This window comes from Stappia sp. 28M-7 (assembly GCF_014252955.1).
Classification (GTDB): Bacteria; Pseudomonadota; Alphaproteobacteria; order Rhizobiales; family Stappiaceae; genus Stappia.
In genome coordinates, this window is the sequence record NZ_JACMIA010000001.1 from 1,187,202 (window position 1) to 1,301,232 (window position 114,031).

100 protein-coding genes, 2 pseudogenes and 1 riboswitch (2 of these 103 only partly in view) are annotated in these 114,031 nt (G+C 66.1%); of the genes and pseudogenes, 55 read left to right on the forward strand and 47 right to left on the reverse strand.

Annotated elements, in window-relative coordinates:
- Positions 1-1,603, forward strand: partial view of a DEAD/DEAH box helicase gene (locus H7H34_RS05370; RefSeq protein WP_185924486.1) — the 3' portion only. 1,397 nt of this gene lie to the left of the window's left edge; only the last 1,603 of its 3,000 coding nucleotides appear in the window; the start codon falls outside the window, past its left edge; it ends in the stop codon at positions 1,601-1,603.
- Here the strand turns inward: H7H34_RS05370 and H7H34_RS05375 are convergent.
- The 11 genes and pseudogenes from H7H34_RS05375 to H7H34_RS05420 form a co-directional block, all read right to left on the reverse strand.
- Positions 1,576-3,660 carry a UvrD-helicase domain-containing protein gene (locus tag H7H34_RS05375; protein WP_185924487.1) on the reverse strand — a complete coding sequence of 695 codons (2,085 nt, stop codon included), beginning with the start codon at positions 3,658-3,660 and terminating at the stop codon, positions 1,576-1,578. The genes H7H34_RS05370 and H7H34_RS05375 overlap by 28 nt on opposite strands.
- A 285-nt stretch (positions 3,661-3,945) precedes the next feature.
- The gene (locus tag H7H34_RS05380) at positions 3,946-6,279 is read right to left on the reverse strand and encodes a heavy metal translocating P-type ATPase (RefSeq protein ID WP_185926450.1); all 2,334 of its coding nucleotides are present in this window, start codon (positions 6,277-6,279) and stop codon (positions 3,946-3,948) included.
- Positions 6,280-6,346: 67 nt separating this feature from the next.
- A complete protein-coding gene (locus H7H34_RS05385; protein ID WP_185924488.1) occupies positions 6,347-7,657 on the reverse strand; it encodes an APC family permease in 1,311 nt (436 codons plus the stop codon).
- Positions 7,654-8,298 carry a TVP38/TMEM64 family protein gene (locus H7H34_RS05390; RefSeq protein ID WP_245165264.1) on the reverse strand — a complete coding sequence of 215 codons (645 nt, stop codon included), beginning with the start codon at positions 8,296-8,298 and terminating at the stop codon, positions 7,654-7,656. Before H7H34_RS05390 ends, H7H34_RS05385 begins: the two co-directional genes overlap by 4 nt.
- A gap of 31 nt (positions 8,299-8,329) precedes the next feature.
- A complete protein-coding gene (locus H7H34_RS05395) occupies positions 8,330-8,716 on the reverse strand; it encodes a DUF302 domain-containing protein (RefSeq protein ID WP_185924490.1) in 387 nt (128 codons plus the stop codon).
- 16 nt (positions 8,717-8,732) lie between these two features.
- Positions 8,733-8,858 carry a hypothetical protein gene (locus H7H34_RS23605; protein ID WP_256431521.1) on the reverse strand — a complete coding sequence of 42 codons (126 nt, stop codon included), beginning with the start codon at positions 8,856-8,858 and terminating at the stop codon, positions 8,733-8,735.
- 127 nt (positions 8,859-8,985) lie between these two features.
- Positions 8,986-10,482 carry a multicopper oxidase family protein gene (locus H7H34_RS05400; RefSeq protein ID WP_185924491.1) on the reverse strand — a complete coding sequence of 499 codons (1,497 nt, stop codon included), beginning with the start codon at positions 10,480-10,482 and terminating at the stop codon, positions 8,986-8,988.
- A 72-nt stretch (positions 10,483-10,554) separates the two neighbouring features.
- The gene (locus tag H7H34_RS05405) at positions 10,555-10,911 is read right to left on the reverse strand and encodes a hypothetical protein (protein ID WP_185924492.1); all 357 of its coding nucleotides are present in this window, start codon (positions 10,909-10,911) and stop codon (positions 10,555-10,557) included.
- Between the two features lie 219 nt (positions 10,912-11,130).
- Positions 11,131-12,206 (reverse strand): annotated as a pseudogene (locus H7H34_RS05410) (IS3 family transposase).
- A 129-nt stretch (positions 12,207-12,335) separates the two neighbouring features.
- Positions 12,336-13,688, reverse strand: coding sequence for an aminotransferase (locus H7H34_RS05415; protein ID WP_185924493.1), 1,353 nt, complete (start codon positions 13,686-13,688; stop codon positions 12,336-12,338).
- Between the two features lie 38 nt (positions 13,689-13,726).
- Complete coding sequence (locus H7H34_RS05420) at positions 13,727-14,824, reverse strand: diaminopropionate ammonia-lyase (protein WP_185924494.1); 1,098 nt, start codon at positions 14,822-14,824, stop codon at positions 13,727-13,729.
- A gap of 254 nt (positions 14,825-15,078) precedes the next feature.
- Here H7H34_RS05420 and H7H34_RS05425 point away from each other — a divergent pair, with 254 nt between their 5' ends.
- Genes H7H34_RS05425 through H7H34_RS05460 form a run of 8 tightly spaced genes read left to right on the forward strand, consistent with a single transcriptional unit; the run spans position 15,079 to position 23,770 of the window.
- A complete protein-coding gene (locus H7H34_RS05425; RefSeq protein ID WP_120268883.1) occupies positions 15,079-15,756 on the forward strand; it encodes an alpha/beta fold hydrolase in 678 nt (225 codons plus the stop codon).
- Positions 15,753-16,862 (forward strand): C45 family autoproteolytic acyltransferase/hydrolase, encoded by a 1,110-nt coding sequence (locus tag H7H34_RS05430; protein ID WP_120268884.1) that lies wholly within the window; start codon positions 15,753-15,755, stop codon positions 16,860-16,862. Before H7H34_RS05425 ends, H7H34_RS05430 begins: the two co-directional genes overlap by 4 nt.
- A gap of 28 nt (positions 16,863-16,890) precedes the next feature.
- Positions 16,891-18,444: an ABC transporter substrate-binding protein gene (locus H7H34_RS05435; protein ID WP_185924495.1), complete on the forward strand. Its 1,554-nt coding sequence runs from the start codon at positions 16,891-16,893 to the stop codon at positions 18,442-18,444.
- A 32-nt stretch (positions 18,445-18,476) separates the two neighbouring features.
- Positions 18,477-19,418 (forward strand): ABC transporter permease, encoded by a 942-nt coding sequence (locus tag H7H34_RS05440; protein ID WP_120268886.1) that lies wholly within the window; start codon positions 18,477-18,479, stop codon positions 19,416-19,418.
- Positions 19,415-20,248, forward strand: coding sequence for an ABC transporter permease (locus tag H7H34_RS05445; RefSeq protein WP_120268887.1), 834 nt, complete (start codon positions 19,415-19,417; stop codon positions 20,246-20,248). The genes H7H34_RS05440 and H7H34_RS05445 overlap by 4 nt, the downstream gene beginning before the upstream one ends.
- Before the next feature lies 1 nt (position 20,249).
- Positions 20,250-22,010, forward strand: a complete 1,761-nt coding sequence (locus tag H7H34_RS05450; RefSeq protein WP_185924496.1) for a dipeptide ABC transporter ATP-binding protein — start codon at positions 20,250-20,252, stop codon at positions 22,008-22,010.
- 4 nt (positions 22,011-22,014) lie between these two features.
- Positions 22,015-22,824, forward strand: coding sequence for a carbon-nitrogen hydrolase family protein (locus tag H7H34_RS05455; protein ID WP_185924497.1), 810 nt, complete (start codon positions 22,015-22,017; stop codon positions 22,822-22,824).
- A gap of 34 nt (positions 22,825-22,858) precedes the next feature.
- A complete protein-coding gene (locus H7H34_RS05460) occupies positions 22,859-23,770 on the forward strand; it encodes a GntR family transcriptional regulator (protein WP_185924498.1) in 912 nt (303 codons plus the stop codon).
- Here H7H34_RS05460 and H7H34_RS05465 read toward each other — a convergent pair.
- Both H7H34_RS05465 and H7H34_RS05470 read right to left on the reverse strand, forming a co-directional pair.
- Positions 23,754-24,488: an HpcH/HpaI aldolase family protein gene (locus tag H7H34_RS05465; protein WP_185924499.1), complete on the reverse strand. Its 735-nt coding sequence runs from the start codon at positions 24,486-24,488 to the stop codon at positions 23,754-23,756. The genes H7H34_RS05460 and H7H34_RS05465 overlap by 17 nt on opposite strands.
- Positions 24,489-24,887: 399 nt before the next feature.
- A pseudogene (locus tag H7H34_RS05470) lies at positions 24,888-25,095 on the reverse strand (DDE-type integrase/transposase/recombinase); the annotation flags it as partial.
- Between the two features lie 581 nt (positions 25,096-25,676).
- Here H7H34_RS05470 and kdpF point away from each other — a divergent pair.
- From kdpF to H7H34_RS05520, 10 genes are all read left to right on the forward strand, one after another.
- Positions 25,677-25,766, forward strand: coding sequence for a K(+)-transporting ATPase subunit F (kdpF, locus tag H7H34_RS05475; protein WP_158192626.1), 90 nt, complete (start codon positions 25,677-25,679; stop codon positions 25,764-25,766).
- 265 nt (positions 25,767-26,031) lie between these two features.
- The gene (gene kdpB / locus H7H34_RS05480) at positions 26,032-28,104 is read left to right on the forward strand and encodes a potassium-transporting ATPase subunit KdpB (RefSeq protein ID WP_185924500.1); all 2,073 of its coding nucleotides are present in this window, start codon (positions 26,032-26,034) and stop codon (positions 28,102-28,104) included.
- Between the two features lie 124 nt (positions 28,105-28,228).
- Positions 28,229-29,911, forward strand: a complete 1,683-nt coding sequence (kdpA, locus tag H7H34_RS05485) for a potassium-transporting ATPase subunit KdpA (RefSeq protein WP_185924501.1) — start codon at positions 28,229-28,231, stop codon at positions 29,909-29,911.
- A 16-nt stretch (positions 29,912-29,927) separates the two neighbouring features.
- A complete protein-coding gene (locus H7H34_RS05490) occupies positions 29,928-30,479 on the forward strand; it encodes a potassium-transporting ATPase subunit C (protein WP_185924502.1) in 552 nt (183 codons plus the stop codon).
- Positions 30,480-30,530: 51 nt separating this feature from the next.
- A complete protein-coding gene (locus H7H34_RS05495) occupies positions 30,531-33,233 on the forward strand; it encodes a sensor histidine kinase (RefSeq protein ID WP_185924503.1) in 2,703 nt (900 codons plus the stop codon).
- The gene (locus H7H34_RS05500; protein ID WP_185924504.1) at positions 33,233-33,925 is read left to right on the forward strand and encodes a response regulator transcription factor; all 693 of its coding nucleotides are present in this window, start codon (positions 33,233-33,235) and stop codon (positions 33,923-33,925) included. The genes H7H34_RS05495 and H7H34_RS05500 overlap by 1 nt, the downstream gene beginning before the upstream one ends.
- 62 nt (positions 33,926-33,987) lie before the next feature.
- Positions 33,988-34,440 carry a PTS sugar transporter subunit IIA gene (locus H7H34_RS05505; RefSeq protein WP_185924505.1) on the forward strand — a complete coding sequence of 151 codons (453 nt, stop codon included), beginning with the start codon at positions 33,988-33,990 and terminating at the stop codon, positions 34,438-34,440.
- Between the two features lie 1,311 nt (positions 34,441-35,751).
- Positions 35,752-36,732, forward strand: a complete 981-nt coding sequence (locus H7H34_RS05510; RefSeq protein WP_185924506.1) for an HlyD family secretion protein — start codon at positions 35,752-35,754, stop codon at positions 36,730-36,732.
- A complete protein-coding gene (rbbA, locus tag H7H34_RS05515; RefSeq protein ID WP_185924507.1) occupies positions 36,729-39,485 on the forward strand; it encodes a ribosome-associated ATPase/putative transporter RbbA in 2,757 nt (918 codons plus the stop codon). The genes H7H34_RS05510 and rbbA overlap by 4 nt, the downstream gene beginning before the upstream one ends.
- Before the next feature lies 1 nt (position 39,486).
- On the forward strand, positions 39,487-40,614 hold the full coding sequence (locus H7H34_RS05520) for an ABC transporter permease (RefSeq protein WP_185924508.1): 1,128 nt from the start codon (positions 39,487-39,489) through the stop codon (positions 40,612-40,614).
- Positions 40,615-40,731: 117 nt separating this feature from the next.
- Here the strand turns inward: H7H34_RS05520 and H7H34_RS05525 are convergent, their stop codons facing one another.
- On the reverse strand, positions 40,732-41,037 hold the full coding sequence (locus H7H34_RS05525) for a hypothetical protein (protein ID WP_185924509.1): 306 nt from the start codon (positions 41,035-41,037) through the stop codon (positions 40,732-40,734).
- Here H7H34_RS05525 and H7H34_RS05530 point away from each other — a divergent pair.
- The gene (locus H7H34_RS05530; protein WP_185924510.1) at positions 41,036-42,229 is read left to right on the forward strand and encodes an HlyD family secretion protein; all 1,194 of its coding nucleotides are present in this window, start codon (positions 41,036-41,038) and stop codon (positions 42,227-42,229) included. The genes H7H34_RS05525 and H7H34_RS05530 overlap by 2 nt on opposite strands.
- A gap of 1 nt (position 42,230) precedes the next feature.
- Positions 42,231-44,210, forward strand: a complete 1,980-nt coding sequence (locus H7H34_RS05535; protein WP_185924511.1) for a glycosyltransferase — start codon at positions 42,231-42,233, stop codon at positions 44,208-44,210.
- On the opposite strand, the gene H7H34_RS05540 is transcribed toward H7H34_RS05535, so the two are convergent.
- The 4 genes from H7H34_RS05540 to H7H34_RS05555 all read right to left on the reverse strand — a co-directional run bounded on the left by H7H34_RS05540 (position 44,211) and on the right by H7H34_RS05555 (position 47,795).
- Positions 44,211-45,314 carry a cache domain-containing protein gene (locus tag H7H34_RS05540; protein ID WP_185924512.1) on the reverse strand — a complete coding sequence of 368 codons (1,104 nt, stop codon included), beginning with the start codon at positions 45,312-45,314 and terminating at the stop codon, positions 44,211-44,213.
- A 288-nt stretch (positions 45,315-45,602) separates the two neighbouring features.
- Positions 45,603-46,088 (reverse strand): nuclear transport factor 2 family protein, encoded by a 486-nt coding sequence (locus H7H34_RS05545; protein ID WP_185924513.1) that lies wholly within the window; start codon positions 46,086-46,088, stop codon positions 45,603-45,605.
- Between the two features lie 67 nt (positions 46,089-46,155).
- The gene (locus tag H7H34_RS05550; protein ID WP_185924514.1) at positions 46,156-47,136 is read right to left on the reverse strand and encodes a pyridoxamine 5'-phosphate oxidase family protein; all 981 of its coding nucleotides are present in this window, start codon (positions 47,134-47,136) and stop codon (positions 46,156-46,158) included.
- Positions 47,137-47,177: 41 nt separating this feature from the next.
- Complete coding sequence (locus H7H34_RS05555) at positions 47,178-47,795, reverse strand: glutathione S-transferase family protein (RefSeq protein ID WP_185924515.1); 618 nt, start codon at positions 47,793-47,795, stop codon at positions 47,178-47,180.
- A gap of 112 nt (positions 47,796-47,907) precedes the next feature.
- On the opposite strand from H7H34_RS05555, the gene H7H34_RS05560 reads away from it, so the two are divergent.
- Positions 47,908-48,810: a LysR family transcriptional regulator gene (locus H7H34_RS05560; protein ID WP_185924516.1), complete on the forward strand. Its 903-nt coding sequence runs from the start codon at positions 47,908-47,910 to the stop codon at positions 48,808-48,810.
- Between the two features lie 85 nt (positions 48,811-48,895).
- Here the strand turns inward: H7H34_RS05560 and H7H34_RS05565 are convergent, their stop codons facing one another.
- Positions 48,896-49,381: an Lrp/AsnC family transcriptional regulator gene (locus H7H34_RS05565; protein ID WP_245164984.1), complete on the reverse strand. Its 486-nt coding sequence runs from the start codon at positions 49,379-49,381 to the stop codon at positions 48,896-48,898.
- 160 nt (positions 49,382-49,541) lie between these two features.
- On the opposite strand from H7H34_RS05565, the gene H7H34_RS05570 reads away from it, so the two are divergent.
- Positions 49,542-50,162 (forward strand): glutathione S-transferase family protein, encoded by a 621-nt coding sequence (locus tag H7H34_RS05570; protein WP_371811361.1) that lies wholly within the window; start codon positions 49,542-49,544, stop codon positions 50,160-50,162.
- Positions 50,163-50,199: 37 nt separating this feature from the next.
- On the opposite strand, the gene H7H34_RS05575 is transcribed toward H7H34_RS05570, so the two are convergent.
- Complete coding sequence (locus H7H34_RS05575; protein ID WP_185924517.1) at positions 50,200-51,081, reverse strand: LysR substrate-binding domain-containing protein; 882 nt, start codon at positions 51,079-51,081, stop codon at positions 50,200-50,202.
- 30 nt (positions 51,082-51,111) lie between these two features.
- On the opposite strand from H7H34_RS05575, the gene H7H34_RS23695 reads away from it, so the two are divergent.
- Positions 51,112-52,080, forward strand: coding sequence for an NAD(P)-dependent oxidoreductase (locus H7H34_RS23695; RefSeq protein WP_371811450.1), 969 nt, complete (start codon positions 51,112-51,114; stop codon positions 52,078-52,080).
- Here H7H34_RS23695 and H7H34_RS05585 read toward each other — a convergent pair whose 3' ends face one another.
- From H7H34_RS05585 to H7H34_RS05595, 3 genes are all read right to left on the reverse strand, one after another.
- Positions 52,081-52,872 carry a crotonase/enoyl-CoA hydratase family protein gene (locus H7H34_RS05585; RefSeq protein ID WP_185924519.1) on the reverse strand — a complete coding sequence of 264 codons (792 nt, stop codon included), beginning with the start codon at positions 52,870-52,872 and terminating at the stop codon, positions 52,081-52,083.
- An 89-nt stretch (positions 52,873-52,961) separates the two neighbouring features.
- Positions 52,962-53,873, reverse strand: coding sequence for a LysR substrate-binding domain-containing protein (locus H7H34_RS05590; RefSeq protein WP_185924520.1), 912 nt, complete (start codon positions 53,871-53,873; stop codon positions 52,962-52,964).
- Between the two features lie 256 nt (positions 53,874-54,129).
- On the reverse strand, positions 54,130-54,975 hold the full coding sequence (locus H7H34_RS05595; protein ID WP_371811362.1) for an N-acyl homoserine lactonase family protein: 846 nt from the start codon (positions 54,973-54,975) through the stop codon (positions 54,130-54,132).
- A 274-nt stretch (positions 54,976-55,249) separates the two neighbouring features.
- Between H7H34_RS05595 and H7H34_RS05600 the strand changes: the two genes are divergently transcribed.
- The 10 genes from H7H34_RS05600 to H7H34_RS05645 all read left to right on the forward strand — a co-directional run bounded on the left by H7H34_RS05600 (position 55,250) and on the right by H7H34_RS05645 (position 66,134).
- Entirely contained in the window at positions 55,250-55,867 is a 618-nt protein-coding gene (locus tag H7H34_RS05600) for a GntR family transcriptional regulator (protein WP_199681164.1), read from the forward strand.
- A 1,437-nt stretch (positions 55,868-57,304) separates the two neighbouring features.
- Positions 57,305-58,204 (forward strand): NAD(P)-dependent oxidoreductase, encoded by a 900-nt coding sequence (locus H7H34_RS05605; RefSeq protein ID WP_185924521.1) that lies wholly within the window; start codon positions 57,305-57,307, stop codon positions 58,202-58,204.
- Positions 58,197-59,453, forward strand: coding sequence for an alpha/beta fold hydrolase (locus H7H34_RS05610; RefSeq protein WP_371811363.1), 1,257 nt, complete (start codon positions 58,197-58,199; stop codon positions 59,451-59,453). Before H7H34_RS05605 ends, H7H34_RS05610 begins: the two co-directional genes overlap by 8 nt.
- 19 nt (positions 59,454-59,472) lie before the next feature.
- Positions 59,473-59,883 (forward strand): carboxymuconolactone decarboxylase family protein, encoded by a 411-nt coding sequence (locus tag H7H34_RS05615; protein ID WP_067221210.1) that lies wholly within the window; start codon positions 59,473-59,475, stop codon positions 59,881-59,883.
- Between the two features lie 54 nt (positions 59,884-59,937).
- A complete protein-coding gene (locus H7H34_RS05620) occupies positions 59,938-61,167 on the forward strand; it encodes an ABC transporter substrate-binding protein (RefSeq protein WP_067221212.1) in 1,230 nt (409 codons plus the stop codon).
- Positions 61,168-61,250: 83 nt separating this feature from the next.
- Positions 61,251-62,141, forward strand: coding sequence for a branched-chain amino acid ABC transporter permease (locus H7H34_RS05625; protein WP_245164986.1), 891 nt, complete (start codon positions 61,251-61,253; stop codon positions 62,139-62,141).
- Positions 62,138-63,127, forward strand: coding sequence for a branched-chain amino acid ABC transporter permease (locus H7H34_RS05630; RefSeq protein ID WP_067221216.1), 990 nt, complete (start codon positions 62,138-62,140; stop codon positions 63,125-63,127). Before H7H34_RS05625 ends, H7H34_RS05630 begins: the two co-directional genes overlap by 4 nt.
- Positions 63,124-63,864 carry an ABC transporter ATP-binding protein gene (locus tag H7H34_RS05635; protein WP_097176654.1) on the forward strand — a complete coding sequence of 247 codons (741 nt, stop codon included), beginning with the start codon at positions 63,124-63,126 and terminating at the stop codon, positions 63,862-63,864. Before H7H34_RS05630 ends, H7H34_RS05635 begins: the two co-directional genes overlap by 4 nt.
- A 29-nt stretch (positions 63,865-63,893) precedes the next feature.
- Positions 63,894-64,598, forward strand: coding sequence for an ABC transporter ATP-binding protein (locus tag H7H34_RS05640; protein ID WP_209006316.1), 705 nt, complete (start codon positions 63,894-63,896; stop codon positions 64,596-64,598).
- Positions 64,599-64,667: 69 nt separating this feature from the next.
- Entirely contained in the window at positions 64,668-66,134 is a 1,467-nt protein-coding gene (locus H7H34_RS05645; RefSeq protein ID WP_185924524.1) for an NAD-dependent succinate-semialdehyde dehydrogenase, read from the forward strand.
- Between the two features lie 85 nt (positions 66,135-66,219).
- Here H7H34_RS05645 and H7H34_RS05650 read toward each other — a convergent pair whose 3' ends face one another.
- The 4 genes from H7H34_RS05650 to rnk form a co-directional block, all read right to left on the reverse strand.
- A complete protein-coding gene (locus tag H7H34_RS05650) occupies positions 66,220-67,467 on the reverse strand; it encodes a D-amino acid dehydrogenase (protein ID WP_120268912.1) in 1,248 nt (415 codons plus the stop codon).
- A gap of 28 nt (positions 67,468-67,495) precedes the next feature.
- Positions 67,496-68,239, reverse strand: coding sequence for a sulfite exporter TauE/SafE family protein (locus H7H34_RS05655; protein ID WP_120268913.1), 744 nt, complete (start codon positions 68,237-68,239; stop codon positions 67,496-67,498).
- A gap of 36 nt (positions 68,240-68,275) precedes the next feature.
- Positions 68,276-68,842 (reverse strand): GreA/GreB family elongation factor, encoded by a 567-nt coding sequence (locus tag H7H34_RS05660; protein WP_120268914.1) that lies wholly within the window; start codon positions 68,840-68,842, stop codon positions 68,276-68,278.
- Between the two features lie 172 nt (positions 68,843-69,014).
- Entirely contained in the window at positions 69,015-69,446 is a 432-nt protein-coding gene (rnk, locus tag H7H34_RS05665) for a nucleoside diphosphate kinase regulator (protein WP_120268915.1), read from the reverse strand.
- 459 nt (positions 69,447-69,905) lie between these two features.
- Positions 69,906-70,121, forward strand: a riboswitch (cobalamin riboswitch).
- A 180-nt stretch (positions 70,122-70,301) separates the two neighbouring features.
- On the opposite strand from rnk, the gene H7H34_RS05670 reads away from it, so the two are divergent.
- From H7H34_RS05670 to H7H34_RS05690, 5 genes are read left to right on the forward strand one after another with little or no spacing between them, the layout of a single operon-like run.
- A complete protein-coding gene (locus tag H7H34_RS05670) occupies positions 70,302-72,314 on the forward strand; it encodes a TonB-dependent receptor plug domain-containing protein (RefSeq protein WP_185924525.1) in 2,013 nt (670 codons plus the stop codon).
- Positions 72,289-73,221: an ABC transporter substrate-binding protein gene (locus H7H34_RS05675; RefSeq protein WP_185924526.1), complete on the forward strand. Its 933-nt coding sequence runs from the start codon at positions 72,289-72,291 to the stop codon at positions 73,219-73,221. The genes H7H34_RS05670 and H7H34_RS05675 overlap by 26 nt, the downstream gene beginning before the upstream one ends.
- Positions 73,218-74,216, forward strand: a complete 999-nt coding sequence (locus tag H7H34_RS05680; protein ID WP_185924527.1) for a FecCD family ABC transporter permease — start codon at positions 73,218-73,220, stop codon at positions 74,214-74,216. The genes H7H34_RS05675 and H7H34_RS05680 overlap by 4 nt, the downstream gene beginning before the upstream one ends.
- The gene (locus H7H34_RS05685; RefSeq protein ID WP_209006163.1) at positions 74,213-75,001 is read left to right on the forward strand and encodes an ABC transporter ATP-binding protein; all 789 of its coding nucleotides are present in this window, start codon (positions 74,213-74,215) and stop codon (positions 74,999-75,001) included. The genes H7H34_RS05680 and H7H34_RS05685 overlap by 4 nt, the downstream gene beginning before the upstream one ends.
- Complete coding sequence (locus H7H34_RS05690) at positions 74,998-76,026, forward strand: DUF6925 family protein (RefSeq protein WP_185924528.1); 1,029 nt, start codon at positions 74,998-75,000, stop codon at positions 76,024-76,026. The genes H7H34_RS05685 and H7H34_RS05690 overlap by 4 nt, the downstream gene beginning before the upstream one ends.
- A 22-nt stretch (positions 76,027-76,048) precedes the next feature.
- Here the strand turns inward: H7H34_RS05690 and H7H34_RS05695 are convergent, their stop codons facing one another.
- The 10 genes from H7H34_RS05695 to H7H34_RS05740 all read right to left on the reverse strand — a co-directional run bounded on the left by H7H34_RS05695 (position 76,049) and on the right by H7H34_RS05740 (position 86,706).
- Positions 76,049-76,363: a DUF6958 family protein gene (locus H7H34_RS05695; protein ID WP_185924529.1), complete on the reverse strand. Its 315-nt coding sequence runs from the start codon at positions 76,361-76,363 to the stop codon at positions 76,049-76,051.
- Positions 76,350-76,895 (reverse strand): GFA family protein, encoded by a 546-nt coding sequence (locus H7H34_RS05700; protein WP_185924530.1) that lies wholly within the window; start codon positions 76,893-76,895, stop codon positions 76,350-76,352. Before H7H34_RS05700 ends, H7H34_RS05695 begins: the two co-directional genes overlap by 14 nt.
- Positions 76,892-77,530 (reverse strand): TetR/AcrR family transcriptional regulator, encoded by a 639-nt coding sequence (locus tag H7H34_RS05705; protein ID WP_185924531.1) that lies wholly within the window; start codon positions 77,528-77,530, stop codon positions 76,892-76,894. Before H7H34_RS05705 ends, H7H34_RS05700 begins: the two co-directional genes overlap by 4 nt.
- A 543-nt stretch (positions 77,531-78,073) precedes the next feature.
- Positions 78,074-79,870, reverse strand: coding sequence for an ABC transporter ATP-binding protein (locus tag H7H34_RS05710; RefSeq protein ID WP_120268922.1), 1,797 nt, complete (start codon positions 79,868-79,870; stop codon positions 78,074-78,076).
- Positions 79,867-80,736 carry an ABC transporter permease gene (locus tag H7H34_RS05715; protein WP_185926455.1) on the reverse strand — a complete coding sequence of 290 codons (870 nt, stop codon included), beginning with the start codon at positions 80,734-80,736 and terminating at the stop codon, positions 79,867-79,869. The genes H7H34_RS05710 and H7H34_RS05715 overlap by 4 nt, the downstream gene beginning before the upstream one ends.
- 41 nt (positions 80,737-80,777) lie before the next feature.
- Positions 80,778-81,719: an ABC transporter permease gene (locus H7H34_RS05720; protein WP_120268923.1), complete on the reverse strand. Its 942-nt coding sequence runs from the start codon at positions 81,717-81,719 to the stop codon at positions 80,778-80,780.
- A 167-nt stretch (positions 81,720-81,886) separates the two neighbouring features.
- Entirely contained in the window at positions 81,887-83,428 is a 1,542-nt protein-coding gene (locus H7H34_RS05725; RefSeq protein ID WP_185924532.1) for an ABC transporter substrate-binding protein, read from the reverse strand.
- Between the two features lie 74 nt (positions 83,429-83,502).
- Entirely contained in the window at positions 83,503-84,216 is a 714-nt protein-coding gene (locus H7H34_RS05730; RefSeq protein WP_185924533.1) for an SDR family NAD(P)-dependent oxidoreductase, read from the reverse strand.
- Positions 84,217-84,229: 13 nt separating this feature from the next.
- Positions 84,230-85,408 (reverse strand): NAD(P)/FAD-dependent oxidoreductase, encoded by a 1,179-nt coding sequence (locus H7H34_RS05735; RefSeq protein ID WP_185924534.1) that lies wholly within the window; start codon positions 85,406-85,408, stop codon positions 84,230-84,232.
- A complete protein-coding gene (locus H7H34_RS05740; RefSeq protein WP_185924535.1) occupies positions 85,405-86,706 on the reverse strand; it encodes an NAD(P)/FAD-dependent oxidoreductase in 1,302 nt (433 codons plus the stop codon). The genes H7H34_RS05735 and H7H34_RS05740 overlap by 4 nt, the downstream gene beginning before the upstream one ends.
- Before the next feature lie 92 nt (positions 86,707-86,798).
- On the opposite strand from H7H34_RS05740, the gene H7H34_RS05745 reads away from it, so the two are divergent.
- On the forward strand, positions 86,799-87,704 hold the full coding sequence (locus H7H34_RS05745; RefSeq protein ID WP_185924536.1) for a LysR family transcriptional regulator: 906 nt from the start codon (positions 86,799-86,801) through the stop codon (positions 87,702-87,704).
- 100 nt (positions 87,705-87,804) lie between these two features.
- Here the strand turns inward: H7H34_RS05745 and H7H34_RS05750 are convergent, their stop codons facing one another.
- From H7H34_RS05750 to H7H34_RS05770, 5 genes are all read right to left on the reverse strand, one after another.
- Positions 87,805-89,055, reverse strand: a complete 1,251-nt coding sequence (locus H7H34_RS05750; protein ID WP_185924537.1) for an ABC transporter substrate-binding protein — start codon at positions 89,053-89,055, stop codon at positions 87,805-87,807.
- Positions 89,056-89,125: 70 nt separating this feature from the next.
- Positions 89,126-89,950, reverse strand: coding sequence for a carbohydrate ABC transporter permease (locus H7H34_RS05755; protein WP_185924538.1), 825 nt, complete (start codon positions 89,948-89,950; stop codon positions 89,126-89,128).
- The gene (locus H7H34_RS05760; RefSeq protein ID WP_067339258.1) at positions 89,947-90,849 is read right to left on the reverse strand and encodes a carbohydrate ABC transporter permease; all 903 of its coding nucleotides are present in this window, start codon (positions 90,847-90,849) and stop codon (positions 89,947-89,949) included. The genes H7H34_RS05755 and H7H34_RS05760 overlap by 4 nt, the downstream gene beginning before the upstream one ends.
- Positions 90,846-91,937 (reverse strand): ABC transporter ATP-binding protein, encoded by a 1,092-nt coding sequence (locus tag H7H34_RS05765; RefSeq protein ID WP_185924539.1) that lies wholly within the window; start codon positions 91,935-91,937, stop codon positions 90,846-90,848. Before H7H34_RS05765 ends, H7H34_RS05760 begins: the two co-directional genes overlap by 4 nt.
- Positions 91,938-91,991: 54 nt before the next feature.
- The gene (locus tag H7H34_RS05770) at positions 91,992-92,624 is read right to left on the reverse strand and encodes a TIGR00725 family protein (protein WP_185924540.1); all 633 of its coding nucleotides are present in this window, start codon (positions 92,622-92,624) and stop codon (positions 91,992-91,994) included.
- 62 nt (positions 92,625-92,686) lie between these two features.
- Between H7H34_RS05770 and H7H34_RS05775 the strand changes: the two genes are divergently transcribed.
- Positions 92,687-93,433, forward strand: coding sequence for a DeoR/GlpR family DNA-binding transcription regulator (locus tag H7H34_RS05775; RefSeq protein WP_083206296.1), 747 nt, complete (start codon positions 92,687-92,689; stop codon positions 93,431-93,433).
- 52 nt (positions 93,434-93,485) lie between these two features.
- On the opposite strand, the gene H7H34_RS05780 is transcribed toward H7H34_RS05775, so the two are convergent.
- Together H7H34_RS05780 and H7H34_RS05785 are read right to left on the reverse strand one after the other, a co-directional pair.
- Positions 93,486-95,888 (reverse strand): YbcC family protein, encoded by a 2,403-nt coding sequence (locus tag H7H34_RS05780; RefSeq protein WP_185924541.1) that lies wholly within the window; start codon positions 95,886-95,888, stop codon positions 93,486-93,488.
- 18 nt (positions 95,889-95,906) lie between these two features.
- Entirely contained in the window at positions 95,907-97,460 is a 1,554-nt protein-coding gene (locus H7H34_RS05785; RefSeq protein WP_185924542.1) for a proton-conducting transporter transmembrane domain-containing protein, read from the reverse strand.
- A 115-nt stretch (positions 97,461-97,575) separates the two neighbouring features.
- Here H7H34_RS05785 and H7H34_RS05790 point away from each other — a divergent pair, with 115 nt between their 5' ends.
- From H7H34_RS05790 to H7H34_RS05840, 11 genes are all read left to right on the forward strand, one after another.
- Complete coding sequence (locus H7H34_RS05790) at positions 97,576-98,490, forward strand: LysR family transcriptional regulator (protein ID WP_185924543.1); 915 nt, start codon at positions 97,576-97,578, stop codon at positions 98,488-98,490.
- Positions 98,491-98,697: 207 nt separating this feature from the next.
- On the forward strand, positions 98,698-99,168 hold the full coding sequence (locus H7H34_RS05795; RefSeq protein WP_185926456.1) for an Lrp/AsnC family transcriptional regulator: 471 nt from the start codon (positions 98,698-98,700) through the stop codon (positions 99,166-99,168).
- Positions 99,155-100,894 (forward strand): aminotransferase class V-fold PLP-dependent enzyme, encoded by a 1,740-nt coding sequence (locus H7H34_RS05800; protein WP_185924544.1) that lies wholly within the window; start codon positions 99,155-99,157, stop codon positions 100,892-100,894. Before H7H34_RS05795 ends, H7H34_RS05800 begins: the two co-directional genes overlap by 14 nt.
- A 13-nt stretch (positions 100,895-100,907) precedes the next feature.
- Positions 100,908-102,206 carry an NAD(P)/FAD-dependent oxidoreductase gene (locus H7H34_RS05805; protein WP_185924545.1) on the forward strand — a complete coding sequence of 433 codons (1,299 nt, stop codon included), beginning with the start codon at positions 100,908-100,910 and terminating at the stop codon, positions 102,204-102,206.
- A 35-nt stretch (positions 102,207-102,241) separates the two neighbouring features.
- Positions 102,242-102,751, forward strand: coding sequence for an L-2-amino-thiazoline-4-carboxylic acid hydrolase (locus H7H34_RS05810; protein WP_185924546.1), 510 nt, complete (start codon positions 102,242-102,244; stop codon positions 102,749-102,751).
- 80 nt (positions 102,752-102,831) lie between these two features.
- Positions 102,832-103,956, forward strand: a complete 1,125-nt coding sequence (locus H7H34_RS05815) for an ABC transporter substrate-binding protein (RefSeq protein ID WP_185924547.1) — start codon at positions 102,832-102,834, stop codon at positions 103,954-103,956.
- Between the two features lie 170 nt (positions 103,957-104,126).
- Entirely contained in the window at positions 104,127-105,041 is a 915-nt protein-coding gene (locus tag H7H34_RS05820; protein WP_067221299.1) for a branched-chain amino acid ABC transporter permease, read from the forward strand.
- Positions 105,034-106,044 (forward strand): branched-chain amino acid ABC transporter permease, encoded by a 1,011-nt coding sequence (locus H7H34_RS05825; RefSeq protein WP_371811364.1) that lies wholly within the window; start codon positions 105,034-105,036, stop codon positions 106,042-106,044. The genes H7H34_RS05820 and H7H34_RS05825 overlap by 8 nt, the downstream gene beginning before the upstream one ends.
- Positions 106,041-106,796, forward strand: coding sequence for an ABC transporter ATP-binding protein (locus H7H34_RS05830; protein ID WP_185924548.1), 756 nt, complete (start codon positions 106,041-106,043; stop codon positions 106,794-106,796). Before H7H34_RS05825 ends, H7H34_RS05830 begins: the two co-directional genes overlap by 4 nt.
- Positions 106,793-107,503, forward strand: coding sequence for an ABC transporter ATP-binding protein (locus tag H7H34_RS05835; RefSeq protein WP_067221308.1), 711 nt, complete (start codon positions 106,793-106,795; stop codon positions 107,501-107,503). The genes H7H34_RS05830 and H7H34_RS05835 overlap by 4 nt, the downstream gene beginning before the upstream one ends.
- A 40-nt stretch (positions 107,504-107,543) precedes the next feature.
- Positions 107,544-108,014 (forward strand): L-2-amino-thiazoline-4-carboxylic acid hydrolase, encoded by a 471-nt coding sequence (locus H7H34_RS05840; RefSeq protein ID WP_067221310.1) that lies wholly within the window; start codon positions 107,544-107,546, stop codon positions 108,012-108,014.
- A gap of 39 nt (positions 108,015-108,053) precedes the next feature.
- Here the strand turns inward: H7H34_RS05840 and H7H34_RS05845 are convergent, their stop codons facing one another.
- Genes H7H34_RS05845 through H7H34_RS05855 form a run of 3 tightly spaced genes read right to left on the reverse strand, consistent with a single transcriptional unit; the run spans position 108,054 to position 110,615 of the window.
- A complete protein-coding gene (locus tag H7H34_RS05845; protein ID WP_185924549.1) occupies positions 108,054-108,989 on the reverse strand; it encodes a DMT family transporter in 936 nt (311 codons plus the stop codon).
- Between the two features lie 31 nt (positions 108,990-109,020).
- Entirely contained in the window at positions 109,021-109,653 is a 633-nt protein-coding gene (locus tag H7H34_RS05850; RefSeq protein WP_185924550.1) for a 2-dehydro-3-deoxy-6-phosphogalactonate aldolase, read from the reverse strand.
- On the reverse strand, positions 109,650-110,615 hold the full coding sequence (locus H7H34_RS05855; RefSeq protein ID WP_185924551.1) for a 2-dehydro-3-deoxygalactonokinase: 966 nt from the start codon (positions 110,613-110,615) through the stop codon (positions 109,650-109,652). The genes H7H34_RS05850 and H7H34_RS05855 overlap by 4 nt, the downstream gene beginning before the upstream one ends.
- A 114-nt stretch (positions 110,616-110,729) precedes the next feature.
- Between H7H34_RS05855 and H7H34_RS05860 the strand changes: the two genes are divergently transcribed.
- The 3 genes in view from H7H34_RS05860 to H7H34_RS05870 are tightly spaced (at most 21 nt apart) and all read left to right on the forward strand, a layout consistent with a single transcriptional unit that may run on beyond the window.
- Entirely contained in the window at positions 110,730-111,653 is a 924-nt protein-coding gene (locus tag H7H34_RS05860; protein WP_185924552.1) for a dihydrodipicolinate synthase family protein, read from the forward strand.
- Entirely contained in the window at positions 111,650-112,819 is a 1,170-nt protein-coding gene (locus tag H7H34_RS05865) for a mandelate racemase/muconate lactonizing enzyme family protein (RefSeq protein ID WP_185924553.1), read from the forward strand. Before H7H34_RS05860 ends, H7H34_RS05865 begins: the two co-directional genes overlap by 4 nt.
- 21 nt (positions 112,820-112,840) lie before the next feature.
- Positions 112,841-114,031 carry the 5' portion of an ABC transporter substrate-binding protein gene (locus H7H34_RS05870; RefSeq protein ID WP_185924554.1) on the forward strand. It continues 87 nt past the right edge of the window, so only the first 1,191 of its 1,278 coding nucleotides appear in the window; it begins with the start codon at positions 112,841-112,843; its stop codon lies off the right edge, out of view.

Genomic DNA, 114,031 nt, shown 5'->3' on the forward strand with positions numbered 1-114,031 from the left:
CTATCAGCCACGCGAGGTGTCGATCCCGCGTGAATTTCCGGCTCTGCCGCTGGTGCGCAGCCGCCCTAAGCCGCATCAGGTGGCCGGGTTCGACTGGCTCGTGGAAAGCTACCGGCAGGGCTGGCCGGGTGTCCTGCTTGCCGACGACATGGGGCTCGGCAAGACCTTTCAGGCCCTCGCCTTTCTCGCGTGGCTCAAGGCGAACAGGCGGGCGCTGGGCACGTACGCCGGCGCACGCAACAGGCCGGCACTGGTGGTTGCTCCGACCGCCCTGCTGCGCAATTGGGCATCGGAGGCCGAACTGCATCTCGGGCCCGACGCGCTTGGCCGGCGCGTCGATGCGTTCGGGGCGGGACTGCGCCGGCTGCGCACGCCGCGCGACGCATCGCAGGCGGAAGAAAGCGCGCTCGATCTCGTCGAGCTTCGCCGGGCGGACTGGATCCTGACCACCTACGAGACGCTCGCAAACTATCACCGCGCGTTTGCGCGGATCGGTTTCTCCGTCGCCGTGTTCGACGAGGCGCAGAAGATCAAGTCGCCCGGCGCCATCAACACCCAAAGCGCCAAGGCGATGAACGCGGATTTCGTCCTTGCCTTGACAGGTACGCCCATCGAAAACCGTCTCGCCGACCTGTGGTGCATCATGGACCGGGTCGTGCCCGGCTATCTGGGCGATCTCAAGGGCTTTGTCTCGACCTACGAGGAGGGAACGCCGGAGGACCTGAAGCGGCTGAAGGCGCGCCTCGACGAGCCGCCGACCCCGGAGCGGTCGCCGGTGCTGATGCGGCGCATGAAGGCGGAGATCCTCGAGGGACTGCCGGCGCGGTCGGAGAGCAGGGTAATCGTGCAGATGCCGCCGGCACAGGCCGAAGCCTATGAACAGGCGTTGGCGCGGGCGCGCGCCGGCGGCGGCAGCCAGGGCGAGATGCTGCGCGCGATCCACGCCTTCCGGGGTATCTCGCTGCACCCGGACGGAGCCGCCAACTGCGACCCTCTCGACCCGGCATCCGTCAACGACTGGCTGTCCCGTTCGGCACGGTTGCGGCATGCGGTGGAGGTCTTGCAGCACCTGGTTCAGGCGGGCGAGAAGGCGCTGGTCTTCGTGGAGGATCTCGAGGTGCAGAAATGCTTCGCGGCGGCTATTGCCACCCGCCTCGGGCTGTCCCGGCAACCTGCCATCATCAACGGCCAGGTTGCAGGCGAGAAGCGGCTTGAGATCGTTGATCGTTTCCAGGCCTCGGAGAGTGGGTTCGATCTCCTGGTCCTGTCACCGAAGGCGGCGGGCATCGGCCTGACGATCACGGCGGCCAATCACGTCATCCACCTGTCGAGATGGTGGAACCCGGCGATCGAAGACCAGTGCAACGACCGCTGCTACCGCATCGGACAGCACCGCCCGGTGACGGTCCATATTCCGCTGGCCGTTCATCCGGTGCTCGGCGAAGCCTCGTTCGACGTGAAGCTCGATGCGCTGCTGGAGCGCAAGCGCCTGCTGTCCCGGGAAATGCTGATGCCCCCGGTGTCCGATGGCGACGTCGAGGCGCTTTTTTCCCAGACGATCGGAGGCGAGGCGGGTCAGGGAAGCCCGGCTTCGGCCAGGTAAGGGGAGGGGGCGGTCGGCGCGTCGCCGATGCGCGAAGAGCGGGTCAGGATGAGCCGTCGCCTTGCGCGGGTCATGGCGACGTAAAACAGCCGTCGCTCCCCCTCCAGCGCGCGTTCCGTCCTGGCGCTGCGCAGCGGCCAGATGCCGTCGACGGTATCGAGCATGACGACGGTATCGAACTCGCGTCCCTTGGCGCGCAGCGCAGTCATCAGATGGACCGGCTTGCGCCACTCCTCGCTGGTCCCGTCCTCGGCATCCGAACCCGGCAGACGCACGAGGGTGTCCTTTGCCTTTTCCAGGTCGTCGACAAAGCCCTGGAAGTCGTCGCCATAGCTGGCGGAGAACTCCGCAAGATAGGCGAAGGGCGGATCCGCAAGAAAGATGTCTTCTGCACTGCGGCCATGATCCTGCCGGAACCCGGCATACAGATTGCTGAGCGCCTCGATGGCGGCCCGCACGTTGGGCGCATGAATGAGCTTGCGCAAGCGGATCGCGAAGTCCTGGGCGGTCTTGCCCTCGTCCTTCTTGCCGCGGATCGTTCCGTCATAGATCTCGAGCCGGTCGATGGCTTCTTCGTAGGACTTGGGCCGTGCTGCCCTCAGGTGCCGCGCCATCGCATCGGCCTCGGCCTTTCGCAGCGGGTACCGCTGGACGGAGTTGCACAGACCCATGACGTCTTCGACGATGGTCGGCAAGGCGATGCCGAAGCCGGCGAGCGTGCGGGTGCGCAGCGCCGCCAGAAGCCGGTCGAAGGTTCCGGAGAGGAAGAGGTGGAGGTCCTCGGCGGCGCAAAAGGGAATGTCCTCGCGTGCCAGAAGGATCTGGTAGGGGATCAGCTGAGCGCGCTTGCGCGACAGAAGAGCCATCCGCGCACCGGGCATTTCCGCACCGACGAATTGGCGTATTTCGCAAAGAACGTTTTCCACGGAGTCGAGAAACGTCTCCCCCCGGTACATCAGCGTTTCCGCATCGACCTGCGAGACGGGGTGGACGACCTTGTCGACGCGGCGCGTGTTATGGGAGATTAGCCTTGCGGATTTCTGCACGATATTGCGCGGACTGCGATAGTTCCGCTCAAGGATGCAGGTCCTGAACTTGCGTCCCAGATGGCGCTCGGGCTCGAGGATGAAGTCGGGCGCTGCGCCGCGCCATTCGAAGATCGCTTGATCGTCGTCGCCGACGATCGTGACCGCCGATCGGTTGAGTTCGGCAACGGTGAGGATCAGCGCGAGATCCAGCGGATTTATGTCCTGGAATTCGTCGACGAAGATGTCGGTGATCCGGGTTTCCTCGTCCGGCAGGACGCCGGACGCCAGCTGGCGTCGCTGGTCGAGCCAGGCCCCGTATTTCTGGTCCTCCAGCGTGAAGGAGCTGGTCGCATATTGCTGGATGCAGGCGGCATTGAAGAAGGGCAGGGCGATCTCGAGAAAGCTCTCCCAGCGGCGATCCGTGAGGATGCCGAGATCGTCGAACTTCGCGATGTAGTCTTCCAGAAGCGGCAGAAGGCCGAGCTGGTCGAGCGCGTCGAGGCGGTCATCGGCCATGCGGCGCGAGCCGTCCTCATGGTCGAATCCGAGCGTCTTCATCAGGTCCAGCAGGTTGGCCAGAAGCCTGGGCAGCTTGAAAGGCTGGTCCTTCATACCCTTGTCGAGCGCGGGAACGGCCGCGTAGGCGGGGGCGAGCAGGGTCTTGACCAGGGTGGAACGGTCGAACTCGGACACATGCAGCCGTGGCGGCGCGGCAAGCGCGCGCAGTCGCCGGTGTCCCCAGCCGTTGAGCGTGACGATATCGGCGTGCGCCGCGGCGCCGGCGAAGACCGGATCGCTTAGTCTGCTGCGCAACTCGTCGCGGGCCGCGCGGGTGAAGGAGACGACGAGGAATGAGGCGTTGCCGCCCCGGCGGCGATGAAGCTCGGCGCAGCGATGGAGCAGCGACAAGGTCTTGCCGCTGCCTGCCGGCGCCAGAAGGCGGATATCGGGCTCCGGGGCGTTGACAAAGGCAAGCTGGGCAGCGTCCAGACCGCCTGCCGAGAAAAGGGCTGCTTCAGCGTCGGGCAAGACCGCGCCTCCTGAAAAAACATAGCGTTATGCAGGCATCATATCTCATCTTCGTCGCCGCGAAAGAGGTGGTGCGCGAGGTGAACTGCGAGTCGATATGATACCGGTACAGCAGCCACAATTCGGATCCTTCGTCACATGGATAGTCGGTCCTGCGTCTTGGATCATCGCTGCCAAGGGCTATGCAGCTAGCAGTTCGGATCCGCCGATCAGGAGCGTGCGGCGGGAGAAACTGTTTTGGATCGTCTGATTTTCCGTTCGAGATTGCTTGCGTGGACTGACAGGTCAGAGATTGGCCCGCCTGAGGCGCAAGGCGTTGGCGATCACCGAGACTGAGGACAGGCTCATCGCCGCCGCCGCAATCATCGGCGAAAGCAGAAGGCCGGTAGCGGGGTAGAGCAGTCCTGCTGCGATGGGGACGCCAAGCGCGTTGTAAGCAAAGGCGAAGAACAGGTTCTGCTTGATGTTGCGCAAGGTGGCACGGGCCAGCTTGCGCGCACGCACGATGCCCATCAGGTCACCGCCCAGCAGGGTGATGCCTGCGCTTTCCATCGCAACATCGGCCCCGGTGCCCATGGCGATGCCGACATCGGCAGCGGCCAGCGCGGGGGCATCGTTCACCCCGTCGCCTGCCATGGCGATCTTGTGACCGTCGCGGCGCAACTGGTCGATCAGGTCCTTCTTGGCCTCGGGCAGGATGCCCGCGCGCACCTCGTCGATCCCGAGTTTGCCTGCCACTGCCTGCGCCGTGCGCTCGTTGTCGCCCGTCGCCATGATGACCTGCAGCCCTTGTGCGTGCAGTTCGCGGATCGCCTGAGCCGTAGTGTCCTTTATCGGGTCGGCCACAGCCACGATACCGACAAGCGCGTCATCGACGGCAATGAACATGGCCGTCTTGCCTTCGGCGCGCAGAGCGTCGGCCCTCGTTTCGGCTGCACCCGTATCCAGACCCAGTTCCCGCATCATCGCGGCATTGCCGAGCGCCACCGCGCGTTCGCCGACCTTGCCACGCACGCCCTTGCCGGTGATGGCGTCGAAGTCTGCCGCCTCCTGACGCGGGGCACCCTGCGCCTCGGCGCCTTCGACGATCGCTTCGGCCAACGGGTGTTCCGAGCCGCGCTCGAGCGCCGCGGCTAGCGACACCAGGTCCGTCTCGGTCAGATCGCCGAGCGCAATCGTATCCGTCAGTTTCGGTTTGCCCCTGGTCAGGGTGCCGGTCTTGTCGACGATCAGCGTGTCGACCCCCGCCATGCGTTCCAACGCCTCGGCATCCTTGATCAGAACGCCCGCTTGTGCGCCGCGCCCTGCTGCCGTGGTGATGGAGATTGGTGTCGCGAGACCGAGTGCACAGGGACAAGCGATGATCAACACCGACACAGCCGAGGCGATGGCGAAGACCAGCGCGGGCTCGGGGCCAACGGCCAGCCAGGCGACGAAAGCGACGATTGCGATGGCCACCACAGTCGGTACGAACACCGCCGACACCCGGTCGGCCAGCCCCTGGATCGGCGCGCGGGACCGTCGCGCGTTCGACACCATCGCGACGATCTGCGCCAGAACGGTATCAGATCCGACCTTACCAGCCTCGATCACGAGGGAGCCATTCTTGTTGATCGTGGCCCCGGTTACCGCATCGCCTGGGCCTTTTTCCATTGGCATAGACTCGCCGGTCAGCATGCTTTCGTCCAGCGACGAGCGGCCCGCGATCACGATGCCGTCGACCGGGACGGCATCTCCGGGGCGCACGCGCAGACGGTCGCCCTCCATGATATTCTCCAGCGGTGCGTCATATTCTGTCCCATCGGGCAGGATCCGCCGCGCGGTCTTCGGCGCCAAATCCAGAAGTGCGCGGATCGCGTCTCCGGTGCGCTCGCGGGCGCGCAGCTCGAGAACCTGGCCCACGAAGACCAGCGCCACGATCACGACCGCCGCCTCGAAGTAGGTGCCGACGCCATGGCCCATCCGGTACTGTTCCGGAAACATGCCCGGCAGGAAGGTGGCGACGATCGAGTAAAGGTAGGCCGCAGCAACGCCGATGCTGATCAGGGTCCACATGTTTGGGCTGCGGTTCACGATCGAGTCCCAGCCGCGCCGGAAGAATGGCAGCGCCGCCCAGAGGATGATCGGCGTGGCCAGCACGAATTCCAGATAGCTGGCCGTCTGGTGCCCGACCCACTCGCGCACCGGCAGCGCCACCAGTTCGCCCATGGTCAGGATGACGAGCGGCACCGCCGCGGCAACTGAGATCCACATTCGGCGGGTGAAGTCGGTCAATTCCTCGCTGGGTTCATCCGAGGGCACCATTGGCTCGAGCGCCATGCCGCAGATCGGACAGGATCCCGGCGCATCGCGAACGATTTCGGGATGCATCGGGCAGGTGTACTGGACGTTGGCCGGAACAGCCTTGTTCTGTCCGGCGGCGCGACCCGAAGCATAGAACCACGGGTCCGCCTTGAACTTTGTCTGGCACTTCTGCGAGCAGAAATGGAAGGTCTCGCTCTGGAACTCGGCGCGACGTCCGTCCGGGCTGACCGTGACCGTCATCCCGCAGACCGGGTCCGTTGCCGTCTCCGTCCCTGCCAGGATGTTAGGCGCCGCGTCATGATGATCGTGGTCCATGGTCTGCCAGCCTTTCCGTTTCTCGATTGAGCTTGCGGCTTCCACCTGCTGGAAGCTCAAGCTCTTTTCATGAATGGTCGTGAGCGCCTTCCCGGACCGGATTGCGCGCCAGGAATACCCGGACGAACAGAAACACCAGCGCCATGCCGACGATGCCGATCACGACGATCAGCGGGTCGGACTGCCACTTCATCGCGGCGAAGGCGGACAGCACCACGGCATCGAGGACGATGGCCGTCAGCAGCACCCAACCCTGAGCGCCGATTTCCCCGCGCAGATACCGGAACACACCGAAGTGGATGATGATGTCCATCACCAGATAGAAGAAGGCTCCGAGCGAGGCGATGCGGCTGAGGTCGAAGAAGACTGTCAGGAGGCCCGCGATCGCGACGGTATAGACGAGCGTGTGGTCCTTGACCGAGCCCGGCATCCCGAAATGGCTGTGGGGGATCATCTTCATGTCCGTCAGCATCGCCAGCATCCGCGAGACCGCGAAAACACTGGCGATCAGACCCGAGGCCGTGGCCACCAGCGCCAGCGCCAGCGTCAGGTAGAAGCCAGTCTGCCCGAGGGCGGGCTGGGCCGCTTCAGCCAGCGCATAGTCCTTCGCCGCCACGATGCGGTCGAGCGTCAGGCTGGAGCCGACGGCGAAGGCGACCAGCAGATAGACGACGACGCAGATGGCGATGGACAGGACGATGGCCCGGCCCACATTGCGGTGCGGGTTGGTGACCTCGGCGCCGCTGTTGGTGATGGTCGTGAACCCCTTGAAGGCGAGGATGGATAGCGCGAGCGACGCGACGAACCCGCTTGCGCTGGAATCTCCGGCAGTTGCCTCGATCGAGATGCCGCTCGCCCACAGTCCGGCCGCCCCAAACAGCGCGATGCCGCCTACCTTGAGAACGGCCATGACGATGGAGAACAGCCCGACCGACCGGTTGCCCGATACGTTCACGAGCCAGGCGAAGACGATCAGCCCGACGCCGAGGATCGGCACCAGAACGCTGTCCGGATCGCCGCCGAACGCCCGCAGCGTGTAGGTGCCGAAGGTACGCGCGACGAGGCTTTCGTTGATGACCATCGACAGCGCCATCAGAAGAGCGGCGCCCGCCGCGACCGTCGTCGGCCCGTATGCCTTCTTCAGGATCATCCCGATGCCGCCTGCAGAGGGATAGGCGTTCGACATCTTGATATAGGTATAGGCGCTGAAGGCGGTCACGATGGCGCCCACGACGAATGAGAGCGGGAAGAGCGGCCCGGCAAGCTCGGCGATCTGTCCGGTCAAGGCGAAAATGCCCGCGCCAATCATCACACCTGTTCCCATGGCCACCGCGCCAGGAAGGGTAATGCTGTTCCTCTCGTAATCGCTTTTCGTCATGGATTTTCCTTTTCCGGCCCTTTTCGCATCGCCACCCAGAGCAGCGGCAAGCCCGTCACAAGGCCGAGGCCGAGAACTGCCCAAGTCGCCCGGCCGAGGTCTCCGCTCACCGCTTCCCCTCCGAAATGGGCAAGCAGGAAGCTTGCCGGGACAATGCCGGCCAGTGTCGCGAGGGCGAACCGCCACGCGTGCAGACGGCTCAGCCCGGCCGCATAGCTGATCATGTCGAAGGATACGAAGGGCATCAGGCGGCTGGCAAAGACCGTCGCCGTCAACGCGGTCTGCGACCCGAGCAGGCCGGCATCGACACGATCACCGAATACGCGCCGCAAGACGTCGTGCCCCAGAACCCGCGCGAGGCCGAACGCGATGAGCGCGCCGAGTTCCGCGCCGATCACGATCTGCACCGTCCCCCATAGATGCCCGTAGGCCGCCCCGGCGGCCAACGCAATGGGCGCGCTCGGGATCGGGCTGGCGACGACCGCCAGGGTCATGAGCGCAACGACAAGGACCGGCCCCCAGAGACCCGCGCGCGCGACAAGCATCTCCAGGCGCTCGCCGTCCATCAGGCCGTGCAGATCGGCGAATACTGCAGGCGCGAACTGCCAGATACCGAGCATGGCGATCCCAAGGATCGCCATCGCCACGAGAATGATTGCGCGCAGGCCCATCTCAGACGGCCGCGACGGCCTTCGCCAGAAGGTCGCGCACCTCACCGGCGACCGCCGTCAGTTCGGCGTTGTCGACCGCCTGCATCGATGCCACCGGGTCGATGGCGCTGACCTCCACGCCGCCCTCGACTTCGCGCAGGATCACGTTGCAGGGCAGCATCGCGCCCACACGCGGCTCGATCCCGATGGCCTGATGCGCCATCTTCGGATTGCAGGCGCCGAGGATGCGATAGGCGGGCATCTCGACATCGAGCTTCTTCTTCATCGTCGCCTTGACATCGATCTCGGTCAGGACACCGAAGCCATGGTCCGCCAGCGCCTTGCGCGTGCGGGCGTCGACATCGTCGATACCGGTGTCCGGGATCATGCGATTGATCGTGTAAGCCATTGAGAAGTCCTTTCTCTTATTTTCGAAGATATTTGATCAGCGCCGCTATGGCCAAAACCACCAGCGCGAGGATCAGCAGGCCGAAGAGCCAGCCAAATCCCATTCCGAACCCCATTCCGGAGCCCATGTCGTTCCAGTTCATCATCTCATCCTCCTGATTTTCACCCGTAGGGTGTGCCTTTTGGCCGGCCCTCACGACAACATGGGGCAGGACAGCATAGGATCGGTACCGGCACGTCGGGGCGCCCTGTCCGGACGCCCCACCCGGGTCAGGCCGATGCCGTGACCGCGAACTCGGTCATCATGCCGGTCGCAAGGTGCGGCATGTGATGGCAATGCAGCATCCAGCGCGCAGCCTCGCCGGCGTCGAGGGCGACATCGACCATCGTCATCGGCGGCACGTGAACCGTGTCGCGCAGGGCCCCGGCGACGCGGCGCCCGTTCAGGCCGACGACCTGGAACACATGCCCGTGCAGATGCATCGGGTGGGCCATCATCGACATGTTGTGGAACGACAGAACGACCCGCTCGTCGCTGCGCGCGATGATCGGCTGGTGCTGGCCCCAGACCGCCCCGTTGATCGTCCAGACATAGGGCTGCATCGAGCCGCCTAGCATCAGCACGTGGCTGCGGTCCACAGGTCGATCAGGCAGGGCATCCAGCGCAATGAGGCGTGCCTCCTGCGCAAGACCGGTGTCGAAGGCCGGCGCTTCGGACGCCGCCATGGCATCCAGGCGCCGGACCTCGGCACCCCGCGTGGCGAGGATCAGGCCGGTTCGCTCCCGCCCGCCTTCCCGCAGGGCGAGGACCGGCCAGGAGCCGCCCTCGCTCGGCAGGTCGATCTCGATGTCCAGCCTCTGGCCCATCGCCAGCCCGAACCGCGTGCCCGGAACAGGCTGGACGGCGTGCCCGTCCACTGCGACAAGTCGCGCCTCTGCTCCACCGGTTTCGATCCAGAACACCGTAGCTGCGGCGGCATTGATGACCCGAAGCCGGATGCGTCCGCCACGCTCGACCTGCACCACTTCGGGGTCCGACAGGGTCCGGTCGTTGGCGAGATAGGCGTCCCAATCGTAATCGTTCAGGTCCATGGCCATGCCGCCCATACCAGAGATGCTGCCCATCATCCTGCCCATGGCACCATGATTCATACCCAGCATCGCCCCCATGCCTCCCATGGGCGCGCCTTGATCGGGCTGCGCAGAGGGACCGGCGCCATCGCCGACATGCCCTCCGTTAATCTCCGCCAGCACTTCCTCGGGGGCTCGGAAGGAGAAGTCATGCAGGAACATCACGACCTCCTGCCGGTCGGCGAGGATATCCTCTTGCGAGCGCACGATCAGCGGCGCGGCGAGCAGTTGCATCTCCTGCGTCGGCACATGGCTGTGCATCCAGTGGGTGCCCGGCCGCGCCTCGAAGTCGTAGGATCGGGTCTCACCCGGGGCGAGAAGGGGCATCGGCATGTCCGGCACGCCGTCCTGCGCATTTGGCGGGGTCTGGCCGTGCCAGTGGATGATGGTGCCGACATCGAGATCGTTGGTCAGGTCCACTCGAAACCTCTGTCCGGGATCGAGGACAAGTCCCTGACCGCCGGGACCGGCAAGACCGAAGACCGTGGCCGCGCGCCCGTTAATGTCGAGCGTCCGGGTTGCAGCGATGAGGCTGATTGGAGCCACGGTCTGCGCGAAGGCAAGACGGGGCATGTGCGCAGCGCCAATGGCGGCAGCACTTGCGGCGAGAAAGCCGCGTCGCGAAAGGATGTTCATGGTCGTCTCCTCGGGACATCCGTCCCGTTCATCAATGCCGATGGGACGCCGCGAGCGTCGGCCCGGGCGCGATCAGAGGAGACGGAACTTGGGAGGTCGTTCGTTCAATCCTGGCGCATGGCCGACGTGGCTTGCCTCGAGCGGGAAGTCATGTCGGGAAGGCACGTACTCTTGTCCGGTTTTCGCGCTCGGAAACGGCAGGAAGGCCGTGAAACCGGCACAGACGAACCCGCAAATACTGGCGTCGGCGGTACCGCAATGAAGCTGGTCAGCACAGGAGCGTCCGCTGTCATCGGTGACGTGCATCATCTCGCTGACATGAAATACATGATCCTGCCCGGCACTCATGCGCACGGTATGCGCCGGAGTCATCGTTGTGACCACAGCGATCGCGAGCAAGGCAAACATGGTGACGAAGCGATCGATCATCTCTTAGTAGATAGGCTCTGGTCACGACAGTGTCCATTGGATCGAGCCATTGATGACTGCCGGCCGTGGTCGGCGGAGTGTAAATTCATGCTGCGAAAAGCCGAGAGAATAGTCGGAGCTTGTAGCGTATATCCGGTAGGTGTGGGAATTGGCAGTATCGGTCCTCCGCTACCAAATTTTTCAATAAATCATATGACCTGCTCCCCGGTTCGTCCGCGTCTATAAGTTATTCCTGTTCAGGTCGTGGTCTATTGCGGAGCGGGCTGCAAATTCGCTCGGGGTGAGCCCGTCGAGGTTCGTGTGCGGTCGGTTCAGGTTGCAGTCGATCCTCCACTCCTCGATGATCTCACGACCGTGGCGATAGCTGGTGAAGAGATGCTCGTTCAAGCACTTGTCCCTCAGCTGCCCATTGAAGCTTTCGACAAGCCGTTCTGCATCGGCTTTCCAGGTGCGATGTAGTGCCATTCGACGTCACGACCCTGCGGCCACTTCAGCATCGCATTGGCGGTGAGTTCGGTGCCGTTGTTGCTACCCACCAGCAAGTTATAGCCACGGCGTTCTGCGATGGCATCAAGCTCCCTGGCAACGCGATGACCCGAGATCGAGTTGTCGACGCCGGTCGCCAGGTACTCCCGGCTGAAGTCGTCGATGACACACACGATGCGGAAGCAGCGTCCATCGACCAGAGTGTCGGACACGAAGTCGAGGCTCCAACGTTGGTTGGGATCCTGCGGGATCGTCATCGGGCAGGCGCGCCCAAGGCCAGCTTGCGGTCGCCGCGTTTGCGCACGGTCAGCCGTTCCTCGCGATAGGGGCGGTAGAGCTTCTTCCACTTCACCTCGGCGCCTTCACGCTTCAGCTGGATGTGCAGGCGGCGGTAACCGAAGCGCCGGCGTTGTCACACCAGCTCTCTCAGCCGCTTGCGCAACTCAGCATCGTCCGGCCGTGCCGATCGATAGCGATAGACCCGAGGATCGATACCCACCAGACCGCATGCACGGCGCTGGGAGTAGCCTTGATGTTTGATAGCCTAGCTCACGGCGCTCCTCCTCGAGCCGGGTGCCAGGAGTTTTTCCGAGCATCTCGCGGAGCGTCGAGGCATAGATCGTCGACTCCGCCAGAAGCTTCTTCAGCTTCGCGTTCTCCTCCTCCAGCGCTTTCAGCCGCTTGGCCTCCGACACTTCCATGCCGCCATACTTCGAGCGCCACTTGTAGAAGGTCGCTTCGCTGACGCCGTATTTGCGGCACAGATCGGCGGTCGACATGCCCGCCTGATGCTCCTTAAAAATGCCGATGGTCGGCTTATCGGAAAACCTGGATCATTTCATCGCCTGCCTCCTTATTCGGGGTGCAGGCTAGCTTCAAAGCGGGGACAATTCAGGGGAGCCGGTCAGAACGAATGCATGCCCCCTTGGCAACGGTCGTCAAACCTTTGCGAGAACATTGTCGAGCGAGCTTTCAAGCAGCTGGAATATTGCGTCGATATCTTCGTTACGCGAAATGAATGGCGGTGCGAGTACGATCGAAGCTCCCAGCGGGCGAACGATAAGGCCGTTCCGAAGCGCCTCGTTGGCAAGTCGCTCGGAGACTTGAAGATCGGCGGGAAGCGGTGTCTTCAATGCCTTGTCGGCGACCAGTTCGAGCGCGCCCATAAGGCCGATGCCGCGTGCTTCGCCAATGTTCGGATGTTTTGCGAGGCGCGCCAGATGTGCGTTGAATTGGGGGGCAACCCGCCGGACATTGTCCAGAAGTCCGCCATTTCGAATGAGATCGATGGCCTTCAGTGCAACCGCGCAACCAACCGGGTGTGCGCCTGCGGTGAAGCCATGGGGAAACTCCTCGATGGTCCGGGAGACGTCCATGATGTCGTCGGCAAGCGGCCCCGACAGCAGGATCGCTCCCATCGGAAAATAGCCGGCGGTGATGCATTTGGAGGCGATGATCGCGTCAGGTTCCATCCGGTAGGTGTCTGATCCCCACATTTCCCCAGTGCGGCCGAAGCCGCAAATGACTTCGTCGGCTATAAGCGGGATGTCGTACTTGCGCAGGATTGGGCGAATGGCTTCGAAGTAACCCTTTGACGGCGGGATGACGCCGCCGGCTCCCATCACGGGTTCGGCAAAGAAGCCGGCAATCGTATCCGGGCCTTCCCGATGAATAAGATCTTCCAGGTTGCGTGCCATGCGCGCGGTGAAGTCGCCCTCGCTCTCGCCCGCTTCGCCATAACGCCAGTAATGGGGGCAGTCGGCGTGAAGAAAGTCCGGCAGCGGTAGGCCGAAATGGCCGTTATAGGCTTTGCCGGTCATGGAGGCCGTCGCGACGGTGACACCATGATAGGAATTGACGCGCGTGACGATCTTGCGCCGCTCCGGCTTGCCCCGGGCCCTGTTCAGCATCCACAGCATCTTGACCATTGTGTCGTTGGCTTCGGAACCGGAGTTGGTGAAGTAGACCTTGCCGCGGTCGAACGGAGAGACCTCGATCAGTTTGTCGGCCAGGGCGACGGCAGGCTCGGGGACACGGCCAAAAAAGGCGTGATAGGTGGGAAACTTCCGGGTCTGGGCGACCATCGTTTCGATAAGCTCCGGATGGTCGAAGCCCGCGACGGCATTCCAGAGGCCTGAATTGGCATCGAGATAGCGCTTTCCGGTGGTGTCCTGCACATAGATGCCTTCGCCTTGGGTAACGACGACGGGGCCGTTTTTCTCAAGGGTGGCAAGATCTGTGAACCCGTGCAGGAAACGGGAAGACGCCGTGTTGTTGAAGGGGATCGTCATGTCTTGTTCCAGATGGTCTTGTTGGTGGAGCTTGGTGTTCAGGGCGCCGTCGTTTCGCTGATGATGCATAGCAACCGGCTGGAAGCGGAAAGGGAAAGTCCCGCCTCCGCGCTTCCAAGCAGGCCCGCGACGCCGGCTGCCCCCGACGGGGTGGTGGCAAGCCCGGCGCCGGCGACCATCCTGACCGCGGCTTCGGCTTCTTCGTCGCTGATCGTCGCGAAATAGTCCGCTTCCCTGGCCAGGAGCCGCAGTGCGGTCAGCGACGGTTCCTTGCAGTCCAGCCGGCCCATGTTGGAGACTGGGCCCTCGAAGACGACGGAGCGCCCCGTCTCCACGCTGGTTTTCAGACAGGCCGCCCGATCCGGTTCCACGACAACGACGCAGACGCTGTTTCCCCAGATGGCCCGGGTCTTGGCGGCAAGGGCACAGGCAAGTCCGCCGACTCCGGCCTGCAGGAATATGTGGGTGGGGGCTTCCGTCAGGGCTGCGGCAGCCTCTTCCAGCATGATGGCATAACCCTGCATGATGAAGCGGGGCAGATCGGTGTAGCCGGGCCAGGTGGTGTCCGACAGCAGGATGCCCTCTCCACGGTCCGCCGCTTCGCGGGCCGCTGCAAGGCTGTCGTAATAGGTCGAGCTTGTGCGATCGACCTCCGCGCCGAGGGATTCCAGCCTGCGGCGGAAACTCTCCGGAACCGTTTCGTTGAGAAAAATTCTGGCCTTGGCTCCGAATTGCCGCGCGCCGGCGGCAACGGCAATGCCGTGATTTCCCGCGCTGGCAGTCAGGAAGGTCATGCCTGCGGCAATGAACCTTGCGGGAGCCTGGTGCAACTCCCGGGCACCGGCGATCCCCTCAAGGCCTGCCGCCTTCATAATGACGCGGGCGACGGCATAGGCCCCGCCAAGCGCCTTGAAGCTACCGAGGTCGAGCCGAACCGTTTCGTTCTTCAGCCAGACGGTACCAACGCCCGCAGCCGCAGCCAATTGCGGGGCGGATATGAGCGGCGTTGCGCTAAAACCGTCCCAAGCTGAAAAGACCGCGCGCGGCAACGTGGTGTCGATGACGACATCGCCGGCGGTGAGGGCGTCTTCGCCGCCAAGTCCTTGTCCGCGCAATGGATTTTTGAAAACCTGCATGGGAGCTTCTCCGTGTATTGACGGTATCAATAGATATAAAAAAACCAAAAATAAAGGAAAATATTTGACATAGTGGTTTTTGTAGCTAATCCTTCAGGGGCATTCCATCACAAGGCACTCACATGCACCCTGGAAATCACCCGTTCTGGCTCTGTCAGGAAGACAGGCGCTTTTCTTATTGTTTTTATGTCTCCGAGACACAGCCCGCGCAGGGCTTGCGGCCGCTTATCGTCGCCATACACGGGTCTTACCGGGTGGCCGAAAGCTATCGGGATGCCTTCGTCGCGTTGGCCGACAAGCTGGGCGCCGTCGTACTGGCTCCGCTTTTCCCATGCGGGATCGAAGGGCCGGACGATACGGAAAGCTACAAATTCTGTGTCACGCCCAAGACGCGCTTCGACCTGGTCCTTCTTGCCATGGTCGATGAACTGAACAGCCGGATGCAAGGGACACTTGCCGTGGATCGCTTCGCCTTGTTCGGCTATTCCGGCGGCGGCCAATTTGCTCACCGCTTTGCCTATCTGCATGCACAGCGTCTTGCCGCGCTCAGCATCGGGGCGCCCGGCAAGGTTACCTTGATGGACGACACGCTGCCGTGGTGGCGCGGACTTGCCGGGCTGGAAGCCTTGGCCGGCCAGCCTCTTGCATTGGAGTATCTTCGGAAACTGCCTGTGCAGCTCGTGATCGGGGATGCAGACGATCAGGAAACGGATGTCGCAACGGCGCCGGGTTCGCCGCATTGGATGGAGGGCATCAACGAGGCCGGCCTCAATCGTCTTGCCCTGATGGACAGCCTGCGCGCCAGCCTGCTTGCCGGCGGTGTCGCGGCGCGGCTGGACAAGGTCGATGGCGTTGCCCATGAGGGTTTTGCGGTGCTGGAGCCTGTGCATGCCTTTCTCGGCGACGTCCTGGGGACGGAGGCCGGCCAATGACACGTCTTACGGAAATCACGATCCGCGGCGATAGCGCCGCGCGCGGCCTTACTTACGGGAAAGCCGCATCCGCCCTGATAAACAGCGCGTTGGGGACCTACAGGGCTTTTTTCGCCAAGCGCGGCGTGGACTGGCCTGAGGCCCTGACGACGGCAGCGGCCTTTCGAAATTGCATTGAGGACTATGCTCCGGAAGCCGCGGTCGAGATCGAGGCAATTGCCAAAGGCAGTGACCAGCATCCCGATGCGATCGTTCTCCTCAATGCCCGAACGGAGATCCTGTATTGGCGTGCAAGCCGCGCCAAAACGCCGACCACCGAGGTCGCGGATGCCGCGGATGAATGCACCGGCGCGATCATTCTGCCGGAAGCGAGTGCGTCCGGTACCCTGCTTCACGCCCAGAATTGGGACTGGATGCCGGAGGTGGCCGACCACACGATTGCACTACGTATTCTCGATCATGACGGACCCAACGCGCTTCACTTCCTGGAAGCAGGCCAACTGGCGCGTCACGGCATGAACGAACTCGGTCTCGCCATTTCGGCTATGGGGCTGCATTCGGACAGGGATTACGGCCGCCTCGGGGTGCCAAGCCCGGTCCTGCGGCGGAACATGGTTCATTCCAGGTCGTTGGGCGAGGCGCTCGGCCTTGCCTATACAAGCGAACCGTCCTTTTCCCACGCCCTGGCGGCAAGCCATGCCGACGGTGCCGCCTTTATCCTGGAAGCGGCTCCCGGCGTTACGGAGTGGCTCGCTCCGGAAAATGGCGTCCTGACCCATGCGAACCATTTCAAGAGCGAGGTTGCCCGGCTGCGCTTGCGGGATGTCAATCTGGCGCGGTGCCCGGACAGTCTGACGCGGGACCTGCGTGTTCGCCAGGTGCTCGCGGGGGGCGGCGGAAAAGTCGATCGGCAGCGGCTGGAAGCTGCGCTGCTCGATACGGCGGACCGGCCCGGCAGCGTTCTGCGTGCGCCTGCCGCGCGCCAGGGCGGGCTGGCGTCGGCAACGCTCTACACACTGATCATGGAGCCGGAAAAACAACGGGCCTGGCTGGCCATGCGGCCATACCGCGACCCTCAGTTCGAGCAATACGACATCACTCCTTGATGCCGAAAAACCAACCAGAGAGGGAAGCATGGGAAAGCATATCAAAAGCGCGTTGTTTGCAACCGCATTTGCACTGGCGTCTGGCGCCGCCAATGCGAGCGAGATTACGGTTTCGCTCCCGGGTGACATCCGGTCGATAGACTTCGGCGTCAACCGGGACGCCAACACCGATACGGTGTTGCACCATATCGTGGAGGCGCTTGTCGCCTACAGGAACGACCTCTCCGTAGGTCCGATGCTGGCGGAGTCCTGGGAGGTTTCCGAGGACGGGCGGAGCTATACCTTCACCCTTCGCAAGGGCGCCGTCTTCCATAACGGCGAACCGGTGACGGCCCGGGAAGTCAAGTGGTCGTGGGACCGTCTGCTCGACAAGAATACCGGCTTCCTGTGCCGGAGCTGGTTCAAGGGCGGCAGCCTCGGCATCGACATCACGTCCATCGAAGTGCTCGATGACCGCCATGTCCGCTTTACCCTAGACGAACCCAACGGCCTGTTCCTGACGCGCATGGCCCACAAGGTCTGCCTGTCGGGCATCGTTCATCCGGATTCCGTCGGGGAGGGCGGCAAGCTGGAGAAACTGATCGCGACCGGCCCCTTCACGCTCGGCGAACATCGCAAGGGACAATATGTCCGCCTCGACCGCTTCGACGGCTATGTGCCGCTCGACACGCCCCGCGACGGATACTCAGGAAGCCGGGAGACTTTTGTCGACAGCGTCCGGTTTCTGGTCACGCCGGATGCGGCCGCGGCGAAGACCGCGTTGCTCGCCGGTGATATCGATGTCCTGCCCCGTCTCGATCTGAGCACCCTTGCCGAAGTGGAAGGCACGGAAGGCTTGAGCGTTCAGACCGTCGCGACGCCGGAATGGGAAGTTCTGATGATGCAGAACACCGATCCGCTCCTGTCGGACCGGCGCTTGCGCCAGGCCATCGGCCACGCAATCGACATCGACGCATTGACCGCGGGCGCAACCAATGGCCTCGGCAAGCCGAACCCCTCCGCTGTGCCGCGGGCCTCGTCCTATTTCGGGCCGGCCTTCGCCGAAGGGCTTGGATACGATCCGGACAAGGCGAAAGCGCTTCTGGCTGAGGCCGGATATGACGGACGGCCGTTGAAGCTGGTGACAAACGCGACCTATCCCTTCGACAATATCGCGGCCATCGCCATCCAGAGCATGCTTCAGCAAGCCGGCATCAATGTGGAGCTGGACGTGCTCGACTGGGCCAGCCAGTACGCCGCCTACAAGGAAGGCAAGTTCCAGATGATGGTCATGGGCTTTTCCGCCCGCAGCGATCCCACCCTGATGATGAATGTCGTTGTCGGCGACAAGGTCAGCCGCGGCAACGCCATTGTCGACGCGCTCGAGATCGTCGAGCTAGTCAACCAGTCGGGCGTTGCCACCGATCCCGAAACGCGGGCTGACCTTTTCCGCAAGGCGCATTCCCTGATTGTCGAAGACGCTTCTGTGATCGGCCTCTTCAACCCGGCGCGGGCCGTCGGCCTGAATGCCGGGGTCGAGGGCTTCGAACTCTGGCCGCTGGAGTCACCCCGCTTGTGGGGCGTCCGGACCTCCGGCGAATAAGACGACGACCAGGTTCTCCAGGGAGATAGTGCATGTGGGCCTATGCTTTGAAACGGGTGATATCGGCCATACCGATACTCATCCTTGCGTCGATCATGGTGTTCGGCCTGATGCGTCTCATTCCGGGAGACCCGGCACTGCTGTTCATCGGCGATATCGATGATCCGGCGGCGCTGGAGGCCAAGCGCAGGGAGCTTGGCCTCGACCAGTCCCTGGTCACGCAATATCTGACCTGGGCGGCGGCACTGCTGCGGGGCGACTTTGGCGTTTCGGTGCAAACGGGACGTGCGGTTCTCGACGAGATCCGGGCCGCCTTTCCGGTCACCGCCATCGTCGTCCTGACCGCAACGGTCATCGCGGGTTTCATTGCCATTCCAGCCGGTATTGTTGCCGGCTGGAAGCAAAACACGAAGACCGACGCCTCGATCGTGGGCATCGCCACGCTTTGCCTTTCGGTTCCCGGTTTCTGGACGGCTCTTTTGCTTCTGACGTTCTTTGGTGCCAAGTGGAAGCTGCTGCCCACTGTCGGTTACGTTTCGGTGTTCGAGGATCCCGCCGCCGGCATGATCTATCTGATCATGCCGGTCGTCGCCCTTGTTCTGACCGAAGTTGCGGTGCTGACCCGCATGTCGCGCGCCAGCACCATTGAGGTGATGGGGCTCGAATATGTCACCCACGCGCGCGCCAAGGGGGTCGGCGAGGGTCGTCTCCTGAGGCGACATGTCTTCCCCAATGCCTTCGCACCGACATTGACGGTTCTGGGGCTCATTCTGGGGCACTTGCTGGGCGGTGTCGTCGTCATTGAGCAGATGTTCAGCCTGCCCGGTCTCGGCCGTCTCATGGTCAATGCGATCTTTGCCCGTGACTACGCCGTCGTCCAGGGCGTGTTGATCTTCATTGTCGCGATCTACGTCGCAATCAACACGATCATCGATCTTCTCTATCCCGTGTTCGATCCCAGGGTAAAACTATGACCCTCGCCCAACGTTTCCTGAAGGGGCGTTTGAACGCCTGCGCCGGCCTGGTTCTGATGACCTTCTTCCTGCTGGCCGCACTGCTCGGCAGCTTGTGGACGCCGCACGACCCGCTGCTGGTCAATTTCGCCGCGCGTCTGCAGCCACCAAGTGCCGAGTACTGGCTCGGGACAGACCAGTTCGGCCGCGACACCCTTTCCCGCATTCTTGTCGGCGCTTGGGAAAGCCTGACGATCTCCACGCTTTCTGTCACCGTCGCTGTGCTGGCCGGTATCCTTGTGGGGTCTGTTTCCGGCTATTTCGGCGGCCGCACCGACCGGGCCATCGGCGTGGTCATGGATGCCCTGATCGCATTTCCGAGCCTCTTGCTCGCCCTCGGGATTGTGGCTGCCGTCGGTCCCGGCAAATACGGCGTCATCATTGCTCTCGGCATCTCCTACGCCCCCGGCGTTTCCAGGGTTGTCCGGGGCACCGTACTGAGCATCCGGGCGAAGGACTTCGTCGACAGCTCACGGGCTCTAGGCAACTCCCATCTGGACACGCTGATCAGGCATGTGCTGCCGAACTGCATCACGCCGGTCTCTGTCATAGCTACTTCACTCTTTGCAACGGCGCTTCTTTCGGAAAGTGCGCTGGCCTTTCTCGGTCTCGGCGTTCCGCCTCCTCACCCGACATGGGGCGGCATGTTGGCCGACACCAAGCAATTTGCGAGTACCGCCGTATGGCTGGTTCTTGCCCCCGGCCTCGCCATCTCCACAACACTGCTTGCTGTCAACCTGCTCGGCGATGCTCTGCGCGACTTTTTCGACCCGAGGATGGAGCAAATCTGACATGGCCGAGCGCAACAACATCCTCCTGGAAATCGACGGCCTGGAGCTTTCCCTGCAAACCCGGTTCGGCATTCACCGGCCCATCGTCGAAGAGGCCAGCTTGTCGCTGAAAAGCGGTCACGTGCATGCTGTTGTCGGCGAATCTGGATCAGGCAAGACCATGCTGGCCCGCTCGATCGTCGGCCTGCTGCCGAATGCGGTCTGCCAGAGCGGAGGCTCAATCCGCTTTATTGGCCAAAGGCTGGACAGGATCGGTGCGAAAGAACTCCGACGGATACGGGGCCGGGAGATCGGCTTTGTCTTCCAGGAGCCGATGCTGTCGCTCAATCCGGCGATCACGGTCGGCGACCAGATGCGCGAAGGCCTGCGTCTTCACACGTCGATGCGGCGGGCGGAGATCTATGACTATTGCCTGGCGATGCTGGATCGGGTTGGCATCCGCAATCCGGCCGGAGCCTTCCGAGCTTATCCGAGCGAATATTCGGGCGGCATGCGCCAGCGGATCATGCTGGCCTCGGTCCTGGCACTGAAGCCTAAGCTGCTGATTGCCGACGAGCCGACCACCGCCCTTGATGCCATCATTCAGCGCGAGGTGCTGGATCTGATGGTGGAAATGACGAGGGAGGCGGGAACCTCCGTCCTGCTGATCACCCATGACCTCGGCCTTGTCGGCGAATATGCCGGGGATGTCACCGTGATGAAGCGGGGAAGGGTTGTCGAAGCCGGGTCCTGCGAGGAGGTCTTCCGGCATCCGAAACAGGCCTATACGCGCATGCTGCTGTCCGCGAGCCCGAAGCGCGGCAAGTGGGTGACGCAGCCAAGGCCCGCGGCCCCGCTTCTGACCGTGGACAAGGCGGCTGTCGTCTATCGCGGCAAGCGCAAATGGCCTTGGTCCCGCCGGGAGGATTTCCAGGCGGTGCACGGCATCAGCCTGGAGCTGAACAGGGGCGAGAACCTGGCCATTGTAGGGGAATCGGGATCGGGAAAGACCACCCTCGGCCGGGCGATAACCGGGCTTCAGCAGATGTCCGGCGGCGAGATTCACGTCGACGGCCGGAAGTTCGACCCGGCCAACCGCCGAGAATGGCGAGCGATGCGTTCCAAGATGCAGGTGGTGTTTCAGGATCCGGCCTCAAGCCTCAATCCGTGCTTCCGCATTGGTGAACTTGTCGGCGAAGGCCTGCGCCATGCCAAAGGTCTGGACAGGGCGGAAAAGGCCCGCCGGGTGTTGCAATGCATGCGCGATGTCGGCCTGGACGAGCGGCAGGTCGAGAAGTTCCCGCACGAGCTTTCCGGCGGACAGAAGCAGCGTGTCGCCATCGCCCGGGCGATCATCATGAAGCCCGACATCATCATGGCCGATGAGCCCGTCTCCGCCCTGGACCTGACGGTGCAGGCTCAGGTGCTGGATGTGCTCATGGAGCTGCAGGACAAGTTCGGTTTCTCCTACCTCTTCGTATCGCACGATCTTGCCGTGGTCGAACAGGTCGCCAGCCGCGTCATGGTCATGCGCCGCGGCCGGGTGGTGGAGACCGGACCGCGCGATGCAATCTACGACCGGCCGCTGCATCCCTACACCAGGCGCTTGTTGTCGGCTTCGGCTGTCGTCAGAGCGAATGGAGACGGTGGCTTCGACGTGCACGCGCGCCGGGTACCCGGCCGCGCTGCCCAGTACAACGACCTTCCCTTTTACGAAGAGGGGCCGAACCACCGGCTGCATGAAGCCGCCCCTGGTCATTTCGTCGCTCTCACCCAGGACTAGGATCATGAAAGTCACACTTGTCCAGATGAATGTCGGCATCGATCCGGCAGACAATATAGCGGCCGCAGAAAGGCTGATCGGGCAGGCTGTCGATCAGGAGCGCCCCGACCTGATCGTGCTGCCGGAGTGCTTCACCTTCTTCGGCGGCACGGCCGAAACGCAGCGCGCGGCGGGCGAAGTTTGTCCTGGCGGTGCCGGTTACGAGATGCTGGCAGGCATGGCCCGCCGCCACGGCGTCTATATTCATGGCGGCTCGCTGACCGAGGCGAAGGGGGAGCAACGTTTCAACACCAGTTTTGTCTTCGACAGGTCGGGCAAGGAAGTCGCTTCCTACCGGAAGATCCACATGTTCCGCATCACCGCGCCCGACGGCACGGTCTACGATGAGAGCAAGGTCTATACGCCCGGCACGCAGGTGGTGACTTACGACCTCGACGGCATCACCGTGGGCTGTGCCATCTGCTACGACCTGCGTTTTCCGGAACTCTTTCGCGCCCTGGTGGATGCGGGGGCGGAGGTCGTCGTGCTGCCGGCCGCCTTCACGTTGCAGACCGGCAAGGAGCATTGGGAGCCGCTGCTGCGGGCCCGTGCCATCGAAACGCAATGCTATGTCGTGGCGCCGGGGCAGGAAGGGCGTTATGAGGAAGACGGGGAAACGCTTTACACTTACGGCCACAGTCTGGTTGTCGACCCGTGGGGCGGCGTGATTGCATGCCGGCCGTTGGGGGAAGGTTTGGTGTCTGCCCGAATTGACCGGGCGGCGATCGAGCGGGCGCGCCGGTTGATCCCGCTGGCAACGCACCGGCGCATGTGAACACACGCCCAAAGGAAGGGGCAGGACCAAAAGCATGAGCACTGAGAAATCCAGCTCACCACGCAACCGCAGTCACATTGAGCCGGAAGAATTTGCTCAACGCCTTCTCCAACTGTTTCACAACGATTCCTACCAGCTCGGGCAGAAGGTCAGTGAGCGCAAGCTTGCGACACAGCTCGGCGTTTCGAGGACACCTGTCCGGGCAGCGTTGTTCCACCTGCTGGAAAGCGGCAATATCAGCCGGGACGAGGGCCAGAAATGGATCCTTGCGAAGCTGCCCGACCCGGTCGAAAAACTGCTGTCCGACGATGACAGCGACGATCTCGACATGCTGATCTGCAACGACTGGCGTGAGGGCAAACTCAGCAACAGTTTTACCGAAACGGATCTTATCAAGCGCTACGGCGTTTCGAAGGCGGATTTGAACAGATCGCTGATCGCGCTCGTCCGCGATGGGATCGTCGAACGCTCGTCCGGCTATGGCTGGCACTTCGCGGCGCTGCTGGATTCGGAAGAACGCCGGCTGCAGTCCTATGATTTCCGCCTTGCGATAGAGCCGGCGGGAATGCGCCTGGATAGTTTTCAACCGAATGCGTCGCGTCTTGCTCGGCAGCGTTCCTTACACGAAGAATTGCTCGCCGGAAAAATGGAAACGACCAGCGCCCGCGCGTTGTTCGAAGTCAATTCGGACTTCCATCTGATGGTCGCGGAGTTTTCTGCCAACGAATTCATTATTCAGGCGGTCAAGCAGCAAAACAAGCTGCGCAGAATTTCCGAATACGCGACCACCACCAATCCAGCGCGGGTACGGCAGTCCTGCGAGGAGCATATGATGATTGTCGAGGCGCTGGAGCAGGGCGAATTCCTGTGGGCTTCCTCCTTGATGGAGCGGCATCTCCAAATTGTTCGCCGCTCCGTTTTGCAAAGGCTTATGCAACAGCGCTGAAGTCAGCCTGACCCAGCAGGGTCTCAAGGCCGGTTTTCAAGATATCCTGCTCTTCCGCGACTGCCATGATCAGTGCGCCATGGGTTCGGGACAACGCCCGTTCGCCCGCCCGCCAAGCCGGCATGATCCAGGGTTTGTCCGCGGCGGCAGCTGCATCGATGATCTTCTGCAGGTCCGTCCTGTCTTCATCGTTGAATGTATATCGTCCCCGGCCTCGGGAAAGTGAGAGGTCGGAAGGCCCGATAAACACGCCATCGACGCAATCGAGCGCGAGAATTTCAGTCACATCCCGCAAGGCTCCTGCCGTCTCGATCATGGGATAGCAGCGTGTCCGGGCATTTTGCGCTTCGAAATAGTCCTCGCACGGTGCGCCATATCCGGTGGTTCTGCCTCCCCCAAAGCTTCGCTTTCCGGTTGGGGCGAATTTTGCGTAGGCACACACGTCCCGTGCGTGGGTGAGGTCCTCGATATGCGGCACGATCACGGAATCCGCACCCAGATCCAGCATCTGCTGTATCGGGCTCATCTCCGGTGACAGCGTCTTGGCATGTACGGAAAATCCTCTCGCCTTGGCGAGGCAGATGAAGCTGTCCGTCGCGGAAAGGTCGAACGTCCCATGCTCGATGTCCAGAATGATGTGCGGCACCTTTGCCGGCGAAAGCAGCTCGAGCAACCAGGTGTTCGGGCTTGAGAACCAGAGGGCGGTTTGTGGATGCATGTTACCTCTCACGTTTTTAATGATTTAAAAATACCAAATATCTTGAAAAAATAAACAAAAATGGCGTTTTTGTAATTTTGCGAGGCGAGTCCGGTTTTGAGCCGCTGTCTCCTCGGGACATATTGTCCTGTGCAACAACTTGCCCCATGCCTCGTGGTTGGACGCATGGATTGCTTGAGGGTGTCAGTCAGACGTGCTCGGGATCAAAGGTAGTTGAATGTTAGCGTATCGGGCTCCACTGCGACGACAAGAGTTGGCCTTGCCCGTCTTTGAGGATCAGGTTGTCCAAAGCCAAGGCGACACGCATATCGACTTCGATAGACAACGCGCCGCAGTATACTGTCTGAATAGCCCCGAGTTTCGTGGGCATCCTCGGGTTACATTTCCTGCAGCCGTTCGAACTCGACGGGAGAACAGATCGATCACCACGGCCAGATAGGCAAAGCCCTCCTGGGTCCTGATGTATGTGATGTCGGTCACCCACGCCCCTGTCCGGGGCCTCCGCATCGAACTGGCGAGCCAAGGCATGGTCGAAGACGACCGACAGCTTGCCGCCATAGGAGCCGGGCTGACGCTTGTAGCCGATCTGCGCCTTGATCCTGGCCAGGGCGAAATACGCGGCGGCTCATTTTTAGATGTCGCGCCCCTTGGTGAGACGTCTCGCGCTCGATCGTTCAGGTGCGTCAGCGCGCGGACCGCTTCAACAAGATCGGCAAGCCGAAGTTCTCCTTTCACGCGCTTCGCCATGGCGTAAGGACTGCAGCACTGTCCGCTCGCACAGCGCAATCGGCAACAGGTCGCCGATATTGCTCATGAAATGCTCATTGGCCGCTTCCGCCGCATGAGACACCACCTCGGAAGTTCCGGTTCGGGGCGATCCAAAGACGGGTAGCACGTCATCAGGCTCAATAGCCTACCTCAGGGAGCAGACCATACCCACGCAGCGGTCTCAATCCGTTCTCGGCAAGGAGGCGGGTAATCTCCGGCGCTTCCGCGACCGGTTCCGACCCGAAATACATATGAGATTTTTATTCTTTGGGGCCTTCGCCTCTCTCGAACCTTTATGCAGTCCTGCGCCATATTCCCGTCACCTTCGCTGCCGGTTCCTGCTGAGGAGAAGCGCGGAGAAAAACTATAGGCGTCAGGAAGTCTTGCCGGTCGGCAGCTTCCGACAAGACGGGGTGCGCAATGATACTTGAATATATACTGGGAGGCGGTGTGGCTCTGGTCGTCACAGCCTACCTTGTCTACGCGCTTTTGCGGCCGGAGCGCTTCTGAATCGCCGAACGTCTAATCCGTTGAGACAGGCGGCGTGGATCATCGCCAAGTTGCTCGGCCCGATCCGCACATCTCCCGGGCCACGGCCCGACCTCCTGAAGACAGAAAGCCCCCTTGCGCCAGGCATCGCCTTCGCGACAGCGCCGGTGATGCCGGCGTGCGCGCTGCTTGCCTTGCTCCTCTCCCGCCTCTTCGAGCCGGGCAGATGCGGGCCGGGCCAATGCGGGCCGGGACTGTCACCAGAAACATCAAGCTGGAGTCACTCATGAGCCAGTCTAAACCGGCGAGCATCTTCGACGCTCGCATCCTTGTCCCCGCACTTTGGGGCGCATTCAAGAAACTCGATCCACGTACGCTGGCTAGAAATCCGGTGATGTTCGTCGTCGCCGTCGTCTCGGTGCTGACGACCGTCCTGTTCCTGAAGGATGTCGTCACCGGCGCAGGCGATCTCGATTTCTCGTTCCAGATCATCCTCTGGCTGTGGTTCACGATCCTGTTCGCGAACTTCGCCGAGGCGGTTGCCGAGGGGCGCGGCAAGGCGCAGGCGGACTCCTTGCGCCGCTCGCGCACCGAGACCCAGGCCAAGCTCCTGGCCGATCCGCAAGGCACCGAGACGAAGCCCGTGCCCGGCACGAGCCTGAAGGTCGGCGATGTGGTGCTGGTGGAAGCCGGCGACATCATCCCCTCGGACGGCGAGGTCGTGGAAGGCATCGCCTCGGTGAACGAGGCGGCGATCACCGGCGAATCCGCGCCGGTGATCCGGGAATCGGGCGGAGACCGCTCGGCGGTGACCGGCGGAACGCAGGTGCTTTCGGACTGGATCAAGGTCAGGATCACGGCCGCCGCCGGATCGACCTTCATCGACCGCATGATCTCGCTGGTCGAAGGCGCCGAGCGCCAGAAGACGCCGAACGAGATCGCGCTGAACGTCCTGCTCGCCGGACTGACCCTGATTTTCGTCCTTGCGACCGCAACCATCCCCGCCTTCGCCGCCTATGCCGGCGGTTCCATTCCGGTGATCGTGCTGGTGGCGCTGTTCGTCACCTTGATCCCGACCACGATCGGCGCGCTGGTTTCGGCCATCGGCATCGCCGGCATGGACCGGTTGGTGCGGTTCAATGTTCTGGCCATGTCCGGGCGCGCCGTCGAGGCCGCCGGCGACATCGACACGCTGCTGCTCGACAAGACCGGCACGATCACGCTGGGCAACCGGCAGGCGACCGAGTTCCGGCCGGTCGAAGGCGTCAGCGAGCAGGATCTGGCCGATGCGGCGCAGCTTGCCTCGCTCGCCGACGAGACGCCGGAAGGCCGTTCCATCGTGGTCCTCGCCAAGGAGAAATACGGCATCCGCGGCCGCGACATGCAGAGCCTGCACGCGACCTTCGTGCCGTTTACGGCGCAAAGCCGCATGAGCGGCGTCGACTTCGACGGATCGTCGATCCGCAAAGGTGCCGTTGACGCGGTGCTCAAGCACATCGAACTGTCCTCGGCCGCCACGGGCACGCCCCGCACCGGCGAACAGGCCAAACGGGAACTGGAGGCAATCGCCAACGACATCGCCAGGATCGGCGGCACGCCGCTTGCGGTCGTCAAGGACGGGCGGCTTCTGGGCGTCATCCACCTCAAGGATATCGTCAAGGGCGGCATCCGCGAGCGGTTTGCGGAGCTGCGCCGCATGGGCATCCGCACGGTGATGATCACCGGCGACAACCCGATGACGGCCGCCGCCATCGCCGCCGAGGCGGGCGTCGACGACTTCCTCGCCGAGGCCACGCCGGAAAACAAGCTCACCCTGATCCGCGAGGAACAGGCGAAGGGCAAGCTGGTCGCCATGTGCGGCGACGGCACGAACGACGCTCCCGCACTGGCCCAGGCCGATGTCGGTGTCGCGATGAACACCGGCACGGTCGCCGCGCGCGAGGCCGGCAACATGGTGGATCTCGATTCCGATCCGACCAAGCTCATCGAGATCGTCGAGATCGGCAAGCAGCTGCTGATGACCCGCGGTGCGCTGACCACGTTCTCCATCGCCAACGATGTTGCGAAGTATTTCGCCATCGTCCCGGCGATGTTCGTCGCGCTCTATCCGCAACTGGGCGCGCTCAACATCATGGGCCTGGCGACGCCGCAAAGCGCGATCCTGTCGGCGATCATCTTCAACGCGCTGATCATCATCGCTCTCATCCCGCTGTCGCTCAGGGGCGTCGCCTACAAGGCCATCGGCGCGGACGGGCTCTTGAAGCGCAACCTGTTCATCTACGGACTCGGCGGCCTGATCGTGCCCTTCATTGGCATCAAGGCGATCGACCTCGTCATCATCGCCATCGGTCTCGCCTGATCAAAGGATCCTTTCCATGACCGTTTTCTGTCTGTTTCTCGGCCTTGCCGTCTTCGGGCTTCTGCTCGTCATGACCAATGCCGTCGACCGGGCCTGACCTTCCAGCGATCTCGGAGACAATTCGATGCTGATACAAACCCTGCTCTTCGTCGTCCTCGTCGTTGGAGGTACGGCGCTCATCTCCTGGCCGCTCGGCCGTTACATGAAATGGGCGATGGACCCCGCCGATCCATCGTCCGGCCTTGCCGGCTGGAAAACCCGCGCCATACGGGCCGTGGGCGGCCCCCTGGCTGCGCAGGACCAGACCTGGAAGCGCTACATGATCGCCATGCTGGCCTTCAATGCGGTCATGTTCGCGGTCACCTACGGCGTGCTGGCACTGCAGCAGCACCTGCCGCTCAACCCCGACGGCAAGGAAGCCCTGGAAGGCAGCCTGATCTTCAACACGGCCGCCTCGTTCACCTCGAACACGAACCTCCAGCACTATTCGGGCGAAGTGTCGCTGAGCTACCTGTCGCAGCTTGCCGGCCTGATGTGGCTCCAGTTCGTATCGGCGGCCACCGGCATCGCGGCACTTACCGCGCTGGCCCGCGGCCTGGCGGGTCGTCCCCTGGGCAATTTCTTCGTCGACGTGCAGCGGGCCTCGTTCCTCGTGCTGCTTCCGGTCGCCTTCGTCGTCGCGGTTCTGCTGGTTCTGGGCGGCGCGCCGATGACGTTCGACGGTGCGGCTGTCGCGACCACGCTGGAAGGCGTGCAGCAAACCATCGCGCGTGGCCCGGTGGCGGCATTCGTGGCGATCAAGCAGCTCGGCACCAACGGCGGCGGCTTCTTCGGGCCCAACTCGACACATCCGCTGGAGAACCCGAGCTTCTGGACCAACATCCTCGAGATGTTCGCCATCATCATCATTCCGATGGCCTGCGTCTGGATGTTCGGCAGGATCGTCGGCCGCATGCGCCACGCCGGCGTCGTCTTCGCGGTGATGCTGGCCTTCATCGCGGTCAAGATCTCGGGCGCCGTCTATTTCGAGACCGCTCCCACCCAGGCCTTCGCCGACCTGCCCATCGAGCAGACTGTCGGCAATCTCGAAGGCAAGGAGATGCGCTTCGGCCCCACCGGCGGCCCGCTCTGGTCGGTGCTGACCTCGTCCACCTCGAACGGCTCCGTCGGCGCCATGCATGACAGCCTCAACCCGATGAGCGGCCTGATGCCGATGATCGGCATGTGGCTCAACGCGACCTTCGGCGGCGTCGGCGTCGGCATGATCAACATGTTCCTCTACATCGTCGTCGGCGTCTTCATCGCCGGCATGATGATCGGCCGCACGCCCGAATATCTGGGATGGCGCATCGAGGCGCGGGAGGTGAAGTTCGCGCTGTTTGCGCTGCTCGCCCACGGCTTGTTCATCCTCGGCGGCACGGCGATCTTCGCAGCGACGCCCTGGGGAGCCGACACGCTCAACAATGTCGGGCCGCATGGCTTCAGCGAGATCCTCTACGAGTTCACCTCGTCCGCCGCGAACAACGGGTCCGGCTTCGAGGGCCTCGGCGACAACACCGTGCCGTGGAATCTGGCGACCGGTCTGGTGATGCTGTTTGCCCGCTTCATCCCGATCATCCTGCCGCTTGCCATCGTCGGCTCCCTGTCGGCCAAGCGTCGCAGCGCCGAAGCGAGCGGCACGCTCAGCGTCGAGGGCGGCACCTTCGCCACCATGCTCGCTGCCACCATCGTTGTCATCGGCGCGCTCACCTTCTTCCCGGCGGCGACGCTCGGACCGATCGCCGAGCACCTCATGTTCATGAACTGATCCGGAGACCGGACCCATGCACTCACTTCTTGCAAGCATCCGTATAGCGGCGGCGACCATGCTGATCTGCGTCGCCGGCTATGCAACCGCCGTCTGGGCCGTGGCCCAGGCAATCGCCCCCGACACGGCCAACGGCTCGCTGATCATCGGCCCGGACGGCACCATCGTGGGAAGCCGTCAGGTGGCGCAAGCCTTCACGCGGCCGGAATACTTCTGGCCCCGGCCGTCCGCCGTCGACTATGACGGTGCCGGCGCCGGCGGCAGCAACTGGTCGCCGACGAGCAGCGATCTTGCCGAGCGCGGCCGCGAGATGGCGAAGCGCCATGGCGCCACGCCGGACAATCCGCTGCCCGCCGATCTTGCTGCAGCGTCCGGCGCGGGGCTCGATCCTCATATCTCGGAGGCGGGCGCCTTGTATCAGGTGGCTCGCGTGGCCAAGGCGCGAGGCCTGGACCAGGCTCGGATCGAAGGTCTGATCCGCCGTGCCGCCTTCTCGCCCGGTGGTTTCCTGACACGGGACCGGATCGTCAACGTTCTGGAACTCAACCTCGCGCTCGACAGATTGTAAAGGTGAGGGCGGCAGTCCAGCGACTGCCGCCCGCCCCGATGGGAGTTGAAGATGAGCCCGCAAGATCAGGCCGACGATATCAAGCGTCCGTCTCCCGATGCCCTGCTGGAAAAGGCCGAGCAGGAAACGCGCGGCCGTCTCAAGATATTCCTTGGGGCTGCGCCGGGCGTGGGCAAGACCTACGAGATGCTGGTTTCGGGCCGCGCCCGCAGGTCCGACGGCGATGACGTCGTCGTCGGGGTCGTCGAAACGCACGGGCGCAAGGAGACGGAAGCGCTGGTCCGCGGCCTGGAGATCATCCCGAGGGCGAAGATCGAGTACAAGGGCCAGGTTCTGCAGGAGATGGACCTCGACGCGGTGCTGGAACGCAAGCCGCAGCTCGTCCTGGTCGACGAGCTGGCGCATACCAATGCCCCCGGAAGCCGGCACCCGAAGCGCTATCTCGACGTTCTGGAGCTTCTCGACCGGGGCATCGACGTCTACACCACGCTCAACATCCAGCACGTCGAGAGCCTGAACGACGTGGTGGCGCAGATCACCCGGATCCGGGTGCGCGAAACCGTGCCGGATTCGGTGATCGACAAGGCCGACGATGTCGAGATCATCGACATCACCCCCAACGACCTCATCAAGCGCCTGCACGACGGCAAGGTCTATCTTCCCAAGACCGCCAAGCGGGCGATCGAGAACTATTTCTCCCCCGGCAACCTGACGGCGCTTCGCGAGCTGGCGCTGCGCCGCACCGCGCAACGGGTCGACGAGCAGCTCCTGCGCCATATGCAGGCGCATGCCATCGAGGGGCCTTGGGGCGCGGGCGACCGCGTGCTGGTCTGCATCGATGACGATCTGCGAGGGCCGTCCCTGGTGCGCTATGCCAAACGGCAGGCCGACCGCCTGCGCAGCCCCTGGGCGGCCGTCTATATCGAGGAGCCGCGGTCGACCAACCTTTCGGAAGAAGCCAAGGATCGCATTGCCGCGGCCTTGCGACTGGCCGAGCAGCTGGGCGGCGACGCCATCACGCTGCCGGGCCATCACGTCGCCCGGGAGCTGCTGCGCTATGCCGGCGACAACAACTACAGCCACATCGTCGTGGGCAGGTCGCGCAAGTCGCGGTGGCGGGAGTTTCTGGAAGGCTCGGTCTCCCATGATCTCATCCGGCATTCCGGTGACATCAGCGTTCACGTCATTTCCGGCAAGGAGCGCTCGGGCGCAGCGCAAAGGAGCGCGGTGCGAGCGCAGCCTCGCCGCTTTCGGCTGAGACCCTATCTATGGAGCGCCGGGTATGTCGGCGTGGCCTTCGCGTTCGGCATGTTGCTCTCGCGCACGCTCGACGTGCGCAACATCGCGCTCGCCTTCCTCATGGCGGTGCTTGCCTCCGCCGCGACAGCGGGCTTCTGGCCGGCGCTGTTTGCGTCGCTGACGGGCGCGCTCGCGTTCAACTTCTTCTTCCTCGATCCGCTTTACACCTTCACCATTCGCGATCCCGAAAGCACGATCGCGTTCTTCTTCTTCATCGGCGCGGCTCTGATCACCAGCAACCTTGCTGCCCGCGTGCATCGGCAGGCCGCCGTCGCCCGCGAACGGGCCCGCGCCACCGAGGAGCTCTACCGCTTCGCCAGGAAGCTTGCGGGGGCGGGCACGCTGGACGATGTGCTCTGGGCTTCGGCGCATCAGATTGCCTCGATGCTCAAGATGCGCGTCGTCATCCTGCTTCCCGAGAACGGCACGGTGGCGGTGCGGGCGGGCTATCCCCCGGACGACACGCTTGTCGATGCCGATATCGCGGCTGCGCGCTGGGCCTGGGAGCACAATCGTCCGGCCGGGCGCGGGGCCGATACGCTGCCCGGTGCCAAGCGCCTCTATCTGCCCCTGATCACCGGCAAGACGCCGGTCGGCGTCATCGGGCTCGACAGCGACCGGGAAGGGCCGCTGCTGACGCCGGAGCAGCAGAGGCTCCTCGATGCGCTGGGAGACCAGGCGGCCGTTGCCATCGAACGGATCCAGCTCGTGGCCGATGTCGACAAGGCCAAGCTCGCGGCAGAGGCCGACAAGTTGCGCTCGGCGCTGCTTGCCTCGATCTCGCACGACCTGAAGACGCCGCTCGCCGCGATCCTGGGGGCCGCCGGCACGCTGCGGGACTATTCGAATGCGATGCCCGCCCCCGATCGCACCGAAATGCTCTCCACCATCGTCGACGAGGCGGAGCGGCTGAACCGCTTCATCGCCAATCTCCTCGACATGTCGCGGCTCGAAACGGGGGCGATGGAGCCCAACGCCTCGCTGCAATATCTCGGCGATATCGTCGGTTCGGCGCTGCGCCGGGCGCACAAGATCATGTCGCGCCACAAGACGCTCACCGATATTCCCGCCGATCTGCCGATGCTGAGGCTGGACCCCGTCCTGTTCGAACAGGTTCTGTTCAACCTCTTCGACAATGCCGCCAAATACGCGCCTGGCGAAACCACGATCCGCGTTCGGGCGTGGGAAGACGGGCGCTGGCTGGCGATCCAGGTCCTCGACGAAGGCCCCGGCATTCCGCCGGACGATCTCGAACGTGTCTTCGACAGCTTCCACCGCGCCCGCAAGCGCGATCTCGTTCTCGCCGGGACGGGGCTGGGCCTGTCGATCTGCAAGGGCTTCGTCGAAGCGATGGGCGGAACGATCACCGCCGGCAACAGGACGGACCGCAGCGGCGCCATCTTCACCATCCGCATGCCGATTCCGACCGACATGCCAAAACTGGAAGACATGTGATGACCAACTCGGCCGTGAGAATTCTCGTCGTCGACGACGAGCCGCCGATCCGGAAACTGCTGCGTATCGGCCTGACGGTCGAAGGCTACGCGATCCTGGAGGCTATCAACGCCATGGAAGCCATGGAGAAGGTCGAGACCGAGCAGCCCGACCTCATTCTCCTCGACCTGGGCTTGCCCGATATCCAGGGACACGACCTGCTGGCCAGGTGGCGCAACGACCTGCTCGAGCTGCCGATCATCATCCTGTCCAGCCGGACGGACGAGGCGGGAATCGTCAAGGCGCTTGAGCTCGGCGCTGACGATTATGTGACCAAGCCGTTCGGCACCAGGGAACTGGTTGCCCGCATTCGCGTGGCCCTGCGCCACAGGCTCCAGCAACAGGGAGAACGGCCGATCTTCCAGACCGGCGACCTGTCCGTCGATCTCGTGAAGCGGATCGTGAAGGTCGCCGACAAGGAGGTGAAACTGTCCCCGAAGGAGTATGACATCCTGCGGATTCTCGTGCAGCACGCCGGCAAGGTCATCACGCATCGGCACCTGCTCGAACAGGTCTGGGGCGGTTCGACCGATGTCCAGTATCTGCGCGTCTATGTGCGCCAGCTTCGCCAGAAGATCGAGCAGAGCCCGGACGAGCCGCAATACATCACCACAGAGACGGGTGTCGGCTACCGGCTGCGCGAAGCCGAATGAGATCGGCCGAAGAGACAATGCGGCCGAAGGCGGCGGGTACGCGAATGGGGGCGGGTAAATTCATGGAAATTTCCGAGGTCATGAAGCCGGACGATGTTGTCATCGATGTACCGGCTCCCTCGAAACCCAGACTCCTCGAATTCCTGGCGCAAGCGGCCGCAGACGCGTTGGGCCTCCGGGAGGGGGATATCCTGGAAGCGCTGCAGAGCCGGGAGCACCTGGGATCGACCGGTATCGGCGCGGGCATTGCGATCCCCCATGCTCCGGTGGAGGGCCCGCGCGCGCCGTTCATACTCCTCGTCCGCCTGGCAAAGCCGATTGATTTCGAGGCCGTCGACGAAGAGCTGGTCGATATCGCCTGCCTGATCCTGACCCCGTCCGGCGAGCAGAACGGCTATCTGAAGCTTCTGTCGAAAATCGCCCGCCGGCTTCGGTCGCCAGAGGCCGTCGAGACCATCAGGCATGCCGCGGACCGGCAGGCGATCTACCAGGTACTGATCGATTGCGATTATTGACGGCGGATCATTCGCCGTCGATGTTGATTTGCTTGGAAAAAAATTCCAGAAATACTTTAATAATTCAACACCTTATTTCGCGCACCATAGGTGGTGCTGTTGAGTTTGCCGCAGATGCAGATGAGTTTGCAATAAATGGAGGCAAGGCGGCCATGACGGGAACCGGCAATTTCAGTGACGAGTTCCGGCCCGCCGGAGAACCTTCTGCGAGAACCGCACCTCGTCACATCTCGCCTCGATCAGCGGGAGCGCCATGGACACCTCAAGCCAGGCACTGGACAGATAGCTGTGCGCTTGCGGCTCGGCGACACAGTAAGCGCCCCCTGTCATCTTCAATCAGCACATCGCAGTCGCGCATGTTCGAGGATCCTTCCCAGGCGTGGTTTCTGGGGCACCGCGGAGGCCTCCGAAGTTCGTCAGCGCGAGGTACTGCAACGTCTGGTGACCGTTCTCGGCGAAGTTGCCGACGGCGACCGAGATCTGCGCCATGCCCCCTCCGGCGCGCGGGGCTGCAAAACCCTGCCATGGATCGCGGATCGTGAGGCCGGGCAGGGACCCATGCGGCAGCGTGAGACCTCTCGGCTGCCCGGGGGGCTAACCGTTTTGACGGTCTGCCGGGCAGTGAGTAGCGCTATCACGGCAAGGTGGCCCGTCTTGCCCTCCGTTGATGCTCGGCTTCGCCCCGATCCGCAGCATTTTCCACAGCCCGTCCACCTGCAAGGCTGCATACAAAACGCGCCGAGAAATCTCCTTTTGGGTTTCGTTCAAGTAATTGATATCATTGATTATGGGTCCTGATCTGGGAGCTCAAATCTCTCCGGAAGCACCATTCCCCTTCCCAAAGGCGCTATCCTTCCAGCTACCTATTGCCTGCTGCCTTGTTGCGTTTACACAGACGCACACACGCGAGCCATGTCATGGCAGACAGCATCAGGCACCTCCAGCAGGACTCGCGCGGTCGATTTTTCGCAAAATGAGCGTCCCGGCTGAACTCCGCGCCGCTCTCGGCAAGCGCGAGCTGTTGAAGGCTGGGGGGCGGCTCATGCTGCCCGACACCTTGAGTTCCGCGCCATACGAATAAAATGCCAGCACCGATCAGACCGATATGCTGCATTGGTCCGGTCTCCCTGGGGGCAAGGCATGACGGCTACCGTCGAAAATTAACCTTTTTCGATAGCTCGCCTTTGATTGACATCAAATGGTTGTGCACCTGGGTGACCTAAAGGTGCAGTGTGCAGTGCAGGATCGGCGCTGTGCAGGCGCACGCCGGGATGATGGCGACACAGGTTTTCTGTTTGCGAGGGGTTTTCGATGAAGTGGAAACAGGTCATCGCCGTGGCGGCTGTGATCGTGGCTGTCGCAGGCGGGTTCTATCTGTGGCGCACGATGAACACCGAGAAGCTGCCCGAGGGCATCGCGTCCTCGAATGGCAGGATCGAAGCGGAGCGCGTCGACGTCGCCACCAAGATGGCCGGCCGCGTGACGGAGGTGCTGGTCAGCGAAGGCGATATGGTCGAGGCAGGGCAACTCGTTGCACGCATGGATGTGTCGGAACTCAATGCCCGGCTCGCCCAGGCCCGTGCCACGGTCGCGCAGGCCGAGCAGGGGCTGCGCCAGTCCGATGCCCAGGTCGCCTTGTACGAGGCCAAGCGCGACCTCGCCGAAAAGGAGCACCAGCGCACCGTCGCGCTGGTCGAGCGGCAGGTGAGCTCGCAGGAGCTTGCCGACCAGCGGCGTACCGCTCTCGACACCGCCGTGGCGGGGGTGGAAGCGGCCAAGGCCGGCGTCGAACTTGCCAAGGCCACCATCGAGTCGGCCAAGGCTGCGGTCGCCCAGCTCGAAGCCATTCTCGACGATACCCAGCTGCGCGCGCCCCGCGGCGGCCGGGTCCAATACCTTTTGGCCCGTGAAGGCGAGGTGCTCGGCGCCGGCGGCAAGGTGCTCACGCTCACCGACCTGACCGATATCTACATGACTATTTTCCTGCCGGCGCGCGATGCCGGCCTGCTGCAGGTCGGCAGCGAAGCCCGCCTGATCCTCGACCCGATTCCCGATTACGTCATCCCGGCGAGCGTCACCTTCGTCGCCAGCAATGCCCAGTTCACCCCGAAGTCGGTGGAAACGTCGGATGAGCGCGAGAACCTGATGTTCCGGGTGAAGCTGTCCATCCCGAAGGATCTTCTGGTCAAGTATCAGGACCGCGCCAAGGCCGGTGTCGCGGGCGTCGGTTATGTACGGACCGACCCTGCTGTTGCCTGGCCGGACTTCCTGGAGGTCAAGCTGCCGCAATGACGGGAGAACCGGCCGCCAGGCTGCAGGGCGTAACGCATCGTTACGGCGAGATCGCAGCCCTTTGCGATGTCACGCTCGACATTCCGGCCGGCTGCATGGCCGGCCTGATAGGCCCGGACGGGGTCGGCAAGTCGACCCTGCTGGCGATCGTCTCCGGCGTGCGCCGCATCCAGTCCGGTTCCGTCACTGTGTTCGGCGGCGATATGGCCAGCACGGCCCATCGCCGGGCCTGCAGCCGGCGCATCGCCTACATGCCGCAGGGGCTCGGCCGCAATCTCTATCCGACCCTGTCGGTGCGCGAGAACCTCGACTTCTTCGGGCGGCTCTTCGCGCAGTCGGAGGCGGAGCGCGCGGAGCGGATCCAGGCGCTGCTGGAGGCCACCGGCCTTGCGCCGTTTCCCGACCGCCCGGCCGGCAAGCTGTCCGGCGGCATGAAGCAAAAACTGTCGCTCTGCTCCGCCCTCATCCACGATCCGGACCTTCTGATCCTCGATGAACCCACCACCGGCATCGATCCGCTCTCGCGCGAGCAGTTTTGGGATCTGATCGCCAGCATCCGGCGCGACCGCCCGCAAATGAGCGTCATCGTCGCCACCGCCTACATGGAGGAGGCCGAACGCTTCGACTGGCTGGCCGCCATGATGGATGGGCGGATCATCGCAAAGGGCACGCCCGAGGCGCTGCGGCAGGCTGCCGGCGTTTCGACGCTGGAAGCTGCGTTCGTTGCCATGCTGCCGGAAGCCGAGCGGCGCGGGCACCGCGCCGTCGAGGTGCCGCCGCGCGTGCCGATGGAGGGACCGCCGGCGATCGAGGCGCATGGCCTAACCTGCCGCTTCGGCGACTTCACCGCCGTCGACCATGTGAGTTTCGAGATCGAGCGCGGCGAAATCTTCGGCTTTCTGGGATCGAACGGCTGCGGCAAGTCGACCACGATGAAGATGCTGACCGGGCTCTTGCCGGCAAGCGAGGGCGATGCGCTGCTGTTCGGCGAGACGCTGAACGCCAGCGACATGGCCACCCGCCGCCGCGTCGGCTACATGTCGCAGTCCTTCTCGCTCTATTCCGAGCTGACGGTGCGCCAGAACCTGGAACTGCACGCGGCCCTCTACCGTCTCGCTCCCGAAACGCGTGATGCCCGCATTGAGGAAATGCTGAGCACCTTCGACCTGCAGGGCGAAGCGGACATGCGGCCGAACGGGCTCCCGCTCGGCATCAAGCAACGCCTGCAGCTTGCCGTGGCGCTGATCCACAAGCCCGAAGTCCTCATTCTCGATGAGCCCACCTCCGGCGTCGATCCGGTCGCGCGGGACATTTTCTGGCAGTACCTGATCGACCTGTCGCGCAATCAGGGCGTGACGATCTTCATCTCGACCCATTTCATGAACGAGGCGGAGCGGTGCGACCGCATCTCGCTGATGCATGCGGGCAAGGTGCTGGCCGTCGGCGCGCCCGACGAGCTGACCCGCAGCAAGGGCGCGGCCAGCCTGAACGATGCCTTCATCGACATCCTGCGCGAGGCGTCCGGCCAGAACGCCTCGCCGGAACCGGTGAGGGAAGCTCCGGTGTCCGCACCCGAAATTGCGGCCCCGCGGCCGGCTTCGGCGCCAATCGCGGATACCGGCGGATTTTTCAGCCCGTCGCGCCTTTGGGCCTTTGCCCGCCGCGAAACGATGGAATTGCTGCGCGATCCCATGCGGCTGGTCTTTGCCTTTCTCGGGCCGGTCATCCTCATGCTGACCTTCGGTTACGGCATTTCGCTGGACGTCCAGAACCTGCCCTACGCGGTGCTGGATCGCGATCAGTCGATGGAGAGCAGGACGCTGCTGGAGAGCTTCTCCGGCTCGCGTTATTTCGAGGAGCACGCTCCGGCGACCAGCAGGCGGGATCTGCACCAGCGCATGGTCGACGGCGAAATCAGCATCGGCATCGAGATACCGCCCGAGTTCGGGCGCAGGCTCTTGCGCGGCGATACCCCGGAGATCGACGTGCTGATCGACGGAGCGATGCCGTTTCGAGCCGAAACGGCGCGCGGCTATCTGCAGGGCCTGGCCCTTGGCTACTACGCCGATCAGGTCGAACGGCAGTTCGGCGAGGTGATCTCGCCCTATGCCACCGAGGTGGTCACCCGTTTCCGCTACAACCAGGCCTTCAAGAGCGTGTTTGCCATCGTGCCTTCGGTGATGATGCTGATGCTCGTTCTCATCCCCGCCATCATGACGGCAATGGGCGTGGTGCGCGAAAAGGAAACCGGTTCCATCGCCAATTTCCGCTCGACGCCGGTAACGCGCAGCGAATTCCTGCTCGGCAAGCAGCTTCCCTATGTCGTCATCGCCTTCATCAGCTTCGCCAGCCTCGTCGTCATCGGCTATGTGGTATTCGGTGTTCCGCTGAAGGGCTCGGCTCCGGCGCTCATGGTGGGAACCCTGTTCTACGTCCTGGCCACAACGGCCTTCGGCCTTTTGGTGTCGACCTTCACCAGGACGCAGGTGGCGGCCACGTTCGCGGCCGCGATCATCGCCATCATTCCCGCCGTCAACTTTTCCGGCCTGGTCGTACCGGTCTCCTCCCTGTCGGGAAGTGGCCGGCTGCTCGGCCTGGCCTTTCCGTCCTCCTGGTATCAGCAGGTCAGCGTGGGCACCTTCACCAAGGGGCTGGGCTTCGCCGAGCTTTGGCACAATCACCTGGCGCTGGCCGGTTTCGCGCTTCTCTTCACCGTCCTGTCTATCGCCATTCTGGACAAGCAGGAGGCGTAGAATGTTTCTGTGGCTCGCCAATGTCTATCGCCTGGGCGTCAAGGAACTCAGAAGCCTCGTCTTCGATCCTGTCCTGCTGCTGCTGATCGTCTATGTCTTCACGCTGGCGATCTATGCCGTGGCGACAGGGGCCAAGCTGGAGGTGCAGAACGCTTCCGTCGCCTATGTCGACGAGGACCGCTCCGCCCTGTCCGGACGCATCGTCAGTGCCATTCTGCCGCCGGAATTCGATACCCCGGTGGAGATCTCCGCCGACCGGATCGATGCGAGCATGGACAGCGGCGCCTTCGTTTTCGTGCTGCGCTTTCCGCCGGAGTTCGAAGCCGATCTTCTGGCCGGCCGCAAGTCCGAGATCCAGCTCAACGTCGATGCGACCGCCATGGCCCAGGCGGGCAACGGCACGGTGTTCCTGCAGTCGATCATCCAGGCCGAGACCGCGAAGTTCCTGAGCGGCAACGAAGACGCGGCGGCGCTGCCGATCAACCTCGTCGTCCGCGCCATGTTCAACCCGAACCTCGACTCGAGCTGGTTCAACGCGGTGATGCAGGTCATCAACAACGTCACCATCCTGTCGGTTCTGCTGACTGGGGCCGCGCTGATCCGCGAACGCGAGCACGGCACCATCGAGCACCTTCTGGTGATGCCGGTGAAACCGTCCGAGATCATGGTGGCGAAGATCTGGGCGAACGGGCTGGCCATCGTCGTGGCTGCAGTTCTGTCGCTGGTCTTCGTGGTGCAGCTTCTGCTGGGCGTGCCGATCCACGGGTCGATTGCCCTGTTCGTCTTCGGAGCCCTGATCTACATGATCTCGGTGACCGGGCTCGGCATCCTGATCGCGACTTTCACAACCTCGATGCCGCAGTTCGGCCTTCTCGCACTGCCGGTTCTGGTCATCATGAACCTGCTTTCCGGCAGCACCACGCCCATGGAAAGCATGCCCGAATGGCTCCAGGCGATCATGCAGGTATCGCCCTCGACTCACTTCGTTGCCTTTGCCCAGGCCATTCTCTACCGCGGGGCAGGGCTGACAACCGTATGGCCGTCGATCCTCGCCATGTCGGTCCTGAGCGCGATTTTCTTCGTCGTCGCCCTGTCGCGTTTCCGCAAGACCATGGCCGGTGCGCGCTGACGCGGCGCGCATCTTCCTGCGTACTTTCTGCAAGGCCATCGTCTTCTTGTCCGGCAAGGCAATGGATGTAAAACGCGCCTGCAAACCAGCTCTCGATCTCCACGTAGTTCATTGATTTTATTGAAAATTGGAGAGCGAAATCTCTCCGGAAGCGCCATTCCCCTCCCCAAAATCGCTCTCTCTCCCGTTGTCGGCCGCCTGCTGCAGTTTTGGTGCACGCGCGGCATTCTTGCCGATCGGACAGGCGAAACCTTTCGTTAACCATGTTTCCCGGCGGTGGCGGGCTGCCGTTTTCTCGACACCTTGCACTTTTTGGATTGGTGGAAGGGAGAGCGAGAGGGCGCGTTGACGGCTGTCGGTTCGTCTTTGCGGTACACCGGCTTTCTGCGCGCGATCACAAAGGGGAGGCACGAGAGCGCTCATGCGTCCGACGCGGCTCATCATCGGATTTCTCATCATTGCCATGGCGGTCTTTGTGATCGCCGGCGAACAACTGGCGGGCGTCAGTGCGGATGCGGCAATCAATGCCCGCGTCACGACCCTTCGCACGCCCATCTCCGGCACGCTGCGCCTCGATCAACGCTCGCTCGGGGCTTCGGTGGCCGAAGGAGAGGCGCTGGGGGCGATCGAGGATCCGCTGGTCGACAGCATCCGCCTCAACGATCTCTTGCGCGAGGAAGCCTTCACCAAGGCGGAGATTGCTCATCTCCGGCAGACGATCGAGGCTATCGAAGGGTCATTGGAGCAATTGCAGCTTCGGGCCGAGAACTACCGCGAAGACCGCGTGCGGCAGCTCGAGACGGAGTTGCGCTCGGCCCAGTCCCAGATCGCGGTGGCGCAGGCGCGCGTCGAGGAGGCGCGCGCCGCGTTCGACCGATCCCAGCAGCTGTCGGAGCGCGGGGTCGAGACGTCCGCATCCTTCGAGCGGATCCGGGCTGCGCAGCGGGTCTCCCAACAGGAGCTGGAAAGCGCCCGGCAAAAAGCGAACTCTGTCGAGATCGCGCTGAGCTCCGCGCGCCGCGGGACGTTTCTCGGGGACGGCTACAGCGACGTTCCCTATTCGGAACAGCGCCAGCTGGAATTGTCCTTGCGATTGAACGAGCTGAGTTCCGACCTGCAGGCGGAACTGGCGCGCGCCGAGGCGCTTGAACGCAGGACCGCCGCGGAGCGGCTGCGCGTCCATCGCCTCACATCGGCGGAGCTGACAGCCAACGTGTCCGGGAGAATCTGGGAGGTTCTGGCGTCCGACGGCGAAACCGTGCAGCGCGGCCAGGACATCATGCGGCTGATCGATTGCGACTCGAGCATCGTCACGCTCAGCGTCTCGGAAAGCGTCTACAACGGCCTGCAGCTCGGCGATCCGGCCATGTTCCGCGTGAATGCCGATGGACGGGCATTCGAGGGGACCGTGACGCGGCTGGCGGGCTCGGGTGCCCAAACGATCTATCGCAACCTGGCGATCGCGCCCAGCGAGCGTCACCTGGAGCGGTATGACGTGACCTTGCTGCTGCCCGCGCTTCGCAGCGATCCGGAGTTGGGCTGTGCGGTCGGGCGCACCGGCCGCGCCTTCTTCGAAGGACGCCCGCTGGATTTCCTGCGCGGGTTCTGGAACTGAGATGTTTCCGTTCGTCTACCTCAGCGAGACGGGCTCCAGCTTCATGCGCGTGGTCCTTGTTATCGGGGCCGGTGCCGTCGTGCCCTTGCTGTTCTCCCGGCGCTCGACCTGGCACCGTTCGTTCTTGTTCGCGGTCGCCGGCGTCCTGGCCGTCCGGTATCTGTGGTGGCGCGCGACGGAAACTCTGGCTCCGGCCGGCCTCACCTGGGACTGCATCGTCAGTTGGTCCTTCTTTGCTCTGGAAGCTGCAGCCGCCGTTTCCTCGTTGAGTTCGTTCGTCATCCTTGCCCGCACCAGGGACCGAAAGCAGGAGGCGACGGACAATGCCGGCTGGTGGGGCGAGGAAAAACCGCCGCGCGTCGCCGTGCTGATCGCCACCTACAACGAGGATCGCAATGTCCTGGAGAGGACGATCATCGGTGCGCTGGCGCTCGACCATCCGAACTTCGACATCCTGGTTCTGGACGATGGCCGCCGCGACTGGCTGAAGGAGTTCTGCCAGATGCGCGGTGCCCGCTATGTCACGCGCGATGACAACAAGGGCGCCAAGGCGGGCAACATGAACAACGCGCTGCGGGTGCTCGAGAGGGAAGGGGCACCGGATTTCATCGCCGTGCTCGATGCCGACTTCGTGCCGCATCGCAACCTCCTGTCGCGAACGCTGCCTCTCTTTCGTGATCGCTCCGTCGGTCTGGTCCAGACCCCGCAGCACTTCTTCAACGCGGATCCGATCCAGCACAATCTCGGCCTGAGCCGGTCCTATCCGGACGAGCAGCGCTTCTTCTTCGACCATCTGCAACCCTCCCGCGACGCCTGGGGGATCGCCTTTTGCTGCGGGACGTCGTCGGTCGTTCGCTGGAGCGCCTTGTCGGAGGTCGGCGGCTTTCCGAGCGACAGCATAACCGAGGACTTCCTGCTGACGCTTGTGCTGCAGGATCGCGGGCACCGGACCGTCTATCTCAACGAGCCCCTCAGCGAGGGCCTCGCGCCGGAGGGGCTGAAAGAATACATCACCCAGAGAAGCCGTTGGTGCCTCGGTCTGATGCAGATCGCGCGCGGCCGGATGGGACCGCTGGCGCCCAACAGGCTCCGCCTCAGGGACAGGTGGAGCGTTGTCGATTCCGTCCTCTACTGGACTGCGACATTCGCATTCCGGCTGGCTGCGTTCGTCTATCCGCTCTTCTACTGGTTCTTCAACATTACCGTCGTGGATGCCAGCGTGGCGGATGTGGTGAGCTATTTCGGGGTCTACTTCGCCTGGACCCTCATAAGCCTCAATGTCGTCTCCGGCGGCCTGGTGGTGCCGATCGTGAACGACGTCAGCCAGTTGCTCGGCGCCATCCCCATCACGCGCGCCGCCTGGACCGGTCTCGTTCAGCCGAAGGGCCACCCCTTCTCGGTGACCGCCAAGGGCGGTGACCGGAGCCAGGTCGTGGTGCAATGGCACATCATGGCGCCCTTCGTGGCGCTCTACGCGCTCACGATGGTCGGCCTTCTGATCGGCGTCCTGTCCGACACGTTCGCGTTCAACACCGCCGGCTCGGGCAAGATGGTGATCCTGTTCTGGAGCTTCTACAATCTGGTCGTGCTCGCGATCACGGTTCTGGCCTGCATCGAGCTGCCCCGGCGGGAGCGCCATCTGGACGAGGCGCCGGAACGGGCAAGGATCCGCATGGGGGACGAGGTCCGGCGGGTCTGGATCGTTGGGCTTACGCAGAACACTGTGCGGGTGCGCGGGACGAGGCTGTCGGATACCGAGCCGGTCGAGATCGAGATCGACGGGGTCGGTTCGATCCGGGCGGTGGTTTCCTCGCCCAGCGACGATGGCGCGCGGCTCCTGCTCGAGCCGACGCCCCAGCAATACGACGCCCTGCTACGCCGGTTCTATGCCTCCGGCGATGCTCCGGGCGTCACGCAGACGCGGTATCGCGGGCTAGTCGCCGATCTTGCGCGGCGGCTGTCGTCCACCACCGGCGACTAGCTAGCTGCCGGCCGGGCTCTCCGGGACGGTCTCCTGCAGGCGGGCGACGGCCGCGCTCAGTGTGTGCGCTTCGGCCGTGCTGGTGGCCTCGTACGGATAGGTTTCCTCGCCGGCCAGAATGGCGCTGGCACTGGCGGAAAGGCGTTGCAGCGGCCGAACGAAAATCTGGACGAACAGGACCGTCGTCCCTGCGAGCACAAGTCCGAAGCCTACAAGGAAAAGCAGAAGCGTGCCGGAGAGGGAACTTGCGGCCATCGCATTGTTGTCGATCCGGGCGACGAGGCTCCAACCGAAGGACGGCAGGTCGGCATATCCGACCTGCGGGATCACCGCGGTCTGATAGGAGATGCCGTCGGGCCAGGTCTCGAGCGCGGCACGCGCGGCGCCTGCGGTGGCCGCCCGTATGCTCGGCAGGTCCAGAGACGGCCCCACGACATCGGTCGTTGCCATCACGACGGTTCCCGTGCGGTCGACGATGAAGGCGTCGAGTTGCAGGGCCCGCGCCGTCTCCGTCAGGTGCGTTTGCGCCCAGGCGTAGTCCAGATGCAGGCCAAGAACGCCGGTCACGCTGCCCTGGCCGTCCTTGATCGGGGTTGCCAGATCGAGGAACTGGCGCCGCTCGCCCTCGGTGGAGGGAAGCAGGTCGGCCAGCAGGACCGCCTTGTGCACGTCGCCGGCGAAATCGCCTGTCAGCCCGCGCTGGAACCAGGGGCGCGTGGAGACGTTCTGCTGTTCCAGAAGCCCGCCCGAGGCGATGGTGACGGTGCCGTCGAGTGCCGCGATCCCGGCCCAGGACACCTGCGAGTTGTCGCCGACCACAAGGTCCAGCGACGTGCGGACCGAGGAGGCATCGCGCGAGGCGATGTCCCGCGCGATGGTGCGCGCCTTGCTCCATTCATGGTGGAGGGTACGGGCGAAATCCAGCTCGATGCCTTGTGCCCGTGTCCTGACCGCTTCTGCCAGTGCGATCTGTCGAAGCTCCGCCTGCCGCTGGTCGACGACGAGCCAGGCACCGCTCGCAGCCAGAAGGGCGTTGAGGACGACAAAGCCGTAAAGGGCGCGGGAGAGCGAGGGAGAACTGCCTCGCGAGAGCAGTCGGCTCATGGTCTCCTCCGGATTTCAGGAAGACGGGACGCCGTCGGCCCATCCGCAAGGTCGGGCGGACGAAGCAGGTTTTTGCCGTTGTCCCGCCATTCTGGCAGGCAGTGCCTCGGCGCGTTCGGCTCCGATCGCGGTGCCGCTGCCGTGTACGGCTCGCGTTCTGCAGGATGCGCGTTCCAGGACGACTTGTGCCTGTAGCGCGGCTGTGTCTACAGCCTGGGGGGATGGCCCGGCCAAGTCAAGCCACCGGCGATCCTCGCCGGTGGACGATCCCCGGCCGGGCCGAAGCCGTCAGAGCCCGAGATCGGAAAGTCCGGGATGGTCCTCCGGACGGGGACCGGGCGCCCAGTGGAACTTCCGGTCCTCTTCCCGGATGGGGATGTCGTTGATGCTGGCGATGCGGGTCTGCATCAGGCCGTGCTCGTCGAACTCCCAGTTTTCGTTGCCGTAGGAGCGGAACCAGTTGCCGGCGTCGTCGCGCCATTCATAGGCGAAGCGCACGGCGATCCGGTTCTCCGTGAAGGCCCAGAGCTCCTTGATGAGGCGATAGTCGAATTCGCGGGCCCACTTGCGGGTGAGGAACGCGGCGATCTCCGTCCGGCCCGTCGGGAACTCGGCGCGATTGCGCCATCGGCTCGCCGGCGTGTAGGCGAGGGCGACCCGCTCCGGGTCGCGGCTGTTCCAGGCATTCTCCGCCATGCGCACCTTCTGCTCGGCGCTCTCGCGGGTAAACGGGGGGAAGGGAGGGCGGCTTTCGGTCTTTGCAGACTGTGACATGTCGTGTGGTCCTCGGGTGCAGGTCGCAGGGGGTGACGTTCGGGACGCGGGGAGGGGCCGCCGCCGGTCAGGCGCCGGCCTCGTCCCAGGAACCCGTCATGCGCAGGAACGGCGAGAGCCCGTCCTCGCGGCTGTGCCATCTGAGCGTCGTCGCGGCGGTGCGATGGACGACGCGGCGGGGCCGGAATGTCCAGCGCCGCTCGCTTCCCTCGAAGGCGCGGCCCGCCGGCTCCTTCGGGATCACCTGCGCCTCGCCGGTCAGCTGCAGCAGGTCGCCTGTCTCGAAGTCGACAAACAGGAGCCCCGCCTTGCCGTTCGCAAGGATGTTGCCGAGCGTGTTGAAATGCAGGTTTCCCGCGAAGTCCGGAATGGTCAGGACGTCGTTCTGGCCCACATGGACGAAGCCCGGCTTGCCGCCGCGATGGGAAACATCCACCTGCCGCGCCCCGTCCTCCAGATCGACATAGCTGGCGACGAAGAACGTGTCGGCGCGCGCGATCATCTCCCGGGCCGCCCGGTCCAGTCCGTCCAACTCCCTGCTCTCGGGGCGGACACCGGGCGCATCCTGGCCGATGGTGACGTCGCGCAGCTGGATGTATTTCGGGCAGTTGCCGAAACTGTGCTCCACGCTCACGGTGAAACCGCCGGGGCCGACGCTGGCGAGCCGGCCGTTCATGCGGTTGCGCCGGCGTGTGTGAAGCTCGATGCCCAGCAGCCCGATACCGGCGCCGCTCGCCAGTCCCGGGGCGGTGGGGTCGTCTTCGTCCATGCCCGCCCGCACCTGCAGGGTGTGCGGATCGGGCGAGGTCGCAAACCCCGCCGGTCCGCTCACCAGGCTGGCCCAGACGTCTCCGGCATGGTCGACGGCGCCGACCAGCAGGAACGGCAACTGTTCGAAGAAGGCTCGGTGCTGGTCGGGCATGTAGCGGCGCACGACCCGGCGCCCCAGCGCGTCCATCCGCTCCGCCGCGCCGGCCTGTCGCTGCAGGGCCAGCTCGCCCTCGTGAAAGGGCGAGGCAGGCACCGCCGTCTCGTCGTGGTTCGTCATGGCGACTGTTCCTCGTCCTCTCATCGGGGGCGTTCTGTCCGCTAGCTTGCCGCGGCAAGGCCGACAGGCGTTGCCTGGAACGGCACGAAACCGGGAAGCGCCTCGATGCGCTCCAGCCAGGCCAGGACATGGCCGTAGGGGGCAAGGTCGACATTGCCCTCGGGCGCGCGTGCCACGTAGCTGTAGAGGGCGATGTCGGCGACGGTCGGCCGGGAGGCCGCCAGCCAGTCGCGATCCTGCAACTCGCTGTCGAGGACCTTCAGGATCGCGTGGGCGCGGGAGATGACTTCCTCGGCGTCGAACCTGGCGCCGAACACCGTGACCAGACGCGCTGCGGCCGGACCGAAGGCGATCTGGCCCGCCGCGATCGACAGCCAGCGCTGCACGGCTGCAGCCCCCGCCGGATCTTCGGGCAGCCAGTCCGTCCGGCCCGCCTTCTTCGCCAGATAGACCAGAATCGCGTTGGAATCGGGCACCAGAGTGCCGTCGTCGTCCAGCAGCGGCACCTGTCCCAGACGGTTCAGCTGCAGGTAGTCGGGGGCCTTGTGGGCACCGTTGGCTAGATCGAGCTCGACGAGATCGACCTCGAGCCCCAGGAGCGAGCAGAACAGCTGCGCGCGGTGCGAGTGGCCGGAGAGGGGGTGATGATAGAGCTTCATGGCTGGGCTTTCCTGCTGAAGTGGATGAGCCCGATATTGGTTGTTTCTCCATTCGCGTGAATATGATGAATTAGAAATGGTTTATTCCATTTTGAGGAATAGTGAGGGCGTCATGGACCGTTTTCTGGCGATGAGGGTTTTCTCCAAGGTCGTCGAGACGGGAAGCCTCGCCCGCGCCGGCCGCGAGCTCAACATCAGCCCGCCGGCGGTTACGCGTGCGATTGCCGGGCTGGAGGAGGCCATCGGCACACGCCTGTTGATCAGGACCACCCGGAAGCTGACGCTGACGGAGTCCGGGCAGCGCTACATCGAGGACTGCCGTCGCATCCTGATGGATCTGGAAGAAGCCGAGGCCGCGGCTGCGGGCGCCTTCTCGCAGCCGACCGGCACGCTGACCGTGTCCGCTTCGGTTCTTTTCGGGCGCATCTATGTCTTGCCCATCCTGACCGAATATCTCGACCTGCACCCGGAGGTCGCCGCAAGGGCGCTGCTTCTCGACCGGGTCACCAACATGGTCGAGGAAGGGATCGAAGTTGCCGTCCGGATCGGACAGCTGCCCTTGTCGAACCTCAGTGCGGTCAAGGTCGGGACCGTCAGGCGGATCGTCTGCGGTGCGCCGGATTATCTGGAACGCCACGGCACGCCCCGCACGCCCGAGGATCTCGCCGGGCATCGCATCGTGGCGGCGACCAGCGTCTGGACTTCGCCGGAATGGCGCTTCGGCAAGGAAGAGAAGACCTCGGTCCGCGTTTCGCCGCGCCTTGTCTGCAACACCAATGAAGGGGCGATCGAGGCGGCGGTGCGAGGCTGGGGCCTGACGCGGGTGCTGTCCTACCAGGTGGCGCCGCTTGTGGCCGAAGGAAAGCTGGTCCCGGTCCTCAGCGACAGCGAAGAGGAACCGCTCCCGATCCACATCGTGCATCCGGAGGGGCGCCGGGTCACGGCCAAGGTGCAGGCCTTTGTGGAGCTTGCCTCAAGGCGCCTCAGGGACAATCGACTTCTCAATACCCGGTGACAGGAAAGGCCGGAGACGTGCGACAAGCCGGGTTAGCGCGCCCTGTCCCTGCCATCCCGTCGTGAGGTCGCGCTGCCCGCGTCCGTTACTCCAGTGGCACGGCCGCGCCGCGCTTCAGGGTGCCGAGGGCCACGCGTGTGCGAAAGCGGCGGATATTTGCGTTCTCGCTGACCATGCGGTGCATGAGGCCGTCATAGTCTGGGATGTCGCGCGCGGCGATCACGAGCACGAAATCGCTGTCACCGGTGACGTACCAGGCTTCCTGGACGGCTCCCTCGCGCATGATCCAGCGCTTGAAGGCGGCCAGGAGTTCCGGCCGTTCGCGCTCGACCTCGACATCGACGATCATGCTCAGCGGGTACCCGGCGGTTCCCGGATCGACAATCGCGACCTCTGCGGAGATCGCGCCGCTCTCGCGAAGGCGCGCGATGCGTCGTTGGACCGCCGAAGGCGAAAGGCCGATCTCTGCGCCGATCTTGTCGGCGGACAGGCGCGCATTCGCCTGCAGCAGGGCGAGTAATCTCCGGTCGAGTTGATCGAGGGTTTGCGGCATTTGCGCGTTGATCTCCAAACATGCGCGTGAAATGCGCGTCATTTGTTCAAAGGATCGGAAAAATTCCTGAGATTGCGAAAATATAGTTCGCGAACGCCCGGCTTGGAGAGCAATCCGGCGACTGCAGTCACGTCGCACCCGATGCCGCCGCCGGTATCTCCTCGACTTTCTCTGGAGAATGGATTTGCAACTTTTCTATCAGACGCATTCGCCCTATGCCCGCAAGGTCCTGGTCTTCGCCCACGAGGTCGGCCTTGTGCCCCGACTGGACGTCGTTCATCACGAAACCAGTCCCACCCGGCAGAATGAGCAGGTCTTCAGGGTGAACCCGCTCGGAAAGGTGCCGGTTCTCGTCTGCGAAGATGGAACTGCGCTCTTCGATTCTCCGGTCATCTGTGAATATCTCGATGAACTGCACGACCGGCCGAAGCTTGTCCCCGCGCAAGGGCCGGCACGCTGGGAGGCGCTTCGCCTTCAGGCGTTGGCTCAAGGCATCTGCGATGCTGGGATCCTGCTGCGCTGGGAACAGGAACGGCGACCGCAGGCATTCCGCTACGCTCCGTTTGCCGACGGGCAGGCCGAAAAGCTTGTGGAGTCTTACGAGTTCATCGAACGCGCCATCAGCTTGGAAGGTCCTGTGACCGTTGGACATATCGCGCTTGCGACAGCGCTCGACTGGATCGTGTTCCGTCAACTGCCTGTCTTCGGCAATTACCCCAGGCTGATGGCCTGGTACGGTGAATTTACCTTGCGGCCGTCGATGCAGGCGACGAGTTACAGCGGGAAAACGCAAGACTGAGCAAGATGATGCGTTTGCCGATGTAACGAGCAGGCGGCTATGGGCTTTCGTGCCCTGCGATGTGCCGCTCTGCCGTTTCGCGCAGGATCGTGCAAAGCTGGGCTGCGGCCGGCGAGGGGGCTTCCGCGCTCAGCAGCCTCACCTCGATCGGCGGCAAGTCCGGCAATCCTTGTGCCAGACGGTCGATCTCCCGCAGGTCCGCCGGAATGCGGTGCCGCGTGCGCGCCGTGATGCCGTGGCCGGTCCGCATCGCGGCCCACAATCCCGGAAGGCTCGGCGTCGTCAGTGCCAGCCGCCAGGGACGCCCGGCCTGGTCGAGGCCGCGCAGCGCCGTCTGGCGAAACAGGCAGGGATGGTCGAACAGCACGAGCGGCAGCGGGTCTTTCGTCTCCCGGCTCGTGTCCGTTCCGATCCATACCAACGGCAGCGTGGCGATCTTCTCGCCGTGTCCCTCGGGCCCTTGCGGGAAGAAGGCGAGGGCGGCATCGAGCCGCCCGGCGTGCACCTCCTGCGCCAGCGTGTGGTTGCGGCCTGCGCGCACCTCCACATGGGTGCCGGGATGTCCACCGGCGAAGGCCTGCAGCGTGGCCGGCATCACATCCTCGAAGAAGTCCTGCGGCAGTCCGAGCCGGATCGCGGCGGGCGCCGCGGCGGCGCCCAGCCGGTCCAGTGCCGCATCGTTCAGCGCCAGGATCCGCCGCGCATGGGCGAGCAGCGTCTCGCCGGCCTCCGTCGGCACCAGGCCGCGGCCGCTGCGCCGGAACAGGACCTGCCCGGTCTGCTGTTCCAGCTTCTTCAGATGCATGCTGATCGCCGATTGCGAGCGGCCCAGCACAGAGGCAGCCCGCGCGAAGCTGCCGAGCTCGATGCCCGCAACCATGCTGCGCAGCGCATCCATGTCGAGATTTGCCTTAATCATCCCGAAATCCTGAAATGACGATCCCATATTATCCGATATTCGAAAGGTGCGCAGCACGCTAGCTTCGGCCATGCTGAAAGGCGAAGCGAGCAAGGCGAACGGGAGAGCGGGATGCGTGTCGGGTTTGTCGGTCTTGGCGTGATGGGGCAGCCGATGGCGCTCAATCTGGCGCGGGCGGGCGTCGATCTGCTGGTGTGGAACCGCACGGCCGAGCGCTGCGCCCCCTTGCGCCAGGCCGGCGCAAAGGTGGCGGCGAGCGCCGCCGACGTGTTCCGGAACGCCGACGTGATCATCCTGATGATGGCGAACGGCGCGGCCACCGACGCCGTGCTCGGCCGGGGCACGGAAGGCTTTGCCGGCACCGTCGCCGGCCGGCTGATCGTTTCGATGGGCACCAGCGCGCCGGAGTGGTCGCGCGGGCTGGATGCCGACATCCGCGCGGCCGGAGGGCGTTATGTCGAGGCGCCGGTCTCCGGCTCCCGCGTGCCGGCGGAGGAGGGGCAGCTGGTCGGCATGCTGGCGGGCGGCGACGACGACGTTGCGATGCTGCGCGAACTCTTGAGGCCCGTTTGCCGCGAGACGATCCCCTGCGGCGCTGTGCCGGGCGCGCTCACCATGAAGCTGTCGGTCAATCTGTTCCTGATCACCATGGTCGCCGGCCTTGCCGAGGCTTTTCATTTCGCTGAGCGGCAGGGCGTGGATCTGCAACGTTTTCAAGCGGTTCTCGATGCAGGGCCGATGGCCAGCGCCGTCTCCCGGATCAAGCTCGCCAAGCTGTGTGCCGGCGACTTCTCGGTACAGGCGGCGATCTCTGACGTGAAGATGAACAGCGGGCTCGTCGCCGAGGCTGCGCGCAGCGCCGGGATCGCCGCGCCTTTGCTCGATGCGGCCGACGCGCTGTTCGGCGAGGCGGAAGGGCTGAGCCTCGGAAAGCAGGACATGGCCGCCGTGGTCCAGGCGATCGCAGCCCGCACCGACGGCGGGCCGCAAGGCGCCTGATCAGGTGCCCGAATAGGCCGGCACCCGCCGCTCGACCCAGGCGCCGAGACCTTCGTGAATGTCGTTCGTCGCGGCCATCCTGGCGAACTGCTCGCCCTCGGCCAGCAGGCCTTCGGCGATGGTCATGTTGAGGCCGCGGGTGACGGCGGCGATGATGCCGGCCACCGCCAGCGGCGAGTGGCGAAGGATCCGGTGGGCGAGGGCGCGAGCGCGGCTCATCAGCTCGCCGGGCGGCACGACGGCGTTGACCAGCCCCATCTCGAGCGCCTGCCCGGGGCCGAAGGGATCGCCGGTCAGGAGCAGTTCCAGCGCGCGTTTGCGGCCCGCAAGCCTAGGCAAACGCTGGGTTCCGCCGAAGGTCGGCGGGATGCCGATGGCGATTTCCGGCTTGGCGAAACGGGCCTGCGAGCTGGCGACGGCCAGGTGCGCGGCCTCGGTGATCTCGCAGCCGCCGCCATAGGCAAGGCCGTTGACCGCGACGATCACGGGCTTCGGGAAGGCTTCGAGGCGGGCGGTCATCGCCTGACCGCGGCGGACGAAGTCGCGTACCGCGCGGGCCGGGCCGAGCCGGACGCTTTCGCGAAACTGCGGAATGTCGCCGCCGGCAGAGAAGGCGCGCTCGCCGGCGCCGGTCAGGATCACCGCCTTGATGCGGGTGTCGAGCTCGATCTCCTCCAGCCGCTCCAGCAGCCGGTCGGCCATCTCGTAGTTGATCGCGTTGAGCTTGTCCGGGCGGTTCAGGGTCAAGGTGGCGATGCCGCCGTCGATATCGCACAGCACGGTGTCGGACATGGGGTTCTCCTCGTCGGTCCAGTCAACCCATGCTGGGCCGCAGGCGCGCCGGACACAAACGAGGAAAGCTTGCTTGAAATGACTGAAATTCACTCGAAAAAGGGTGCGGCCTCGCCCTTCAGCCAGCGCAGGAAGGCGGCGATCTCGCGGCGCGGCTCGTGGCCAGAGGGCAGCAACGCCCAATAGCCGGTGCGCACGGGCACGGGCGGGCAGCCGGCGAGCGGCGAAAGGTCGGGCGCTGCCAGGGCGCTGGCGCAAAGCGGCAGGCGGGCAAGGGCGATACCGAGCCCTTGCGCGGCGGCTTCCAGCGCCAGGTCTACCGTGTCGACATGAAGGCCGCGGCCCGCAGGCGGCGGCGTGTCCGTCGCAGCTGAAACCCCTCCGGCAAACCAGGCCGCCCAGTCGTGCTCGACCGTCGCCACATGGATCAGCGGCGCCCGTGCCCAGTCGATCCGCCCCTCGCGCCGGGGCAGGCGGGCGGCGAGATCGGGATGCGCCACCGGCTGCAACGCCTCGCGGAACAGCAGCTCGGAGCGCGCCGGCGGCCAGGGCGCGGGGCCCATGCGAATGGCAAGGTCGACGCCGTCGAGCGGAAAGACCGCCTGCCGGTGGCTGGTGTCGACATGCAGGTCGATCTCCGGGTGCCGGCCGCGAAACCGGCCGAGCCGCGGCACCAGCCAGCGGCGGGCGAAGGTCGGGGCGACGCTGACGCGGATCCTGCGGGCGCCGAGCAGCGGCGACACCCGGTGCGCGCCGGTGGCGATCATCGACAGACCCTCGCTGACATAAGGCAGCAGGTCTTCGCCGGCGGCGGTGAGCGCGACCGAACGTCCCGACCGGTCGAACAGCGGCGCGCCGAGCCAGGTTTCCAGCGTGTCGATGCCATGGCTGACGGCGGACGGGGTGAGGCCGAGCTCCTCGGCTGCCTGCTTGAAGCTGGCGTGCCGGGCAGCGGCCTCGAACAGGCGGAGCGAGGCAAGCGGCGGCAGGCGCAGGCCCATGGGCGTCTCCCCTTGGAAATGAATTTCTCTCATTTAAATGCCGGAAAACCGCACCGGGCAAAGGAGATTTGGGCAGGCCGCCCCACCGCGTCGGCAGGCTGGCCGGAAGGCCTTGTCCCCGATTGCGAGACTTGCGACGGTTTTTGCAAAAATCCGTCTCAATTCTCGCGAAAATCGATGCGGACCGTCGCAAATTCCCGAAATCGGCGAAAACCGGCGTGTTGGGACCGAGTCTGCCTCCGGGGTGCCGGCCCGCTCACACCCCCTTGCGGATGAAGACGGCGTCTTCCCAGTCGGGCTGGACGCGGGGATAAAGCGTGACGACGTCGGGGTCGTGGCCGGGCAGGATCTCGCAGCCGGCCTCGATCAGCTCGTGCAGCACGCGGTAGCCCTCGACCGTCCGGTAATAGTCGGCGAAGACCGGAAAGATCTGGCCGTCGGTCAGGTAGCGGCGCAGGTGTAGCGCGTCCGAGGCGATGACCAGCGGCGTCTCGCCGTCGACCACCAGGATCTGCAGCCCCTTCGAGTGACCGCCGATGAGGCGGGCGGTCAGACCCGGCAGCAGCGTGTAATCCCCCTCGTGGAAGCGCACCCGGTCGCGATAGACCATCTCCACCGCCGTCTTGACGTCCTCGACCGCGAAGGGCTTGCGCATCCGGGCGTGGCACATGCAGCGCCCGGTCGCATAGGCCATCTCCGCGTCCTGCAGGTGGATGGTCGCGTTCGGAAAATGGCGCAGGTTTCCGGCGTGATCGTAGTGCAGGTGGGTGATGAAGACGTCGGTGACGTCCTGCGGCTCCACTCCGATACGCTTCAAGGCTTCGACCGGGTGGGTCAGCAGGATCCGCTGGCGGGCGGCGCCTTCCTCCGGCGCGAAACCGGTGTCGACCAGCACGGTCCTGTCCCCGTTGCGGCAGAGCCAGATATAATAGTCGAGACGGGCCTCGCCCTCGTGCGGGTCCGGGTCGAGCACCGCATGGTTCCCCGGCAGGTCCTTGGTGGCATAGCGCAGCGCGATCACCTCCCAGGGCTTGGCCGGCCCCTTGAGGGACTGCGCGCGGCCGGGCGCGGGGAAACCGGGGATCTTGCTGGTCGTCGTCACGGGAACCTCCCTCCCTTGTCTGCCCGCAGGCCGGTGCCGCAAAAGGGTGCGGCAAACGGAAACGGGCAGGTTGTCTGACAATCTGTCATTTTCGGTCTATACTCGCCGGCGAGCCAGATGTCTAACATCGAGCGCAGCCGCATTCGGATATGCTATGGAACGCGGAGCAACCGGTGCGGGACAGGCCGGACGGAAGAAAGTGGAATCGATGGAACAGGCGAGACTGCGAATCTCGAAACAGCGCGCGACGATTCGGCATCTGGTAGAGGAAAAGATGCGCGAGCTGATCGCCACCGGTCATTTCAAGCCGGGCGACCGTCTCATCGAACGCGAACTCTGCGAGACATTCGATGTCGGCCGCACATCGGTGCGAGAGGCACTGCGTCAGCTGGAAGCGGAAGGCCTGATCCGCACCGAGCCGCATCGCGGTCCCATCGTCACCAAGGTCTCCTTCGAGGAGGCGCAGCAGCTCTATCAGCTGCGTGCGCTGCTGGAAGGGTTTTGCGGCGCCGAATTCGCTGCCAAGGGCTCCGACGAGGAGCACCAGCGGCTGCATGCGGCCTGCGAGGCCTTCGCGGCGGCAGCCGAGGGAAAGGCCCCGACCGAGCAGCTGGTCGCGCGCAAGGCGGAGTTCTATCGCTGCCTGATCGCGGGCGCGCGCAACATCTATGTCGAGGACATGCTGACCTCGCTGCACAACCGCGTCTCGATGCTGCGCGCAACGACGATGACCCAGCCGCACCGACTGCCGAAAAGCGTCGAGGAAATCCGCGACATCACCAAGGCGATCTGCGCCCGCGATGCCGAGTGGGCACGCCGCGCCAGCATCACCCACGTGGAAGAAAGCAGCAAGATCGCCCTGCAGCTGCTGAGCGACGCGGAAGTCGCCTGAGGGGCTCGGCAGGCGTGAGCCGGAAAGCATCGCCACCTCCTCGGCTGTCACGCCTGCGCAGGCAGGCGTCCAGTATCCGCTGGGGCAGATGGTGGCGCAAAGCTGGCCGCCGCCGGCGGTTCGGCCGCAGGGCCGAGGCCCGACTTCAATCGTCCGAGTGTACTGGATCCCGGTCTTCGGCTTCGCCGAAACCGGGATGACATCCTGTGGTCGGGGTTTGCGCGGGCGTGTCCTCACTGCCGCTCTGGGAACGAATGGGCCCCGGGTCGCGCTTCGCTTGCCCGGGGTGACGGCCGAGGGGATGTGGGTTCGTGCCTCTTTCTCGAGGACGGCAGAGGGGATGCGAGGCGTTCCTCCCTCTCGGAGGTCATCCCGGCCGCAGGCGAAGCCGGAGAGCCGGGACCCATTGGCATCCTCGGCAGGTGTGAGGCGGGAGTGCATCGCCACCTCCTCGGCTGTCACGCTTGCGCAGGCAGACGTCTAGTATCCGCTGGGGGTGATGGTGGTGCAAAGCTAGCCGCCGCCGGCGGTTCGGCCGCAGGGCCGAGGCGCGACTTCAACCGTTCGAGTGTACTGGATCCCGGTCTTCGGCTTCGCCGAAACCGGGATGACATCCTGTGGTCGGGGTTTGCGCGGGCGTGTCCTCACCACTGCTCTGGGAACGAATGGGCCCCGGGTCGCGCTTCGCTTGCCCGGGGTGACGGCCGAGGGGGCGGTTGACGGCCGAGGGGATGTGGGGCCGTGCCTCTTTCTCGGGGACGGCCGAGGGGATGCGGGGTCGTGCCTCCCTCTCGGAGGTCATCCTGGCCGCAGGCGAAGCCGGAGAGCCGGGAGCCATTGGAACCCTCGGCAGGTGTGAGACGGGAGTGCATCGCCACCTCCTCGGCTGTCACGCCTGCGCAGGCAGGCGTCCAGTATCCGCTCGGGGTGATGGTGGTGCAAAGCTAGCCGCCGCCGGCGGTTCGGCGGCAGGGCTGAGGCCCGATTTCAATCGTCCGAGTGTACTGGATCCCGGTCTTCGGCTTCGCCGAAACCGGGACGACATCCTGTGGTCTGGGTTTGCGCGGGCGTGTCCCCACCACCGCTCTGGGAACGAATGGGCCCCGGGTCGCGCTTCGCTTGCCCGGGGTGACGGCTGAGGGGATGCGGGTTGACGGCCGAGGGGATGCGGGGCCGCGCCTCCGTCTCAGGCTGAGGTTCAAGCTTTCTCCCAACCCGGCCTCCCCCAACCTGCGCCCCCAACCGCCTCCTGACCTCCCGCCTATTCCCCCTCCCAACCACCCTCCTTGCGCGGTTTCACGCCCGTGTCGCGATCTTGCCGCGGCAGGTTTGCCTGCAAGCGCAGGCACTTGCGCGACTGATTGACAGATTGTCTGATAATCTGATAATGCCGCCCTGTCAGTTATGCAGAGGCTGAAAGCCAGGGAGTTACGGAAAATGGTCGAGCAAACGGTCGCCGCGAAAATCGCCTTCATCGGCCTTGGTCGGATGGGGCTGCCGATGGCGGTCAACCTGGTCTCGGCCGGCTATCAGGTCACCGGCTACGACCGCTCGAAGGAGGCCTGCGCGGCCTTCGCCGCCAAGGGCGGCACGGCGGCGGACAGCGCTCGTGCGGCGGCTGCCGGCGCCGAGATCGTCATCACCATGCTGCCGACCTCGGCCATCGTCGCCTCCTGCCTCATTGGCGAGGAGAACGCGCTGGCGGACGTGGCGCCGGGCGCGCTGGTGATCGACATGAGCTCGTCGGTGCCCGCCGACACGCTGAAGCTCGCCGAAGAGCTGAAGACGCGCGGTCTCTCGCTGGTCGATGCGCCGGTCTCCGGCGGCGTCGGCAAGGCCATCGACGGCACGCTGGCGATCATGGTCGGCGGCGAGGCGGGCGATGCGGCCCGCGCCGAGCCGGTGCTGAAGGCGATGGGCGACCGCATCTTCCTCGCCGGCAAGCTGGGCGCCGGCCATGTGATCAAGGTGCTGAACAACTACGTCTCGGCGGCCGGTGCGCTGGCCGCGGTCGAGGCGCTGATCGTCGGCCGCGAGTTCGGCCTCGACGAGGACGTGATCACCGACATTCTCAACGCCTCCACGGGGCGCAACAACACGACCGAGAACAAGGTCAAGAAGTTCATCCTGTCGGGCGCCTTCAACTCCGGTTTCGATCTGGCGCTGATGTCCAAGGATATCGGCATCGCGGCGGGGCTCGCCGGCGATCTCGGCCTCGACATGAAGCTGCTGGCGCGCACCTCGCAGGAGTGGAACGCAGCGACGGACGAACTGCCGGCCGGTGCCGACCACACCGAAATCTATCGTTATGTCGACGGCGGTTCGCGCCGTGGCTGACCTGCTCGCCACCCTTGTCGGCCGTCTTCAGGCCGCCTCCGGCGACCCGGAGCTGACCCGGTTGTCGCCGGGCCTGGCCGTGGCGCTGTCGATCCGTTCGGGCGGCGCACGCGCCGTGCTGTGGATCGAGGAGGGCAGGGTGGAGCCAGCGGGTGCTGCAGTCGTCGCCGATATCGAGATGCGCCTCGGCGAGGGCGTGCTGGAGAAGATGCTTCAGGTACCGCCGCCGCCGCGCCATCAGGGTTTTACCGCGCTGCAGATCGCCAATCCGGATGTGACGGTCGAGGGCGATGCGCTGGGCCTTGCGAGGGCGCGCGCCGCGCTGGAGCGGCTGTTCGAGATGGCGCTGGCCGCGCCCGAGCTCGCAGCGCTGAGGCGCACCCGGCGCATCGAGGGGGTGACCGGGCGCAGGATAACGCTGAACTGCACCGAAGGTCCGCTGGAGATCCACACGGAGATTGCCGGCCGCAACGGCGCGGTGCCGCTGGTCTTCCTGCATACGGCGGGGGCGGACGCGCGCCAGTTCGAGGCGCAGATGGCCGACAGCGCGCTGGGCGATGCCTACGAGCTGCACGCGCCGGACATGCCCTTTCACGGGCGCTCGATGCCGCCGCTCGGCTGGGACGGTGCGCCCTACACGCTGACGGCGGACCGCTATCTCGACTGGGTGAAGGCTTATCTGGCGCAGGTCGTCGGCCGGCCGGCGATCCTGGCCGGCTGCTCGATGGGCGCGGCGGTGACGCTGGTCTGCGCGGCCCGCGCGCCGGAGCTGCTGCGCGGCGTGCTGCCGATCGAGCCGCCTTACCGCTCCAAGGGGCGGATCAACCGGGGGCAGAACGACGTCGGCGTCCATGCCGGCCTGCACAACGGCGCCTTCGTGCGCGGGCTGATGGCGCCGACCTCGCCGGAGGGCTATCGCCGCCGCGCCGCCTGGATCTACTCGCAAGGCGCGCCGGGCGTCTATCAGGCCGATCTCGGCTTCTACTCGCTGGAATTCGACGGCGAGGAGATCGCCCCGATGGTCGATGCCACCCGCCTGCCGGTGGTGCTGCTGTCTGGCGCCTACGACTACTCGGCAACGCCGGACGACGGTGCGCGGCTCTGCGCCCTGATGCCGGGCGCGCGCCAGATCGTCATGCCCGATCTCGGCCATTTCCCGATGACCGAACATCCCGACCTTTTCGCCGGCTACCTGGATCAGGCGCTGGCGCTTCTCGCCGCCGGACCCGGCGCCCCCTCTCACTCGTGAGCAACTGAAGGAAGCAACGATGACCACCAAGACCATGCGCCCCGATGGCACGCCGGCCGGCGAGCGCTTCGAGGCCGGCCTGAAGACCCGCCGCGAGGTGCTGGGCGATGCCTATGTCAACGCCTCGGTCAACAAGGCGACCGACTACAACTGGCCGATGCAGCAGCTCGTGACCGAGTATTGCTGGGGCGACGTGTGGAACCGCGAGGGCCTCGGCCGCCGCGAGCGCTCGATCCTCAACCTCGGCATGATCTCGGCGCTCGGCCGCAGCCACGAGCTGCGCCTGCATGTGCGCGGCGCGATCAACAACGGCCTCACCAAGGAAGAGATCCGCGAGATCATGCTGCAGGTCGCCATCTATTGCGGCGTTCCGGCAGGCATCGACAGCTTCCGCACGGCCCAGGAAGTCTTCGAAGAAATGGGCATCTGAACTGCGCAGCGCCCGGAGCGATATCCGGGCAACCACCCCTGGGAGGAACCTAAGATGACCAAAGACACGTCCAAGTCCCCGTTCAGCCTGTCGCGTCGCCAGGTGCTGGCGGCCGGTGCCGCTACGGCGCTGACCATGCCGTTCTACGCGCGCCGCGGCTTTGCCGCCGACACGATCAATGTCGGCGTGATCCAGCCGCTGTCGGGCGCCAACGCCCAGTTCGGCATCAACTCGCGCAACGGCATCCAGCTCGTCGCCGACGAGATCAACGCCGCCGGCGGCATCAAGTCGATGGGCGGGGCCAAGATCAACCTGATCATCTCCGACGCCACGTCCAACCCGACGCAGGCCGCGACCGTGGCGCAGCGCATGATGTCGCAGGACGGCGTGTGCGCGGTGCTGGGCGCCTTCGCCTCGTCGCTGACGCTGGCGATCTCCGAGGTGACCGAGCGCCGCGGCGTGCCGCTGCTCACCATGTCCTTCTCGGACCAGGTGACCGGCCGCGGCTTCCGCAACATCTTCCAGGTGGTCTCCAAGGCCTCGCAGCTGGGCTCGGCGACGATCACCCACACGCTGGATCTGGCCCGCAAGGCCGGCGACGAGATCACCAAGATCGCCATCATGTACGAGGACACCGCCTACGGCACCTCGCAGGCCGGCGGCCTGCGCGCCGCGGCGGAAGCCAACGGCATCGAGGTGGTGATGGACGAGGCCTATCCGCTGGGCATCACCGATGTGTCGCCGCTGATCAACCAGCTGCGCCGCACCGAGGCCCAGGCCGTGTTCCCGGTCTCCTACCTCAACGACAGCCTGCTGATCATCCGCAACATGCGCCAGCAGGGCATCAACCTGCCGACCATCGGCGGCGCGGCCGGCTACATCATCCCGGACTTCCGCAACGGCCTCGGCGATCTCGCCGACGACGTGCTGTCGATCTCGCCGGCCGCCTACGACCAGGCGCCGGAGTTCACCGAGCGGTTCCGCGAGCGTTTCGGCTACTTCATGGTGCACGAGGCGCAGGAGCATGCGGCCTGCATGGGCGTCCTCGCCTCGGCTCTGGAGAAGGCCGGCAACGCCGACCCGCGCCAGCTGCGCGACGTCATCGCCTCGGAGACCTTCGACGAGGGTTGGGCCACCGTCATGTCGGGCGGCAAGATCAAGTTCGACGAGACCGGCCTCAACGTCCACGCGGTGCCGATGATGGTGCAGTGGCGCGGCGACGAGCTGGTGACCGTCGCTCCGGCCGAATACGCCAAGGCCGAGGCCGTCTGGCACAGCCTCTGATCCCGACCTCAAGCCCCCGCTGAGGGGCTGCCAGGCTGCCGGGAGGGTGACCACGCCCTCCCGGCGAACCTTGTGAGGGGACAATGGAATACCTCATCATCCTGCTACAGACCCTGCTTGACGGGATCATGATCGGCGGCGTCTACGCGGTGCTGGCGATCGGTCTCAGCCTCGTCTTCGGCGTCATGCACATCGTCAACTTCGCCCATGCGGAGTTCATGATGATCGGCATGTTCATCGGCTGGGCGTGCTGGCACTTCTTCGGCCTCGACCCGATGCTCGGCGCCTTCATCGCGCTGGCGGTGACCTTCTGCTTCGGCATGGTGCTGCAGCGCGTGCTGATCCGCCCGGTGCTCGGCGCCCCGCAGGTCGCCCAGATCTTCCTGACCGTCGGCATGCTCTTCGCGCTGGAAAACGCCGCGCTGATGATCATGGGCGCGGAATACCGCTCGGTCACGACCCCCTACCAGACCCAGTCGCTGACGCTGTTCTCCTTCGGCAGCGAACGCGTGCTGGTGGGCATGGACAAGCTCTACGCCTTCCTGATGGCCCTGCTGTCGGGCAGCGCGGTGTGGCTGTTCCTCAACAAGACCCGCTTCGGCGCAGCCATGCGCGCGACCTCGCAGGACCCGATGGCGGCCAAGCTGATGGGCGTCAACACGGACCTGATGTACGCGGTCGCCTTCGGCCTCGGCGTCGGCACCACCGCCTTCGGCGGCTCGGTCGTGCTGCCCTACATCACCGCCTCGCCGGCGGTCGGCTCGGGCTACGCGGTGCTGATGTTCACGGTGGTTGTGCTCGGCGGTCTCGGCTCGGTGACCGGTGCGATCATCGGCGGCATCGCCGTCGGCATCATCCAGTCCTTCTCCGCCCTGTTCATGCCGATCCAGCTGCAGAACCTCGCGCTGTTCGTGGTGTTCATCCTCGTGCTGGCGCTGCGGCCGGAAGGCATCGTCGCCCGGAGGCGTTCATGACCCGCTCCAACACGCTCTCCATCGCGCTCCCCGCGCTGGTGGTCCTGGCGCTGATCGTTGCGCCGCTCGGGCTCGATCCCTTCGGCTACACGCTGCGCATCCTGTGCCTGATGCTGCTGTTCTGCGCGATGGGTCAGGCCTGGAACATCGTCGGCGGTCTCGCCAACCAGATCTCGCTCGGCCACGCGGCCTATTTCGGCATCGGCGCCTACAGCTCGACGATCCTGTTCGGCTCGTTCGGCCTGTCGCCGTTGCTCGGCGTGTTCGTCGGCATGTTCCTGGCGGCGATCTTCGCCCTGGTGCTGTCGCTGCCGACGCTGAGGCTCAAGGGCCACTACTTCGCGCTGGCGACCCTTGCCGCCGGCGAGGTCGCCCGCGTCGTCGCCAACTCCTGGACCAGCGTCACCGGCGGGCCGGTCGGCATCTCGGTTCCCTACCGTCCCGATGCCGGCTTCTGGGCGCTGCAGTTCCAGACGGTGCTGCCGAACTACTATCTCTTCCTCGGCGCGATGATCCTGGTGTCGCTGGTGTTCTGGCTGGTCCAGACCTCGGCCTTCGGCTACCGGCTGCGCGCGATCAAGGAGAACGAGACGGCGGCCGAGGTGATCGGCGTCAACACCTACCGGGTGAAGCTGCATGCCTCGATCCTGTCGGCCGTTCTGACGGCGATGCTCGGCACGCTCTACGCCCAGTTCCAGTTCTTCTTCGATCCCGACACGATCTTCGGCGTGGCGACGATCTCGGTGAAGATGGCGCTGATCGTGATCCTGGGCGGAGCCGGCCGGCTCTACGGTCCCTGGGTCGGGGCGGCGGTGATCATTCCGCTGGAAGAGATGGCCAACTCCTATCTCGGCAACTCCATCGCCGGCCTGTCGCAGTTCGCCTACGGCATGCTGCTGATCGTGGTGATCCTGCTCAACCCGCGCGGCCTGATCTCGCTGTTCGAGTCCGTGCGCGACCGGCTCAAGGGGAGGCAGCGCGCATGAGCGGCCATCTTCTGGAAGTGCGGAACGTCACCCGGCGCTTCGGCGGCCTGGTGGCCAATTCCGACGTAACCTTCACCGTCTCGCCCGGCGAGATCATCGGCCTGATCGGCCCCAACGGCGCGGGCAAGACGACGCTCTTCAACGTGCTGGTGGGCATCTATCCGCCGAGCTCGGGCGAGGTGATCTTCGACGGCAAGAGCATCGGCGGCCTGAAGCCGCACCAGATCGCCAAGTCGGGCCTGACCAAGACGTTCCAGAACGTCGCGCTGTTCGCCGAGTCCTCCGTGCTCGACAACGTCGTGACCGGCGGGCTTGTCAACCGCAGCCTTGCGGACGCGCGCCGCTTTGCGGCCGAGTGCCTGGAGCGGGTCGGCATCGGCGCGATCGCGCAGAAGAAGGCGGGCGACCTGTCCTTCCCCGAGCGCGCCCGCGTCGAGGTGGCCCGTGCCCTGTGCACCTCGCCCAAGCTCCTGCTGCTGGACGAGGTGATGGCGGCGCTGACGCCGGCGGAGATGGAGGAGATCATCGAGCTCGTGCGCTCGCTGCGCGACGAGGGCATGACCTTCATCGTCGTCGAGCACCACATGAAGGCGGTGATGAAGCTGTGCGAACGGCTGATCGTGCTGAACTTCGGCGAGATGATCGCCGACGGCACGCCCGAGGAAATCGCCAGCAACCGCAAGGTGCTGGACGCCTATCTCGGCGCCAATTTCTCGACCGAAGGGGAGGGCCACTGATGCAGGCCTCAGCCAACGACAAGGACGTCCTGCTGGAGATCGGCGATCTGACTGCCGGCTACGGCGCCCAGCCGGTCCTGCACGGCATCTCGCTGCATGTGGCGCGCAACGAGTTCGTTGCCGTGATCGGTGCCAACACCGCCGGCAAGAGCACGCTTTTGCGCGCGATCTCGGGCCTTCTGCCCCAGTGCAAGGGTCGCATCGCCTTCGACGGCAAGGACCTGACGAAGCTGAAGGCGCACGAGATCGCCGGGCTGGGTATTGCCCATGTCCCGGAAGGGCGCCATGTGTTCCCGGAGATGACGGTCGAGGACAATCTGCGCATGGGGGCCTACGCGCATGCCAATCAGGCAGCGACGCAGCAGTCCCTGGAGCGGGTGTTCGAGCTGTTCCCGCGGCTGAAGGAGCGGCGCATGCAATATGCCGGCTCCATGTCCGGCGGCGAGCAGCAGATGGTGGCGGTCGGCCGCGGCATGATGCTGGAGCCCAAGCTGCTGATCCTCGACGAACCGAGCCTCGGCCTTGCGCCGCTGGTGGTGGAGGAAATGCACCAGCGCTTCCTCGACATTCACCGCTCCGGCGTTACGGTGCTGCTCGTCGAGCAGAACGTCTCGCTGGCCCTGCACAGCGCGGAACGCGCCTATGTGATGTCCTCGGGCTCCATCGAGATCGAGGGCTCGGCGCGCGAGCTGCTGCACGACGACCGCATCCGCAAGGCCTATCTGGGCATCTGACGGCGCAAGGCCCGATGCCCCCCGCTCGGGCCTTGCCCCCGCACGGATACGAAGAAAGGACGACCCCGCATGGCTGAGACTTCCCTCGCCCTGAAGGACCCCAGCCTGCTGAAGACGCAGGCCTATGTGAACGGACGCTGGATCGACGGCGAAAAGACCTTCCCGGTCTACAACCCGGCGACTGGCGAGCTGGTGGCGAACGTGACGGATCTCGGTCCGTCCGACGTCGCTGGCGCGGTGGATGCGGCCCATGCGGCCCAGCCCGCCTGGGCGGCAAAGACCGGCAAGGAGCGGGCGGCGGTGCTGCGTCGCTGGTTCGACCTGATGGTCGAGAATGCCGACGACCTCGCCACCATCCTCACCGCCGAGATGGGCAAGCCGCTTGCCGAAGCGCGCGGCGAGATCCTCTACGGTGCCTCGTTTATCGAGTGGTTCGCCGAGGAGGCCAAGCGCATCTACGGCGAGACGATCCCCGGCCACCAGGCGGACAAGCGCATCGTCGTCATCCGCCAGCCGGTGGGCGTCGTCGGCTCGATCACGCCGTGGAACTTCCCCAATGCGATGATCGCCCGCAAGGTGGCGCCGGCGCTGGCCGTCGGCTGCTCCTTCGTCGCCCGTCCGGCCGAGCTGACGCCGCTTTCCGCCATCGCCATGGCCGTTCTGGCCGAGCGCGCCGGGGTGCCGGCCGGCATCTTCAACGTGCTGCCCTCGTCGGACTCGGCCGGTGTCGGCCAGGAGCTCTGCGCCAACCCGAAGGTCGCCAAGATCACCTTCACCGGCTCCACCCGCGTCGGGCGGATCCTGATGAAGCAGTGCGCCGACACGATCAAGAAGATGTCGCTGGAGCTCGGCGGCAACGCGCCGTTCATCGTCTTCGACGACGCCGATCTGGATGCGGCGGTCGAGGGCGCGCTGATCGCCAAGTACCGCAATGGCGGGCAGACCTGCGTCTGTGCCAATCGCATCTACGTCCAGTCCGGCATCTACGACGCCTTCGCCGCCAAGCTGGCGGAAAAGGTGCGCGGCATGAAGATCGGCAACGGCTTCGAGGAGGGGGTGACCGTCGGTCCCCTGATCAGCGAAGCGGCGCTGAAGAAGGTCGAGGAGCACGTGTCCGACGCGCTGTCCAAGGGCGCGCGGGTGCTGGAGGGCGGCGAGCGCGCCGAACTCGGCGGCACGTTCTATCGCCCGACGGTGCTCGCCGACGTGACCACCGACATGAAGGTAGCGCGCGAGGAGACCTTCGGTCCCGTCGCCCCGCTGTTCCGCTTCGAGGACGAGGCGGAAGCCGTGGCCATGGCCAACGATACCGAATTCGGCCTTGCCTCCTACTTCTACAGCAAGGATCTCGCCCGGGTCTGGCGGGTGGCTGAGGCGCTGGAAAGCGGCATGGTCGGCATCAACACCGGCCTGATCTCCACCGAGGTCGCGCCTTTCGGCGGCATCAAGCAGTCGGGCCTCGGCCGCGAGGGCTCGCGCCACGGCGTCGAGGACTATCTGGAGCTGAAGTATCTGTGCATGGGCGGCATCGGCTGAGGCCGAAGCGCACGCACGCAAGCAACAGGAAGGGCGGCCCGGCAGATGTCGGGCCGCCCTTTTTCGTGCCGGCGTCCTTGTTCGCTCAGCGCGAGAGCGACAGGGCGGCGATGTCGATCTCCGGCGCGCGGCCGTCGACGAGATCGGCGACCACCCGGCCCGAGCCGCAGGCCATCGTCCAGCCGAGCGTGCCGTGGCCGGTGTTGAGGAAGAGCCGGCCGATCCCTGAGGGGCCGACATAGGGCGGGCCGTCCGGCGTCATTGGCCGGTGGCCGCACCAGAAGCTTGCCTCCGCCGGATCGGCGCTGCCGCCGAACAGATCGCCGAAGGAATGTTCCAGCGCTGCCCGCCGCGCCGGTCGCAGCGCCGTGTCGAAGCCGCCGAGCTCCGCCGTGCCGCCGACGCGAATGCGCGACCCGAGCCGGGTGATCGCGGTCTTGTAGGTCTCGTCCATGACGGTGGAGACCGGCGCAAGCGCCTCGTCGCGGATCGGGATGGTGAGGGAATAGCCCTTCACCGGATAGATCGGCAGCTTGATCCCGAGCGGGCGCAGCGCGGCCGGCGAATGGGCGGCAAGCGCCAGCACATAGGCGTCGGCCTTGCGGGTTCCCTTCGAGGTCAGGACCTCGGTGATCTCGTTGCCCTCGCGCGTGAAGCCGACGAACTCCGTGCCGAAGGAAAAGCGCACGCCGAGCTCCGCCGCCATCTCGGCCAGGCGGGTGGTGAACATCTGGCAGTCGCCGGTCTCGTCATCCGGCAGGCGCAGGCCGCCGGCGAAATCGGCCTTGGCGTGGGCGAGCGCGGGTTCTGCGGCGATGCAGCCTTCGCGGTCGAGCACCTCGCAGGGCACGTCGAACTGGCGCAGCACGTCGACATCCTTGGCGACGCCGTCGAGCTGCTTCACCGAGCGGAACAGCTGCAGCGTGCCGAGGCTGCGCCCGTCATAGGCGATGCCGGTTTCCGCGCGCAGGGCGCGCAAAAGGTCGCGGCTGTACTCGGCGATCGGCACCATGCGCGCCTTGTTCACCGCGTAGCGCGCCGAGGTGCAGTTGCGCAGCATCTTCAGCATCCAGCCCCACATGGCCGGGTCTGCCTTGGGCCGCACCACCAGCGGGCCGTGCCGCATGGTCAGCCAGCCGAGCGCCTTGAGCGGCACGCCGGGCCCCGCCCAGGGGGCGGAATAGCCGGGCGAGACCTGGCCGGCATTGGCGAAGCTCGTTTCCATGCCCGCTGCCTCGCGCCGGTCGATCACCTCGACCTCGTGACCGGCGCGGGCGAGATACCAGGCGGTCGTAACGCCGATGACGCCGCCGCCGAGAACCAGAACCTTCATGACTTGACTGCCCGATGTTGCGGCACCCTCAGGAGAAGAGGCGCCAGAAGAAGACGATACTCATCACCGTGCCGACGACGATGACGATGGCCCGCACCGCCTGTCGCGGCAGGGCCTTGGCCACCGGTGCGCCGGCATAGCCGCCGATGGTGGCGGCGACCATCATCAGGATGGCCTGCGGCCAGCTGACGAGACCGGCCGCGGCGAAGGTCGCGACCGAAATGGCGGAAAGGACGAAGGAGAGGGCGTTCTTGAGCCCGTTCATGGCGTTGAGGTCGCGCATGCCCCACAGCGAGAACAGCGCCAGCAGCACGATGCCGAGGCCGCCGTTGAAATAACCGCCGTAGATCGCAACCAGCGTGGTGGCGAACAGCCCGCCGGAGGAGGCGCGGCGGCGGCGCGCCCAGCCCTGCAGCCGCTCGCCGAAGGCGAAGGCGAGGGTGGCGGCAAGCAGCAGGAACGGAACGACGGCCGAAAAGGCCTCGTTGGTGGAGACAAGCAGCAGAAGCGAGCCGAGGAAGCCGCCGAACGCGGTGGCGATGACGACGCGGATCAGCAGGCGCGGGTCGAGGGCGGCGATCTCCTTGCGAAAGCCGGCGACGCCGCCGAGATAGCCGGGAAACACCGCGACCGCGCTGGTCGCGTTGGCCGTCACCACCGGCACCCCGGTATAGACGAGCGCGGGGAAGGTCAGGAACGTGCCGCCCCCCGCGATCGTGTTGAGCATGCCGGCGGCGAAGGCTGCCGTCGCCAGCACCATGTAGTCGAGCATGGGTGGGTGTCCTCTCTCTTGTCCCTTGCGCGGACCTCAGGCGGCCGAGGGGCCGGGATCCTCAGGTCCGTTATATCCGCCTGCCCGGGGGCGGTCTGCGCCTGCCAAGGCGCCATGCACCAGTTTCAGCAAGGGCCGGCGGCGCGCCGGCTCGGGCATCGCCTGTGCCGCCGTCTCGCCGGTCTCTCCGGTGCTGCCGCCGCCGCTGCGCCGGGCGGCTTCCGGCTGGAAATGCACCTTCTGCAGCAGGATCCGCTCCTGCCGCCCGGCCCCGTCCTGAAGCACGAATTCCTCGCCTTCGGACAGGCCGAGCAGGGCCAGCCCCCGCCGGGTGGTGATCGGCAGGAACATGCCCATCGGCATGGACAGGTGGTCGTGCGAGATCACCCGCGTGTCGGGGGTGCGTCCGTCGACGCTGTAGGTGACGCGGCTGCTCAAGGTGGCGACCGTCTCCGGCACGTCCTCGCGGAAGACGATGGTCGCCGCCTCGAGCTTGCGCTTGAGGATCGGTGCGAGAGGGTCCTCGTGACCGCGGCGGCGGTCGCGCATCACCTCGAGAATGGTGAAGTCCTTGGTGGTCAGGATGCAGGTGTCGATGGACATCGCAGGTCTCCAGCGCTCCGTCCGTGGAGCGGCAAAGGTGAAACGGATCGGAGTCCCCCTGGCCGCTTTCGGTCGCGGCACAGGGGTCAGGATCCTGCGATGAGACACCCTCCGAAAATCGCCAGCCGGTCGCGCGGCTTCGGCTCGGTGCTTGCCCCGGTTCCGGTGGTGGTCATGCCGGACGGGCCTCGGCCTCGGCCACGGCGGGGAACTCGACGCTCTCCACGGTCAGCCGGTGGGTGCGCCCGTCCAGCGAGGTCCAGTCGATGGACTGGCCGGCGGACAGGCCGATCAAGGCGGCGCCGATCGGGGTGAGGACGGAAATCTTGCCCTCGGCAATGTTGGCATCGCCCGGGAAGACCAGCGTCACGGTGCGGTCTTCGCCGGCATCGGTGGTGAAACGCAGCCGCGATCCCATGCGAACGACGTCGGCGGAAATGCGCCGGTCGTCGACGACGCGGGCGCGGTCGAGCTCGCTCGCCAGCTGATCTGCGACAGCGGGATTGCGGGAGGAAATGGAATCGGCAAGCCCGGACAGCCGCTCGTGGTCCGAGCGGGTCAAGGTGATGGCGGGCTTGCGCTTCTTCTGGATGGCTGGAGCCATTCTCGGCATCCTTGCAATGTTGTAAGGCCGCCGACGCACGTGAGCGCGCGTCGGGCGGTCATGATCTGTTGTGGGAAGTTGTTCGCCGCCTTGGTGGCCTGCTGTCTGCCCGCGAGGGGACGAGCCGGCCTATGCCCCGCGGCCGGGGCGCGACGCGACCGAGCCGGGGGTCAGTGTCCCGCGATGGGGCACACCCTGAAAATGGAAAGCAGGCGCGGAGCGGTCGTGTACATTCCAAGAAGGTCGGTGCTTGCGGGGCGAAAGTCAAGTCACGGCTTTCCCGGACGCGGCAAGCAGGCGCGCAGAACCCTGCGACGGGCCGGATTCGCGCAGCCCCCGGGTTGCCATGCCGGCCTGCGCGGCAGCCGGGAGCGGGCCGGCAGGCGTCCTGACGCAGCGTCTGGTTGTGCCTGCGAACAGGGCATCGACAGATGATTGACTCCGGCGCGCGAAACCGCTCTCTTTTACGGCGACAGAGGTTCCGGACATGTCCGGATGAAAAGGGAACACGGTGAGGCGTACCCAACAGGGACCGAAACCGTGGCTGCCCCCGCAACTGTGAACGGAGAGTGGACGCTCGAAGGCCACTGACCCCGCCGCCAAAGGCAGGGTTGGGAAGGTGAATGTCCGCGATGACCCGTGAGCCAGGAGACCTGCCCCTGTCGGTCACCCGACCTTCGATACGGGGTGTGTCGAGGCGCGGCTTTCCGTTGAGGTGACACCCGAAAACCGCCTGCGTCCGCAGGCCGCCGCCTTGCGTCTTCGCGCGGGGTTGCGCGGTCGCGTCCGCTGGCTCGTGCCGTATCGCGACGGGACGCCGAGGGGCGTTTCGGCGCACGTCAGGGGTGTGTCTGGATGAATTCGATTTCGCGTGGCGCCTTGCGCGCCGGGCCGGTGGCCGCTGTGCTGGGGGCCGGATTGGGGGCCGCGATGGTGCTGGCGCCGGGAAGTGCCCGAGCCCAGGATTTCGAGGCACAAGGCTTCGACGCGCAAGGGGGATACGAGGAGCCGACGCAGCTGCGCCGGGTCGTCGTCTCCGCCGGGCGCACGCCGGTCGCCGCCGAAGCGGTGGGCCGTGCCCACACGGTGATCACGGGCGAGGAGCTGGAGACGACGCAGCAGCGCTATGTCGCCGATGCCCTGCGCAAGGTGCCGGGCCTTGCCGTGTCGCGCACCGGCGGCAATGGCGGCATGACCCAGATCCGCATCCGCGGCTCGGAAGCCAACCATGTGCTGGTGCTGATCGACGGCGTCGAGGTGGCGGCCACCTCCAGCGGCGAATTCGACTTCGGCGGGTTGCAGGTCGCCGACATCGAGCGGATCGAGGTGCTGCGCGGCCCGCAAAGCGCCATCTACGGCTCCAACGCCAGCTCCGGCGTCATCGCCATCACCACCAAGGGCGGTATCCGCAACGACCTGGAAATCACCGGCCGCACAGAAACGGGCACCGACAAGACGGTGGCCGGCCATCTGGGCGTGCGCGGCGGCGGCGAGAGGTTCGACATCGCGGTCTCCGGCGCCTGGCGGCAGAACGAGGGCTTCAACATCTCCCAGTTCGGCTCGGAGAAGGACGGCGACCGCAACGCCACGCTGAACGGCCGTTTCAACTGGGACATCACCGATGCCCTGAGCCTCGATCTCAGCGCCCGCTATGTCGACCGCAAGTCGGACACGGACGACCAGGACTCCTCCTGGCCGCCGACCCCGACGGAAGGCCTTGTCATCGACACGCCCGGATACAACGCGACGAAGGAGTTCTACTCCGGCGTCGGCCTGTCCTGGTCGCTGTTCGACGACCGGCTGGTGCAGAAGGCGCGCGCCGAATACTCCGGACTGGAGCGGCGCGGCTTCAACTCCGGCAGCATGAACGGCAACGACGACCGCCGCCTGCACCTCAGCTATCAGGCGACGGTGACGGCGACGACGCCGGATTTCCTCGACGCCGAACACAGCCTGACCGGCGCCATCGAGTGGGAGCGCGAGCACTACAAGAACGCCTTTCCCGCCTACGATCCCTCGCAGGTTCCCGGCAAGCAGCGCGACCTGACCAGCTATGTCGCCGAGTATCGCGGCGCGTTCCTCGACGCCCTGTTCTTCAGCGCAGGCCTGCGTTACGACCGCAACGACCAGTTCAAGGACACGCTGACCTACAGCGCCAGCGCCGCCTATCAGCTGCACGAGACCGGTACGCGCTTCCACGCCTCCATCGGCACAGGCATCACCAACCCGACCTTTTTCGAGCAGTTCGGCTTCATTCCGGCGACCTTCACCGGAAACCCGAACCTGCGGCCGGAAAAGAACTTCGCCTGGGACATCGGCATCGAGCAAAGGTTCTGGGGCGGGCGGGCGGTCGCCGACGTGACCTATTTCAACGAGCGGCTGGAAGACGAGATCTGGACGCCCTGGGTGGCGGGCGCCGGCTCCTCGCCGGCCAACATGGACGGGATCAGCAGGCGCCAGGGCATCGAGGTGTCGCTCGGCGTGGAACTGCTGGCCGACCTCTACGCCAAGGGCACCTACACCTATCTGGATGCGACCGAGCCGACGGGCCTGCAGGAGGTGCGCCGGCCCAAGCACTCGGGCTCGCTCAGCCTCGTCTATGCCTTCCACGAAGGGCGGGGAAACCTCTTCCTCGACACGATCTTCAACGGCCGGATGAAGGACAACGAGTTCATCAGCGCAACGCCGCAGACCCGGGTGACACTGTCCGAGTATTTCCTCGTGAATGTCGGTGCCGACTACAGGGTTTCTGACAATTTCACGGTCTATGGCCGGGTGGAGAACCTGCTCGATCAGCAGTACCAGGAAGTCTACAGCTACAACTCACAAGGACTGACCGCCTATGCGGGCATCAAGGCAAGCTTCTGACGCAAGGGGCGGGGCGGCGGGGATTGTCCTCGCCGCCCTGCTGGCGCTGTCGTTTCCGGGCGCCGCTGCTCTGGCGGCAGGCGATGCGCCCCGGCGCGTCGTCTCGATGAACCTGTGCACCGACCAGATCGCCATGCTGGTGGCTGCGCCCGGCCAGCTCATCTCGGTCTCCTACCTGGCGGCCCGGCCCGACGTCTCGTTGATGAGCGCGCAGACGGCCGGGCTGACCATCAATCACGGGCTGGCGGAGGAGATCTTCCGCCTCGACCCGGATCTGGTGATTTCGGGCACCTACACGCGGCGGGCGACGGTCAACATGTTGCGGCGGCTCGGCCGCCGGGTAGAGGAATTCGCCCCGGCGAACGGCTTTGCCGACATTCGGCAGAATGTCCGCCGGATGGGCGAACTGCTCGGGCGCGAGGCGCAGGCCGCGCGGCTGATCGCCGCCTTCGACGCAGAGGCCGACGCCCTTGCCGCCGCGCCGCCGGAGAGGCATGAGCCGGGAAAGGAGAGGTTGGGAAAGGGGGCGCCGGTGCTCGGCTCCTTCGGCGCCAACAGCTTCACCACCGGCGGCGGCACGCTGGAAAACGAGATTGTCGGCGCGGCGGGCCTGCGCCATCTCGGCGAGGAACTCGAGATCACCGGGACGACGCGGCTGCCGCTGGAAGCGCTGGTGCTGGCCGATCCGGACTATGTGCTGCTATGGGAGCGCTCGCTCGCCGATCCTTCGCGCGCGACCGAGATCCTGCGCCATCCGGCGCTCGACGCGCGCTTCGGCAGCGAGCGGCGGCTTTCCGCCGACAGCCGCTACTGGATCTGCGGCACGCCGCTGACACTGGAGGCGGTGGCACGATTGCGCGCCGAGGCCGGCGGCGGGACCTCACTGCGGCCGGAGGCGAACCGATGACCGCGGACCGGCGCTACCCGCTGTTGCTGGCCGGCCTTGGCCTGCTGGCCGCGCTGCTGTTCCTCGCCTCGCTCGGGCTGGGGCAGGTGTGGATCGATCCGCTGACGCTCGTCACAGCCTTCAACGACACTGACAGCGCGGAGGCGGTGATCCTCGTCGAGATCCGCCTGCCGCGCGCGCTGCTGGGCGCGGCCATCGGTGCGATCCTTGGCCTGTCGGGGGCGGTGCTGCAGGGCTTCCTGCGCAATCCGCTGGCCGAGCCGGGCCTGCTGGGCATTTCCGCCACCGCTTCGCTCGGCGCGGTGATCGCCATCTATGCCGGGCTGACGGCATTGCACCCCTATGCGTTGCCGCTCTGCGCGCTGGCCGGGGCGCTGATCGCGGTGACCCTGGTGCAGATGCTGGTGGGGCGCTCGGGCGACATTCTCGTCATCATCCTGGCCGGCGTCGCGCTGTCCTCGCTCGCAGGCGCGCTGACCTCGCTGGCGCTGAACCTGGCGCCGAGCCCCTTTGCGGCGCTGGAAATCGTCTTCTGGATGCTGGGTTCGCTGACCGACCGCAGCCTCGTCCATGCCGGGCTGGCGCTGCCCTTCATCGCGGTCGGGGGCGTCATGCTGGCGCTGACGGGGCGGGCGCTGGACGCGCTGGCGCTGGGGCCCGATGTCGCCCGCAGCCTTGGCGTCAATCTCGACCGCACCCGGGTGCTGGCGGTGGTGGGAACCGCCATCGGCGTCGGCGGGGCGACGGCGGTGAGCGGCGCCATCGGTTTCGTCGGGCTGATCGTGCCGCATCTGCTCCGCCCGCTCGTCGGCCACCGGCCCTCGCGCCTGCTGCCGGCAAGCGCGCTGGGCGGGGCGGCCTTCCTGCTGGCCGCCGATATCGCGGTGCGCCTGGTGATGCCGGACCGGGACCTGAAGCTCGGCGTCGTCACCGCCATTCTCGGCGCGCCGTTCTTCCTCTGGCTGCTGATCAGCCTGCGCCGGAGGACGTCATGATCCGTCTCGACTGCGAGAGCGTGACCGTGCGCCGGGGCACGCGCGAGACATTGCGGGGGATCTCGTTTTCCTGCGAGCGGCCGCAGCTTGTCGGCGTGATCGGCCCGAACGGGGCCGGCAAGTCGACGCTGATGCGGGCGATGACCGGATTGCAGCCCCACGCGGGCAGCATCCGCTGGGGGGGCTGCGAGCTTGCCGCGATGCCGGCAAGCGAACGGGCCCGGCTGATCGCCTACATGCCGCAGGAGCGGACGGTCCACTGGCCGATGGACTGTATCGAGGTGGTGCTGCTGGGCCGCCTGCCGCATCGCGGCGGCTTTGGCGGGGCGTCGGCCGAAGACCTGCGCCAGGCCCGCGAGGCGATGGAGCGGATGGATGTGGCCGGCTTTGCCCGCCGGCCCTTCGACACGCTGTCGGGCGGCGAACAGGCCCGGGTGCTGATCGCGCGCATGCTGGCGCAGGCCCCCCATGCCTGTATCGCCGACGAGCCGGTGAACGGCCTCGACCCGGCGCACCAGATCGCCCTGATGCAGGTGCTGGCCGGGCTGGTGGCGGAAGGGCGCCCGGTCTTCGTATCGCTGCACGACCTGACGCTGGCGAGCCGGTGGTGCGACCGGCTGCTGCTCCTCGACGGTGGGCGGCTCGTCGCCGACGGGACGCCGGGCGAGGTGCTGGATGCCGAGCGTCTTGCCGGCGTCTACGGCATCCGCGCCGAACATATCGACATCGGGGGGCGGCCGTCCGTCGTCCCCAGCGATCTGATTGCCAGGGAGAGACCACGTTGAGCCTCATCGACATTCTCGCGGAACGGCTGGCCGACCGCGATGCCGCCTGGAGCATCGGCTCCTTCGGCGCCATTGCCGAGTTTCACCAGCGCGCCGACGACGAACTGCTGGTCGACCGGCCGCAGGAGCTGTACCGGGTGACCGAAAAGGGCGGCATCCGCCTCGACATGTCGGCGCTGGGGGAGGCGCGGGCGCTCGCCTTCGAGACGCTGAGCCCGCGAACGAACCGCTGGGGGCAGGGGCTGGCGCTGTGCCTGCCCGAGGAGCAGGCCGCGGTGATGCAAAGGGCGGTGCTGAGCGAGCTGGGGCCGGATGTGGACGCCCTGCGCGAGGAGGACCGGGATGCGGTGCTCTTCGACATGGGGCTGGCACAGCCGCAGATCGAGTTCTGCATCCGCACCGGCGATCCCGACCTGCTGGCGATCCTGCGGGAGAATGCCGGCCGCTCGGTGGCCAATCCGCAGAGCCCGGCGATGGCGGCGATCCTGCGGGCGCATCCGCACCGCATCGCCCGCTCGAAGCTGGGGCGGGTCGAGGTCTACCAGATGATCGGCGGGCCGGACACGGGCGGCGTCTCGCCCGACGGGCCGCATACCCATGTGCTGCCCAAGCTGCTGCGCTCCGGGCGCACGCACTCCGCCAACACGCCGATCCCGCAAGGGCTGGTGCCATGCGCCATGCTGCATCCGGCAAGCGCGGTTTCGGGCGCGCGGGGCGAGGACATCGCCTTCGACGCGGCGCGCCACGAGGAGTTCCAGGAGCTGCTGCGCCGCTATGGCCTGCCGGACTATGTGGCGATCAAGGACAAGGTGCTGGACGCGCTGGAAGAGGGGATGGAAGACGCGCTCGCCGAGCCCGACAGCCGGCTGACCCGCACGGGCCTGCGCATCGCGCTGCGCCAGCTCGGCCGGCAGGCGGAGGCGGTCGGCCGGCCGAACCTTGCCCGCCGCATCGAGCGGCTGCGCCAGCGCTTCGACAGGCTGGAGGAGCCAGGCGAGGCAGACGAGGAACGCCCGGGCCACTGAAGCCGCCGGGCTACCGGGCCTATCAGGCGGTGCCGGGCGCGCTCCGGTACAGGCGCAGCGGCTTGGTCGGCGCGCGGGCGATGGTGCCCTTGGCCTCGAGGTCGAGCTGGACCGCCTTGAGCCACCAGCCGGCGGTCGCGCCTGCCGGAAACAGTGCGTCCGGCAGGTGCGCAAGGAGCGCTGCCTTGGCCTCCGCCACCGTCAGCCCCGGCTTGTCCGGCGTCAGCACGGACAGCAGGGCGGCGCGCATTGCCTCGTATTTCGCCCGGTCGACACGCGAGGTCTTGCCGGGGATGTTGACGTTCTCGATCTCGATCCTGTCGTCAGGCGGGGACATCCAGCACTCCTTTCACGTAGTCGGCGCGCGGGCGGCGGAAGCCCATCGCGGCCCAGGCAAGGATCAGGCGAAGGAAGAACCCGGCCGAATGGGTCCTCAGGTTGGGAACGTCATTCGGCAGCGTCGAGGGATCGTCCATGTCGCCGGTCATGGTGCGCATCTGCAGGGGCGGCAGGGTGCCGGCAGGCCACAGGGGGCCGTAGAGGTCGATCCAGTGGCCGCTGGTGAAGTCGAGGAAGATCGGCGTGTTGCAGCAGGTGGCCACCACGCGGCGGGTTGTGGTCTGCGCCGTCAGGCGGTGTTCCCGCAGGTGGTCGGCGCCCTTGACGCAGCGGACGCGGTCCTTGCGATACATCTCCGTCCGGGTGCCGCCGGTCGCTTCCCTGAGGCGCGGCGCGCCGGGCAGGGCCTCGAACACGCCGGCCGCGGTCCGGCAGGACGTGCAAAGGCATTCGGTGCTCATGATCGGCGGGTCGACGGCCTCCATCTCGACCGAGCCGCAGGCACAGGAGAGCTTGATGGTCTGGGTCACGGTGTTTTTTCCTCCCGGGGCTGGCCGAACAGGTGGCGGATATAGCGGTCGAGATGGTCGAGGCTCTCGCGGGCAAGGCCGGGATCGTTGCCCGCCTTGGCGAGGATGAAGGCGCCCTGGATGACCGCCTGCGTGTGGCGGGCAAGGCTTTCGGCCGTCCACTCGCCGCGAATGCCGCGCGCCTCCATCGCCGCGCGGATGTCGCTCTCCAGGGTTGCGGCGTGGCCGAAGATGCTCCTGCCGCAGGCATCGCGAATGGCCGGCGAGGCGGCGTGGACCTCCTGCACCAGGGTCCCGACAAGGCAGGTGAACTCCGCGAACTCGCCCTCGATGATCGACTTGCGGAAGGCGACATAGGCCAGAACGCGGTCCAGCGGATCGTCCGGCAGGTGATAGGGCGCCGCCTCGAAGAAGGCCGTCGTGCCGCTCTCCCAATACTCGGCCGCGGCAACGCCGAGCGCTTCCTTGGAACCGAACTGGTGGAAGAACGCGCCTTTCGTCACCTCGGCGAGGCGGCACAGGTCGTCGACGGAGGTGGCGGCAAACCCCTTCGCACGAATGCTGTGCTGGGCGGCCTCCAGAAGGCGGGTGCGGGCATCGCCGCGTTCGGGGGACTGTTTGGATGGTCTCGGCATGACAGATACATACCATACGGTTGGTATCTATGCAACGGGGAGTCCTGGGCAATTGGGGGAAGGGGGCGCTGGAGGGGAGGCTTGGGTGAGGCTGGGGAAGGGTTTGGGGTGGGCTGGATGGGGGCTGGGGAGGTCGGTTGGCGGGCTGATTGGGGGAGGCGCGGCCCTACATCACCCACAGGTGGTCACCCCGGGCAAGCGTAGCGCGACCCGGGGCCTATTGGTTTCCAGAGCGGCAGCGAGGACGCCCCCCCATCCGCGAGTCATCCCGCACGGAGCGAAGCGCAGATGCGGGATCGGAGAGCCGAGGACGATTGCCGCAGCGCTCAGGAAGCTCCACAGCCGCCGTGCCTCCCCGGTCCCGGATCTTCGGCCTCCGGCCTCGTCCGGGAAGACGCCAAGGAGAGGGTGGAGCGACAAGACACCCGCTGAGGGTGCCAATGGCTCCCGGCTCTGCGCTTGCGCGGGGCCGGGATGACCTCCTGAGAAAGAGGCGACCGGAAGAGCGGTCCGTCGTGAGCGGTCGGCCGGAACTCCCGGTTTCTAGAACTCCCGGACCATGTGACCCTCGCCGACCGGATACATGCGAGATGGCGGGCGAGCCCAGTCGAGGGCGCGCACCGGGCTCTTCAGCTCGTCGGTGAGCAGCCCGCCGCGCTGGCGCTTGTCGGCGGGATCGGGCACCGGAACCGCCTCGATGAGCTTCTTGGTGTAGGGGTGCTGCGGGTTGCGCAGCACCGCGTCGCGCGGGCCGATCTCGACGATCTCGCCGAGCAGCATGACGGCGATGCGGTGGCTGACCCGCTCGACCACGGCGATGTCGTGGCTGATGAAGAGATAGGCAAGGCCCAGCTCCCGCTGCAGGTCGAGCATCAGGTTGACCACCTGCGCCTTGATCGAGGCGTCCAGCGCGGAGACGGACTCGTCCGCCACGATCATCTTCGGCTCGAGCGCCAGACTGCGGGCGATGCAGATGCGCTGGCGCTGGCCGCCGGAAAACTCGTGCGGGAAGCGCAGCGCGTGCTCCTCCTTCAGCCCGACGAGGCGCAGCAGCTCGTTGACCCGGTCGGGGATCGCCTCGTCGGCCATCAGCTTGTGCACGCGGATCGGTTCGGCAATGGCCGAGCCGACCGCCTGACGCGGGTTGAGCGAGCCGTAGGGATCCTGGAAGATCATCTGCAGCCGCTGGCGGGCAAGGCGCAGCTCGGAATGGCTCGCCGCCATCAGGTCCTTGCCCTCGAACAGGATCTCGCCGCCGGCCGGCTGCACCAGCCGCAGGATCGAGCGGCCCGTTGTCGACTTGCCGCAGCCCGATTCCCCGACGAGCGCCAGCGTCTCGCCGGCGGCAAGCGTCAGCGACACGTCCTCGACCGCATGGACATTGCCGACCGGCCGGTTGAGGAGCCCGCCGCGCACGGAAAACCGCGTCGTCAGGTTGCGCACCTCAAGCAGCGGCGCGCCGCGCATGTCCGGCTCGTTGTCGGGCTCGGGCCCCGCGCCCGTGTCGTCGAGCTTGGGAAAGCGGCGTGGCGTCCTGGTGTCGCCGAGCCCGCCGAGGCGGGGAACGGCGCCGAGCAGCATCTTGGTATAGGGATGCTCGGGCGCGGCGAACAGCCGGTCGACGGGCGCTTCCTCCACCTTGTCGCCGCGCAGCATGACGACGACCCGGTCGGAGATTTCCGCGACGACGCCCATGTCGTGGGTGATGAACATCACCGCCATGCCGATCTCGGTCTGCAGCTCGCGCACGAGCTGGAGGATCTGGGCCTGGATGGTGACGTCGAGGGCGGTGGTCGGCTCGTCGGCGATCAGGAGCTTGGGCTGGCAGGCGAGCGCCATGGCGATCATCGCCCGCTGGCGCATGCCGCCGGAGAAGGAGTGCGGATACTCGCCGATCCGCCGCTTCGCATCGGGAATGCGCACCAGATCGAACAGGCGCAGCACCTCGGTTTCGGCCTGGGCCTGGCTCATGCCGCGGTGTCGGCGCAGCACCTCGGCGATCTGGAAGCCGATCTTCAGCACCGGGTTGAGGCTGGTCATCGGCTCCTGGAAGATCATGCCGATCTCGCCGCCGCGCACGTCGCGCATCGCCTCCTCGTCGAGCGTGAGAAGATCGCGCCCGGACAGGCGGACGGAGCCCTCGATGCGGCTGGTGCCTTCCTGCAGCAGCCGCATGATCGAGAGCGCGGTGACCGACTTGCCGGAGCCGGATTCGCCGACGATGGCGACGGTTTCGCCGGTGTCGATGGCGAAGTCGAGATTGCGCACCACCGGCACCAGCGCACCGTCGACGCGGAAGGAGGTGGTGAGGCCTTCGACCTTGAGAACGGGCTCGGTCATTGTTCCCCCTTCAGTCGCGGGTCGACCGCATCGCGCAGGCCGTCGCCCAGGAGGTTGAGAGAGAAGACGACGACGAGGATCGCCAGCGAGGGGAAGAGGGCCAGCCAGAAGCTGTCGAGAATGTTCTCGAAGCCCTCGCGGATCATGCCGCCCCAGGTTGCCGTCGGCGGATTGACGCCAAGGCCGATGAAGGCGAGCGAAGCCTCGACGCGGATGGCGGTGGCCAGCCACAGCGAACCCATCACCAGCACTTCCGGCGCGATGTTCGGCAGGATGTGACGGAACATCAGCCGCATATGCGAGTAGCCGAGCGCATGGCCGGCCTCGATGAACTCGCGGTTCTTGACCGCGATCGTCGGCGCCCGGGCAATCCGCGCAAACGGCGGGATCGCGGTGAGCGCGATGGCGATCACGAGGTTGCTGACCGACGGGCCGAGCATGGCGACGACGATCAGGCCGAGGATCAGCGAGGGGAAGGCCAGCAGCACGTCCATCACCTGCATGGTGAGAAGGTCCGTGCGGCCGCCGAAATAGCCGGCGACCATGCCGATCAGCGTGCCGATGATCATCGCCGAGCCGATGGCGAGCAGGCCGATGGTCAGCGAGATGCGCGCGCCCCACAGGATGCGCGAGAGCGTGTCGCGGCCATAGTAGTCGGTGCCGAACCAGTGCGCTTCGGACGGCGGTTTGAGACGGAACAGGATGTTCTGCTGCAAGGGATCGTAAGGGGCGATCACCGGCGCCAGGATCGCCAGAAGGGCGACGATCAGGAACACGGCAAGGCCGACCCACGAGGTCTTGTTGGCGTTGAAGGCGTTGAACAGACCCGAAAGCACCGTCGCGATCGCGAGGCGGTAATAGGTCATGCGCGACGGGCGTTGGCCGGTCGCGGCGGTCGGCTGTGTCGTCATGAGTATTTGATCCTCGGGTCGATCAGGCCGTAGGTCAGGTCGGTGATCAGGTTCACCAGCACGACGATCAGCGTGTAGATGACCATCATGCCCTGCAGCATCGTGTAGTCGCGCTGGTTGAGCGCGCCGACGATCAGCTTGCCGAGACCGGGGCGGTTGAAGACGATCTCGGTCAGCACCGAATTGCCGATGAGGATGCCGAGATAGAGGCCGACGACGGTCACCACCGGGATCAGGGCGTTGCGCAGGCAGTGCCGCCAGACGATGACCGCGAAGGCGAGGCCCTTGGCCCTGGCCGTGCGCACATAGTCCTGGTTCAGCACCTCCAGCATCGCCGAGCGGGTGACGCGGGTGATGTAGGCGGCCATGATCAGGCCGAGATTGATCGCCGGCAGGGCAAGGTCGCGCAGCCGGTCGGCGAGGCCGCTGCCCTGGCCCGAGCTGATCACCGGGAACCAGCGCAGGTGGATCGAGAAGAACAGGAGCAGCAGCACCGCCGAGACGAAGGCCGGGAAGGAAAGCCCCAGCAGCGAAGCGATGCGGGCGAGATAGTCCGGTAGCTTGTTGCGCCGCACTGCCGACCACACGCCGAAGGGCACGCCGACGACGATGCCGAGGATCAGCGAGGCCACGGTGAGCTCGATGGTCGCTGGAAGGACCTTGAGGATTTCCTCGATCACGGGCCGGCCGGAAACCATGGAAACGCCCCAGTCGCCCACCACGACGCCGCCGAGAAAGACGAAATACTGCTGGTAGAGCGGGACATCGAGGCCAAGGCGGATGCGCAGGGCCTCCAGCGCCGACTGGCTGGCCTGGTCGCCCAGGATTGCCAGCGCCGGATCGCCCGGCAGCACGCGGACGATGAAGAAGACGATGGTCAGCACGGCGAAAAGCGTGATCGCCGCGAAACCAAGCCGCTTGAGAACGAATGCGGTCATGTAAGGCGAGCCTCCGTCGCCCACGGTCGGGATGCGCCTGCACGCACCCACCGTGGCGGATGAGATCGCTGCCCCCGCCGGGCACGCGCTGGGCGCCCGGCGGAAGAAGCGTCGTCACTTGCCGGCAAGGCCGGTCAGGGCCCTCCGGTGCGGAGCTTACGCGCTTCTCACTGCGAGAAGGACGCGGCTTCGGTGACGGGCGGGCTGAGGTTCAGCGAACCCTTCACATCGACGCCGAGGTCGAGCGTGTCCTTCCAGGCCCACAGCTGCATGCTCTGCACGATCGGCACGGCGCAGACTTCCGCCATGATCTTGCGCTGGGCCTCGGCCCAGTACTCGAGCTGCTTCTGCTTGTCGCCTTCCACGCGCGCGGCCTCGATCTCCGCATCGGCAACCGCGCAATGGGAGAAGTTGGTGATGGCCGTCGGCGTGCCGACGATCGACGGGGAGTAGAAGAACTGCGTCAGGTAGACGTCCGCGACGGGGAAGCGGGCGGCCGCGTAATGCGTCACCTGGCTCATGTCCTTGCGGATCTGCTCGTGGAACGTCGCGTGCTCGACGGTCTCGATCTCAAGGTTGATGTTCGCCTCGCGCAGCAGGGCCTGGATCGCCTCCATGGTGGTCAGCATGCCCGGCAGCGTGGTGTGGATCGCCTTGATCGTCACGCCGTCCGGATGGCCGGCCTCGGCGAGCAGGGCCTTGGCCTTCTCGACCGAATACTCGTAGGTCGGCACGTCGGCGGTGTAGCCCAGATGCCCCTCGGGCACCGGCGAGATCGCCGCGAGCGTGACGTCCGGGCCCTTGAACTGGACCATGGCGTCGCGGCTGATCGCATGGGCGACGGCCTTGCGCACGCGCAGATCGTCGAGCGGCGGCATCGTCATGTTGAGGTGGATGACCGACATCTCACCCGGCGTCATCACCGAGACGACCGTGCCCGGCACCTGCTTGATGCGCTCGACCCAGGTCTGTTCCTGCTTGCCGTAGATCATGTCGACCTCGCCGGACTGGAAGGCCAGGTCACGCGAGGAGTCGGACGGGATGTAACGGTAGTAGATTTCCTTGATCTTCGGCTCGCCGCGGAAATATTCCGGGTTGGCGACCAGCTTCACATATTGCTGCGGCTGGTATTCGGCGAACATGAAGGGGCCGGTGCCCACGGGAGTGCGCTGATAGTTCTCGCCGAGCGCCTCGACCGCGTCCTTACATACGATGTTGCCGCCATGATACGGCACCAGCAGGCCGAGCAGGCTCGGGATCTTGTTCTTGAGCTTGATGGTGACTTCCATCGGGCCGGTCGCCTCGACGCTGTCGAAGGCGGTGTAGTCCTTGGCAAAGGCGGAGATGTCCGTATTGGCCGAGCGCTTCAGCGAGTAGACCACGTCCTCCGCGTCGATCTTGCCGTAGTCGCCGTGGCACTCCACGTCGTCGCGCAGGGAGAAGACCCAGGTCAGGCCGTCCTCGGAGGTGGTCCAGCTGCTGGCGATGTCCGGCTCGATGAATTCCGGGCTCGCCTCGCCCGGCTTGATCCGCACCAGACCGTTGAACATCCAGTGAAGGAGGCCCTTGTCGGGGGTGGAGGTCGCCACATGCGGGTCGAGCTTGCCCGCATCCGCGCTCGCCATACCCACATTCAGGGTCGTTCCGGCGGCATAGGCCTGTCCTGTCGCCAGCAAGGCTGCAAGTGCAATTCCCAGTCCGGTTTTCATGGTCCTGTCCTCTGGTCGATGTTTTGTTTTGTATTTTTTTGTCTATGGGGCCCTTTTTACGGTCACGCTGCTCCTCACAGCGTGTCTTCAAGCCGGCAGTTTACCAGCATTTCCGCCATGGCTGCCGTGTTCGGCAGGGCCAGCGCCAGGGCGGTGATCTCGGCGAAATCGTCGGGGTGGATCATCTCCTCCCGGGAGATCTTGGTGACCCCGTCGGTGAGGTCGGTCGCGACGAAGCTCGGGCAGACGGCGGTGGCGCGTACGCCATGATCCCAGCCGATGCGGCGGGTGCCGTGGGTCAGCGCCATGAGGGCGTGCTTGGTCATGTTATAGGCAATGTTCTCATTGCGCACGCGTTTGCCCGAGAGCGAGGCGACATTGATCACCCGGCCGCTGCCGGCGGCCTTCAGATGCGGCAGGCAGGCCCGCGTCAGGAACAGCGGCCCCTTGACGTTGATCGTCCACAGCGCGTCGAGGTCCTCCTCCTCGCCGCTCTCGATGGAGAAGGTGTTGGAGGTGCCGGCATTGTTGACCAGCCCGTCGAGGCGGCCGAAGCGGGCAAGCGTCGCCGCCAGCCACGCGCCATGGGTCGTGCGGTCGGCGGCATCGTAACGGGCGCACAGGAACCGGTCGCCCGGCGCATCCGCCAAGAGCTCGGCGAGCGCATCCGGGTTCCGCGCGCCGGCGCTGACGCTGTAGCCCTTGTCGAGCAGCTTGCGGGTGATCGCCAGCCCGATGCCCCGGCTGGCGCCGGACACCATGACCACGCGGCCTTCGGGATTGAGCATGGGCTTGTCTCCTCTATCCGTGCAGGGTCAGCGGCGCATCGGGGCCGGTTTGTGCGGCAAAGCGGCCGTAGCGGAAGGCGGACACATCGTGGCCGGGCTCCCGCCCGAGCGCGATGCGGCCGGCGATGGGGCCCGTGATCGGGCCGATGCCGAAGCCGTGGCCGGAAAAGCCCGCCGCCACGACCGCATTGTCGAGGCCGGGCAGCCGGTCGATCACCGGGAGCGCATCCGGCGTCAGGTCGAGCGCGCCGGCCCAGCACTCGGCCAGTTCGACCTCGGCAAAGCCCGGCAGCACCTCGGCGACCTTGGCGATGGTCTCGCCAAGGGCCCGCATGCGCGGGCGGATGGTGGGGCGCCCGCCGGTCTCGACGATCTCGCCGGCCCACTCCTCCATGCCGCTGGTGACGCGCATGCGCCCGTCGTTCTCCTGGCGCGCGGCCATGTTGGCATTGGCGACGCCGAGCACGGGGGTGAGCAGGGGCGGGCAGGGCACGCTGCGCAGCACCGTGACCATCGGCCGGCGCAGCGGAATGCCGTGGCCGAGCGGGGCGAGCAGCTCGTTGACAAGGAAACCGGCGGCGATCAGCACCGTGCCGGGGCTGAGGGTGCGGCGGTCGGTGACGACGCGCACGATGCGCCCGCCCTCCGCCTCCAGCCGCAAGACCCGCTCGCCGAAGGAAAGGCGCGCACCGAGGCTCTCGGCACGGGTCGCATAGGCGGTGACGGTCGCAAGCGGGTCGGCATGGCCGTCGGAGGGACAGAACGAGGCGGCAAGCACCCGGTCCGATAGGGTCGGGGCGATCTCGCGCACGCTGGTGAGGTCCGGCAGGAAGGAAAGCTGCAGGCCGGCCCGGGTCTGGTCCTCGACGAGGGCGCGGATCGTGGCGACTTCCGCATCCGTGCGGGCAAGGCGCAGGTTGCCGGAGCGGCGGTAGCCGGTCGGCGCGCCGAGGTCTTCGTGAAGATCCTGCCAGAGTTCGACGGCGGCGAGTGCCAGCGGCAGCTCCGCCGGATGGCGGCCCGACTGGCGCACGCCCGCAAGCGTCCAGCCCGAGGCCATGGCGGCCGGGCCGTAGGCGTCGATGACCTCCACACTCCCGCCCGCCCTGGCGATTTCGAGCGCTGCCGAGGTGCCGGTGATACCGGCGCCGATGACGAGCACGTCGGGCGTGGCGAGGGCGGGATGGTTCATGCGGCCGCCTTCGATTTTCTGCCGAAACGGGTGTAGGCGAAGGGCTTCATGTCGACCAGCGGCGTGTCGCCCTCGATCTGCTGGACCACCAGGCGGGCAACGCCGGGGCCGATGCCGAAGCCGTGGCCGGAGAGGCCCGTGGCGACGACGAGGCCCGACCAGCCGGCGGGCTCGTCGACGACGGGAATCTCGTCGGGCATGACGTCGATCAACCCGCCCCAGCTATGGGCGATCTCGACGCCGTCGAGGCGCGGATGCAGCGCCTTGGCGCCGGCCAGCACATCGGCGAGAAGACGCGGATCGGGCACCGGATCCATCACCCGCACCTGTTCGAACGGGGTAACCTCGTCGGCCTGCCAGCGATGGCGGCCGAGCGGGCCGAAGAAATCGCCGCTGAGACGGATCTTCATCATCTGCCAGCGGTCGGCCAGCACGGGCAGGAAGTCGAGGAAATGACGGAAGGCGGCCGGCACCAGCTGGAACTCCGCCGCGCCCGAGCGGGCGATGGTGTAGCCGCCGTCGGCGCGCCGGCGCAGCGAGGCTTTCGTGGCGCCGACGGCGCCGGCGATGACCTCGGGACCGGGCGTCGTGCGCAGGACCGAGGACTTCACCGCCAGCTGCGGCAGCGACAGGCCGAGATTTTCCAGGAAGGTGCGCGACCACACGCCGCCTGCCAGAACCACGCTCTGGCAGGCGATCTCGCCATGTTCGGTGACGACGGAGCGGACCTTGCCGCCGGCGCGCTCGATGGAGCGGACGGCGCAGCCCTCGATGATCGTGGCGCCGAGACGCGCTGCGTAGCGCGCCATCGCCGGAACGGCGAGGGACGGCTCGGCGGTGGCATCTGACGGGGTGTGCAGGGCGCCGGCGAACTGTCGGTCGTTGCGCTTGAGCAGGTCGTCCGTCTCCTGCGGGCTGAGGAGAACGGAACCGTGGTTGAAACCGGCATTGTCGCGCAGCCAGGTCTGGTGCTTCTCCAGCTCCTTCTCGTTGGCCGCGAGATAGGTGGTGCCGCGAATGCCGTAGCCGATGTCCTCGCCAAGGCGCGGAGCGAGGTCGCGCCACATGCCGGCGCTCTCGATCATCAGCTGGAGTTCGCGGTTGTCGCGGCCGGCCTTGCGGATCCAGCCCCAGTTGCGCGAGGACTGTTCGCCGGCGATGCGGCCCTTCTCGCACAGGACGACGGGAATGCCCTTTTCGGCGAGGAAGAGGGCGGTACAGACACCGACGATGCCTCCGCCGATGACCACGACCTGCGTGCTTGCCGGAACCTGCCGGTGATCGTCTGCCGCGCTCACGTCGCCCCTCCAGACTGTCTGCTGTTGTCAGAGTGCGAAGGTGCCGGGTATAAGGCAAATACCGTTTCCTTCCACGAATATGCGGAAATGTTATGGTCTCGTCGATTTCGCAGCGCTCCCTGGAAGCTTTCCGCTGCGTCATGCGCGCGGGAACGGTCTCCGCCGCCGCCGACGAGATGGCGATCTCGCAACCTGCCGTCAGCCGTCTGATCCGCGATCTGGAGGAGCGGCTGCAGCTGCCGCTGTTCAGCCGCAGGGGCGGGCGGGTCGTCGCCACCCGCGAGGCGCACGAGCTGTGGACCGAGGTCGAGCGCAGCTTCGTCGGCCTCGGCCAGATCGAGCGGGCCGCGACCCAGATCCGCCAGGGCTACCGGGCGACGCTGACCATCGCCGCGGCCCCGGCCATCGCCCAGTCGGCGCTGCCCGGCGTCATCGCGCTGCTGTCGCAGGAGCGGCCCGAGTTCCGCGCCGAGTTCCTGTCGATGACGACGCTGCCGGTGGTGCGGCAGGTGGCGCTGCGCCAGTGCCAGATCGGCTTCGGCATTCCCACGCGCCACAAGCACGAGGTGGATGTGGTGGGCAGCGGCTCGGTGCCGTTCCGCTTCATCGGGCCGCCCGGCCACCCGCTCGGCGAGCAGGACATCGTGCGCGAGGAGGATCTGGCGGGCGTCGACTTCATCGGCTTCGTGGACTCCACCATGTCCGGCCGCGCCTTCGACCGCGTGTTCGCCAAGATGCGGCGGCCGCCGGTGCAGAAGATGAAATCCTACCTCTCGCACATCGTCTCGGCGCTGGTGATGCGGGGGCTGGGCGTCGGGATCGTCGATGCGTTCACCGCGCGCGACCACATGCTGATGGGCGGGGTGATGCGCCCGGTCGAGATCGCCGACCGGTTCGAATACTCGATCATCAAGCCGCATGGCGACAAGCTGAGCCCCGAGGCGCTGGCGCTGGTCGACGGGTTCGAGCGCTACGTGCGCGGTTATCAGGACGACTGACGCGGCTCAGTCCGCGCCGGGCAGGACGACTGACGCCAGAACGAAAATGGCCGCACCCGAAGGTGCGGCCATCTCCAATCCGGTCTTGGGAGAGACCGGCTTATTTCATGCCGAGCTGGACGCGCAGCGTTTCGGCAAGATCCTTGATGGTCGCCTCGGCATCGGCGCCTTCTGTCACTTCCACCAGGGCGGCGGCGATCAGGTCGGTGACCGCGACGCCCTCGGCGCCCGGATAGGCGTACCAGGGGCCGGCATGGCGGGCGATCTGGGTGTGGGCCACGAGCGCGTTCGGGTCCTTCTCGTAGAAGGCGCCGAGATACTCCTTGTCCTCGACCACGATGGAGTTGGCCGGAGCATAGCCGGTGTTCTCCACGATGATCTTCTGGCCCTCAGGCCCGGTGACGAAGGAAATGTACTCCCACGCCGCCTTCTGCTTGGCCTCGTCCTTGGTCAGCATGACGATGCCCGAGCCGCCGGTCGGGAAGTAGACGGACGCCTCGTCGTCGGTGCCCAGCGGCAGCGGCTTGACGGTGACCTTGAAGGCATCGCCCGCGCCCTGCTCGAAGCGGGTCTGCAGAGAGGAGCTCTCGAACATGATGCCGAGCGTGCCGGCCGGAAGGGCCTGGCGTGCGTCGCTGTCGGCGTAGGACTTCATGCCCGCTTCCTTGGCGAAGCGCTGGTAGAGGCGCGCGGCCTCGATGCCCGCTTCGCTGTCGAAGGTGATGTCGGTCTCGTCCTCGTTCATCGGACGGCCGCCGAAGGCGCCGAGCAGCGACTGGTAGCGCCAGTCGTGACGGTCGATCCACACGCCGTCGATCGTGTCGCTGAGCGCGTTGATCTTGGCGGCGAGCTCGATCACCCCGTCGAAGGTGGTCGGGAAGTTGTCCATGGACCCGCCGGCCTGCTCGACCAGCTTCGGGTTCACATACATGACCAGCGTCGAGGCGGAGGTCGCCAGCGCGTGCTGCTGGCCCTTGAAGCTGCCGAGCGACAGCAGCGCCGGGGTGTAGCCCTGCTCTGCCGGGTTGTCGCCGAGGAAGCCGTCGAGCGGCTGGGTCAGGCCGCGATCCTGCAGGATGCGCCAGCGGTTGAGGCCGACATAGGCAACGTCCGGCGCGGTGCCGGCGACGGCCTCGCGCAGCAGGCGCTGCACGCCTTCCGGATAGCCCTCGGCCGGGCCGTCCAGGGTGACCTTGATGTCGGGATGCTTGGCCATGAAGGCCTCGGCAAGCGCCTTCTGCGTATCGGCCCAGATGGTCGGGATCGCATAGTGCACGCGGATCTCGGTCTCCTGGGCAGTGGCGCTGCTGGCGACGAGCGCGAAAGCCGCGGCGAATAGGGCACGTCTCATGCTTGACACTCCTGGTTGACGTTTCGTGCTGCGCGGTTTTTCCCGCGTCTGTGGTTGTCGGGTACCCGCTTCACTTCAGGCCGCTTGCGGCGAGACCTTGCGTGAACTTGCGCTGCGCCAGCAGGAACGCGATGACCAGCGGCGCGGTGATGATGAGAGCCGCGGCCATGAGCGGACCGACATCGTCGCCCGACTCCTCGTCGCGGAAGTAGAGGATGCCGCGCGGCGGCGTGGCGAGCTGCGGATCGGTGGTGGCGATCAGCGGCCAGAACAGGTCGTTCCAGTGCGCGGTCACCGAGAAGATCGCAAAGGCGGTTGCCGCCGGCAGCACCAGGGGGAAGGTGATGCGCCAGACGATGGCCGTCTCGCTCAACCCGTCGACGCGCGCCGCCTCGAACAGCTCTGTGGGGAGCTGCGAAATCGCCTGGCGGAACAGGAAGATGCCGAAGGCGGTGGGGATGAACGGCAGGATCAGCGCCCAGTAGGTGTTGAGGATGCCGGCCTGGGCGAAGCCGAGGAAGATCGGGATCGCGGTGACGTGGAACGGCACCAGGAGCCCCGCCAGAACGAGGCCGAAGACCAGCGCGCGGGCCCGGAAGGTCCGCTGCGCCAGCGCATAGGCGCAAGGCACGGCGAACACCAGCTGGAAGACGAGGATGCCGACAACGACGACCAGCCCGTTCCACAGGAACAGCGGCACGTCGGTGCTGGTCAGCGCCACGACGAAATTGCGCCATTCCAGCCGCGAGGGCAGCAGGGCGATCTCGGTGCTGAAGATCTCGTCGCGCGGCTTCACCGACAGCGACAGCATCCAGATGAAGGGCAGGAGGATCGCGGCGGCTCCCAGGAGCAGCAGCGCGGTGGAAACGGTACGGCCGACCAGCTTGCGGATCATCTGTAATGCACCTTCTTCTCGACGATGCGGATCTGCGCGAAGGTCAGGATCAGCAGGAAGGCGAAGAAGACCATCGTGATGGCGCTGGCATAGCCCGCCTTGAAGTAGACGAAGCCTTCCCGGTAGAGCGCGTAGACCAGCGTGTCGGAGGCGAAGGCCGGGCCGCCGCGCGTCAGCGTGGCGACGGTCTCGAACACCCGGAAGGCGTTGGTCGCCGTCACCACCAGCACGAAGAGGGTGGTGGGCCCGAGCATCGGCCAGGTGACGGTCCAGAAGCGCGACCAGCCGCCGCCCGCTCCGTCGACCTCTGCCGCGTCGTAGAGCTCCGGCGGGATGGCGACGAGGCCGGCCAGGAACAGCACCATGTTGTAGCCGACGGTCTGCCAGATGCCGATCACCGCCAGCGTGTAGAGCACCAGGCCCCGGTCGCTGAGCCAGTTGCGCGGCTCGCCGCCAAGGGCCGCAAGCACGTGGTTGACCACGCCGAGCGAGGGATGCAGCACCATCTGCCAGGCGACCGACATGGCGACCAGCGTCGCGGCGACGGGCAGGAAGTAGACGGCGCGCAGCGCATGGGCGAGACCCGGTGCCCAGCCGGTCATCCGGTGCAGGCCGAGCGCGACCAGCAGGCCGAGCGCGACGGAGGCCGGAATGACGATGGCCACGTAAAGCAGGGTGTTGGTGATGGCCCGCTGCCCCAGCGTCGAGCCGAGCAGGCGCTGGTAGTTCTCCAGCCCCGTCCAGTTCAGCGTGGTGGCGCCGAACTGATAGTCGGTGAAGGAGAGCAGGGCGACGATGGCGACGGGCAGGAAGATGAACAGCACCATCGCCAGCGTCGCGGGACCTGCGAGCCAGAGCGTGGTCAGGGCCTCGCGGCGGGCAATCGACATGCGCCTCATGCCGCTTCTCCGATGCGCTGGCCGGATGCGGCGTCGAAGACATGCACCTGGGCCGGGTCGAAGCCGAGGCGCACGGCGCTGCCGGGGGCGGGAATGGCGTAGTTGCCGGGCGCGATGGCCCGCAGCTCAGCGCCGCTCTCCGCCCGCAGGGCCAGCACCACCTCCGAGCCGAGATATTCCGCCGTCTCGAGCCGGGCCTCGACCGTGCCGGAGGCGGCCGGGCTCAGATGCTCGGGCCGCAGCGCGATCACCGCCGAGCCGGCCGCCGGGTGCAGGCCGGCCGGCGCGCTGCCGGGTTCGAAGAAGTTGATGGCATTGGTGCCGATGAAGCCGGCGACCTCGCGCGAGGCGGGGCGCTCGTAAAGGTCCTGCGGGGTGCCGGCCTGGGCGACCCGTCCGCCGATCATCACGACGATCTGGTCGGCCATCGCCATGGCCTCGGACTGGTCGTGGGTGACGTAGACGAAGGGCCGGCCGGTGCGCTTGTGCAGGGCGACGAGCTCGGAGCGCATCTTCACGCGCAGCCGGGCATCGAGATTGGACAGTGGCTCGTCGAGCAGGAAGAGCACGGGATCGCGCACCAATGCGCGGCCGAGCGCGACACGCTGCTTCTGGCCGCCGGAGAGCTGCGCCGGCTTGCGGTGCAGCAGCTGCTCCAGGCCGAGCATTTCCGCCACTTCGCCGACCGCACGGCGGATCTTCGCGCGCGCCTCGCCGCTGCCGGGGGCGAAGCGGCCGAGGACAGGCATGCGGCCGAGCGTCGTCAGGTGGCGCATGGCCAGCGGCAGGGCGATGTTCTGCTCCACGCTCAGATGCGGGTAGAGCGCATAGGACTGGAACACCATCGCGACGTTGCGCTCGTGGGCGGTGCGGTCGGCCACATCCGCGCCGTTCAGGAGCACGGCCCCCTCGCTCGGCCGGTCGAGCCCGGCCATGATGCGCAGGGTCGTCGACTTGCCGCAGCCGGACGCGCCCAGCAGCGCGGTGAAGCTGCCGGAGGGAATGGAGACGTTGACGCGGTCGAGAACGGTTTGCGGTCCGAACCGGCGCGTGACGCCCTGCAGTTCCAGTGTCGGGGTGGTGCTCATCGTGTGTGCCAGCCTGTAAGCTTTCTTACATTGTGAAGGGCATGCGTGTAACTTTTATGACGAACTCGCCATTGCCATCAGATGCCCGCAAAGCCGCTCGACCGCATCGTCCGGATCGCTGGCCATTTCCAGTCCCTCGACCTCCGGCGCGCCGAGCAGGCCGATGACGGGCTTGGAGAAATGCAGGCCGTAGGCGATCTCCGACAGGGTGCCGTAGGACCCGCCGACGGCGACCAGCACGGCCGACGACTTGGCGATGATCATGTTGCGGCCCTCGCTGAGGCCGGTGGCGATCGGAATGGCGATGTGGTCGTTGGCGCAGCGCCAGTCATGGTCAGGCAGCATGCCGATGGTGAGGCCGCCGGCCTCGCGGCAACCCTTGGCTGCAGCCTCCATGACGCCGCTCTTGCCGCCGCAGATCACGGTCAGGCCGAGGGCGCCGAGCGCCCGGCCCACGGCCTCGGCCCCGGCATACTGTTCCGGCGTTGCCGCGCGCGGCCCGATGATGCCGACGGGCACGCGGCGGGCGCCGCCCTTCGCACCGATGGCGGCCAGCGCCTCGTGGGCGGAAACGGCGCGGGCATCGGCGGGAAGCGCGCAGACCTGCCAGCGCCAGCTCCATACATCGAGGCGACCCTGCTCGCTGTGGACGGTGTCATCAGACAGAAAATAACGCGTGTTACCCATTGGCCGGCTCCGATCGTTGATGTAAACTTTTTTACATTCAAATAGCGGAGTACGACAAGTCCATGAATCGAGTCGAGCCCTTGTCGGCCTTCAGCCCCCGCCAGCGCGAGATCCTGGCGCTCACCGAGCGCAACGGGTTCGTCACCATCGAGAGCCTTGCCGAGGAGTTCGGCGTATCGGCGCAGACGATCCGGCGCGACATCATCGCGCTGGCCGATGCCGGCCGGTTGCAGCGCTTCCACGGCGGGGCCGGGGTCACCGGCCAGACCGAGACGTTGCGGCTCGACCACGGGCAGAAGGAACAGCTCTCCGTGGAGGACAAGGTGCGGGTCGCGCAGACGGCGGCGGCCTGCGTGCCCGACGGGGCGAGCCTCTTCCTCGATGTCGGGACCACGGTCGAAATGGCCGCCAAGGCGCTCAATGCTCGCCCGGGCTTTCGCGTCTTCACCAACAGCATGCGTGCCGCGCTCGCCTTCGATCCCTCGCGCCACGACGTCAACGTGATCGGCCGGCGGGTGGCCGGGCGAGACGGCTCGCTGGTCGGCGAGGAGACGATGCTGGCGCTGCAGGGCCTGCGGCTCGACTATGCGCTGATCGGCTGCTCCGCGGTGGATGCCGAGGGGCGGGTGATGGACTACGACCTGTCGAAGATCGCCGTGAAGAAGGTGGCGATGCAGGCGGCGCGCAAGTCGCTGCTCCTGGCGACGGCGAGCAAGTTCGGCCGCTCGGCGCTGTCCACCATCGCCATGCTGTCGGACTTCGAGCAGGTGATCGACGGTCGCCAGGACCTGGCGGCAGAAGCCGGCTGAGCCGTCCTGCCGTCGGTGTCCGGCCCGCGCGTGGCGGGCCGGAGCTTCTGTTTTATGCCGCTTCCTGCAGCGGCAACGTCACGGTTTCAAAGGCAAGGCCGGGCCGGTAGCGGGCCGAGACCTTGCCGTCTTCCAGCAGCAACAGGTGCATCCAGCCCTTGTCGAACAGGGCGCGCAAGCCCTCGTGCCGGGACAGGATGTCGTGCACCGCCTCGCGCGGGGCCTCCACCAGCACCGACAGCCGCAGCGGCTCGTGCATCAGCCGCGCCCCGTCGCTGACCGCCTGCAGCGGCAGGCCGGCGCGCAACCGCCCGCCATTGCCCTCCACGACGCCGATGCCGCCGACCACGTTGTGCAGCAGCTTGTTGCCGCCGCCGAAGAGCTCTGGCGCGACGGTCGAGCCGTAATATTGCAGCGAGATCCAGCTCGCCACGACCACCGGCGCGGTGAGGATCAGCTCCAGCACTTTCATGCCCTCGTCCGCCCGCCAGTCGTAGGAATGCAGGAAGACTCGCCCGCCGAGATCCGCCCCGGCGGTGACGCCGCGCGGCGCGGCGATGAAAGCGGAGCAGCCGGCAAGGCCCCATTCGGGCCGGGTTTCTGCCCAGTTGCGCGCCCGCAAGGCCAGCCGGTCGTGGCTGGCGCCCGGCAGCCGGGTTGCCCGCTCGATCCGGGCGAGCCGTCCCGCCTCGGCGAGCTTTTCCCGCGCGAAGGCGAGATCCGCCGCATGCTCCTCCGACGGCGCGTCCTTCGCAAAGAGCGTCACCTCGTCGGTGGTGGTGTCGTGCAGGCCCGCGACGAACAGCGTGTCGGCGGCGACGGGCAGGCCCATCTCGGCAAGCCCGGTGCGGGTCTCGGGATCGTTGAGAAGCTGCGCCAGCAGCCGCGCGGAAACCTCGCCGGTGTGACCGCCGCAGGCACCGCAGTGATAGGCGCTCTCCTGCGGGTTGTTGGTCGTGCTGGCGCCGTGGCCGAGCAGCAGCACCAGCCGGGCATGGCCCTGCGTCATCGACATCGCCTTGAGCACGGTCGCCGCGGTCTCGGCCTTTTGCCGGGCGGTCAGTGCCGGATCGAGCCGCGGCGCGCAGCCGTGGTGGTGGGCGTGGTGATGTGCGGGCGCCAGCGACAGCGCATCGCGCAGCAGCTTTGCCGCATAGAGCGGGCCGGCCGCCTCCACGAAGGCGAACGAGGAGACGGCGGCCTGCCGGAAGCGGTTCCACGCCCGCCGCGCCCGCGCCGTGATCCGCCCGGCCGTCTCGGCCTGCGGCTCCAGCTGCGCGGTGGAGGTCATGCCCGGCGTCAGCAGCACGGGAAGATGCGCTTCGCTCTCCACCGAACCGTGCGGGTGGTGGGCGACCGGCAGGCCGAAGAAGCCGGCAAAGCCGAGCGTCCGGATGCCGGCATCCTGGCTTTCCAGCGCCCGCCGGAACACTTCCGAGCGCACATCGATGCAGAAGGCCGCCTGCAGGGCGGGCCGTTCGGTTTTCGCGTTTTTCTCCGGAGCCTGGAGACGGGCGGCGAGCCGCCGCTGGAACGCACGCTCGGCCGCGTCCTGCAGGATGGCATCGGCGATCTGGTCGGCGGTGGGCCTGGGCGCCTCGGTATGAGCGGCGAGCACGCCCCGCCAGTCCTGGCTTACCCGATCCGCAAAGGTCAGCAACAGGGCCTCCTCGAAGACGAGCCTGATGGCGAGAAGATCCGTCAGCGTGGCGTCGGTGCTTCCTGAAAGCTCTGCCTGCCAGAGCAGGTAGCGGGCGTGCTGGGCCCAGCCGCCGAGATCGACCAGCAGCCGGTGGAACAGGGTTTCCGCTGCCGGGCCGGCAATGCCGAGCGCAGCGGATGCGCGCAGGATCGCCCGCTCCGGCGTGTCCGGACAGGCGGCGACATGCCGGCAGAAGCCGGAAAGTCCGGCAAGCTCGGGCGTCAGGTCGTGCTGCGCCCATTCCCGCCAGGCGGCGAAGGCGGAGCGGCCGGGCGCCGGCGTCCACAGCGCCTGTCCCCGGTCGAAATGGCCGGCGGCCCAAAGCCCGGTGGTGCGGGCGACGATCTCCGGCCAGTCGGTGCCGGTGGCGCCGGCGGCAAGATCGGCGAGCGTCGGCAGCGGCGAGGGGGCGGCAGCGGGCTGCGCAAGGCGCGCCCGCAAGGTCTCGATGTCCGCCGGCTTGTCGGCGAAGGAGGCGGCATCGAGCGCGTCCTGCAGGTCCTGCGCGGTGATCTTGTGCGCGGCGAGCGCGCCGGCATGGAGACGCCGTGCCGGCACGATGTCGCTGCCGGCGACCCGCGCAAGGCGCGCGGCGGCTTCTGCCATGTCCTCGCCGGTCTGGCCGAGGAACGGATTGACGGCGACGGTGGCGTCCAGCGGGAAGGCCGGCGGCACCCGCCGGGCGGCCCGGTCTGCCGCCTGGAGAAGAGCGGTAACCTGCGGCGTGGCAAGGGAGGTCGGAGGCGTAAGCATGATGGAACCTTCCGAGGATCAGTGGGACGAGGGGAGCCGGAAGCCGCCGATCAGGCGGTCGACGGCGGCATTCACGTAGAAGCCGTTGGCGAAGTGGACCCGCAGCCCGGCGGTCGCCGGGTGATGCGCCCAGTGCGGGAACAGCGCCTGTGCGACGGCAACACCGCCGAAGGAGGCGAGCGCCAGGGCGATCAGCGCCCATTCCAGCGGGCCGGCCTGGGGCGGGGCGGGCAGCGCGCCGCCGACCACCAGCCCGGCCAGCACGTGGAAGCCGAAATAGCCGATGGCGGCCGCGACCGAGGCCTTGGCGGTCTTGCGGGTGAGGGCGGCGGGGGCGGCGTCGGCCAGACCCTGCGCCACCAGATAGGCGACGCCGAAGATCAGGATCGCGCCGAGCGCCAGCGCCTGTGCAGACTTTTCCAGCGGCAGCAGCGAGAAGGCACCGGCAACGGCCGCATAAAGAGCGAGGGCGAGCAGGAAGGCGCGCGCCACCGCGGCAAGGCCTGGCGCGGCGACGGGGCCGGGCCGCCGCGTTGCCTGCACGGCGTGCACCGCCGTGCCGGAGGAGAGGAAGGCGTGTGCCTTGTAGAGCGAGTGGGCAAGGATGTGCAGCAGGGCGAGCGGCCACAGGCCGAGGCCGCATTGCAGCAGCATGAAGCCCATCTGCGCGACCGTCGACCAGGCGAGCGCCGTCTTCACCGCGCTCTGGGTCAGCATGACCAGCGCGCCGAACAGGGCCGAGAAACCGCCGAGCATGACCAGCAGCGTCATCGCCGCCGGGCTTGCCTGCACCGGCTCGGCAAGGCGGATGAGCAGCAGGCCGCCGGCATTGATGATGCCCGCATGCAGCAGCGCCGAGACCGGGGTGGGGGCTTCCATCACCTCGGTCAGCCAGCCGTGCAGGGGAAAGGCCGCCGTCTTCAGCAGCGCGGCGAGCACGACCAGCAACACGGCGATGTCGGCGGCAAGCGGCATGTCGCCGGCCCGTGCCGCATCGCCGATCCCAGCGAGCGACAGCGTGCCGAAGGCGGCCCAGAAGCCGAGCGCGGCAAGCAGCAGCGCAGCGTCGCCGGCGGTCCAGGCGAGGGTGAACTTGGCCGCGGCCCGCCGGGCCTGTGGCCGCTCGCGGTAAAACAGCAGCAACTGCCGCAGCAGCACACCGACGAGGACGAAGCTGAGGATCAGGACCGGCAGGGTGGCGGCCTGTACCAGCATGAGGACGGCGGCGACGGCGGCGAGCAGCAGGCCGTGGAAGGCGCCCTCCCGCGCCTCGCCGTCGAGATAGCTGCGCGAGAAGCGCACCACCACCCAGCCGACGAAGGCGACCAGAACCGACATGACCGCCGACACCGTGTCGAGGGTGAGCGCCAGGGCAAAGGCGCCGCTGCCGACGGCGAGCGTTGCCGGGCCGCCGATGGCCAGATGGAGCGCGCCGGCAAGGGCAAGCGCGAGGGAGAGCAGCGCGGCGCCCTCGGCGAGCACCGGCAATGCGCCCGGTCGGCGACCGGGGCGGGCCAGGGCGCAGGCGGCAATGAGCAGAAGCGGCAGGGGGGCGAGCGCCGTGGGGAACATGGGGAATCTCCGCAAGTGAAGTGCGCGCCGGAGATATCGCTTGCCAATATTCAAGAAAATTACATATTTAAGCGGAAATCATTCTATTCAATAGAACGATCAGCGGAAAGGGATCATGCCGCCGCTCAACCTCCATCATCTTCGCCTGTTCAGTGCCGTCGCCGAGGACGGGACGCTGACCGGAGCGGCGCGCCGGCTCAACCTGTCGGCCTCTGCCCTGTCGGCGCAGGTGAAAGCGCTGGAAGGATCGCTGGGGCACGACCTCTTCGAGAGGCGCGGGCGCGGGCTGGTGCTGACCGAGGCGGGGCGCATCGCCCTCGACCATGCGCAGGCGATCTTCCGCACCGCAGAAGACCTGTCGGCGACGCTGAAAGGCGGCGGGCAGAAGCCGCGCGCCCTGCGGGTCGGCGCGCTGAGCACCCTGTCGCGCAACCTGCAGATCCAGTTCCTGCTGCCGGTCATCGGCAAGCCGGATGTGGACGTGGTGGTGCGCTCGGGCAGCCAGAAGGAACTGCTCGCCGGGCTGGAATCGCTGGCGCTGGACGTGGTGCTGACCAACGTGGCGCCGGCGCGCGACGAGGCCCGCCGGTATCTGGTTCACCGCGTTGCCGAACAGGCGGCCGGTCTGATCGGAACGCCGGAGCGGGCGGGGCAGGGGCGTCCGCTGGTGGAGCTGCTGGCGCGCGAGCCCCTGGTTCTGCCGACCCGCGAGACGGCGATCCGCTCCGGCTTCGACGTGCTGGCCGCGCGCCTCGGCGTGGTCCCGCGCATCGCGGCCGAAGTCGACGACATGACGATGATCCGCCTGCTGGCCCGCGAAGACGCGGGACTTGCGGTCATTCCGCCGATTGTCGTGCGGGACGAACTGGCAAACGGAATGCTGGTGGAGGCCAGCCCCTTGCCCGGCATCACCGAGGTCTTCCTGGCGGTGACGGTGGAGCGCCGGTTCCCCAATCCGCTGCTGGCTGATCTCCTGTTCCGCACACCGGACGGTGTTCCGGCAAGGTCCGGGGACGGGGCGACAACATGATCGGCGTGCAAACGCGCTAGACGCGAAAGACAATCCCTGAAAACGCGCATGGGTTGAAATGTCTGCCCGCCTTTTGGGCAGGCATTGCCTACCCGCTTTTTCGACGGCTTTGAAGTTTAGAAAGCTCATTCTCCAGTGGACTTGGATTTCCATTTTTGTAGGATGAATATCCTAACAAAAATTCCAGAGGTAGAATGTGTGATGCAAATTGATGAGTTTGATAGGAAAATACTTTCTGTAATTCAAGATGATGCTAGCCTATCTATAGCTCAGGTTTCTGAGAAGGTAGGTCTCTCGACAACGCCGTGTTGGCGTCGCCTCCAGAAGCTCGAGCGAGAGGGGTATATCGACGGCCGCGTAACGCTTTTGAATCAAAGCAGGATCGGCCTCGAGCTCACGGTTTTCGTGATGATACGGACCAGCCAGCATAACACCGCATGGCTGGAGAAGTTCAACAACGTCGTGAGTTTATTCCCGGAAATCGTGGAAGTGAACCGACTGGCGGGCGAGTATGACTATCTCTTGAAGGTAATCACCAAGAGCAATTCGTCCTACGACGCCTTCTACAAGAAGTTCATCAATCTCATCGAGCTCAATGATGTCACATCCTGTTTCTCAATGGAACAAATCAAGCGAAGTACCCGACTACCACTCGACGCTGTCGATGGCGGACGCTGACGCGCGCATCGCGCGGATCCGCGCCGGCGTCATCGGTGAGGGGCGGGCGATCGAAACGCCGTTCGGCGTGCGCCCGCTCGTCTATGCGGACTACGTGGCCTCCGGGCGCGGGCTGTCCTTCATCGAAGACCTGATCCGCGACCGCATCCTGCCCGACTACGGCAACACCCACACCGAAACCTCGTATACCGGCCGGCAGACGACGGTGCTGCGCGAAGCCGCCCGCGAGACGATCCGCAAGGCGGTCGGTGCCGACGCGCGCCATGCGGTGATCTTCACAGGCTCCGGCGCCACCTCCGGCGTCAACAAGCTGGTGCGCGCCCTGCAGCTGCAGGGCCGTCTGCCGCGACGCGCAACGGCGGCCGAGACGCCCGAGAGCGAGCTGCCGGTGGTCTTCGTCGGCCCCTACGAACACCATTCCAACGATCTGCCCTGGCGCGAGACCGGCGCCCGCATCCGTCGCATTCCGTTGAATGCGGCCGGCGGGATCTGCCTCGACACGCTGGCGAGCGAGCTTGCCGCCGTCGGCGAGGGCGTGCCGCGCATCGGTGTGTTTTCGGCTGCCTCCAACGTCACCGGCGTCAAGAGCGATGTGCGGGCGATTGCGAAGCTGCTGCATGCGCATGATGCGCTGTTCTTCTGCGACTATGCGGCCGGCGCCCCCTACATGCCGATCTGCATTTCCGGAACTGCCGAGGGCGCGGGCGACCATATTGACGCGCTGTTCCTGTCGCCGCACAAGTTCGTCGGCGGGCCGGGCGCGTCCGGCCTCCTGATCTGCGACAAGGCGCTGTTCGAGGGCATCGAGCCGACCGCCACCGGCGGCGGCACGGTCAGCTATGTGACCGCGGAAGGGCATTGCTACGTCTCCAGCGTCGAGCGGCGCGAGGAAGCGGGCACGCCCAACATCGTCGGCGACATCAAGGCCGGCCTTGCGCTGGAACTGAAGGACCGGGTCGGCGCGCACGAAATCGAGCGCCGCGAGGCGGCGATGGTGGTCCGCGCCATGCGCAACTGGGCGCAGGATCCGAACATCGAGCTGCTGGGCCCGCTTGAGGCCGAGCGCATCGGCGTCTTCGCGCTGAACATCCGCAGCGGCACCAAGAAGCTGCATTACGGCCTCGTCGTCGCCCTGCTGAACGATTTGTTCGGCATCCAGGCGCGCGGCGGCTGCTCCTGCGCCGGGCCCTACGGCCATGCGCTGCTGGGGATCGGCGACGACGATGCACTGCGTCACCAGCAGGAAGTGCGCGGCGGGCAGAGCGTACTGCGTCCGGGCTGGGTGCGTCTCGGCTTCAACTACTTCTTCGACGAGCGCACCACCGACTATATCATCGAGGCGGTGCGTTTCGTCGCGGCCCATGGCGCAGCCTTCATGTCGCTGTACAAGGTCAACCCGCAGTCGGGCGTGTGGACGATGAACGGGGCTGAGCGTCCCAAGGCTCGGCCGGCAACGCTGCTCGAAGCGCTGGCTCCCGATGCTGCATCGCCTGTGGAAATGGGGGCCGAGGTGCCGGACTTCGAAACCTGCCTTGCAACGGCGCACCGGCTGGCGGACGAGCAGGAAGCAGCGCTCGCAGGCCTTGCAAGCGAGCCGTGCGGGGACTGCGGCGAGGCCGACAGCCTGCGCTGGTTCTGGCGGCCCGAGGAGCTGCCGCTTCTTCACAGCCAGTTGATCGCCGGGGCGAGAGCTTCTATCCACAAACCCCCATCACGGGTCTCCTGAATACGGACCATCCATGTTTTCCAGCAAACAGATCTCGGCATCCCTTTGGGCGGACACCGCCCCGTCGCGCCAGGCCGCACCGGCCGTTGCCGGTCGGCTCGATACCGACGTTGCGGTTATCGGCGGGGGATTCTCGGGCCTTTCCACGGCGCTGCACCTGGCAAGGGCAGGGCACCAGGTCACGGTTCTGGAAGGCATGGAGGTCGGCTTCGGCGGATCGGGCCGCAACAACGGCCAGGTGATCCCGACCATGACGGCCGCCGAGCCGGACGCGATCGAGACGCGATTCGGCGATGCCGGCGAGCGGTTCGTCGCCCTGGTGCGCGACAGCGCTTCATACCTGTTCGACACCGTCCGCGAGGAAGGGATCGACTGCGAGGCCGAGCAGACGGGCTGGTTCCAGCCCGCGCACCGGGAAAGCCGGCTGAAGCTGAGCCGGGCCCGCGTCGACGCCTGGGCAAAGCGCGGCGCACCGGCCCGCCTGGTCGAGGCGGCCGAATGCGCCGAGCTGCTCGGCTCGGATCGCTGGTTCGGCGGCATGTACAACCCGACCGGCGGCCATATCAATCCGCTGGCACTGGCGCGCGGCCTGGCAAGCGCCTGCGAGGCGAAGGGCGTCGCGATCCGCGAGAAAAGCCCGGTCGAGGCGGTGGAACGCCGCGACGGCCGCTGGCACCTGCGCACGCCGACCGGAGAGGTCGTCGCCCGCGCAGTGATGCTGGCCAGCAACGCCTATACCGGTTTCCTGTCCTCTGAGCTGGCGCCGAAGGTGGCGCGCTCCGTCGTGCCGGTCCTGTCCTGGCAGATGGCGACGCGTCCGCTCACCGATGACCAGCGCAAGGTGGTGGTGCCGGGCCGTCAGGCGGTTTCCGACACCCATGGCGACCTGCATTTCTTCCGCTACGACAAGCGGGGTCGCCTGGTGACCGGCGGCGCGCTGGCACTCGGTCACAACGGCCCGGATCGGCTGCGCGAGATCGTCGGCCGCCGCCTGCAGACGGCCTTCCCGGTGCTCGGCAAGCCGGAGTTCGACTTCGTGTGGAACGGCTATATCGGCATGACCGAGGACCGCTTCCCCTTCATCTGCCAGCTCGGCCCCGATTTCTGGTGCTGGGCCGGCTGCAACGGCCGCGGCGTCGCCCTTTCGGTGTCGCTCGGCCGGGAATTCGCAGCGGCGATCGCCGGCATGCCGGTCTCGCAGCTCGCCCTGCCGATGTCCGATCCCAAGCCAATCCCCATGCACGGTCTCGTCAAGACCTTCGCCCCGCCGGCCATGCTTCAGCTGTACCGGTGGCGCGACGGCCGCGACTGACCCAAGCAAAGACAAGCAAAAGGACGATGCCCCATATGACCCAGGAAACCACCAACGAGCCGGTCGTCACGCTCGACATGCTGAAGGCGGCCTTCGCCATGCGCGCCAAGGCCTATGCGCACATGTTCGACGTCCTGCGAGAGGCGTATGGCGCCGACCGCGCCGTCGAGCTGATCGCCGAGTCCACCCGTCGTCTCGGCCAGGACATGGGCAAGAAGTTCGCGCATCTGGGCCCCGACAACCTGCCGGGCCTGAAGGACGCCTTCATCGGCGGCATCCCGTGCTCGGCACAGATGTTTGCGCCCGAGATCAAGAAGTGCGACGACGAGAGACTGGAAATCCAGTTCCACCGCTGTCCGCTGAAGGACACGTGGACGGAACAGGGCCGCAACGAGGAAGATCTCGAGCTGCTCTGCAAGGCTGCCGGCGCCATCGACGGTGGCCTGTTCACCGAGGCCGGGTTTACCTTCAAGGGCGAAACCTGGACAAAGGGCAAGACCGGTTGCTGCCTGCTGCGGGTAGAGCCGGGCGCAAGTGCAGGCTGAGCTGACTGTCATCCCGGCTGCGGGGTGATCCCATCAAACAACAAACCAAAATCTCTTCCAGAAGACAGGAGAAGATCACTATGACGATGTCTCGCAGGACCACTCTCGGGTTGCTCGCCGGCGTTGCCGGCATGCTCGCCGTTCCCTTCGGCGCGATGGCCGAAGGGCCGGTCTATCTCGGTTACCAGCTGCCGCTGACCGGCAACACCGCCCAGTACGGCCAGGACTTCAAGACGGCCGCCGAGATCGCCCTCAAGGACTTCAACGCCTCCGGCAAGCTGAAGGTGCCGGTGGAGATCATCTTCGAGGACTCCCGCTCCGACGCCAAGGAAGGCGTGGCCATCGCCCGCAAGTTCGTCGACGACAGCCGCATCGTCGCGGCGCTCGGCGACTTCACCTCCACCGTCTCGATGGCCGCTGCCCAGGTCTACAAGCGCGCCGAGATGGCCCAGCTGAGCCAGACCGCCTCGCACCCGGATTTCGCCAAGATCTCCGAGTGGCAGTTCCGCAACATCACCACCCAGGCCCAGGAAGGCGTCTACAACGCCGACTGGATGAACGAGCAGGGCCTGAAGAAGATCGCGGTGATCGCCGAGCAGACCGACTGGGGCCAGTCGGTGGTCAAGGACTTCGCCGAGAAGGTGAAGGCCAATGGCGGCGAGGTGGTCTTCACCGAGTTCTTCAACCGCGGCCTGCCGGACTTCCGTTCGATCATCACCAAGATCGAGCGCGCCAAGCCGGACGCGATCTACACGGGCTTCTTCTATGAGGACGGCGCCCAGTTCCTGAAGCAGATGAAGCAGCTGAACGTCGAGACCCCGGTCTATTCGACCTCGGCCGCTTACAACCAGAAGCTCGTCGAGCTGGCCGGTCCTGCCGCCGAAGGCCTGTTCCTGACGGTCACCTTCCTGCCCAACAGCGAGAACGAGAACGTCAAGACCTTCGTCGACGAGTGGAAGGCCGCCCGCGACGGCGCCGAGCCCGGCCAGTTCCCGGCCCAGGCCTACGACGCGGTGAACATCATGCTCGAGGCCGTTGCCCGCGCCTATCCGGACGTCTCGCGCCAGAACGTCCGCGACGAGCTGGCCAAGACCAAGGACTTCCCGGGCGTCACCGGTGTCACGTCCTTCGACGAGAACGGCGAGGCCCTGAAGCAGCTCACCAAGGCGACGGTGACCGACGGCCAGTTCGTCCCGCTCAAGTAACGTTCGCGCTTTTCCCTCTCCGGGCGCCCATGGCCCGGGGAGGGAAGACGCAGCCGGGCTCCGCAGGCCTGCGCGTATCGGTGACCTGCCGCCGCCATCACCCGGACCCCGGGGGCGGGGAGCGTCACCCTTTCGCCTGGTCCCCGTGTTCCTAGCCAGGACAGACACCCGTGATCGATCCCTACTACCTCCAGCAGCTGACGATCGGCATATCGCTGGGCATGGTCTATGCCCTGATGGCCATCGGTTTCACGCTGATCTTCGGCGTTCTCAACGTCGTCAACTTCGCCCATGGCGAGGTCTACACGATCGGCGCCTTCGCCGGCATCATGGCGATCGCCGCCTTCGGCCCGCCGTTCCTCGTCATCGTCTTCATCGTCCTGGCGGTCGGTGCGCTGGCGGGCTTCAGCCTGGAAAGGGTGGCGTTCAGACCATTCCGAAGATTCTCGGACGAAGCCTCGCTGAAATCGCGGGCCATGCGCGAGGCGACGCTGATGTCTTCGCTGGCCATGTCGATCATCGCCCGCGAGGCCATGGAGCTGCTGTTCGGGTCCGAGTTCCAGACCATCGACATCAGCTACCTGATCAACAAGCCGATTTCGCTCGGCCCGGTCACCATCGTCAACGGCGACATCATCATCTTCGTGGTCTCGGTGCTGATGCTGGGCGGCCTGCAGTGGCTGCTGCGCTACAGCTCCATCGGCCTGTCGATCCGCGCGGTGTCGAACAATCCGCTGGGCGCGAAATATGTCGGCATCAACACCGACCGCACCATCGTGCTGACCTTCGTCATCGGCTCGATGATGGGCGCGCTCGCCGGCATTCTCGTCGGCCTCTACTACGGCGCGGTGTTCCCCTCGATGGGCTTCATCCCCGGCGTCAAGGCGTTCGTCGCCATGGTCATGGGCGGGTTGAGCTCGATTCCGGGAGCGGTGATCGCGGCGCTGGTGCTGGGCGTGGCGGAGAGCCTGTCGACGACCTTCGTTTCGTCGGTCTGGGCCGACATGGTCGCGTACATCTTCCTCATCGTCACCTTGGTGTTCTTCCCGCAGGGGCTCTTCGGAGCGAGGAGGGAACGTGTCTAAGGACTTCATTCAGTCGGCGGGCCTGAAGCTCGCCATCCTGGCGGTGCTTTTCGTCGCCCTGCCGTTCCTGCTCGAATATCTCAGCAAGGGCTACATCTACCAGGTGGTCATGACCGCCCTGATCTTCTCGCTGCTGGCGGTGTCGCTGCAGCTGGTCACGGGCATTGCCGGTCTTCTGCATCTGGGCCATGCCGCCTTCTACGGCGTCGGCGCCTATATCGCGGCGCTGGCCGGGGCCGACTACGGTATCGGCTTCACCCTCGGCCTGCCGCTGGCGGGCCTGGGCGCGGCGGCCATCGCCTTCGTCGTCGCACTGCCGACCATGCGTCTCGTCAGCATCTACTTCGCCGTCGCCACGCTCGGCATCGGCCAGATGATCTTCCTCGTCCTGCAGAACTGGGTCGAGGTGACGAAGGGACCGAACGGCGTCAGCCTGAACTCCGAGATCGAACTGTTCGGCTATCCTGTCGAGAGCGAGCTGGGCATCTACTTCGTGGTCGCGACCATCGTCTGCATCTCGATCTGGGTCATCCACCGGCTGAGCCATTCCTACTACGGCAATGCCCTGCGCAGCCTGCGCGAGGACGACCAGTGCGCCGATGCGATGGGCATCAACACGGTGCGGCTGAAGATCGAGTCCTTCATGATCTCGTCCTTCTTCGCCGGCATCGCGGGCGCCCTGTGGGCCTACACCACGCGCTATATCTCGCCGGTGGACTTCGACTTCGCGGAATCGATCCTGATCCTCGCCATGGTCGTGGTCGGCGGGTTGGGCAGCATTCCCGGCGCCATCATCGGTGCCCTGCTCTTGATCCTGCTGCCCGAGGCGCTGCGCGACGTCGGCGACATGCGCAATGTCATCGTCGGCTTCGTGCTGTTCTTCTCGATCCTGTTCCTGCCCAAGGGACTGTTCGGGGAGGTGCCCTCGCTCAACTTCATCCGCCGTCAGTTCGGGTCCGCCTGGCAGGACAATCCCGACAAGCAGAAGGTGGGCTGGAAATGACCGCCATGCTTGAGGTGGACAACGTGTCCCGGCGCTTCGGCGGCCTCATGGCTGTCGACAGCGTCACCACCACCGTCGCGGAGCGGGAGCTCGTCGGCCTGATCGGTCCGAACGGCGCCGGCAAGACGACGCTGTTCAACCTGATCTCCGGCTTCACCCCGGTCTCGTCGGGAGAGATCCGCTATCGCGGCGAGAAGATCAGCGGCCTCAAGCCGTCGGTCATCGCCTCGAAGGGCATCTCGCGCACGTTCCAGAACCTGCGCGTGTTCCCGAACATGACCGTGTTCGACAACGTGTCCGTCGGCGCGGTCGGGGCCATCGGCCAGAGCCCGTGGCAGGCGATCGCCGGCGGGGCGAAGGGCTCGAAGCAGATCTCCGAGCGCAGCTGGGAGGCGCTGGAGAAGGTCCAGCTGACCCAGTATGCCAACGATCTTGCGGCCAACCTTGCCTATGGCAAGCGCAAGTATCTGGAGATCGCCCGCGCGCTGGCGATGAACCCGGACCTGCTGATCCTTGACGAACCGGCCGCGGGACTGAACGATTCCGAGACGGCGGAGCTGGCCTCCTTCATCAAGGACCTGCATTCCAGCGGCATCACCGTCATGCTCGTCGAGCACGACATGGGCCTCGTGATGAGCATTTGCGAGCGTATCGTCGTGCTGGCGTCGGGCAAGAAGATCGCCGATGCGGAACCGTCGGTCGTCCGGCAGAACCGCGAGGTGCTGGAAGCCTATCTGGGGGTGGACGAGTGAACGTTCTCGAAATCGCAAACCTGTCCCTGCGGATCGGCGTCCAGGACATCCTGCACGACATCAGCCTGGACCTCCCCGAGAAGGGCATCTACGCCATTCTCGGCGCCAACGGTGTCGGCAAGACCAGCCTGATGCGCTGCATCTCCGGCATCTACCACCCGACCGGCGGCGAGATCCGCTACGAGGGCAAGAACATCGTCGGCCTGAAGAGCCACCAGATCGTCGATCTGGGCATTCTCCAGGCCCCCGAGGGGCGGCAGATCTTCTCCAACATGAGCGTGCTGGAGAACCTGACCATCGGCGGCGGGCCGCTGAAGACGGCCGAGCTGGACCGGGTGCTGGGGCTGTTCCCCAAGCTGAAGGAGCGGCTCAAGCAGGGCGCGGGCTCCCTGTCGGGCGGCGAGCAGCAGATGCTGTGCATCGGCCGTGCGCTGATGCGCCGGCCCAAGGTGCTGCTGCTCGACGAGCCCTCGCTCGGCCTTGCGCCGATGCTGGTGCGCTTCATCTTCGACCTGGTGGAAGAGATCCGCGCGCAGGGCTACTCGATCCTGATCGTCGAGCAGAACGCCAAGGCGGCGCTGCGCATCGCCGACCGGGCCGCCGTCATCGAGGGCGGCAAGATCGTCATGGAAGGCTCCGCCAAGGAGCTGGCGAGTGACAGCCGCGTCGCCGATGCCTATCTGGGTGGGCATGTCGCGGCTCACTGAGCCGCGACATCGGGCACGACACACGAAAGAGGGATCCACGATGACGCTGCCGATGATCGAGAAACGCCGGATCGAGGCCGCGGTCCTCAAGCACGTCTTCGATGTGCTGGTGGAGCGGCACGGGCGCGAGGAAGCGGAAAAGGTGATCGGCGAGGCCGTCTCCAACTCCGCCATCGCGCAGGGCAAGGAGTTCCGGGAGAAGGAGCCGCAGGAGCCCAACCTCGAGAACTTCGCCGACCTGCTGCCGCTGTGGCAGATGGACGACGCGCTGCAGATCGAGGTGCTGGAGAAGGGGCCGGACCGGCTCGACTTCAACGTCAAGCGCTGCCGCTATTCCGAGGTCTACAAGGAGATGGGGCTCGGCGATATCGGCCACCTGCTCTCCTGCAATCGCGATGGCGACTTCTGCATCGGCTACAATCCGAAGATGGAGCTGACGCGCACCCAGACGATCATGAAGGGCGCGTCCCATTGCGACTTCCGCTACCGGCTGAAGCCGGCGGCCGAATAAGCCTCCTCGCTTTCCCTTTGCATTTCGGCGGCGCGGCTCTCACGGGCCGCGCCGTTTTCTTTCTGTGAAGACGAGGCCGATACCGCAGGCAGCGATCAGCGCGGCGCCGACCAGCGTCAGCGGGCGCGGCGGCAGGTCGAACAGCACCAGATCGAACAGGGCGGCCCAGATGACCGCCGAATAGCGGGTGGCGGCGACCATGGTCGAATGGCGGGCCCGTGTCGCCGAGGCGATCAGCAGGTTGCTGAGGATGTAGAAGACGATCATCGCCGCGATGATGCCCGTCTCTCCCGCGACCAGCGGCCGCCAGTCGCCGACAACGCCCATGGCCAGCGCCAGGATCAGCGTCGCGACGCTGGCCGTGAAGGACAGCTCGAGGCTGGGCACGTTGGAGGCGCGCCGGCTCGTCAGCATGTCGCGGGCGACGTAGAAGGCGGCTGAGCCGACAGCGGAGAGGGCGCCTTCCATGCTGCCGGCCAGCGCCGGGCCGGTGGCGATCAACGCGCCGGAAAACGCCAGCAGCAGCAGGATGCGCCCACGTGGCGACAGGGGCTCGCCCGCCAGCAGCCAGTTCATCGCCATGACCCCGATGGGAATGGTCATCATCACCGTGGCGACGAAGCTGAGCGGGGCGAGGGTGAGCGCGTGCATCAAGCCGGCCGTCGCTATGGCCTCGAGCGCCGCACGCGCCAGCACCACGCGCGGCGGCCAGCGCAGGCCGCGCCGGATCATCAGCGGCAGCAGGATGAAGATCGTGCCGACCGCCCGCAGCAGGATCAGCTGGCTGGTCGGCATCACCCCCAGCAGCTTGACGCAGGCATTGTTGATGTTGCCGGCACCGGTGGCCAGCAAGCCCTCGATCAGCGGCCGCCGGTCGCTAGGGGGCGGCGGCTGGCCCTGATCGGTCCCGTTCGGATCGGGTGCAGGCTGCCCGGATGTGGGGTGATCGCGCAATCGGCCGGCATCTGACGGCATGGCGGTGGGAATCCCGGAGGGAGGAAGTGGGTCAGCCGGCGGGGAAGGCGGTACGGGCGGCCGCGACCAGGCCGCGTGCCTTTTCCGCAAGCTGGTCGAGGGAGATGCCCGGCCGGTAAAGCGAGGAGCCGAGGCCGAAGCCGCTGGCGCCGGCCTGGCACCAGGGCGCCATCGTCGTGGTGTCGATGCCGCCGACGGGCAGCAGCAGCGCGTCCTTCGGCATGACGCTGCGCCAGGCCTTCAGCGCGCGGGGCTCCATCGCCTCGGCCGGGAAGAGCTTCAGCGCGTCAGCCCCCTGGCGCAGCGCGGCGAAGGCCTCCGACGGGGTGGCAACGCCCGGAAGCGTCGTGAGCCCGCTCGCCTGGGCTTCCGCTACCACGTCGGGAGCATAGTTCGGCGCGACCATCAGCCGGCCGCCAACATCGGCAAGCCGGCGGCACTGCTCAGGCTCAAGCACCGTTCCGGCGCCGATCAGCGCGCGTTCGCCGTGGGATTTCGCCAGCTTGCCGATGCTGGCGAAGGGATCGGGCGAGTTGAGCGGAACCTCGATGATGCGGAAGCCGGCCTCGAACAGGACGTCGGCGACATCGGTGATTTCCGCCGGCGTGACGCCGCGCAGGATGGCGACGAGCGGGCAGGCGGCGAGCGCTTCGCGCAAGGTCATGTCAGGTCTCCCATGGCCGCGGCGAGGATCTGCCGGGCGCCGTCGATTGCGGCATGGTCGCTCCCCTCCACGACATCCAGTCCGAAATGGCGGGCGACGATGGCATAGCGGCGGTTGAGCCCGTCATTGCCGACGATGCCGATGCGATTGCCCTTGCTGAACTCGCTTTTGGCGAAGAAGCCGCAATTGCGGGCCTGGCGGAACTCCTGCGCGATCAGGAGCCCCGAGACGTAGTCGCGAATTTCGCCAGGGGCAAGCTTGCCGGCGAGCATTCCGGTGCGTGCGGCAAAGACCAGCGAGAGCATGGCATCGCCCTCCGCGCCCTCGGGCGAGCCGTCAGCGATGCCGCGCTCGAAGGCGGCCATGTCCTCGCCCGTGCTTTCCGAGCCGGCGGCCGCGCGGGCAATGAAGGAATGTTGCGTCAGAAGAGCGAAGAACTCGCCGGTGACGAAGGTGCGGAAGCCCGAGATCCGTCCGCCGGCAACCCGCGCCCACTTGCTGTGGGTGCCGGGCAGCACGAGCGTTGCGTCCTTTTCCAGGCCGAAGCCGACGATCTGGGTCTCTTCGCCGCGCATCACATCGGGGAAGGGCGCGCGGGCCGGATCGTTGATGCCGGCGAGCAGGATGGCGCGCGAGCCGTTGGCGAGGGTCCGCGTGATCGTGCCTTTCGCGAGATCCTCGACCGAGCACGGGCAGGGGACATAGGGCACCTCGATCCAGCCGTTGCGGCTGGTGACCATGCCGACCAGCACGATGTCGAGCGGACCTTCCGCCGCAAGCCACGGCGCGAGCAGGGCCAGCAGACGATCCTCGAAGGCGTGCTTTTCCACAAACTGGATGCCGTCGCCCGTCTCGATGCGGTCGCGCTGCGTGCCGTCGGCGGCAAGCAACACCGCGCGGAAGGAGGTGGTGCCCCAGTCGACCACGACATGCGGCGCATTGAGGGCGGAGGCTGAAGGCATGAATCGGTCCTTTCGGGGAGCGGCGGTAGGGCGAGCATTCATGCTTGTCTTAGCCCTAGAAACAAGATAGTGTCAATTTATGAAACATAGTCTCACATATTGGACATAGACGACATGGCTGATCTCGCCGGCATCCTTCCGGTTCTCCCCACGCCCTTCACGCAAGACGGGAAGGTGGATCTTCAGGCGATGCGCCGCCTGGTGCGCTTCGCACTCGATTGCGACGTGGATGGTGTGGTCTTCCCGGGCTTTGCCAGCGAGGTGGAGCAGCTGGAGGCGGACGAGCGTGCCGAGTTGCTGGGCCTGGTGGCGCAGGAGGTCGGCGGCAAGGTGCCGGTGGTTGCCGGCGCCAGTGCGCCGACCGCCGCGGACGTGATTGCCCATGGCCGCGTGGCGGCCTCTGTCGGCGTCATCTGGCTGATGATCCAGCCGCCGGTCTCCATCGGCCGCGAGGCGGCGGCGGTGACCGCGTTCTTCAGCGAGGTGGCGGCCGGTCTGCCGGAGGCGCGCATCGTGCTGCAGAATGCGCCGGCGCCGCGCGGCTCCGACATCGCGCCGCAGGTGCTGGTCGAGGTGGCGCGCGCCGTGCCGCAGATCGCCTATGTCAAGGAAGAGACCCTGCCGGCCGGGCCGGCAATCAGCCATCTGCTGGCCCATCGGCCGCAGACGCTGGCCGGCGTCATCGGCGGCGGCGGGGCGCGTTACATCCTCGATGAATATGCGCGCGGCGCCTGCGCGGCCATGCCGGCCATCGAGATCGCCGACGAGCATGTCGCGCTCGACCGGGCCTGGCGGGCCGGTCGGATCGCCGAGGCGCGGGAGGTCTATGTGCGGACCCTGCCGCTGCTGACCCTGCAGGCCGTCTACCGGATGCGCCTGACCAAGTATGTGATGGTCCGTCGCGGAATTCTAGAGAACACCATCGTGCGCGCGCCGACGCCGGAGCTCGACGGCCCGGCTTGCTCGGACATCGATGCCAACCTTGCCGCGCTCGGCATCGGCGCGCCGCGGGCGGCTCTCGCCGGGAGTGCCCGATGAGCGACGCTGTCCGCAGCATCGAGGTCTTCACGCTGACGCAGACGCGGGACAAGCCCTATCTCGGGATGGCCCGCAAGGGCGAGGAGCCGAATGCGCGCGGCTATCTGGTGCGCAAGGGCAACCGCACCGTCTATCCGACCTTCGACCGCAGCGTGCTGTTGCGCATCGAGACGCGCGACGGCGTTACCGGCTGGGGCGAGACCTACGGCCTCGTCGCACCGGGCGCCGTTGCCGAGATCGTCAAGGACCTGCTCGCCGACTTCACCATCGGCCGCGATCCGTCCGATCCGTCGGCCATCTACGACGACCTCTACGACCTGATGCGGGTGCGCGGCTATACGGGGGGCTTCTATGTCGACGCGCTGGCCGCCATCGACATCGCCCTTTGGGACATCGCCGGGCAGATCGCCGGCAAACCGGTGGCGGAGCTTCTGGGCGGCGACCGCTCGAAGACCATCCCTGCCTATGTCTCGGGCCTGCCCGAGGCGACCCGCAAGGCCCGCGCCGAGCTCGCCCTGTCCTGGCAGGCGCGCGGGTTCGACGCGTTCAAGTTTGCAACGCCGGTCGCCGACGACGGCCCGGCGGCGGAGATGGAGAGCTTGCGCGCGGCGCTGGGCCCCGACGCGCGGATCGCCGCCGACATGCACTGGAACCAGAGCGCGGACGAGGCGCTGGCCCTGATCGAGGCGATGAAGCCGCACGGCCTGTGGTTCGCCGAGGCGCCGGTCTACACCGAGGACATTGCCGGTCTGGAGGCAGTGTCGAAGGGCACGGACGTGTCGATCGCCGTCGGCGAGGAATGGCGCACGGTCTGGGACATGCGCCACCGGGTGGAGCGCTGCCGCATCGCCATCGTCCAGCCGGAGATGGGGCACAAGGGCATCACCAATTTCACCCGCATCGGCGCGCTGGCGGCGGAGCGGGGCATCGAGGTGATCCCGCATGCGACCATCGGCGCCGGGATCTTCCTGGCCGCCAGCCTGCAGGCGAGCGCATCGCTGCCGACGCTGACCGGCCACGAGTTCCAGCATTCGATCTTCGAACCTAACCGGCGCCTTCTTGCAGGCGACATGGACTGCGCGGACGGCGTCTACCGCCTCCCGACCGGTCCAGGTCTTGGAGTGCGCCCGTCGGAGGAAGCGCTGCGCCTGATGCAGCGGATATAAGAGCCAAGTGGAGGAAACACGATGACCAAGACTTTCGGACGGTTCGTCAGGACCGCAACCGCAGCTGCCATGCTCTCGGCGACCATGCTGTCGCCGGCGTTGGCTGATGCGACACTCAAGTTCGTCTCCTGGCAAGTGGACGATGCCGGCACCGGCGACTGGTGGAAAGCCGCCATCGCCGCCTTCGAGGAGGCCCATCCGGGCGTGAAGGTGGAGTTCACCAAGGTCGAGCGCGCGGCCTATGCCGACACGATGACGACCCTGTTTGCCGGCGGCCAGCCGCCGCACATCGTCCATCTCGCCTCGTTCGAGTTCCAGTCCTTCGCCGAGAACGGCTGGATGGAAAATCTCGGCCCCTGGCTCGACAAGGACGGCGTCGACATGACCGGCTGGGCCGGCCAGGGCAAGTGCGTGTGGAACGGTGAAACCGCTTGCATCATGATGAACTACTTCGGCTTCATCATGGCCTACAACAAGGCGATCCTGGAGAAGGAAGGCCTGTCGGTTCCCACCACCTATGCCGAGTTCCTCGATGTCGCGCGCAAGACGACCAAGGATCTCAACGGCGACGGCATCACCGACCAGTACGGCACCGGCCACGAGACCAAGGGCGGCGCCGGCCAGTACCTGACCGAGATGCTGAGCTACATCCTCGATGCCGGCGCCTACTGGACCGACAAGGACGGCAACATCACCATCGACACGCCCGAGATGGTCGAGGGTCTGACCCGCTGGAAGACCGTCGTCAAGGAAGGTCTGACCCCCGTCGACCTGTCCGCCGGCGACATCCGCAAGCTCTTCGCCGACGGCAAGATGGCCCTGCGCCTCGACGGCCCCTGGCTCTACGGCATCATGCAGAAGGGCGCAGCGTCCGCCGACACGGCGGTTGCCGAGCCGGCCTTCTCTCCGCCGGTCGGTGGCTCGTCCAACGTGCTGGGCATGGCGAGCGAGATTTCCGATGAGGAAAAGGCGCTCGTGTGGGACTTCATCAAGCTGGTTATGTCGCCCGAGTGGCAGCGCAAATACGCCACCATCGGCAAGAACACCCCGCCGAGCCCGGCTGCCGACGTCTCCGGCGTCGAGCAGGAGGTGCCGCACTTCCCGCTGCTGATCAAGACGATGAAGGCGGCCTCGGATGCCGGCGTCGACCGCATCCCGACGGGCCTTGAGATCCAGTACAACGAGTTCGGCAAGATGGTGCAGGAGGAGGTC

Bases quoted from the DNA above. Each gene is read 5' to 3' on its own strand.
- H7H34_RS05860 (WP_185924552.1), top strand. From the start codon at position 110,730: ATGGCTGATCTCGCCGGCATCCTTCCGGTTCTCCCCACGCCCTTCACG.
- H7H34_RS05660 (WP_120268914.1), bottom strand. From the start codon at position 68,842: ATGTCCATCGACACCTGCATCCTGACCACCAAGGACTTCACCATTCTC.
- kdpB (WP_185924500.1), top strand. From the start codon at position 26,032: ATGAGCCAGTCTAAACCGGCGAGCATCTTCGACGCTCGCATCCTTGTC.
- H7H34_RS05450 (WP_185924496.1), top strand. From the start codon at position 20,250: ATGGCCGAGCGCAACAACATCCTCCTGGAAATCGACGGCCTGGAGCTT.
- H7H34_RS05790 (WP_185924543.1), top strand. From the start codon at position 97,576: ATGCCGCCGCTCAACCTCCATCATCTTCGCCTGTTCAGTGCCGTCGCC.
- rbbA (WP_185924507.1), top strand. From the start codon at position 36,729: ATGACGGGAGAACCGGCCGCCAGGCTGCAGGGCGTAACGCATCGTTAC.
- H7H34_RS05555 (WP_185924515.1), bottom strand. From the start codon at position 47,795: ATGAAGCTCTATCATCACCCCCTCTCCGGCCACTCGCACCGCGCGCAG.
- H7H34_RS05745 (WP_185924536.1), top strand. From the start codon at position 86,799: ATGGTCTCGTCGATTTCGCAGCGCTCCCTGGAAGCTTTCCGCTGCGTC.
- H7H34_RS05575 (WP_185924517.1), bottom strand. From the start codon at position 51,081: ATGATTAAGGCAAATCTCGACATGGATGCGCTGCGCAGCATGGTTGCG.
- H7H34_RS05645 (WP_185924524.1), top strand. From the start codon at position 64,668: ATGGCTGAGACTTCCCTCGCCCTGAAGGACCCCAGCCTGCTGAAGACG.
- H7H34_RS05725 (WP_185924532.1), bottom strand. From the start codon at position 83,428: ATGAAAACCGGACTGGGAATTGCACTTGCAGCCTTGCTGGCGACAGGA.
- H7H34_RS05585 (WP_185924519.1), bottom strand. From the start codon at position 52,872: ATGTCCGACACCGTGCTGTGCGATATCGACGGCGGCATCGCCACCTTG.
- H7H34_RS05695 (WP_185924529.1), bottom strand. From the start codon at position 76,363: ATGTCCCCGCCTGACGACAGGATCGAGATCGAGAACGTCAACATCCCC.
- kdpA (WP_185924501.1), top strand. From the start codon at position 28,229: ATGCTGATACAAACCCTGCTCTTCGTCGTCCTCGTCGTTGGAGGTACG.
- H7H34_RS05865 (WP_185924553.1), top strand. From the start codon at position 111,650: ATGAGCGACGCTGTCCGCAGCATCGAGGTCTTCACGCTGACGCAGACG.
- H7H34_RS05570 (WP_371811361.1), top strand. From the start codon at position 49,542: ATGGATTTGCAACTTTTCTATCAGACGCATTCGCCCTATGCCCGCAAG.
- H7H34_RS05510 (WP_185924506.1), top strand. From the start codon at position 35,752: ATGAAGTGGAAACAGGTCATCGCCGTGGCGGCTGTGATCGTGGCTGTC.
- H7H34_RS05505 (WP_185924505.1), top strand. From the start codon at position 33,988: ATGGAAATTTCCGAGGTCATGAAGCCGGACGATGTTGTCATCGATGTA.
- H7H34_RS05435 (WP_185924495.1), top strand. From the start codon at position 16,891: ATGGGAAAGCATATCAAAAGCGCGTTGTTTGCAACCGCATTTGCACTG.
- H7H34_RS05390 (WP_245165264.1), bottom strand. From the start codon at position 8,298: ATGGCGATCCTTGGGATCGCCATGCTCGGTATCTGGCAGTTCGCGCCT.
- H7H34_RS05615 (WP_067221210.1), top strand. From the start codon at position 59,473: ATGACCACCAAGACCATGCGCCCCGATGGCACGCCGGCCGGCGAGCGC.
- H7H34_RS05675 (WP_185924526.1), top strand. From the start codon at position 72,289: ATGCGGGCATCAAGGCAAGCTTCTGACGCAAGGGGCGGGGCGGCGGGG.
- kdpF (WP_158192626.1), top strand. From the start codon at position 25,677: ATGATACTTGAATATATACTGGGAGGCGGTGTGGCTCTGGTCGTCACA.
- H7H34_RS05650 (WP_120268912.1), bottom strand. From the start codon at position 67,467: ATGAAGGTTCTGGTTCTCGGCGGCGGCGTCATCGGCGTTACGACCGCC.
- H7H34_RS05495 (WP_185924503.1), top strand. From the start codon at position 30,531: ATGAGCCCGCAAGATCAGGCCGACGATATCAAGCGTCCGTCTCCCGAT.
- H7H34_RS05805 (WP_185924545.1), top strand. From the start codon at position 100,908: ATGTTTTCCAGCAAACAGATCTCGGCATCCCTTTGGGCGGACACCGCC.
- H7H34_RS05620 (WP_067221212.1), top strand. From the start codon at position 59,938: ATGACCAAAGACACGTCCAAGTCCCCGTTCAGCCTGTCGCGTCGCCAG.
- H7H34_RS05525 (WP_185924509.1), bottom strand. From the start codon at position 41,037: ATGAGCGCTCTCGTGCCTCCCCTTTGTGATCGCGCGCAGAAAGCCGGT.
- H7H34_RS05705 (WP_185924531.1), bottom strand. From the start codon at position 77,530: ATGCCGAGACCATCCAAACAGTCCCCCGAACGCGGCGATGCCCGCACC.
- H7H34_RS05800 (WP_185924544.1), top strand. From the start codon at position 99,155: ATGGCGGACGCTGACGCGCGCATCGCGCGGATCCGCGCCGGCGTCATC.
- H7H34_RS05670 (WP_185924525.1), top strand. From the start codon at position 70,302: ATGAATTCGATTTCGCGTGGCGCCTTGCGCGCCGGGCCGGTGGCCGCT.
- H7H34_RS05380 (WP_185926450.1), bottom strand. From the start codon at position 6,279: ATGGACCACGATCATCATGACGCGGCGCCTAACATCCTGGCAGGGACG.
- H7H34_RS05845 (WP_185924549.1), bottom strand. From the start codon at position 108,989: ATGCCGTCAGATGCCGGCCGATTGCGCGATCACCCCACATCCGGGCAG.
- H7H34_RS05440 (WP_120268886.1), top strand. From the start codon at position 18,477: ATGTGGGCCTATGCTTTGAAACGGGTGATATCGGCCATACCGATACTC.
- H7H34_RS05590 (WP_185924520.1), bottom strand. From the start codon at position 53,873: ATGGGCCTGCGCCTGCCGCCGCTTGCCTCGCTCCGCCTGTTCGAGGCC.
- H7H34_RS05715 (WP_185926455.1), bottom strand. From the start codon at position 80,736: ATGACCTATTACCGCCTCGCGATCGCGACGGTGCTTTCGGGTCTGTTC.
- H7H34_RS05405 (WP_185924492.1), bottom strand. From the start codon at position 10,911: ATGATCGATCGCTTCGTCACCATGTTTGCCTTGCTCGCGATCGCTGTG.
- H7H34_RS23605 (WP_256431521.1), bottom strand. From the start codon at position 8,858: ATGAACTGGAACGACATGGGCTCCGGAATGGGGTTCGGAATGGGATTT.
- H7H34_RS05685 (WP_209006163.1), top strand. From the start codon at position 74,213: ATGATCCGTCTCGACTGCGAGAGCGTGACCGTGCGCCGGGGCACGCGC.
- H7H34_RS05445 (WP_120268887.1), top strand. From the start codon at position 19,415: ATGACCCTCGCCCAACGTTTCCTGAAGGGGCGTTTGAACGCCTGCGCC.
- H7H34_RS05545 (WP_185924513.1), bottom strand. From the start codon at position 46,088: ATGTCACAGTCTGCAAAGACCGAAAGCCGCCCTCCCTTCCCCCCGTTT.
- H7H34_RS05815 (WP_185924547.1), top strand. From the start codon at position 102,832: ATGACGATGTCTCGCAGGACCACTCTCGGGTTGCTCGCCGGCGTTGCC.
- H7H34_RS05455 (WP_185924497.1), top strand. From the start codon at position 22,015: ATGAAAGTCACACTTGTCCAGATGAATGTCGGCATCGATCCGGCAGAC.
- H7H34_RS05535 (WP_185924511.1), top strand. From the start codon at position 42,231: ATGTTTCCGTTCGTCTACCTCAGCGAGACGGGCTCCAGCTTCATGCGC.
- H7H34_RS05630 (WP_067221216.1), top strand. From the start codon at position 62,138: ATGACCCGCTCCAACACGCTCTCCATCGCGCTCCCCGCGCTGGTGGTC.
- H7H34_RS05625 (WP_245164986.1), top strand. From the start codon at position 61,251: ATGGAATACCTCATCATCCTGCTACAGACCCTGCTTGACGGGATCATG.
- H7H34_RS05550 (WP_185924514.1), bottom strand. From the start codon at position 47,136: ATGACGAACCACGACGAGACGGCGGTGCCTGCCTCGCCCTTTCACGAG.
- H7H34_RS05465 (WP_185924499.1), bottom strand. From the start codon at position 24,488: ATGCATCCACAAACCGCCCTCTGGTTCTCAAGCCCGAACACCTGGTTG.
- H7H34_RS05780 (WP_185924541.1), bottom strand. From the start codon at position 95,888: ATGCTTACGCCTCCGACCTCCCTTGCCACGCCGCAGGTTACCGCTCTT.
- H7H34_RS05540 (WP_185924512.1), bottom strand. From the start codon at position 45,314: ATGAGCCGACTGCTCTCGCGAGGCAGTTCTCCCTCGCTCTCCCGCGCC.
- H7H34_RS05680 (WP_185924527.1), top strand. From the start codon at position 73,218: ATGACCGCGGACCGGCGCTACCCGCTGTTGCTGGCCGGCCTTGGCCTG.
- H7H34_RS05415 (WP_185924493.1), bottom strand. From the start codon at position 13,688: ATGACGATCCCCTTCAACAACACGGCGTCTTCCCGTTTCCTGCACGGG.
- H7H34_RS05840 (WP_067221310.1), top strand. From the start codon at position 107,544: ATGACGCTGCCGATGATCGAGAAACGCCGGATCGAGGCCGCGGTCCTC.
- H7H34_RS05460 (WP_185924498.1), top strand. From the start codon at position 22,859: ATGAGCACTGAGAAATCCAGCTCACCACGCAACCGCAGTCACATTGAG.
- H7H34_RS05720 (WP_120268923.1), bottom strand. From the start codon at position 81,719: ATGACCGCATTCGTTCTCAAGCGGCTTGGTTTCGCGGCGATCACGCTT.
- H7H34_RS05750 (WP_185924537.1), bottom strand. From the start codon at position 89,055: ATGAGACGTGCCCTATTCGCCGCGGCTTTCGCGCTCGTCGCCAGCAGC.
- H7H34_RS05850 (WP_185924550.1), bottom strand. From the start codon at position 109,653: ATGACCTTGCGCGAAGCGCTCGCCGCCTGCCCGCTCGTCGCCATCCTG.
- H7H34_RS05735 (WP_185924534.1), bottom strand. From the start codon at position 85,408: ATGAACCATCCCGCCCTCGCCACGCCCGACGTGCTCGTCATCGGCGCC.
- H7H34_RS05810 (WP_185924546.1), top strand. From the start codon at position 102,242: ATGACCCAGGAAACCACCAACGAGCCGGTCGTCACGCTCGACATGCTG.
- H7H34_RS05655 (WP_120268913.1), bottom strand. From the start codon at position 68,239: ATGCTCGACTACATGGTGCTGGCGACGGCAGCCTTCGCCGCCGGCATG.
- H7H34_RS05400 (WP_185924491.1), bottom strand. From the start codon at position 10,482: ATGAACATCCTTTCGCGACGCGGCTTTCTCGCCGCAAGTGCTGCCGCC.
- H7H34_RS05760 (WP_067339258.1), bottom strand. From the start codon at position 90,849: ATGAGGCGCATGTCGATTGCCCGCCGCGAGGCCCTGACCACGCTCTGG.
- H7H34_RS05490 (WP_185924502.1), top strand. From the start codon at position 29,928: ATGCACTCACTTCTTGCAAGCATCCGTATAGCGGCGGCGACCATGCTG.
- H7H34_RS05430 (WP_120268884.1), top strand. From the start codon at position 15,753: ATGACACGTCTTACGGAAATCACGATCCGCGGCGATAGCGCCGCGCGC.
- H7H34_RS05635 (WP_097176654.1), top strand. From the start codon at position 63,124: ATGAGCGGCCATCTTCTGGAAGTGCGGAACGTCACCCGGCGCTTCGGC.
- H7H34_RS05420 (WP_185924494.1), bottom strand. From the start codon at position 14,824: ATGCAGGTTTTCAAAAATCCATTGCGCGGACAAGGACTTGGCGGCGAA.
- H7H34_RS05500 (WP_185924504.1), top strand. From the start codon at position 33,233: ATGACCAACTCGGCCGTGAGAATTCTCGTCGTCGACGACGAGCCGCCG.
- H7H34_RS05855 (WP_185924551.1), bottom strand. From the start codon at position 110,615: ATGCCTTCAGCCTCCGCCCTCAATGCGCCGCATGTCGTGGTCGACTGG.
- H7H34_RS05785 (WP_185924542.1), bottom strand. From the start codon at position 97,460: ATGTTCCCCACGGCGCTCGCCCCCCTGCCGCTTCTGCTCATTGCCGCC.
- H7H34_RS05830 (WP_185924548.1), top strand. From the start codon at position 106,041: ATGACCGCCATGCTTGAGGTGGACAACGTGTCCCGGCGCTTCGGCGGC.
- H7H34_RS05395 (WP_185924490.1), bottom strand. From the start codon at position 8,716: ATGGCTTACACGATCAATCGCATGATCCCGGACACCGGTATCGACGAT.
- H7H34_RS05600 (WP_199681164.1), top strand. From the start codon at position 55,250: ATGCGCGAGCTGATCGCCACCGGTCATTTCAAGCCGGGCGACCGTCTC.
- H7H34_RS05755 (WP_185924538.1), bottom strand. From the start codon at position 89,950: ATGATCCGCAAGCTGGTCGGCCGTACCGTTTCCACCGCGCTGCTGCTC.
- H7H34_RS05385 (WP_185924488.1), bottom strand. From the start codon at position 7,657: ATGACGAAAAGCGATTACGAGAGGAACAGCATTACCCTTCCTGGCGCG.
- H7H34_RS05530 (WP_185924510.1), top strand. From the start codon at position 41,036: ATGCGTCCGACGCGGCTCATCATCGGATTTCTCATCATTGCCATGGCG.
- H7H34_RS05730 (WP_185924533.1), bottom strand. From the start codon at position 84,216: ATGCTCAATCCCGAAGGCCGCGTGGTCATGGTGTCCGGCGCCAGCCGG.
- H7H34_RS05775 (WP_083206296.1), top strand. From the start codon at position 92,687: ATGAATCGAGTCGAGCCCTTGTCGGCCTTCAGCCCCCGCCAGCGCGAG.
- H7H34_RS05560 (WP_185924516.1), top strand. From the start codon at position 47,908: ATGGACCGTTTTCTGGCGATGAGGGTTTTCTCCAAGGTCGTCGAGACG.
- H7H34_RS05770 (WP_185924540.1), bottom strand. From the start codon at position 92,624: ATGGGTAACACGCGTTATTTTCTGTCTGATGACACCGTCCACAGCGAG.
- H7H34_RS05710 (WP_120268922.1), bottom strand. From the start codon at position 79,870: ATGACCGAGCCCGTTCTCAAGGTCGAAGGCCTCACCACCTCCTTCCGC.
- H7H34_RS05520 (WP_185924508.1), top strand. From the start codon at position 39,487: ATGTTTCTGTGGCTCGCCAATGTCTATCGCCTGGGCGTCAAGGAACTC.
- H7H34_RS05765 (WP_185924539.1), bottom strand. From the start codon at position 91,937: ATGAGCACCACCCCGACACTGGAACTGCAGGGCGTCACGCGCCGGTTC.
- rnk (WP_120268915.1), bottom strand. From the start codon at position 69,446: ATGGCTCCAGCCATCCAGAAGAAGCGCAAGCCCGCCATCACCTTGACC.
- H7H34_RS05605 (WP_185924521.1), top strand. From the start codon at position 57,305: ATGGTCGAGCAAACGGTCGCCGCGAAAATCGCCTTCATCGGCCTTGGT.